The sequence below is a fragment of the Desulfomonile tiedjei DSM 6799 genome (assembly GCF_000266945.1).
In the GTDB taxonomy this organism is placed as follows: Bacteria; Desulfobacterota; Desulfomonilia; order Desulfomonilales; family Desulfomonilaceae; genus Desulfomonile; species Desulfomonile tiedjei.
On the sequence record NC_018025.1, the window covers coordinates 1,038,087 to 1,153,429 of the forward strand.

The following is a 115,343-nucleotide window of genomic DNA, read 5'->3' on the forward strand; positions in this document are numbered from 1 at the left end:
TTTTTTACTCAGCTTGCCTCTTCGAATCAAGGCAGATGCCTTGGTAGCGGAGCATAGAACCGGATTGCCGTGGATAATTGTTGAGGTGAAAACGTTCAATGCAATGCGAGACGATCCCAGGCAAGAATGGCAGGCAGTGAAACATTCCTACCTACAGTTTCTCTCAAAGGACGAGCAATGGTTGCTGCTGTTCTCGCCGAAAGTTTTGGGTTTGGCGTCCAAATCCGAAGAGCATGTCTACGATCTGACTCAGTTGACCGTAGCCCAATCGTCTGAAATCTATTCACTTTTGCGACGACCTTTGAAATCCTCAGACGGGTCGAGTAAGCGACCCTGTGACATCGGCACAGAGGCACCTCTATGAAAGCCGTGTTCTTCATCGACGTTGAAGAATACGCAGCGGCTCTAGCCAAGACAAAGACAGCACAAACCAATGACGAGAAGAAACAGTCTCTCGAGGGTCTTGCGAAACTGCTGTTTGAAGGCATCGCCTTCTTAAGATTTAAGTACTCCAACCTGAGGACAGCAAGCGCTGAAATTGACTTAGTTTTTCGTTATCAGGGTTTCAAAGAAACAACCGTCTTCGACGAATTGGGGAGTTATTTCTTCGTAGAATGCAGAAACTGGAAAGACCCTGTTGGAGCCAAACACGTGCGCGATTTCATTGGAAAGATGCAGAGCTCACGAGTGAAACTGGGTGTCCTGGTGGCTCCGGAGGGGGTTACAGGGGAAAGTGACAGTGCTGACGCTCTCCGAGAGATTCGCAAAGCCTATGACAAATATGGACTGTTCGTCCCTGTGATAGCGGAAGAGCACCTCGAGTTAATTAGGAAAGGCGAGAACTTCTATGAGCTTTTGGAATACGAGATCGAGAGCATAAGGTTCGATTTTGCATATAAGAATTGACCGTCAGATATTACCGTCAGAAATAACAAAAGAATTCCAGCAACATTCACTCGACGGATCAGGACTGTAAGATCGCTTTGTGAGACTGAACCTACTGTAAGTATCTGTTGTTATAGCAGATGACACAATTTTTGACCTTTTGAACACATTGTGCTTTACATGAACGGTAGGGGTCGGCGTCCCTGCCGACCCGAACGGGTTGATCTGTATTTGACAAATGTGCCGGCACGGAGGCACGGCACCCACCAATTGCCGAAAAGTGCTTTCTGCAATTGGACACTGTTTTACACAGGTGTTATAAAAGATCCTGGGAAGGATTCGGGGAAACACTTCTTACAAGAAGGGTTTCCCCGTCTTACCTCTTCAATTGCGTACTAGGCAATCAGATAGATTTTTCCCAGCTTTGACCGAAATCCGCGAGCGGTCTTATGTTATCTATTTCAAAGGTAATAGCAGCGTGGATCATCTTATTCGCCACTTCAGGTCCGACTCTTTCGGCGATTGCTGCTCGCATCTGGTCCAGTTGTTGTCCGGAGGTTGCGCAGTCCTTCATCGTGACGTAAATGCGCACGCCTTTCCATTCCGCGATCGTCTTTCCAGGCTCCATGATGAGAAACACTGCCTTGGGGTTCTCGCGTAAGTTCGCTAGCGTACGATTAGTCCCGGAGCCCATCACAATGGTTTTTTCATCGATCATTCGTGGCGAACCAAAATAAGCGGAATCGACATTCCCTTTGCTGTCCGCTGTACTGAGTGTCGCCATCCTGGGCTGCTTATTGAAGTATTCCATGAGTTCTTTAGACATCCGCTCCTCCGTTGATCCGGTTCTTAGAAGGGGAACCTTGGTAATAAGATGCTCACCATCTCAAAAGAATACTAAAGAGTGAGCCGTTTATATAGTGCGGGCAGAACATGAGGCAGGATTTCCGCCCTGGGCAGAACAATACTCTGGGTCTGGGCACAAATCTGTTTCAGGTAAGAGACTCCCTTTTTGTCGGAAGTAATGATGAATGGATGAATTTTACGAGTCCTCGCCTCTTTGATGGCTTTTCGTGTATCGGCCATCGCATATTCCAGGTTTCCATATTCAATGTCGTAGGGTCGGCCGTCTGTCAAGAGTATCATGAGTTTATTCGTGGCAGCGACATCTTCCAGCACGTACATTCCATGACGAATTATCGTACCGAGGCGTGTCAGCGTGCGGGGTTCCAGATTGCCCATTCTATGGCGTACACTGTCTCCATAAGGCTCACTGAATTTTTTCAAGCACAGCATGTCCACACGGAATCTTCCCTCCGAGCTGAATCCATAGATGGCAAATGGGTCTCCGAGTGAATCAAGGGCTTCGGCCATCAATGTCATGGCTTCTTTCTCGATGTCCAGGAAACGAACTCCGTCCAGTTCCTGCTCGGTGGAAGCGCTCAGATCCACCAGAAAAAGAACCGCGACATCTCTCACCCTTTTGTCACGACGAATGTACACTTTATCCGAAAGAAAAGACCCGGAACGCATCTCGACAATTGCATTGATCAGCGCATCAAGATCCAACTCATCTCCAAAATTCTGCGCCCTGAATTTACGGAACCTTTCCGGCTTCAGTTTGCTGAATTGGCGCCGAATGAGACTGATGATGCCTTTTCTCCGTTCCGTCAAATTCCTCGCAAAAGAATTCGGATCGTCCGAGGGAGTCCACTGACGCACAAGACACCAGTCCAGTTTGTAATCGGAAAGGATCGAATCCCATTCCTTATAGAAGAACGTCTGGACATTTTCCCCGAGATCTTCGGCGTCAGGTGAGTCGAAATCGATGTTATCCAGCATCAGCCCCAATTTAGCCAATAGTGCGTTCGGTTCGCGTTCACCTTGAGCCAGGAGCGAGTCCACCAGTTTCTCGATAAGTTCCGGGGGTAAATCCGAGGACTCAGGAAGACCGTCTTTAATTTTACGAACTGTACTTTCCGTTTCACTTACCAGGTGTGGCAGTAAATCTCCCCACCAGGGTAGGTTACTTGGAAGGACATGTCCCGAATGCGGATAACCTTCCGAGAGTAACGGCCCGGCAATTCGTCGCATATGCCTTGCCATTCCAGGGAAAATTTCGATGAGTTTGCGATCGGCTTCGATATGAATGTCCGCAGGCCAGGCAACCGAGTCTTTGAGGGCCTCGTGCCAGCCCTCTATATTCAGCAGGGTTGCCTGATGAAGCGCCATAAGCTTCATGAGTTCAAAGCTCTGAACCACTTCCGGCAGATAAATCACACGGCCGTCCGTCACTGGGCCGAACGAGAATCCCTTTACCCCAACCAACCCTCTGTTGGATCGTATCTTGACCGGTCGCGCCAGATACGCCTGACATATGAGAGACAACGAACCGATTCTGTCCTTCAGTGTCTCGCCCTGGATAAGAGCGTCCCGCGTGTCCAGGGATTTGAGAGAACGGCCACTGAAGTAACTTCCCAGTTCTGCGGTCGAAGAACAGGTGGTAAGCCCCTCTTGTACCCATTGTGCGGTCTCCTGCTCGGTCAGCAACAGGCAAATCCGTGATCCGGAGCGAATGAACTCTTCTGCTGCACTTGGCGAGCGTTGGGCGATTATGGATGCTTGCTCGAGGTTGAAGACCCATCGCTCCGGTGTCGTGCCACAGCGATCTTCGACTGATTCTTCAAGGTATGCTCTAGCCGCCTTCCACATGAACTGAGGATTCTTCAGAGCGTTTCGAGCCAGTTCTCCCCACCGAAGCACTGCTTCCTTACCGAGAACGGAAAGAGCGCCGGGAGTTTTGTGGAGAAATGTTACGGCAACGTCAATATCTCTGTCGGCCAATCGTTGAGAACACTGCAACCAGGCTTCAAAGAAATCGTCTCCATTGGGAATGTGTTTAGCTGCCACAAAATAGGGCAACACGAGGGCCCAGTTGCGCGATCCCAGAGTCGTAGCTCCATTGAGTACCAGGCGAATGTCGTGCTGGGAACCGATGGATTCAATGGCTCTGAAGGTACTCATAAAAAAATCGACTGCTTTTCGTGACCTCAAATGGGCGACGTACGCACAGAGTTTTATGAAATCATTCTGGCTGGCCCGAGGGAGACTGTTCAACACATGAGGATGCGCCTCGAGAAATTCCCGGAGCGTCTTTAGATGTTCGCGTGAGAAGGTTCTGCAGGAATTGTAATCTTCCATAAAAGCCTCGGTCAGAAAAGCCCGGAAACGATTTCGTCAATTGTCTCCTGCATCTCCGGATCGTCTGTCATTGCCTGTGTCACAGCAGCGGTGCATGCCTGACGTGTGTCATGACCTGCTGAAATAAGCTTGGCTGCATACACCAGGAGCCTGGTAGACACACCTTCCTCCAATCCGTGCTGCCTCAGATTACGAACCATTTCTCCCAGGCGTACCAGGCGGACTGCAGTTTCCCGGTCCACGCCGCCTTCACTCATAAGGATGGCCTGTTCTTTCTCTGCCGGAGGATAGTTGAAGTCAATGGCAACGAACCGCTGACGAGTGGACTGTTTGAGATCTTTCGTCACACTCTGATAGCCCGGATTATATGAAATCACGAGCAGAAAATTCGGATGAGCTTCCAGGACGACCCCTTTCTTCTCCTGGGGCAGCATCCGCCTGTCGTCCGTCAATGGATGTATGACAACAGTAGTGTCTTTTCGCGCTTCCACAACCTCATCCAGATAACAGATGGCTCCGTGTTTTACGGCCAGGCTCAGGGGACCGTCGGACCATGTAGTTTCATGACCTTTAAGGAGAAAGCGTCCTACAAGATCCGAGGCGGTGAGATCCTCATGACATGCTATGGTCACCAGAGGAAGAGATAGTCTCCACGCCATATGCGCAAGAAACCGTGTCTTGCCGCATCCGGTAGGACCCTTGAGCATTATGGGAAGCCTCAAACGGTAAGCGGAATCGAAGAGTTCTATTTCATCGGCTACCGCAACATAAAACGGTTCCTCATTAACGAAGAACTCTTCAATAGCCAATTCTCTGGAATCGATTTCTGAATGCGCTCTCTTTATTGCCACACTTTCCTCCCGGCCGTCACTCCGGACACACATGCCTCGTACAAGGGGCAGCATCGCGCCGCTGCCCCGGGACACACAAGATACGTTTAATTAATCGAATTTTAACGGATACCTACCATACAGTTCGGCTGCCTCGACCATTGCTATAGCGTTCATCAACGATCCATTCGGAGGGAATTCGCACCCGGTCGCGAGAATGAATCCGCCGCCTTGACCCAATTCCTGTATTTCACGTTTGCATTCTTCCTTGACCTGATCGGGAGTGCCGAGAAACATGTACTGAGCTGGACTGATATAACCGCACAGAGTGGTTTTGTCACCCCATTGTCTTTTGGTATCGGCCATATCCGCGCAACCATCCGGCGTATAGGCGTACGAGATTGCAACTGGTTGCATCATTTCCATCTGAGTATCAAAATGCACGCCATTTCCGCAGTTATGCACCATGACCATTGCGCCGCCTTCGCGGATAGCATCGGCCAGTCTTTTGGTAAAAGGAGCTTCTGTCTGCATCCACAATTTCTTACTCATGATCGTGTTGGAGGCAAACAGGGTATCCAAAACAACCGCATGGACTCCGGTCTTGGTCATAGCTTTAATATAATCCACCAAAACGTCGGTGACGATCTCCATGCCTTTGATAACCGCCTCTTTGTGCTTCATACAATCTCTGAAGAGGGTTTCCGCTCCACGCATCATGGAGAGTATTCCCAGCGGACCGTACACAAATCCCATCACCGGAACCGTGGAACCTCGCTCAGTCATCAGGATGTCACAATACTTGAGCATTTCTTTCATTCTGGGTCCCTTGGTGGGATCGATACGCTCGATTTTTTCGTAATCATCCGGCGATTTGATCATGGGGTTGTCATAATTGGGATGCGCGGTATCCTCTACGGGGAAAATCATCTCCTGGCCGAAATCAGCCGCTTCCACAGAGAGATCCACCAAGGTGAGAATTCCGTCGAACCCAATCAGTTCCTGGGCCTGCAGCATGCTTTTTGCCATGATTTCGCCATCCTGAGACCACTCCGCATAGGTCACTCCGTAAACACGGCGTGATGCACCGCACACGAGTGGAGCAACGGGAACTCGATCGGGTTCCTTGTGCTGTAGAGCTGTCGCGACTCTTTCCAATGGTGTCATGCGTGTACCTCTCACTTTCTTTGGTTTAGGCCCGGGATGTCCCGGAAGGTTTGGTTGAATACCGCGGTGAATTCCTTGCAGAACAGAGAACAAATTTCCTAGTAATTCAATGATACATCCTTTTGCGAAAGGGAGAACAACAGAAGAACAGTAAGATACTGGTAGGGAAAAACTACCGGCGCGGCCAGTGTATATCTGTTTGCTCTAAATATTATCAGGCTTCAGGGGGATCGAAACACTGGAAGAAGAGTGCTACTTTAATTCTCGTTATTCGGCGGAAAACAAAGAAAAGTGTGTTCCTGTCGACCAAGATGATATTGTGAAAAGAATAAAACTGCAATGGGGTATCGATGGGAATGAAAAAGAACACTATTGATGTTCTGGTGATCGGAACAGAGCCGCCTTGTCCACGTTGCGACCTGATGAGCTGTCTTGCTGAAGAATTGGCTGGTGAGGCTTCTGTCGAAGTAAATGTCCGTCACTGTGCGTTCGATTCCTCAGAGGCCTTTGCCCTGGGGCAGAAATTCGGTCGAAAGGTCGGGACCGCAAAACATGTTGCCGATGCCGCAGGAATCTCGATGGACTGGAATGCGGTATATGCCTTGATCCAAAGCAAAAGCGATGCAGTAGGTCCCGATCGGCGTCCGGCAGAAACGTGGACCCTGGAACTGGATGAAATGCTCGAGCCATGTCAGTTCGTTGCTGACACGGTGGGATATTTCATGACTCCTGTCCTGGTGGTAAATGGGTCAGTAAAACACCATGGGAGCGTTCCTTCGCGTGAAAAGATCCAGGTACTTATCTTCGGAGAGTAGCAATTTGTTTTAATCCTCTACGGAGTTGCGATGGTTGTTCCACGCATGAAATTGTTGGTACAGACAATTGGGCTCCAGTGAAAGCAGGCGCGTCCTCAAATTAACTTTCTTATTTCTGATACCGAGTTTGCGCCTGATTCCTTTCCTGTGAAATTCAACTGCATTGGCCGAGATACACAATATGTCGGCAATTTCCTTGGTTCCTCTTCCCTCCAGGATCAAATTGGCCACACTGATTTCTCGTGAGGAAAAATTGAACGCTTTTGAGGAAAGATGATGCGCGAATGGAGCAGTCACCCCCTCTATGTTCGCCTGTATTATCGCCAGATACTCTCTTTGAGTGGAATCCAGGTTGGTTTTACGAAGCTTTTCAAGATAGGGATTCACCAGTTCTCTGATATTTGAGAGGACATTATTTTCGAGTTCCTTTTTGTCGTCTTCTCTGCGTTTCAGTATGACGTTGAGGGCAGTATTTACAGTCTCGAGATTCGCTTTTTGCGTGGCAAGTTCTCGCTGGAGATCCGCCAATGCTGCGGAAGCATACATTTCCGCTGTAATATCTTCGTGGCTCAGGACGACTCGCAACGTTCCGAATCCTTCAAGCGGAGCAGCCCGCATTCGGCACCATCGTTCATGGTCGACTTCATGGCATGGATAGTCGATGATGAACTCCTCGGCTTGTCGCTGAAGCACCGATCGTATCCCGTAGGCCGCCTCCTCGGCTTTTTCGGAGGAATACCCTCTCGCAGAATCTGTAACCTCGAAATAATTGATGCCCAATGCCTCCGGGTGTCTTACGTTCTTTCTTTGGCCGAATATTCGCCAGGCTCTATTCGTAATGCAGATTGTTCCCTTGTCATCCAGAATGGCCGAATTTGTGGAGAGACAATCGAGTAAAGTACTCGCAACGTCTCGCAGTACGTTTTCCCGGTCCAATGAATTCCCTGCCGCATCGGAATCACAGACTGATCTCAACATATTCAATGGCCTTTCCCGGTATAATGCGCAAAGTGATGAAAGCGCCGTGTTGCGGGTTTTTGTAAACATGAATTATGACAATTTATTATCGGATATGAGACTCCCTGTTATGTTATTTGAGAGGCCTGCCATTAGGATTTATCGCGTCCATGATGAATTCCGTACCGAGTTCCTGCAGAGTGCTCAACTCTATGATTTTGTCCGAATTCCCTTCTAAGGTCTCTCGGATACGGTCTCGCTGATGTCTCTCCAGCATGTCCGCTCTACTGATAGCGACCAAATCTGCACCGGCAATTTGTGCAAGCAAAAGTTTCTGACGATCTGCCCACGTCGCCTCGAATTCAGGTCCGTCCACGAGAGTAACGAAAGGACCTATATGATAGGAACAATCCCGAAGCCCGGAAGCTGCCGCAGCATTCAACTCCTGAGTGGTCACCATGCTCGAAGGCTCTATAAAGAGAAAATCAGGCTTCGTCTCTCTGCAAAAACTTTTGATAAGGACTGCAAAACTTGCCATCAGGGAACAGCCCAGTCATCCTCCACGCAAAGGTTCTACCCTGATATCGTGCGACCGAACAAAGCCCTCATCATAGCGAGCGATGCCATCTTCATTCACGATGACTCCGCATCGCTTTCCCAGCACGTTAAGCCGTACGATCAGCTCTCGAATCAAGGTTGTCTTTCCGCTGTCGAGCATGCCTGAAACAGCGATCAACTTCACTCGCTACTCCTTTTCTTCTTTACTAGGATTTTCCATCGCGGCCAATTGTTCCTCCAATTGTCGGCGATATTCCTCCTTGGATGCAGTAAAATCGAATTCATCAAAATATGCGTGCTCTTTTTCCTTCGTTACCGAAAGGCCCCGTTCTTCTGCAACCTCGTGAATACCGTCCAGAGTTGCCTGTTTCACTTCGTCTTGATGCATTCCCTGTATAATGCTGTTCACGGCCATATACAGATCGTGAACCGGATGTTCCAAGTGTCCCGTGGAGAATGCTCCATGAGCGATACCGATGGTGTCGGATTTAATGGTGCCTGCATCAGTCCTTACATGCGACTTGATGTGACCGATACAACGAGCCCCTCGGTTTATACACTTTCCAGCTATGTTAAGCATCATGGATTCCGCAATGGACTTCACCAGCGACTCATCCATGAGATCCTGAGCGGAAAGCTTAATTGCAACTCCATAGCCGCTTACACCATGCTCTGTGTAGCATCCTGCTTGCTGTTCTTGAGTTTCCATAGGTTAACCCTTCCATTCCAGGATAATTTGTTTGATTCGTTCCAGTCCCAAACCGGTAAAGGAGGACAATTGCAGGATTTCAGCTTTTTCGTTGAGATTGCAGACCCTGTCTGCTGTTTCGGCAAGCTCTTCTTCGCTTACCGCATCAGCTTTGCTGATTGCAACGACATCAGCGTCTTTCACCTGAGTCGTCACGAGCTGTCCAAGCATGTCCATATCGAGCAGTTCTGCCGGCCGAGTAGCGTCAAAGAGCACAATGGCGGGCCCCAGGGAAATCTTGGCATCTCGACTGCTCATTCTTGCAGCTAACTTTACCTGATGGGGAACAGCAACACCGGTGGGCTCAACCAAGAGGTGGTCGGGTCCGAATTCTTTGTACAGGCTGTAAACCGTCTTTGCGAAAGTCGATGCCACTTCGCAGCAGATACAACCTCCACCGATATCTTTGACCCTCATGCCGCTCTCTTCCATTATTTTTCCGTCAACGGGAATTTCTCCGATTTCGTTCACGACAAGAGCTACCTTTCTGATACCAGCCGCAAGCTCTTTTGAGAGTCTCAACATCAGGGTGGTTTTCCCGCAGCCCAGAAAACCTGCCACTTGCGTTATCTTCATCGTTCCTCCACGAATTCCCAAATTTAGGAGAGGTTTGTGCAGTCTGACATGTTCTTGTCCCCGAAAAGCAGACTAATCGAGAAGAACCATGCTGTACCATGCAGGCAGAAGCGTGCCCTGAGAATCAAATTGCACTTTGAATCCGAGCGGTTCGACGGTTTTTGCTATGTCCACGCCCATACCGTCCATCGCCGGTCTCGCAAGATGCGGAAACCTGCACGGATCGGGGAACGCGCATTCTTCGCAAAGCACACAAAGCACCAGGGCAAAGGCATAAATGGCCCCATGTTCCAGCATCGCCTTCTTCTCGATTGCCAGGGTGATTTCCTGGGAAATTTTCGGATCGGGGCTTTGGATTGCGATCGCTGTTTGATAGCGTTCAAGAGCGTCGCGAAACTGTTCGGGAGTTATTCTAATATTCGGCTGACAGGTCCAGTATTTGCCCCAACGGTTACAGCCAAACCGACATTTTAGAAGTGAACGAGGGTCAAAGACTATGCCGTTGCGCTTCAAGAGTTTGGCATCGGATGCTCCCAGGCGAATAGCCTCGTCAATCAAGCTGTCAAACGCGTGAGTCAAGATTCTCTCCTCTATTCTTGTCGAAGACGTAGTATCACACTGGATTCATCTGTAATGGTAAGTTAGTCATTAAGACTGGATTGAGTCCGCGAGTCAGTGACTGCAACGAATAGTTTCATGATCTTTGATGCATTGGCCAACGCTGAGGATTCTGAAACAATTTACTATAAGGATCGCCGAAACTGAAAACGCCACCGCGTTCTTACGGGAACAGCCTTATTTCATAATCGCAGTTTTTCGCCGATTGAACAAGCTATTCCAAGGATATTTTTCACTGGATACTATAGTTAACAAAATTTCTCAAGATTAAATCATGGCATCAACCAGGTAATTACCTGTAACCAGACCGGGTTCTTTCAGTCTTTTTGAGGGGCTGAATAAGGATTGATTCAGTATTTTCCAGATTTGCGTTATCCTGGAGGTCAACGCGCTTTCGCGATTTCGGAAATAGAAGTAAGGCTAAAAATCGTATCCATTCGGTTACGCGTGGAAGAGCTTTCTACAGCCCCATAGGGGCTGCCCAACAGCCTCTGTCCACGGATTGACGAGACTGTCTCAAAAGTCAAGATTTATCCTGGATCGTGGCACGAAATTCTCATCATGTTCCCGGCCTGACTGTAGGGGCGGGCCTCGTGTCCGTCTAAATAGGGGTAGGCACTAGGCCTACCCCTACGAAGATGGAGAATCGTGGCACGATTTGTTATGCATTCGAGAAGTTTTGAGACAGTCTCTGACACCCGTGGCTATTATTGGGCCGCCCTTCCAGCGCGGAAAATTCCTAGTGCCCGCTCATAACTGAATTGTTGCTAAAAATCTACTCCTCTTGCGGCAGGGTGTCCCGTTTCATAGTGGTGTTTACACTTTCTCATCTCAAGTACCTGATCTGCCAAGGAAATGACGTCCTCATGAGCGTAGCGGCCTGTGATGACCAACTCCACTTCTTCGGGCTTGGACTTTATGAAATCAAGGAGTACTTCCAATTCCAGTAGTTCTTTGTGAACGGCCACATTAGCCTCATCAAGAATGACAAGTCCGTACTCTCCACTCAACATGGCCTCTCGGCAATTGTCCAAGGCAAGCCGTGCTTCGAGTTTCTCCTCAGGTGCAGGTTTACGCTTGAGAATGAATCCTCTCGTGCCGACCGGTTTCAGCGTTAGCCATGATCCCAATGCCTGTACCGCGAAATGCTCGCCGCTGGAATCCGGTCGCTTGATGAACTGGACCATATAGACCTTTTTGTCCACACCTGCAAACTGCAGGGCAATACCCAGAGCTGATGTTGTCTTTCCTTTGCCTTCTCCGGTGAGCACCCGGATTCGGCCCTTCTTGCACATAGAGCATTCTCCTCGAGCTGGATGCGCGCCATTTTGGATTACCATTCGCTTCATGTCAAACGAATCCGATGTGCAACACGATTGTACCGGATATCTTCTTTGCTGTTCTGGAGTCAGCGAGAGCAATCTCGTTAAAACTTGCCACAATCACTCAGGTTTTTGGCAGATTATCGAGAAAGTTCTTGACAACTTTTTTCCAGTCGATCACAAATATATCAACAACCATTTATATGGACAGGCGATCAAGTTTGTCGCACTTTCAAAAAAGCTCCGTTCAAAGCCTATCCACAATGGTGGAAACAGTTTTTCTTACCTGGATGGTAGAATGAAAATCGAGATCGATGACAGGTAAACCTTATAATACCGATTCGCCTTTCTTTTTATAACCAGGAAGGCTAGGGGTATCTTTCGCTCCGGACGACGCAAAGCCGTCTAATCACTCCGCTCAGAACACCCCAGCCTTCGCTATCTTATATGCATAACTGGGAAATGGTATAAGAGTTCACTTTTGTGCGTAATATCACCTTTGTCGGAGGGGTCGTGACATAATGACCGATGCAGCGCACCATGAAGAGGAACTGAACGATTCGCCGGACGCAGTGCTTGTGGAAGTTATCTGCGAGCGTTACCATTGTGTCATGTATGATTATGCTATTACCACTGTGGAGTTCGTGGCAGAAGACTTTGAAAAAGCGGTTCGGGTTAGGCCTGTTGTCAGAAGAGGAAACCGAGAGAATGCCGAGCGTTTTTTCGAGTTATGTAAACGGAACGGACGCCATCTTTCGGTTCCAACGATTCTCATTGATGGAAAAGTGGTCTTTACGGATGTTCCCGGACCGGAAGAATTGCGTAAAGCTATCGAGCAAGCTTTAGACGCGAGAAAATCTGTCGCGGATTTGGGCTGAACCGTTCCGCTTCAATTCCATGAATGTTGGGTTAATGCATTCGTAGGGTAATTTCTAAAAGGTGGTTCCTTATGCCGGTGATCGGACTCATTTGTTGCCAAGTTTTGGAAATGGAATTCGCTCATGTTCTTGCCAACGATCCGGTCGCGGATCCGGTAATAGTCCTGCAGACGGATTTCTCAGACGGCTTTTCCAAAACGTTCGAAGGTTTACGGGGAAAACCTCCCACAGAAATTACGACTTTGGATGATGATCTCCCAGTCTCTGAGTCCATTACAGTACTCGTGAATGTTCTCCAAGTCGGTCTCCATACCGTCATAAAGGATCTCCAGACAGGCATTCTCCAAGCGGCATCGGCTATGGCTCCATACGTCGATCTGTTTTTGCTGGGTTACGGTCTCTGCGGAAACGCTCTGGCCAATCCTATAGAGCTGCTGGCTTCCGTCGACACCCCCGTCATGATCCCCATGGACGAGGATCATGCAGTTGACGACTGTATTGGGCTGCTCATAGGCGGCAGGGAACGTTATTACTCGGAACAATGTAAATGTGCCGGGACAATGTTCATGACTTCAGGGTGGGCGAATCATTGGAAAGACATAATGCTCAAACAGAATCGCGGAAGTTTCGGCTGTGAAATATCCAAGCGTTTGATGGCGAATTACGAACGGGTACTTGTTCTCTCTACCTCTGTCATGTCCAGCGAAGAGATGACTGCACAAGTCACGGAATTTGGCGAACTCTATTCGTTGAGGACCGAGGTGCGCGATGGCACCCTGAAAATCCTGGAACAGACCTGGCAAAACGCAAAAGAGAAAGTGAGCCGGTTTTAGGAATTGCCAAAATCAATGTCCGATTGAGGAAAGGAGTATTGGTGGGCGTCGGCCTCCGTGCCGGCACATTTTCAATATGATCGATGAAATCGATAGAATGGACCGGCAGGGAGAAACTGTCTCAAGAATCGAAATCTGCTCCAGATCGTGCCACGAAGTTCTCATGATCTTCTCTGCCTGACTGTAGGGGCGGGCCTAGTGGGTGCCCGGTAGTGACCGGCCTCCGTGCCGGTCATTGCGAGAGGGTAGGTACCAGGCCTACCCCTACAAAGACGGTGAATCGTGGCACGATTTGTTCTTCATTCGAGAATTTTGAGACAGTCTCGGGACGCTGGGACGCCGGTCTCCACTAATATCTTGGACTGGAGCATGGGATAAACGTCAGAATTCTTGGCAATTTCTCTAGCATAAACGCAAATTTACTTACGTTCGCCGAATTCATAGTCATGCGTCCGTAATGATGTTCCCGACGAGGTTATCGACGATCACCGGACTGGCGAAGTATTGGACAGTCGGTTCTGCGCTGTACTTCTCTGCTATAAGGTTCCTCCAGGCATCAGTGTAGAGTTTTTCAGCATCTTCATGAGATCTCCACAAGTAAACGCCACCAGCCACTTCTCCGTTTTCCGAAAGAAGGTAATATTTGCGAATGAGCCCGTCGATATCTCGATATCTTGGCGCTGTGCTCAAGAAGATTTCTTTCGCTTTTTCCACGGTGATCGGTTGGGGAAGTTTAAACTGAACCAGTGCTGTAATCATGGCTTGTTCCTCACTCGTACCATTGCTAACTGCACTGACCTGGCTCCGCAGGTCAGTGGCACCCTTGTATCGGGGCTCAATGTCAATCTTGGGTGCCACGGACCTGCCCTGCAGGTCCGTGTTATCTACTGCCTAATGAGAACTATCTTGGCTGCAAGTCCGTGTCAATCGGTGTTTTGTGCTTAGGTTCATTTAATAATTGTAGGCTCATCCAAGGAAAGTTTTTTCTCAAAGTCATTCCAGAAATGCTCCTCGGATTTCCTCCAGTCCGACCCGAATTTTTCGCTGAATATCACTCCAATGTGGTCCAACGCTTTCTTCCAGGTGGACTGATAGCTCAGTTTTAGCACATCTTCCAAAAAAGGAACCAAAGAACGAAGGAAATCTTTTGGAAGATAAGCTTTTGCGCCTAATTCAATGGATTTTTTCAGCGCCTCAGGATTCACGGCATGGGCCGTCAACATAACTGCCGGTAATCCTTCCAAGGTAGCGATCTGCAACAGGTCGAATCCCCTGACTCCCATGATGTCCAGGATTACCAAATCATAGGAGTAGGAAACCAGAAGTTGCCGTGCCTTTTCAAATGTAGTGGCAGTGTGCAGCGTTACTTCAGGATAATCGGAAAATAACTCCTGGATGATTTCCAGCACATCCGGTTCGTCGTCAACCGCGAGTATCAGCTTGTCTTTCCATATTTCAGGACGGGCCATTTGCATTCCTCTCTTTGGAAATCACGTGACATTGATGCAGCGAAACAGTCACAGATAGAGTCTTGTCAGCCCTTGTGGCAAGAGTTCAGCCTCCTCAAGGTTATCCCTTCTTGTCTTTTTCCATCTTTCGGCGCTCCTCGTCTCTGATTTCTCTGCGCAAGAGTTTACCGACTTTCGATTTGGGCAGCATGTCCCGGAATTCGATATAGGACGGCACCTTGTACGAGGCAAGTCGTTCCGAGCAAAACTTGATGAGCTCGGCTGCTCCCACACCTTTTGCATCGGTCTTCAACACCACGATTGCCTTTATGCGTTCGCCGACCTTTCGATCCGGAACTCCAACGACACAAGCGCCTATGACCACCGGATGATCCTGTAAGACGGCCTCAACTTCTGATGCGGATACTCTGTACCCTTTGTGCTTCAATATGTCTGCAGAACGCTCCACATAAAAGATCTGCCCGTCTTCCGAAAATTTTACGTAGTCGCCGGTGCGATAGTAGATTTCCCCGTTGATATTCACAAAAGAGGCCGCGGTCTCTGCCGGTTTGTTCAAATATTCTTTCATCGCATGATCCGATGTGACCACCAATTCGCCTATCTCACCAGCGGGCAGAGGTTCCAGAGTCGCAGAATCGATCACCTTTGTGCGTCGGGACGGAAGTGGCAATCCGATAGACATGGGATCGGGTTCTCCCAGATCGGGTCGAGAGTACGTCACATGCCCTGCTTCTGTTGACCCGTACACCTGATAAATCGGAACGTGAACCCGTTCTTTCCAGCGGCTGAGCACCTCGCGAGGCAAGACATCTCCACCGCAATAGCAGTAGCGAAGCGAACTTATGTCATACTGTTCCTGACGATCGTTCTCGAGTATCATCCGATAGAGTGCTGGCACTCCAAGCATCCAGCGCACACGATATCGCTGTATTGCGTCCAGAATTGCGTCAACCTGGGGAACCGGCATGAGCACGGTTGTGTTTCCGCGATTCAATCCCAGAGCCATCATCAAACCCAAAGCCATGATGTGGAAAAGCGGGTTGATGGCGATATAAACGTCTTTACCTTCCAACAAGTGATTTGCAAAAACCTCGTCCGTAATATCATTCACGTACGACGTGTGGCCCCAGTGGTTGCCCGGAACCCCCTTGGGAAACCCTGTAGTTCCTCCCGTGTAGAGGATGTATGACAAGTCTGCGACGGGGTCCAATTCCACGCTTGGCGGTGAAGGTTCACTCTTCAGGAGTGTCTTGAAATCGATCGTCTCGGGCCCGCCTTTCACGGTACCGTGGGGCGCCTTGTCAAATAGTGCAGCGACTAATCTCTTGACCGGAGAGACGAGATCCAAGAGATTCGTCACGATTATTCGCTTAAGACCCGATTCCGCGAATATTTCTTTCACATAGCCGTAATTGGTATCGTGGCAGATGATTGTTTCTGCACCTGAGTCTTTCACCATATATTCAATTTCGTGAGATGTATAAATTGGCGAGACCATGACAATGACTGCTCCGATTCTCTGGGCAGCCAGAAACGCGATGACAAATTGTATTGAATTGGAGAGGTAGACGAGCACGCGATCGCCTTTTTTCACTCCCAATCCTGCCAAACCGGTAGCAAAGCGATCTATTTTATCCTTCAGATCCCGATAGGAAAACTTATTGCCCAGGAAAACAATGGCGGTATTATCGGGAAATTTGGCGCAAGCCTGCTCGAAACGAGTAAACGTGTATTCCGGTTGCACAGAAGTTCCTCCTATCATGTCCCGAAATATGCTGCCTTAACGTCGGGGTTGTCCATCAATTCCGATTTGGTGCCTTCAACGACTGCTGCGCCGTTTTCCAGGATATAGCCGTAATCGATGATAGGCATAATCGGTCTCGCGTACTGCTCGGAGACAATGATACTGGTTCCCCTCTGGTCGCGAATATTTTTGATCGATTTGGCAAGGAGATATTGGATTGCCGGACTCAGTCCAAGCAGCGGTTCATCGAGCAGCAACAATCGCGGTTGCGCCATAAGTGACCTGCCAATAGCGAGCATCTGTTGTTCGCCGCCGCTGAGAAATCCGCCGAGTCGATTAGTGAGTCGTTTTAGTGCGGGAAAAATCTCCATCACGTAGTCAAGCGTATCCTTGGCCTGCTGGGCTGTTGCCAGATATCCGCCAATGCGAAGATTCTCCAGTACAGTGCTTTCGGGGAAAATCCGGCGCCGCTCCGGACAGAGTATGATGCCCGCTTTAGCTCTGTTTGCCGGCTTTTCCCACATAACGTCTTTTCCCTCGAAGAGAATTTTCCCTCGAATCGTGATCCGCTCGCCACCGGCCATTTCTTCTTTTTTCCGGATGTCGAGAACGATTCCCGAGAGGCAATACATCAGCGTCGATTTGCCTGCACTGTTTGCTCCGAATACGCCGATAATTTTGTTTCGGTCGCAATTCAGACTGACATTGTTCAGTGCCAGCATGTTTTCGTAGAAAACCATGAGCCCGGTGGCCTCAAACATACTCGTATACCTCCTCGGACCCGAAATAGGCTTCTTTGACTTCGCTTTGCTCCATGACTTCCTCGGCGGACCCTTCTGCGATCTTACAGCCGAAATTCAAGACCATGACGCGATTGGCAAGTCGGAAGAGCTCCCGAAGCCTGTGCTCCACCATGAGGAGAGTCATACCTTCCATCTGTAGCTTTTCGATCAAGGGAACCATACTGGCCATTTCGCTCATGCTCAGACCGGAAAATACTTCGTCGCAGATGATAAGGTCCGGTCGGAGCGCCAGGCAGCGAGCCAATTCCAACCGTTTGAGATAGCCGGTCGGCAATGAGGACGCTACTTTGTACGGCACGTATGAATCCCGTTCAAAGCCGATCTCTTCCAGGATGTCTACGGCAACCGTGTCTCTACTTCCCATTTTTCCACCTCCTCTCCATCCTCCCGTGCGCCGGGCTCGCGGAGAAAAGAGGGGCACAATGAGATTTTTGAAAGCAGGAAGCGTGTAGTATGGTCGCATCACCTGGAAAGTCCGGGTCAGTCCCAGGTCTGCGATCTTATGAGGTTCAAGATTTGTGATATCTTGACCCTTGAAGGTCACTTTCCCGGTATCTGACTTGATAAATCCGGTGAGTGCATTGACAAAAGTAGTCTTACCCGAGCCATTAGGGCCGATGATTCCTATAATTTCGCCTGGAAAGACTTCCAGGCTTACTTGAGACAAGGCAAGGATACCCCCGAACCTTTTGCTGAGATTTTCAGCTTTCAGCATAGGTTCTCGCGTATCTTGCGCTCTGCCGGCAGACATATCCGATCTCCGTTTCTTTGGGTTTAGATCTCCACCCATCGCTCGAATTGCTCGTATTTTCTGGTGGCATAATTCATGATGCCTTCACTCTTGAACACGATGAAAAGCGTTAGAATGATCGCATATACTGCGATCCGCAGGGTTCCGAAATCACGCAACAGCTCGGAAATCGGCACGAGAATCATGCTGCCGATTACAGGACCGATCAACGTTCCTCCTCCACCTACAACCGTCGCGGCAATGGGAATGATGGAGAAATCCAGTGCGAACTGGGAGAGACCGGCCCACATGTAGATATGCACCAGGCAGGCACCACCCAAACATCCCATACTGGAGGCAATGAACACTCCAAGGGCCTTATATCTGGTGATATCGATGCCTGAAGCCTTTACTGCCTGATCGTTATCCTTTACTCCGCGAAATACCAGACCCACATCCTCGTCGATCATCCTGCGCATTGCGAAGACAAACACAAGAACGCTCACGATCAAGACATATTGCTCAACCCACCCGCTGGGCAACGGATCCACTCCGAAGATTCCATCCGTTCCACCAAAAATATCAAATGCTTCGATCATCCTTGCGGCCAGAAGTGGATACATGAGACTGACTATTGCAAAATAAACCCCTCGAAGGGGAAGGCAAGGCAGGAACAAAATCGTGCAGACCGCGGCGCCGGCAACTGTACTGATGGGAATAGTGAATAGAGGGGAAAGTCCCAGGTGTGTATTGCAAAGGGCAGCGATGTACGCACCGACGCCCACATAGAAGCCTCCACCCAAAGAGACCAGCCCAACGTAATTAGCCAGAAAATCGAAACTGATCGCGAGCAGTGCATATATGCAGATGATTGATATGACACGCTGCCAGTAGGGCAGGTAATAGAAAGCCAGGGGCAAAAGGAGAAGTCCTACTATGAACACCAGCCGCGGCATGATGAGGTAGCTCATCTCTCGCCATGATGAAATTGCGTATACACCGTCGGACCGAACCTTGATTCCCCGGTCTATTCTCTCTCTTCTCCGGGCTTCGACAGACATGCTCAGACCCTTTCTTCCAGTTCCTTCTGCCAGCCGAACAAACCGCTCGGCCGCCAAATGAGAGTAATAATAATGGCAAGCAACGCTACGACAACTTGGAAGTGCGTGCCAAGATAAGACACAGTAAGGATTTGAGCGAATCCAATCAGAAAGGATGCCAGAATAGCGCCGGTCCAGCTCCCCAATCCGCCCACAATGCACACGGCCACGGCCATAATAAGGACATGATAACCTGCTTCCACGACTATGTTGCCCAATGGAAGCAGTACGAGGGCAGCGACTCCGGCCAGCATGGAACCTAATGCCATGGCTACGATTGCCATGCGGTCCGAGTCGATCCCCAGGGTCAAAGCAGCTCTTTCGTCCTGAGCCATTCCCTTCAACGCAAGGCCGATTTTCGTGCCGTTAACAAAGAGCCACAGCGCTGCAACCAGTATGATGCCTGCTCCAACCACGAGAAGTCGATGGAAGTCGACGGAAATCCCGAATAGTTCAGTGCTTCCCTGGATAAAAGGCGGCAGCACGAATGTGCCTCCTTTAAGTCCACCCCAACGCAAGCCCTCCAGAATTGCCAGCCCGATGGCATAGGAAGCAATTATCTCCGAAATAGGCATTCCCCGGACACGCACAAGAATAAAATAGTACATTGCCGCACCGATTCCGGCACAGGCACAGAGCGAAAAGAGTATGGCAAGAGGATAGTTCAAACCGAGTCGGTTCATAAGTAACCAGGTTATGTACCCGGTCAATACGTACAATGCCCCGTGGGCAAAATTCGGCAGACGACTCACTCCATACACGAGAGTGAATCCCAGAGCCATAAGAGTCAAAGAAACGCTGTTGATAATCCCATAGATTATAATGTCCATCTGCATGCCTCAGTTAAAGTGCCTCATTCGGGCCCTTGTCGGCGTTATGGTGTTTGCCAAAAGTTTTGTCCGATTCAAATCCCCCGGCCCCCCTTTACGAAAGGGGGGTAAGAGACAACATCTTAATTCCCCTCTTTATTATGAGGGGATAAGGGGCATAGACGCTAACTTTGCGTAGTTTTGGCCGTTTGTTCCGGAGGAACATCTGACAATAGGCCGGCGATTCATCGCCGGTAAAGGAAAAACCTAATGATTTTCGAGTCTCGGAGGGACGACTGATACTCAAATTCCCGGCAATGAATTACCGGGCTATTTTCTTTGGTCCCTGCGGGACACAGAATTACCGCAAAGTTAGCGCCTATGGGGGTAAGGGGATCTTCCGACCTTCTCCTTTCCCTGATGAGTTCCCCTGCGGGATGGTGAAGAGTCGTGAAGGAACGCAGACGTCTTATTGACACCTCTTTGCCCCTTCACGGCCTTACGAAGGAGTGGTAAGGAATATCGGTTATCAGGATCTTATTTTCGTCTGCAACCGAGCATCCGAAGTTACAGACAAGTGGCTGCAAAAAACCTATTTCTTCTCCATCCACGGCGGAAGAAGAATTTTGCCGGTTGCGATGGATTCGGGAAATACCACAACCCTTTTCTTGTCCTGCCACTGAAAAATAGTCCCGACAGCTCCCTCTTTCGGATTGGTGCTGGGAATCACTTGATTGCTCTTGGGATCGAACCGAATTCTTCCGTAAACGCCCTCGAGGTCTGTTGCTTTGAGAGCATCCGTAACTTTATCCGGATCCAGGGTTCCAGCTCGTTCAATGGCATCTTTCAGAGTATAAACGGCCATATAGCTGGAAGAAGTTCCATAGCCTTCAGGCTCAAGACCATATTTGGCTTTGTAGGCGTTCACGAATTTCATCGTCCAGGGAGTCGCTTCACAGGGAGTATTTCCGGCATTCACGACATTGGCCAAGCAGTATTCGCCTTTGCCGTCGGTTGCATCCCAGAAGCCGGGTTGTTCCGCAGCGGCAATAATGGTCCCGAAAGGCAGGGCGGGAACTTTCATGTCATGCCATTGCTTCAGCAGAATGGACGATTCAGGCATATCCATCCAAATGAGAATAACCTGAGCGTTTTGTTTCTTGGCTTCCAATAATCCCATGGAGAAATCGCCACTTCCAGTGGGGAATACGAGAGGTTCACCTAAGACCGTCCATCCCTTTCCGGTCATGATTTTGGCGAGCAATCCACCGCCGGCGCGAGCATGGGCCACGTCCTGCACCATGATCAGCAGCCTGTTCAGGCCGAAATCTTTTCCGATCTTCTCCAGGCAGGGGACCACTTCGCCGGTTACCATCCACTTCGCCTCTCCTGAGATACGGAAACAATACTTGAACTTATCAGGATTGCTGGCGACCATTTCATGATACTTGGGGGTGAGCGCACCTGTAGTCAGGATGGAAATTTTCTTATGTTTGCTCAAGAGCGGTATCGCTGCCAGTGCAGCTTCGGACCGTACAGGTCCGCCTATAAGAAAATCTGCCTTTTTTTCAAGAATGAGCTTTTCAACGGCGAGCAGAGCTTCGCTCACGGGCACACCGGGTTCCAAGTCGCGAGTATCGATAACATCGACCTGAAACGGACGTTTCTCCTGGCCGACTTTCACTCCGCCGGCTGCATTTATCTCATCGACAGCCAGTTTTATGCCTCTCTCAGCATCCCATCCGTACAGAAAAGCGGTGGACAGCGGAGCCCCTATTATGATTGGCTTTTCGGCCAGTGCAGGGGACCACAGAGAAATGACTGTCACCAAAAGCGACACCAAGCCCAGTAGCACTCGCGCCTTACGATGCATGTCTTACTCCTTTTTCGAGGAATTCGTACCCGAACTGTTACTGTGTTGAAAGGCTCAAGAAAAATGGTTCAGAATCTTCGACCGGACGCGAGCGTATATGGCCCGCTATATATTTATGAGCAGCCAGCCCGATCGGGCCGGGCAGTCAGAACGATGTGTTTATTATCAGGATTGAATTTACGACATGGTAACAAGGCTGTGAAATCGTCCGAAATGTCCATGCCACGTTTGTACAACGCCCACATTAACAAAGACTTCAATGGATTCCAGGAATCCGGCACTGCGCCGAATTGCGGCCGACACGCGATTTCCATTGGTTACTTCCGAACTGGACGAAAGAGAAGCAAGTCTCATGCCACTCCCGAAGGTTGTGCCGTATTGGCAGATCTTGCCTCACTCTTGAATTTCGGGTCTCATAGGAAAAGACTACCACGTTGAGAGAGATTGTAAATTTCTTTTGCAGTAAGTGGCAAGATATTTTCCAGTGTGGAAAGAAAATTGCCAAAGTCAGGAGCCTGTGTGGTATTCACTGAGCCGTTTCCGCAAGGTAGGTCTGGAAATCCCCAATACCTTGGCTGTGGTTGAAATATTTCCACCACATCTGGAAAGCGCCATGAGAATGTACTCTTTTTCCACTTCTTCCAGAGTCTTCAATTCGGCTGTATCAGGCAATTCCGTGGACGATCCCGCAAGAGCTGCTTCAACCGCGTCTGCCATGAGAACCGTTCCCCTGGATTCCAGCACTGCCTTCATGAGAACATTCTTGAGTTCTCTCACATTTCCCGGCCATGAGTGGGCCTTGAGAACGGCCATGGCCTGTTTTTCGACTTTGGCCACTTTTGTGCTCAAATCCTGATTGATTTTCACCAGAAAGAAACGCACCAGTTCCGATAAATCGCTGATCCTCTCACGCAGCGGCGGTACATGGATGGTGATCACCTTTAACCTGAAAAACAGATCTTGACGGAAGAGACCCTCTTTTACCAGATCTTTCAAATTCCTATTCGTTGCGGCAATGATACGTGCCTGACACTGCCGGGGCTGATTTCCGCCCACTCTGGTGAAATCTCCGTACTCCAAAAAGCGCAGAAGCTTTGCCTGTGAGGCAAGGGGTAGTTCTCCGACCTCATCGAAGAAAAGTGTGCCTGAGCCTGCAAGTTCTATTCTTCCCTTCTTCGATTCCGCGGCTCCTGTGAATGCTCCTTTTTTGTAACCGAACAGTTCGGATTCAAATAGGGTCTCCACAAGAGTTGTACAATCGATAGTGATAAACGGCTCGTTTTTCCACAGCGAGGACCCGTGTACGACTCGTGCCAGTAATTCTTTTCCTGTGCCTGTTTCTCCCTCGATGAGGACAGTCGCCCTGTTGCCGGACAGGAGTCCGATGGATTTGAAAATGGAACGCATGGCTTTGGTATCGCCGACAATGCGATTCCGTAAGATCTGTTCCGCAGTGTCATTCAGAATATGGGGCGAAGCAAGAGAAGCCTTGGAAATATGAAGACTTTTAGTTATGGAACGATCCAACTCACGAACGCTCAGAGGTTTCCGTATGTAATCGTAAGCTCCATACCGCATGGCCTCTATAGAGCTTTCCATGTCGTGATAGGCGGTTATCATTATTACTTTTGCATCCGGACGGGTCTCCACGATGCGTCGCAATATGTCGAGACCGCACACATCCGGTAGTCGAATGTCCAGAATGACGACTTGCGGATTGTAATCGAGACAGAGCTTGAACCCATCATTGCCTGTTTCTGCAGTCTGGACCGCCAAACCCTTGTCCTGCAGGTACATTTCCAATGATTCCCGAATAGAGGCGTCATCGTCTATGACAAGCACCCTGTTCATGTTCTCCATGGTAACCTCATGACAAAAGTCGCTCCCGATCCTTTGCAGGTTCGCACCTGGACACTGCCGAGATGTGCTTCAACTATCCGTTTTACGTTGCTCAGTCCCAAACCGCTCCCCTGAGCTTTGGTCGTGAAGAACGGATCGAACAGGCGTGAAACGCTTGCCGGGTCAATGCCCGGGCCACTGTCCCTGACTCCCACTTCCAGATATTCATCTTGAGCCTTTTTTGCGAACACAAATATCCGATGACCCTCGTCCGTAACTTCAATTGCATTAAGTATCAGATTTAGCAAGGCTTGCTGGAGTTTTTTTGCATCCAATTTGCAGGTCTGAAGATTCGCAGAATACCGCTGAACAATTTTCAAATGTTTCTCAGCAGTTTTGGGCTCCACCAGGTCTATACAACTCTGCACGACGTCTCTGATATCTGCGGAACTCAATTCTATGCTAACCGGACGGGAGAGATCCAGCAATTGCCGGAGAATGTTTTCCAGTCTTGACACCTCTTTCACCGTAATATCGAGACGGCGTCGATCGAAGCCATCCAGGTGCAGAGTATCGCTCAAGATCTGCAGGTTCATGTTTATAGAAGAGAGCGGATTTCTGATCTCATGAGAAAGAGATGCCGTCAGTTGTCCGACATAAGCCAGACGTTCGTTTTCACGCACCTTCCGCTCCATCGCCACTCGTTCGCTGATATCCCTGCAAACCCCGATGGTTACGAGACCTTGACCGAGATCGACCGTTTTCGCTTTTATCTCCGTAGCTCCGTTTTCCGGATCGCAGCCCAGACGAATGTACTCAACTGTATGAGACGGTGGTTCCCCTACAGAGGTGCCCATCTGTGCGGCACGGAACTGTTCATGCCATTCCGGAGCGACGAATCGTAAAAAAGGTTGTCCCATCGCGTGCTCGGGAGTCGTGCCGTGCATGCGGCAAAATGCCTGGTTGGCAAATTCTATGCGACCGTTCTGGATGACGAAATATCCGTCATGAATCTCTTCCACCAGAGTCTTGTATCTTCGCTCGCTTTCGGCAAGTTCCGTCGTGCGGATGCTGATTTCTTTCTCAAGGTCCTCTGCATGCTCTCTGATGGATCGTTCGTGCATGTGCTGGAAGTGATCGGAAAAACTATGGATAGTATAAGAAAGACAAGCGTTTATGGGCTCAACAGATTGCGCTAACAGTTTCAGGCGCCGTTGGGCCAGAAGCCTCCTTGTCACAATACTTCTAAACAGTTCAAACGCTTTTTGGACATCCGATAAAGGAAAACCGGCAGCTAAACGTTTTTCGGTTATGTAATCTATGAAAAGCTCGATGCGAGTCAGCCGATTGTGGGAAAGGAATTCCAGATCCGCGAGAAAGGCTTCAGTAACCGTCCCGACCAACTCTTCCCGCGGCCGTCTGCTGTACGATGGAGACAACTTGTGCAGTATATCTACCCATTCCTGGACAATGGAATCGGCGTGTGTCCTGAGCCATCGAAGCAGAGGGTCCGGGGCCACGAGAGAAGATCCGGCAGGCGGTTTGCCTTCTTCTCCGTTTTCTGTGCTGACGCCGAATATGATGGAGGAATCAGGCTTCACGGTTTTTACCCATGGAATTCGAACACTATTATAGACGAAATTGCAGATACTTCAAATCCGAATGCGGAGATTTGAACATAGCTAAATTAGAGAGAGTAAGAAGTTTACCGTTCAGTCATGCGGGGTAGAGAAAATCCTTTCCTGTGGTGGTGGTTCCTCTGGCTTTCTCAATCCCCGCTAATTCTAGAGTAATTGCAAAAATTAATGTCCGATTGAGGATAAGAGTATTGGTGGGTGCCGGCCTCCGTGCCGGCACATCTTCAATATAATAAATGATATCAATAGAATGGACTGGCAGGGACGCCGACCCCCACTGATATTTTGAATTAGAGCATGAGATAACCGTCAGAATTTTTGGCAATCAGTCTATAGGCATTAGAATGAGGTCACGATTATCAAGTTCACCGTCCGATTCGCTTTTCTTTTCATAATCTGGGGGCTGGGGTATCTTCTTCATATACTTGCAGGATCTTCATAGCCACTTCATCCCAACGATAACGCGAAGCCCTTGCGAGACCTTTTTCAAGGAGACTGCATCTCAGCGAGGAGTCGGTGGCAATGTCCTTCATTGCCCGGGCAATGTCCTCCAGGCGAGTTGGATCGACAATGATTGCTGCGTCTCCAGCTACTTCGCCCAGTGCTCCTCTCGCGGAAGTAATCACTGGGGTGCCACAGGCCATTGCCTCTACCACAGGAAGACCGAACCCTTCGTAAAGAGAAGGGAAAACCAGGCCCATAGAGTGCTGCATCAACGACACCATCTCCGCATCCGAAACGTTTCCCAGGTATTCTACTCTATGCTGCAGATGTGTACTTTTAATGGCATCTATGATGGTGCCAGTGAAGGAACTCTCCCTTCCGATTATAATTAAGTTTATATCCTTTAGATCGTTATGAATATTGTCAAAAGCTTGAATAACGGTTGAAGTGTTCTTATAGGGCCTCCCATTGCTAATATGGAGGAAGAATGCCGTCTCTTCAAGGCCGAATTTATCGAGACATTTTCTGTCCCTTGAATCGTCCGGGGGCATAAATTTCGGATCGATGCCCGCGCCGACCAGACGAACTTTTTTTGCCATTGTGGGCCATGTCTGCTTGATCGCATGCTCGACCGCCTGGGACACCACAAGAATTCTGGAAGTCCGTCGGACACAAATTGGCACCAAAACCCTGTGGTATAGCCATCCCAGGACCAAGCCCACAGGGCGCCCGGCAGATTGGAGTGTCGGATTTTGCATCCACATGGTGTCGTGTATGGTAAGCATACTCCGTGTTTTCATGAAAATCGGCTGGAATGTGAAGAGGCTGTGGTATACATCGGCATTCATGCTATCTACTTTACGGCCTAACACGATACAAGTTTCCGGTCGCACATGACGAAATGGAATTTCGTGCAGGTCCGCGGATGGTGGTAACATCAGCCTTGTGTCTTCATGCAAATCTCGATTTATCAGCAACGAAAAATGGTGATCCCCTCCAAGGCGTACAAGTTCCCTGATAGTGTTGAGGCTGGTTCGCCCTATCCCGTCCAGTTCGTTCAGTATGCCTCTGGCATCAAGTACGATGTGCATACCTGTTTATAAGCCCTTCTGATATGTCGTCATCATTTTCAGCACGATCTCAATGTGCGTTCATAAATACTTGGCCTCGAATTACTTAGAGAGATTGCCAAAAAACCTGACGTTTATCCCACGCTCCAATACGAGATGTCAGTGGGGACCGGCGTCCCTGCCGGTCCATTCTATTGATATCACCGATCATATTGAAGATGTGCCGGCACGGAGGCCGGCACCCACCAATACTCCTATTCTCAATCGGTCATTCATAGTGGCAATTGCTTGTACGGATTTGTTTTCAGCAATCCAATGTCCTTGAATTCCGACTTACCTTTCATGCTCCACGCCTCAGGTTTTTCCCGAAATGAAAGCTATTGCCTCGGCTGCGGCTTTCTGTCCCGAAACGATTGCCGCAGGTGCCAGATAATAAGAAAAAGTACCGGTCCGGCCTGCGATGGCCAGGTTTTTTATACCCGTACGAAAACGATGCTCGGTTTTGCCGGACTCATAGGGTTGCTCAAGCGCTTTGCCGATCAATCTCGTATTTGAGAGCGTGAAATGCGGATAAGCAAAATCCTTCTTCACCACATCGATTCCGATGATCTCGCGAGACTTCAGAGAAAATACCCGATCGAGAAAATCTCTCGTCAATTTTTCCCAGTATTCGGCAGGCTCTTTTAACTGTGTGTCATCGTCCGCGAGGGTGATCTCCAGACACAGGCCTGTAGCATCTTCAGGAGCATGGTTCGCATGGAAGACTTTCATTTCCGACATGCGGTAAAAAGGAGTGTATTGCTCTGGTATCCATGTCCACTCTGTATTCAACAACTTCGGACGCTGAATTCTCGCAAATACAAAAATGATATTCAGATAACTGACTTTTGCAAGCGACTGTATGCGATTTTCCCCTTTCAACATGCCGGCAAGTTGGTTTAACGGAGCAGTGTTGATTACAAAATCCGGTTGTATTTCCATACCGCCTGCCTGGAGCCGGACGACATGCCCGCGGTCAACCGCCAGAGACTGAACGGCCTGGTTGAAATGAAACCTGACGTTGGGCAATCCGTCCGCGAGCCGATGAGGTATGATTTTCGCACCGATTCTTCCGGAATAACCGGGTGGATCGACGCTTTCCGCTTGCTTTTGTGATTCTCCGATTTGTCCGGTGGTATTCTTCACCCGTTTCCAGGTATGAATAAAGATGCTTTTCAGATGATTGGCGATCGATTCTGCCGTGAGCTTGCCGTGCATTCTGGAAGCCAGATAACGATGGTCCAGCATGTTCAAAGGCGCTTTGCACCACTTTTCAATGAGAGGCTGAAATATTTCGGTGGCGACTTTTTCGCCATAGCATGCTTTCGCGAGATCTTCCAGGTTCGTTGCGCTGAGTCTGTCAGGCTCAAGAGTATTCTTGGCAAGCGCTGCAAACATGTCGATCGCGTAACCTGGTGAAAGCAGGTCATTGGGAAATCTCAGAAATTGATTCCTGACCAGGAAAGATTCTGAAAATGTAGCTGCTTCAAGGTCGCCGGACTTGAAAGGTACCAGATCCGTAATACTTTTGTTAAAGACATGGGGTCCGAAATCGAAAGTAAATCCGTCTATAACCAGAGTGGAACAAAGACCGCCTTGTGAATCATTCTTCTCGAACACATCCACCTGCCATCCGGCTTGGGCGAGAACTCGAGCCGCTGCCAATCCAGCAATTCCCGCTCCGATCACGGCAGCTTTTGTGGAGCTGCCCACAGAGCTGTCTTTTTCCAATCGGTCTGTTGCCGACGCCGTTTGTGATCCGTATTCACGGCTAGAGGAGTCTGGCAGATTGGCAGCAAATGACCCGCCGGTTGCTCCACAAGCCGCGAGTGTTGCCATGATTCTCAAGAAAAACCGTCTATCCATAGAAGACAAGTTCAGTCCTTATCCCGATTATCCAAATACGCGTGCAGTATGGGATATGGCAGGAGGTCGCGTCAAGTGACGAAAACGAACAGCACCAGGTGAATCCTGGTTTCGTGGAAAATGAGACTTCTTCGACTCCAGATATTTCCGTAACTCAAACGCTCAAGCGCTCAATTCAGGACTTCTTAAGTGTTTTGTGTTCCGAACTGCTTCTTGTCGGCACGATATGCCGATGTTTCATCAGGTCGAGTCCGCTTTCTGCAATCCCTTTAAGAGTCCTTGCTTCAACTCTTCGGCTGCTGGGACAGACTGGGCGAAGACCTCCTCGATTTTACCAAAATCGAGCATCCTGACGTTGCGGATGTGCGGCCACACATAAATGTCCGGTTTGAGCCTTTTCAGTTTGTCTGTAAGCATCGTTGTTTGCATGATGTCGAAGGTTCCGAGCACGGATTCCAACGCATTGGGAAATTCGGGTGTGCTTGCAGCTCGGACTCTGCTGACGTTCACTGCAATAATGAAGTCCGCACGGCTCGTAAGCAAATCATAGGGCACCAGGTTGACTACACCACCATCCACCAGAATTCTGCCTTGAGCGGAAACCGGCGGGAAAACTCCAGGGACGGCCATACTTGCCTGTATGGCAGGAAGTAGACTGCCCTGGTCGAACACAATTTCCTCGGCAGACCAGTAATCGGTTGCAACGACGAGCAACGGGATTGCGAGGCCTTCAAAGCTGTCCACCTTGATTTCGCTAATCAGCGAGTTCAGGATTCCTTCGGCATTTATCAGGCCACAACCCGAGAAGTCCGGTTTAAACGCAGAAACCCACTTGAGCAAATCTTCTCTTTTCTCTATGACGTCTCTCCAGGTATCGTTTTTGAGAATGAGACGTCTTTCGATAATTTCTCTAATCTCTCGTGCGGACATACCAGACGCGTACAGAGCACCGACAATCGCACCCATACTTGTGCCCGATATGACGGCAGGGCGAATGTTGAGATCGTCGAGGACTTGAAGCATGAGAATGTGTGCCAGTCCCCTCACTCCGCCACCACCCAAGGCTATGCCCACTCTCATTGTTCATGCCCCTTTTTGCAGAGAATTTGTCGGATAACGAAAACGGTCTCCGTCATCGCGGGAAATCCTTGGTTCAACGATCGATAGCATTCGAACGCGGAAGTGCTACTCGAATTTCACACACCCGGTTGGATTCATCGAATAAAGATAATCTTCTCGGTCCTGCAACGCAAAACCTTTATGCGCGATGAGTCCCCATTGCGATTTAAAACGATTGCCAGAATTTATGTCCAATTGAGGGTAGGGGTATTGGTGGCTGCCGGCCTCCGTGCCGGCAGACATAATTGCTCTGCACATCAAGTCTGCTTCAAGTCTTGTGAACGGATAGGAAGGCGTCGGATGCGTTTCCCTGTTGCCGCAAAAATAGCATTCCCCACTGCAGGGGCAATAGGAGGTACGCCAGGTTCGCCCACACCGGTTGGGGGCTCCTGACTTGATATGAAATAGACCTCCACTCTGGGCATTTCATGCAATTTCAGCAGAGGATAATTGTGAAAATTGGACTGCTCCACTCTCCCATTTTTAAGCGTGATCTCACCATAGAGAGCGGCGGTCAGACCAAAAGCGATTCCCCCCTCCATCTGTGCTTTGACGATATCCGGATTGGTCACCCTTCCGCAGTCAACAGCACAGACAACCCTGTGAACCCGCACTATGCCTTCCGGTGATACGGACACCTCTGCCACCTGCGCGACAAAGCTTTCGAAGGATTTGTGCACAGCTATCCCCATCCCGTGTCCTTCGGGCAATTTGGCTCCCCAATGTGCTTTCTCTGCGGCCAATTCCAAAACAGCCTTATGACGGGGATAATCGTTCAGTAAAGCTCGTCGCAAAATATACGGATCCGTACCGGCCGCGTGTGCCAGCTCATCCATAAAACTCTCCACCACAAAAGCAGTGTGGGAATGTCCTACGGATCGCCACCATTGGACCGGCACGCCAATTCTGGGACTGTGGAGATCTACCAGCACGTTCGGAACGAAGTAGGGCAAGTCCGCAGCCCCTTCGACTGACAATGTGTCCAGTCCGTCCACTATCACGCCTCCTTCGAAAGGAGTTCCAATCGCAATTGACTGGCCCACGATGGTGTGATGCCATGCGACTATATTTCCATTGGCATCGAGCCCTCCGGCGATCCGATCGTACCACATGGGACGGTACCAGCCACCTTTCATATCGTTTTCACGAGTCCAGATTACTTTTACTGGCTTGCCCACCGCTTTTGCCACGTGCACGGCTTCCACGACAAAATCAGAAGCCGGATTGGCACGGCGACCGAAACCGCCGCCTAACAAGGTGGTATGAATCTTCACCTGCTCTGGATCGAGTCCTGCAACACGAGCCGCGGCAATACGGTCCACTGTTTGAAATTGAGTTCCTGTCCAGATATTGCAACCATCGGTTCGCAGATCTACCACACAGTTCAAGGGTTCCATAGGGGCGTGCGCAAGGTACGGGACTTCATATTCCTCTCTGATAACCTTGGCTGCAGTTTTCAAGGCCTGTTCGCTATCTCCCTCTTCCCGTGCTATGAGTCCCGGAGATCTGGCGAGGTCAGCGTATTGCTCTCGAAGGGTCTGCGTAGACAGGTTCGCATCTTCGCCTTCGTCCCAGGTAATTTCGAGTGCATCTGCCGCCACTTTCGCAGGCCAAAAACCTTCAGCCAACACTGCGACTCCGGTCGGAATTTGGACTATTTCCTTGACCCCAGGAATGGACTTGGCCTTATCGGCATTAAAGCGAGCTACTGTTGCTCCAAATACGGGGAATCGAGCTACCACCGCAGTGAGCATGTCCGGCACCGTGACATCGATGCCGAAGATACCTTCACCGTTGGTTTTCTCGGGAGTATCCAATCTGTTTATGGATGTGCCGATAAGCGTGAAATTAGAGAAATCTTTCAACTGGATGTCTTGAGGTGAATCGAGTTCGGCTGCTTTTTCTGCAAGTTGCCCGAACGTCAGCCGCTTCCCGGATGAGTGAACTATTGCTCCTTTTTCTGCGCGGCAGCTCGTCTTGTCTACGCCCCACGACTTCGCAGCAGCAATGAGGAGCATTTCTCGGGCGCTAGCGCCGACTCTGCGTAATCGCTCCCATTCACTTGAGATACTGGTACTGCCGCCGGTTGCCTGAATACCGTATTCCGTGTGGTTGTATACCGGATCGACCGGCGCGGCTACAACTCGTATTTTGGTCCAATCGCATTCGAGTTCCTCTGCAATAAGCATGGGTAATGACGTGTAAACTCCTTGTCCCATCTCCGAATGGTTGACCACGATGGTTACTATTTCGTCGATGCCGATACGAATAAACGGATTTAGTACGAATTCTCCGGTCTGGGTCCCAGTTTTTGTCGAAATATGGCTGCTGCCTTGCGGAGAAACATCCACCATCGCACCTTCACTCACGATTGCTTTATCGACTCCCTCTTGACGGATCAATCGGGCGGCTCCATGAATAGCCACGCGAATTCTCTGATAGGTACCGCACCGGCAAACATTTCCTCTCATTGCTCTGTCAATGTCTGCATCCGAAGGGGTCGGATTTTGGACCAATAGCGCTACGGCACTCATTATCTGTCCGGAATGGCAATACCCGCACTGGGGAACTTCCGCTTCGATCCAGGCCCTTTGTACAGGATGGTTTCCGTCCGACGATATACCTTCTATGGTGGTTATTTTCTTTCCTGCTACGGCTGAAACAGGTGTAGTACAGGATCGTACCGCTTTTCCGTCCACGTGAACCGTGCACGCGCCACATTGGGCTATGCCGCATCCGTATTTGGTTCCTGTCAGGCCGAGATTGTCCCTGATTACCCACAGAAGCGGGGTGTCGGGTTTTACCACAATCGAGTATTCTCTATTATTGACATTGAGCTTTATCTCACTCAAATACGCATCAGCATTCCCCGATGCCATATACTTTCTCCTTTTCTCCCCAGAGAGATATGCTGTACTTCACATAAGCAATTTTCAAATTGTTCACCATTTATCATATGCTTATGTGAATGAACTACTCACCGAACCTAGTTAAACCTGCAACAATCTGAATCAACATTTCCGATTAAGTTCAGTCACAACAGATCGCCGAAAGGTTCCCTGACCGCGAGTTTTTCTGATGAGGCAGATAAAAAAATGGATTATGGGATTATGCTGTTAGCTCAGTTCCGAACTGAAAGCATCGGTTTTATCAACTGTCATTATAAGATCTTAGCATTTCAGGTGCAGTCGATGTAGGGGCAGGTCTCGTGCCTGCCCGTTCTGGTAGCGACCGGCCTCCGTGCTGATTATCAGAGAGATAATTCAAACGGATAATATTGAACGATATTTTTCTTAATGGGGAAGAGCGCGAATAGCTCTTTCCAAGCGCCGATCACTCTGTTTTAATATGTCTTGATCGAGTTTTCCTTCCTTGTCCGCCTGGAGCAAAGTATACATGACGCGATAGTATTGATCCGGATCGTAACTGATCAGAATCAAATCAACGCCTGCATTTAAAGCTTCGATGCTCCCGTTATCCATGCCGATTTTGCTGCGGTACACGGCAAGCATGCTAAAGTTGTCGGTAATAAGAACTCCGTCATGCTTCCAGGTACCACGGATTAGACCTGCAATCACCTTTGGTGACATTGAGACCGGACGTTCTTTGTCTATGGCTGTCAATCTCGCATGACCCAGCATGACAAAGGCCCGGCTCTTTTTCATAAGATGGAGAAACGGCATCCAATCAGTCCTGGTAAGTTCCTCAAGAGAAGTAGTCAAGTCCGCATGATCGAGATGAGTATCTTCATATACTCTGCCCAAACCGGGAAAGTGCTTTAAGGTGGAACGTACACCGTGTTCATCCAGGGCTTCGCAATACCAAGCGGCCACTTGGGCGACAGTGGTAGGGTCATTTGAAATGGCTCGCTGAAAAATGCGTGTGTACTTATCGTCGGGGTTGATAATGTTAAAATTCAAGTCCACCACAGGAGCAAAATTCAAATTCACTCCCACTTCAGCAAGTTCTTGTCCCTGTTGACCGGCATATTGTCGAATATTCCGTTCAAGCAGGGCAACATCGGAAGTTCTCTTCACAATATCCCCAAGGAAAGGCAGGCGGGACAGCGGCGGAGATAATCGTGAAACACTGCCGCCTTCCTGGTCTGTGGCTATCCACAAAGGAGGCTGGAGCTGTTCTTTCCGCTGGTTTTGGAAAGAGCGGATTACGTTTTGTATATCAGCGGGACTCTTTCCGTTGACATTGGTGCTGGTGACGAACACACCGGAAATGGCCTTTAACTTGATAAGGCGCCGGAGTTCTCCGATGTCTCGGTAGCCGACAATGAAATGTCTTCCAAGCTTTTCAAGCGCGGCCGGGTTTGCGTGAAGGACCTGATGGCGAACCCACCTGAAATGACCTTCCAGAGTTATACTGGTAATCAAGACAACGACAGCCACAAGCAATCCGGAGGCACTCAAAACTCTGAGCGCACGATGTTCGGGACGGGAAGATCGCAGCAGCCAAAATTCAATCACGATTACAAGGAGCGGCATAGCCACCAGTCCCATGAACAGCAGATGACGAACAGTCGGCAAAAAGGGGGCTCGCCAGTCCCAGGCCAGTGGGAGCAGGGCGAGTACTATCAAGAGATTCAGAGCAGCTAGAAAGATTTTCATTGTTATTACCAGCGGTTGCCGCAGCAAAGAATAGAAATCCTCAATTTCTCGCGTTTCCTATACTACCAGGAAAATACCTTCAGTGAAGAACTCAATCGACTATACCACGACCGCTTCTTCATGGAATCTGAATACATTCTAACGTGATCCTTACAATCGCACGCTTTCGATAATGCATTCTGCAAATTAAGCATGCTAAATAATTATAGCAGTTGACATAATTTCTGACCTTTTGAACACCGGGTCCTTGATAAGAAACGGTAGGGCACGGCGTCTCTGCCGTGCCGAACTGGTCGATTTTTTTGAAAAATGTGCCGGCACGGAGGCACGGCACCCACCGATTTTCCAGAAGCTCCATCAGACAAAAATTCTGACATTTGCTATTGTACATTCCGACTCAGAATTGTCCCGGGTTGCCCACCATTGGGAGCATGTCTATCGTACGCCTAACTGACAGTTCCGCTGAACTGCACGATTCATTATATCGGATCGGCTATCGCGAATGCCGGAGAAGTCAGGATTGTAGACATTGAACGGAGTCCGATTCGTGCAGCGGCGATCGGTCCACTGCAAAGGAGGATGCTGTGACTCCCCAGCGAATCCGGAGTAATCATATGATTCGATATATCATTGCAACTTATGGAAAATTAACGCAATTCGCGATGTTTTTCCTGGTGCTTCTTTTTATATCGGGATGCAACAAAGCGCAGCAGGTCGCTCAACCGCCTGCGTTGAAGGTAACTGTAGGCAAACCGCTCCAAGTGAACATGATTGAGTGGGATCGGTTCACAGGACGGCTTGATTCTGTCGAAACAGTCGAAGTCAGGGCACGGGTGAGCGGGTACCTGGAATCCGTTCATTTCCGGGAGGGGGCACTGGTCAAGAAAGGAGACCTGCTCTTCGTTATCGATCCTCGACCGTTTGTGGCTGAACTGAACCGTACGGAAGGAGATCGTGCGAGGGCTCAAGCACGATATGAATTGGCGTCGCTCAGACTCAAACGATCCCGAGAACTGCTCGCCACCGCTTCAGTTTCTCAAGATGCATTCGATGAACGTGCGGCAGAGGAAAGACAATCCAAAGCAGAGTTGGCTTCAGCCAAAGCTGCCGAGGAGGCAGCCCGCCTGAATGTGGAATTCACGAAAATAACTGCTCCCATTTCGGGAAGAATCAGTCGGCTCTTTGTCACTGAAGGAAATCTCATTACTGGTGGAACCGGTCAAACCACGCTCCTGACCACAATTGTTTCTCTGGATCCAATTTACTGTTACTTCGATTCGGACGAAAACACATATTTGAAGTATTCGCGGTTGGCTCGGGAGGGAAAGCGCCCCAATGACGGGAATGTAGGAATACCCGTCTACATAGGATTGGCAGATCAGGAAGGCTTTCCGTACAAGGGACATATCGATTTTATCGACAATCGGATGGATCCCAACACGGGAACGATGCGCATAAGAGCTAAACTGCCGAATCCCGATCTTGCTTTGACTCCCGGATTGTTTGCAAGGGTAAGAGTGCCTGGCAGCGAAGTGCTCGAAGCTCTTTTTGTGCCCGAAGAGGCCATTGGAAGCGATCAATCAAGAAAATTCGTGTACGTGGTCGATGAAAAAAACGGTGTCGATCGTCGTTTTGTGCGACTCGGTCCCCGAGAGGAGCAATTTCGCGTGATTCGGGAAGGCCTGACAGCGAACGATCGCGTCATTGTCAGTGGTATCCAACGCATACGCCCGGGTGCCCCGGTAAATCCTGAAGAAGAACAGATCGCAGTCGAGAAGAAAGATTGGATTCCGCAAGAATATATGGCTCTGCTGAAGGGGCAAGACACCAAGCACACTTTCTATCACGGAAATGGATTGGACAAGGTTCGAACCGATTGAGAACAGGAAATGAAACTACCGCACTTCTTCATCGATCGTCCTATATTTGCGACGGTTCTCTCGATCGTAATTGTTCTGCTGGGAATCGTCTCTTATTTCGGATTACCGGTAGCTCAATATCCCGAAGTCGTTCCGCCTACAATTGTTGTACGTGCCAATTACCCGGGCGCCACTCCGAAGACTCTCGCTGACACTGTTGCCACACCACTTGAGCAAGAGATCAACGGCGTTGAAGACATGCTCTACATGGAGTCTCAATCCACTCCTGACGGACAGATGCAACTCACTGTCACCTTCAAGCTGGGAACAGATCTCGACAAGGCGCAAGTTCTCGTGCAAAACCGGGTGGCCATAGCAGAGGCTCGATTACCTGAAGATGTCCGCCGCATCGGGATAACCACTACGAAGAGTTCACCGGATCTCCTGATGGTAGTACATTTCGTTTCGCCCGATGAATCCCTGGATCAGGTCTATATCGGAAACTATGCATATCTTCAGGTCAGAGATGTAATTTCCCGGCTGGAGGGAGTTGGAGATGTACTCCTGTTCGGCGCCCGGGAATATAGTATGCGAATCTGGCTGCTGCCGGACAGGCTTGCGGAACTCAATCTTACGGCAACGGACGTGGTACAGGCAATAAGAGCGCAGAACATTCAAGTGGCAGCCGGTGCACTCGGTCAGCCGCCTCTCGATCCGAACACGGGCTTTCAGGTGGCAATCAATACACAGGGTCGATTGGAACAACCGGAGGAGTTCGCTAAAATCGTGGTGAAATCCGGGGAAGGAGGCCGTCTGGTATTGTTGCAGGATGTGGCACGGGTGGAACTCGGTGCGAGGGATTACGGGGTAAACAGCTACCTCGACAAGCATACTGCTGTTGCAATGCTCGTCTTTCAGCGCCCGGGGTCAAATGCCATTGCGACTGCAGATGGAATTCTGGGCACAATGAAAGAATTGAGTCAGAAATTCCCTCCAGGACTCGAGTATCGAGTAGTATACAATCCTACGGTGTTCGTGGCTCAGTCTATTAAGGCGGTCTATACCACGCTGTTCGAAGCATCTTTCCTCGTCACATTGGTTATCTTCATATTTTTGCAGAGTTGGCGTGCCACTATTATCCCGCTGGTTGCCATTCCCGTATCACTAATCGGTACATTCTTTGTAATGCTGTTACTCGGTTTTTCATTGAATAATCTCTCACTTTTCGGGCTTGTTCTGGCTATCGGGATAGTGGTGGACGATGCTATTGTAGTCGTTGAAAATGTGGAACGAAATATTGAAGAAGGCTTGTCTCCGAAAGAAGCCACGCATAAAGCGATGGATGAAGTCGCATCTGCATTGATTTCCACAGCACTCGTATTAGTGGCCGTATTTGTTCCCACTGCATTTCTCGGCGGAATCAGCGGACAATTTTACCGGCAGTTCGCTTTGACCCTGTCTGTTTCCACGGCTCTCTCCCTTGTGGTGTCGCTTACCCTTAGTCCGGCCATGGCGGCCCTGTTGCTTCGTCCCCAAACGGAAGCGAGGGGAGGATTTCAGCGTTTGTACGAGCGAATCTTCGGGTGGTTCTTTCGGGCCTTTAACTCGGCATTCTGGTTTTCAAGAGATCTCTACGGAAGGGCAATTGCTCGCATAACCCGGTTGGCTGCAATATGTCTGATCGTGTACGGAGGGTTGTTGCTCTTGACATACTGGAGCATCCAGCGTGTGCCCGTAGGATTTATCCCGCAGCAGGATCAGGGTTATCTGATAGTCAGCATTCAACTTCCGGATGGTGCATCACTGAATCGCACAGACGAGGTAGTGCGCAGGGCGGCAAGTTTGGCACAAGAAGTTCCCGGAATTACAGGAATCGTTTCATTCGCCGGCTTTTCCGGAGCAACGCGAACCAACAGCTCCAATGCGGGTGCGATTTTCACACGACTTGACGATCCATTTGTCCGGGCAGAAAAAGGGCTTTCCATGCAGAATATCCTGACCAACCTGAGGCAGAAGCTCTCGAAAATTCGAGAAGCATTCATTGTGGTGATTCCACCGCCACCAGTGCGAGGGATCGGCACAGGAGGCGGGTTCAGAATGCAAGTGCAGGATCGTTTCGGAGTCGGCACAAAAGTCTTGGACACTGCTGTAACAGATATTATTTCTGCCGCAAATCAGCAGCCGGAACTCGTGCAAGTCTTCACTACTTTTCGTCCGGAAGCTCCCCAGCTCTACGTCGACATCGATCGCATCAAAGCACGAATGCTGGACGTTCCACTGGCAAATGTCTTCGATACTCTTCAGGTCTACCTCGGTTCAGTCTATGTGAACGACTTCAATCTCCTGGGGAGAGTTTACCGGGTTACCGCCCAGGCTGACGTAGCATATCGGAGCGATGCGAACGATGTTCTGCAATTAAAGACCCGCAGTGGCAATGGTTCAACCGTCCCTCTGGGCTCCATTGCAGAGATACGCAACGTCACAGGGCCGGACAGAGTGATTCGTTACAACTTATATCCGTCTGCTGATATCAATGGTGACATTCGGCCGGGTTTCAGTTCCGGTCAAGGACTGGACAAAATGGAAAAATTGGCAGGTCAAATTCTGCCTGAAGGACTTGCCATCGAATGGACGGATCTCGCGTTTCAGCAGAAGCTGGCAGGAAATGTAGCGATCTATATCTTCCCCTTATGTGTGCTTTTCGCTTTCCTTACTCTCTCTGCACAATACGAGAGCTGGTCTTTACCATTGGCAGTGATCCTGATTGTTCCGATGTCCGTATTGTGCGCACTCCTGGGGATTGAATTCCGCGGCATGGAGAACAATATTCTGACTCAAATCGGTTTCCTGGTGCTAGTGGCACTGGCCTGTAAAAATGCGATTCTGATCGTGCAATTCGCGAAGATGGCTGAAGACAGGGGCAGCGACCGATTCAAGGCCGTAGTCGAAGCCTGTCGACTGCGGTTGCGACCGATTCTGATGACTGCTTTCGCATTTATCCTGGGTGTCGTTCCGCTCGTAACAGCAGAGGGTCCCGGCTCGGAAATGAGGCAGGTGGTTGGCACAGCGGTCTTCTCCGGAATGTTGGGAGTAACTCTGTTCGGGCTTTTCCTGACGCCCGTGTTTTATGTGGTGCTGCGCAAATTCGCGAAATCAGCAGACAAGTCATCCCGATCTCTATAGAATGAGGGATTTAGAGTGCTTCCGATCTTAACCTGACTGGAAAAATCTATGTATCATATGTTTGAACGCTAGCAATGTGATGATTTTCCAGTTGATGCCGGATTATGTAAGCGGAAACCCCGAATTCTTCAGCTACTTCTTCCGCCTGGTCCCACGTGATTATGGGAATTCTGATTCGAGCTCGTAATGCCGAAGCAGGAGCGAGCAACTCGGCCGCGAATGCTCGATTTCGCTTCTGTTGCTCGGTATTGGCCTCAGTAATCAGCGCTCCACGCTGATTAGATGACGCAAGGTATTCAAAAAGCGCTCTGCAGAGATAAAACATGTGAGCCGTAGTGCGTGCCTCCCTAGTGACGAACACTGGACTCAATTTAGCATTGACACCCATCAATGCGACGAAAGGTGTCTCTCGATCACTAAATTTTGTCATTACCTTTGAAAGGCTCTCTTCAGTTGTTCCAAGGGCATGCGCAATTGTCTTAATCGACTTCAATGGCGCTCCGTTCAATCCCAGGTGGGTGCGCATCCTTTGAGCAAAAGAATAGCCTTGTTCCCAAGGCATTGACCCGGAGAAGTCGATCCACCCTTCTGCGGCGTGACGAAGTTCTCTGAGGGAAGTCAAGTCTTCCTCATTGCTCTGTGCGCGACTGAATGCGTCCCGGATCTCTTCGGCATCCGCGATCAATTCCGTTCTCCGAGCGGCTCGGAAAAATTCGGTCAGCATTTCTTCAGGTAATCGATCCGCGGCTTTTTCTATTTCCTGTTGCTGATTTTCATCCAATGAGTAGGGGTCTAATCCTAGCGAACCGGCACACCTGCAGAATTTCTTCTCCTCGGGATCCGCCGATTGGATGGCCTCCCAGTCCTGTTGCATTAAAGTATCCGTGATTTCATAGTTCTCTAGTCGGCCCACGACTGCGGTAATGAGCGATGAGAACTTCGCTTTCACTAGACTTGTCTTCGTCCAGAACGCACCTCGTCCTTGAAATTCGAGACCGTGAAAAGTCAACAGTTCAGGAGACCAAGAAAGCATGACCATCGAGCCTGCAGGATGAATTCGGAGCGGAGGGAGGGCATAACCTTCACGCGCACTCACTAAAGAGTGACGCGTATCGTAACCGGGGCGATCAGCCAACGGAGGGCCCGGTTCGTTCCAGAGAGGCCACCACTGAGTAACCAGCCATTCTGCCAATGGATACAGTGGCAAATAGACAGCGTCTCTCACGGTTTTCGATCGATCATCGTAGACCCTGGTCACTGGGTAACCGTCCACCACAATTGAAAGCCTCGCCCAGGTGGCCCTCAATTCGGCTCCTTTAGCACCCAGGGGATCTATCCATTCAAAATCAAGCGAGAAATCATCCATAAATCGAATCCAGGCCCTCCGGCCATTCCGTCTTGTTGAGTGGGTATCCTTTGTATTCTCCACTCTCTCTATTCACGAGGCGTGCCTCGTATACGACATCGCCATCCTTGTACCAGACATATCTGGGAAAATCACCTTCGTACATTCCACCAATAGCTCCCCGCAGGATTGCAGTTTGCAGCCACTGAGTAACTCGTTCATGATCTTGTGACAGTTGACGATCACATAAAGAGGCATCTGCCCGCGGCCTCGGCTGCCCGGCGAAAGATGGGGTATCCTTATGTTCGGGGCTACCTATATAACTAACCCGTTCTGCAATGGCAGCTCCATTCACTACTTCTGGCCTTTCAATTTGACGGGGTAGCACGTGTTTTCGCTTCGGCGCTCTCATCACGATACCTCTATACCGGTCGGAAATGTCGCACCATTGAATATGAGCGACCTTCTCTTCCAGAGCCCTTGTTTCGTCTCAGGATAGCAAAATAAGACCTTCTGAGAACCTGTACACATCCATCATAGAACTTAATTCGGGATTCTGGCAAGTTCCAAATGGATCAAGTGGGCGAATCTTTCTTGTCGATTCACTGCTGCCCCTGGTTTCTTTCCCCGCAAATAAACAATACTGATATTTTGAGAAACCAATAAGTGGCTGTAAGGATTTTGTGAGGTCTCTATTCTTTCGAAACGGGACGTTGTGGAATCGACCACTGAGGAATAAAAAGTCACCTGCCCTCTGAACAGCAAAAGTCAGAGCAGTTATTCTTGAATCACGAAATTTCTCCTACTAAATATTTCTTTTACATTGCTCGCCTAATCACGGTACATTTTTCCGAAACGCACCAGGAAGAGAATAAATCCGGCTATCCAGACAAATGCATACAAAGCAGTTTCTAAATCCATTTTTGTGCCTCCTTAAACGTTTTGCACAATCATTCATATTACAAGAATAACCATGGAATGTGAAAAAACCAAGCTTATTTTTCAAAAATAGCGAAGGATACCTCGAGCCTTACAGATTATGAAAAGTAAAGCTAATCAACATTAGGTGGTATTGTCGATCATTTTCTTGTGATTTCGAATCATTCGCAAGAATTGCCAGATGGTTGGAGTGGTATAGGGTCTGCCTCGGTCTTGTATCTTTGCAGCATCCCTCAATTGTAAATAATTTTCACATACATATGCTATAGCATGCGGAACGTGTGACCAGGCAGTCTCCAAGTTTCTCTTTACTGTTTCTCGGAGCGTAGGATGCAATACAATAGGATACTTCTCCTGAAAAAGTATGGGCCCTGTGTCAATATGATCGTCTATTTGATGAATAGTGAAACCGGTTTCCTGCAAGCCTTCATAGATCGGCCATATTATACTGTGAGCTCCCTGGAATCTCGGGAGGATTTCTGTATGCACATTGATCGTGCCGTAAGTTGGCAATGAAAAAATCTTACTTGCAATGTACCCGTTCCCAAGGGAGATGCCTAAATCGGCACGGCATTCCTTCAGCAACTCTGCGGTCCTTGCGGAGTTTGTGTGATCGCTTTCTATTATCTCCACATGATGTTGGCTGCATACTTTCTCGATATCATCGACTTCTTCGTCTTTGTACCAATCACGAATTCTGATGCCATTCAGTGCACCCAACAGGCCTATCCGCATTGTTTTTCGGGTTTTGCGTACAAGCGCTTTGGAGAAATCCGGCGCTGTACTATTGGTGAGAATAAGCCTGACGACATTCAAGCGAGGATTAGCGCATAATACCGGTACAGAGCGAGACGCATATCCTCGCCTGACGGAGGTAAGAATAACCAGTCTCATGTTGCTTGCCTCAATTTAGCACCAAGAAAATATCTGATGTGAGCCGTGGGCCATTGAACTTCGAAATGATGCCTGGGAATTGCGAAAGCATTCGTAGTCCGGGGCACGATTGAGCCTCTGAATGCACCGAAACAGGCTTCGTACCCTACCTTCTCGACCATGGATAAGGAAGTTTCATCGGAATCGGCTTTCTTACCGTAAGGCCAGGATATGTACTTACACTCTATGCCCAGCTTTTCTTCAATCTCCTGTTTCGACCCTGCAATCTCTTCATACATGAAGTCGGGATCTCCCGAGATTGACGAGAATCTCGCATGAGTTTTTGTATGGGATCCTACCTCGAATCCAAGGAGCAGCAATTTCTCGAGATCCTGCCATCTCAACATCTCAATTGTGGTACTGTACTGCGCTATATCGAGACAGTACTTCCTCGTAGTTTCCAGATCGGCTCCTACAAATGAAGTCGGAACGAATACGATAGCTGGAATTCCATATTTTTTGAGTACCGGAATCGCATTGTTTGCAACATTGCGAAAACCATCGTCGAATGAGAGATGGAAATATCTTCCATCAAGTGGTTTTGTACCCTTGAGCATATCAACACACACGTCAGTGTTCACAAATGTTCCTATTTTCATGAGTTCCACAATCAAAGCCTCGAACTCGGGTATTTGATCGTCAAAAACGTAGTGACAATACATAGATGTCAGAAAGGTACTTTGACCGGATGTCTTTAGAGCAGCCAAAGTCGTCAAAATGGTATTGCGCAGAAACCATCTGATCCGGTTTCCAATCCCCAAAGGGGTCACACCTGTTTGTTTCCAGCTCGTGGCATAATCATCGTGTGATTTCACATGGCATCGTTTCTTGGATGCCGTGTTTCCTGGACTTTCGAGGCTTTCACCGATGTACAAATTGGCCCCCTTTCTGCTATTCTCTTGTGCAATTTGCGTCCGTGTAGACTGAAATAGCCATAATTTCGGTAGTTACCATTCGAAGATGATCTTAGCTTTACCCTCCTTCGCAATTACATTGAGGCACCGATTTTTTTGGACTTTTCCGAACTCAGGATAATACTTGGAGCCAGTCAGGACAGCCTGTCCGGCGAGTGCTTTCCACCTGATGAGCTTACTGTTGGGTAAGATGAGTTGACCGTTTTCTCCTTCCGCCAAGCATTTCAGCGAGGGATCGAAATGAAAATGAGCAATTGCGCTGCCATCTGCGGTAATTGTATCGAACACGACTAAACTGTTGGAATCTAAGGTCCAGGTTCTCCGGTGAATCGGCGAACCTCTCAGTCGCCGATACCCGTCATGAGAACATGAGACTTGGAAGGTGTTTCCTGAATTATGCACTTCCAGGTTGAAAGGATAAGCTCTTCTTCCTACCCGGAAGGTGTCCCAAACCTCGGAGGAATCGGCGTTGCGAAAAGACATCGTATTGTGAGCCTGCGTAGAGCGCACATATGACCGAGTCTTTCCTTTGGAATAGCAGAATGTCCCGGTATCCACAAAAACCCGGTGCCCGAATATGGACATTTCAAATGACAGGGTGTCCGCATGTGCATGACCGGGAACATAGTCGGGTCCTATCGGTCCGACGTCGAGTATCAGAACGGTGTTATCGATTTGAAGTCGCATATAACCACTTTCATTAAGATGAACGAATTCACCCTGCGGCGTCAAAGCTTCAAGCCCCAGTTCTCGTGCGTAACCTTCCAATTCTTCCGGAGAAAGTGCGATTCCAAAAGCGGCATCGTTGAATAATGCGAACTTTCGATCCGGATGGAGCATAGCGCTCAACCAGCTTCTCATCCGGTTCGTGGTCGGTATTATTGAGGCATTGACAAAATCAACGATGCTCGGAATCTCGTAAATTCCGGAGACATTGATTATATCCAGCAAATCTTCGAGTATTATGGAGTGATACATCGCGCTACGTTCGAAGTGACCTCCATCAGCCAGGATTTGTTCGGGTAATTCCTGCTTCAAGATGTCAATTCCTCTCGTCAGCCATGCATCAGGTTCGGCTCCTTCGTAGAAAAGCCCTGCAAAAATCAGAGCCTTGGCATTTGCAAGCAGATGATTTCCGAGCAGATGGTATTCGATGTCTGCATTCAAAGCCCTGGTTTGGATGATCAGACTCCGCAGGGCCTCATCAGAGGGGACATTTCCGGCCAGAAACCATTTGATCCAGCTTACGATTCTTCTGGAAAGCGGGTACGGCTCCCACCCGATTCCGGAGCAGGGCGGATTATCACGTATCCAGCGACTTATCAGCCTACAATAGAAATCCGGATCGAGCGTGGCGTCGTCCGAGTTCAAGAAGTCAAAATAATGAAGATTATACAGCCACAGTTTCTCGATCGAGGTATCGTTCCAGATACCCGGGAAATGGAGAGTTCTTCTCCGATTGAGGAACGAGCACTCGTTACTGCTTAGGGGCGATTTGAGAGTGAAAGGGGTTCTCCAAACCTTCTGCTTTTGCCGCAGGGGAGGAGACGGAGCCAGAGAAGGTCTTGGCCGGATAAGAAGCTTTCTGAGACGACTATAATACTGAATCGGCCTCAAGTAGCGCAATGTATGAAAATACAAGAAAACACTCAAAGTGTTCTTCCTCCAGGAGACGGATCAGATTCCTCGGTTTTTGGGTAGAATCTAATAAGCAACAATAATAGGTTGTGATCCAGCTCTAATCCTCTTCAATCAATCTGAATCTCTCAATACATAGCAGATGACATAATTTCTGACCTTTTGAATGCATTGTGCCTCAAATGAACGGTAGGGGTCGGCGTCCCTGCCGGCCCGAACTGGTTGATTTGTATTTGAAAAATGTGCCGGCACGGAGGCACGGCACCTACCAATTGCCGAGAAGAGCTTTTGCAATTGGACACTATTTTATACACTTGCTATGATTCCCTGAATCTTGCGGGAATCTCGAACGGAATTCCTTCGTGTACGCTCCTCACAGCGAGAATGGCTGCGAGAGAAACCGTTTTGAGTTCCTCCCATGATATCGGTGAAGCGGTTCCCTCAGTCAGTGCTTTGGCAAAAGATTCTATCTCCTGTCTATGCCCTTTATCCGTCGAGAAACTGCGTTGTCGTTTGGTCTTACCGTTGGAACAGAAGATAATTTCGCGAAAATCGTCGATGACGGCGATTTGGCCGCCCCCGAAAACTTCAACTCGTTCTTTTGGAAAAGCTTTGTCTCCTCCGGCCAGATAGGCAATGCTGGAAACCGATCCATTTACATGTTTGACAGTGATCAGGCATTGATCTTCAGTTATTCTGGGGGCATTCGTACCTCCGATGGATTCTGCGTAGACTCTGCACGGGGGGCTTTCTGCGAAAAAAGTCGCCAGATCGATTGCATGACACGCTTCCCCCACTATTCGTCCTCCTCCGATGGACTCATGTTGACTCCAATGACTCTCTGGAATCGGCCCGGCATTGAAACGTATGCAGATGGTCTTCGGCTGAGCGATCCTCGAGAAGAATTCCCTGACAGCCAGAGCGGCAGGAGAAAATCTCCTGTTAAAACCCACCATGAGAAGCGGCTTCACTCCCGGACAATTCTCTATGGCATCGTCAATGGCGATAATGTCCTCAATGCTCAGGGCTAAGGGCTTTTCGACAAAGACGTCTTTGCCTGCTTCAATTGCCTTGAGGACCTGCCGAGCATGTCGATCGTGCTGGGTTGCAATGAATACGGCCTGAATTTCTTCATCATGCAAAACAGTGTTCTCGTCAGTGGTGGCATAATCGAAGCCGAGCTTCTTACCGCTGTGAACAGCACTGGTGCCTCCTGCAGAGCATAACGTCTTCGGGTGAAAGTCGCCGATTCGGCATATGCAAGGGAGGAGTACGAGCCGTGCAAAGTTGCCTGCTCCCAAACATCCGATGGGGATCTTCCCCAGCGGTGGACTTTGGGTAGTCAGCGCTTGCGTATGGTTGTTCTGACCGCAACGCGCTGCTTCGGGGTACGTCAAGAGGATTCCAAGCTGACTCTTGCTTTCTGCTCTTATAGAGTTATATGCTTCAAGAGCATTTTCTATGGGAACGCGACGACTTATCAACGGCGAGACATCGAGGCGGCCTGCTGCCATCAAGTCCAGTACTGCCTGGATATTGCGTTGTTCTGTCCATCGGACGTGAGCCGGTGGATAATCCTGACCGTACGTCTCGTAAAAAGGATCGTACCTGCCCGGTCCATACGAACATGAAACCACGAATTCCGCTTCTTTAAAGTAAAAGGGACGCCGATCCAGTTCAAGACCGACAACACCGGTCAGAACAATGCGACCTTTCTGCCGTACGGCTGCTGCTGCCAGGTCAATGGGATCGTTCGACTTGGTTGAAGCGCTTATGATGACTGCATCGACGCCGAAGCCGGAAGTTCTATCGAGGATGTCGTTGGCCTTGAAATCCGGCCGTGCTTCTTCAGCTCCCATTTTGGTCGATGCCAACTCGCACTTTGTTCTATCCAGATCTACCGCGAGCACGCGGGCTCCCGCGGCATTGAGCAGAGCAACGGTAATTTGTCCGATAAGCCCCAATCCAATCACGAGAACAGTCTCACCCAGTTTGATTTCAGAAAGACGAATACTCTGCAATGCAATGGCGCCGAGAACGGCAAAAGCAGCATGGTCCAGAGGCACTTTTTCCGGAACCATGGCACAGAGGTTCTTTGGAACGCACACAACCCCCGCGTGGGGTCCATTGCTTGCGACCCGATCTCCCGGTCTGAAATTTTGAACCCCTGCTCCAACCGCGAGCACGATTCCTGCGGAGGAATAACCCATGTTCATGGGCTCGTCCAATTTTTCCTGCACTTGAGCCAGTGTCTGGAATAATCCCTCATTCCGAATCTTTTCCAATACTCTGCGCACCTGGTCCGGCCTCTGGCGAGCCTTCCCGATTAACGACTTTTGGGACAGTTCCATTAGCGCTTTTTCTGTGCCCGGCGAAATTACCGAAGCGACATTTGCAATCAACAAGTGGCCGGCTTGAACCAGTGGTTGTGGTACAGTATCGACGGAAATGGCGCCGTTACGGATGTTTTGAGTAATTTTATACACCTGTTTGCCTCCGCTAAATCCATGGCGATCACATTCTTAATAAGAATTCTGTTGAAGCACTATTCAAGTAGCCTCACGGGCATCCAGTCGTCCGTGAGGGATTTGAGAAACAACCTGCCGTAATTTTCCGGTCGCAGACCTTTTTAGAAATGAAGTATATTCGATAGATACCTTCGTGTCAGACCCCACCCTTTTGGCCGTCTCGGATAGTAGCATTGCTTCGTCAGTCTCATTGTAGTGAGTGCCTCGCACAACTCTGATAGTGAATGCTCCGGGTTCGGTCTGATATATTTGAGCTTCTCGGATGTTTACCATGTCCTTGAAGATGTGATCTGTTCTGCCCAGTTTTGCCCCATTTGCAAGGATCACATAGTCTTCCAGACGACCGTCGATGTCTTCGACAACGCGACCGGGCCTGTTGCATGCACATTGACGGTCGGAAAGAGACACTACGTCGCCGATATCGTACCTGACCAGGGGAAACGCGGGATTCGTAAAATTGGTTCCCAATACCCTATATCGACAGCCAGACTCCTCGGGAAGGAATTCAACCGCCGAAAAGTCCTCGTCCACGTGCAAGTTTCCCAGTTCACATTCAGAAATATTTGCCACTGCTTCAACAGAACCGTAATGTTGTCTTGCCTTCACTCCAAAGGCTTCAAATATCAATTTCTTTTGGTGTTCCAACAGGTTTTCCGCTCCGATGGTTATCCATCCGGGCTGATACCCTATATCCAATTTCTTGTCGATCATGTGAGATGCGAGCAATGATATAAGAGATGGATACCCGTGAATCCATGGGGGCTGAAATCTCCTGATCGCCTCTATGTAATAATTCAAATTGTTTTCGTTCATGTGATAGCCACTGAACAATATCTGTTTTCCCGGATAATTGTGTCTCCAGAAAGGCGGCCTATCCTGTGAAAGTGGAACAACCGACCGCCCGCCAAAGTACGCACACCACGTACCCGGATAGATGCCGTGCCACAATCGATAGCGGCACCAGACGGCCCATTGTCTCTGAACTGCTTCTCGCGTAGTGGAGAAACGTAGTCCCGCACCGGTAGTTCCGCTCGTGTGTGCGGGAAGTCTGGCTTTTGACGGGATCCGGTTGGAGAGAAATGCAGTGTAGTCTTCCTGTATAATGTGCTTGGTCAAGACGGGCAGACGCCTGAGAGAATCGAGACAAGCGAAATCATCAGGGATTGCGCCGGATTTACGAAGAAGTGCCTGAAAATAAGGAGTTGTCTCATAACAATGTCGCATGAAATCCCTTAACTGTCGATTGCGATAATCCTGGATTTTTTCCAAAGGCCAAAAAGTTCTGTCAATTGCCTCCTTGAGAATGTGGGGAAAATCGCCCCCGAATTGCAGGCGTTTGACTCGCCAGCCTTCGGCTGAGGCCGCCACGTTCTGTAGCTGCCATGGCAATATGGAGTATATCCGCTCAAGATCCATCTTAGCCGGCGCCTCCCAATATGCGGTAACCCTCCCGGGGTTCGAACCAGGTATGGCCCCCATTCAGTTGTTATGATCTACAAAAGAACCTGCGCTCATGCGCGGAGGCTTTGTGTGTTTTTTACTCAAAATTTACCGGATCATGACTAAAAAGACCCGGGTCCCATCAATTGTCTGCCGACAGAATTATTCCCCCGAAAGACTGCATCTGCCGTCGAAAACCCTCTTTCTCAGCGTCATCTTGATATCTAATTCTTCGAGTTTACTATCTGTCGAGTTGAACTTTTGCAAGAAAGATGCCGCTGACCAAATCGTTGCTATGTACGGATGATCTTTGAGAATCGATCTCAAGAGTGCTTTCTCGCGGTGCCTGATTTCACTACCTGTGGTGGCGAATGCGCTCAACCCGCACCGCAAGCACTTGATAAGAGAAAATAATCTTAGTTGATCCCGTTCTTAAGGGCCATCGTGCTTGACACAGCTTGTAACACTGGATAGCATAGTTTTTGCTAGTAATGATTGGGGGAGAATTAATCAACCCCGAACGATGTAAATTTGTACATGCGACGGATCTCAAGGTCAAAGAATAACTGCACTATTGCAGAAGAAACTTGAAGCGAATTGAAGAAAAACTGCGGCTACTAATCGCGAGAACACATAAGATATGAGTTCGCAATCAAAAGAGGAGGCTCTTCATAATCCCAGGGACAGGACAGAACTCCATCCCGACTACGAGTGGGTAACGGACTGATTCCGGGGGGCCAAATTAGATTTGTAAGAGCGAATCCGTGCAAGAAGTTTCGCAGGTTGGTAGCGGATATACAGGAAAGTTGAATTCCTTGTTCTCTAATGGAGATTGAGGGGTAATTTCAATATGTTGGACAGATTCCAGTCATTTTTTGACGTGATATGGGTACCTGCAGGTTCTTACGAGATTCTTTGCAAGAAGGATTCCGGAGATTCCTTCTTGAATCCTAGTCGCTACAAGCCGTATGATCGGTAGGTACAAAATTATGGGTGAGAGGCTGCAGCATTCTCTCAGAGAAAAAGTCTCAAGACTTCTATTCCGAAAATGTGGACTATGAGCGGGCAGGGGAAGGCGCATGCACCTGGCTATTGATGCTCTGGGAACAAAGCGGGGAGGAGCGGCCACCGGGTTTCTCGAGTTTTTGACTGTGGCCGTTGCGGATCCTCGTATAGAGAAGATTACCGTTTTTTCAAGTCCTGCAACCGATAGACTGTTTGCTTTCCCACAATCACGGAAGCTTCGGATTATCGAGAAAACAATGGTAGATCGTAATCCGTTTGCCAGGATCTGGTGGTATGAATACTCTCTTTCCAAGGCGTGTAAAGACATTTCGGCCGATTTATTATTCATCTTTGCCAATTTCGGTCGAGGATGTTCAGAAATTCCCCATGTGACCTATGTTCAGCAGTCTTTGCCTTTCAGCAGAGAAGCAATCCAAACTTTTGATTCTCGGCTAGAACGATTAAGGATCATGACGTATCGCCATCAGATGCGACGTTCCTGCCAAGATGCCGCTCGAGTTATCTGCCAGAGTAGTGTTATGCAAGATTATCTGGTCAGATGCTTTGACATTCATGCATCGAAGATCGAAGTGGTTTATGTCTCACCGAGGAAATTGGACAAAATCCCAGGGGATTACCGCAGACTAGACCCTATGCGGGCTGCTCCGGCGGGGAGTCGTATCCTCTATGTCGGAGATTCTTATCCTTATAAAATGGTCGAAACTGCCACCATGGGAACGCGCCTTTTGCGGCAATACAGGCCCCAGGTTCAACTGTTTCTGACCCTGCCAGAAGACCATCCATTCTCCCATGAGCATGGTGTTACGTGCCTCTCATATCTCGAAGCAGGCGAACTTCGGGAGGCTTTTGAATTGGCTGATTTGCTCGTTTTGCCATCATTGGTTGAAAGTTGCGGATTACCTCCTTTAGAAGCCATGAGTTTGGGTACGCCAGTACTCATTGCGGACCGTCCGTATGCTCGGGACATTTTCGAGGATGCCGCAGTCTTTTTCGATCCGATGGATGCCGAGGATTTAGCGAAGCAGGCTTTGAGGATTCTCGAGGATGAGGCATTACAAGGAATCCTTATACAAAAGGGACTGAATTTGGTGCAAAAAAGAAACGCCGGTAAACCGTATCAGCGTATATTGGATATATGTGTTGAAGAATTTGCTAGAAGCGCTACTAAGGTGAGTTAATTGGGAAAACAATTCATTATTCCATTGGAGTCAGATAGCAGCGGAGCAGAACCGTGTTAGCCCCCCAGTGCATTTCTGGATCGACCGGATTTTCGCAATTGTAAGCCGTGCAGCTATCGGGAGAGGATCATGTGTGGTATTTGCGGATTTTGGGGCCGGGTGCCGTCGCAATCAATCAATCTGATGATGGATGCGATAGCACATAGAGGCCCGGATCAATCTGGAACCTTCTTTGAACCTTCGGAGCACCTCGCGTTAGGACATCAGAGGCTGTCCATTATTGACTTGAGCGATGCAGGCCGTCAGCCGATGTATAACGAAGATGGAAGCGTTGTCATAGTGTACAATGGAGAGACTTACTCGTATGCAGATTTGCAGAATCGTCTTAAAAGCCGTGGCCATCAGTTTCGCAGCACCACTGATACCGAATGCCTGGTTCATTTGTATGAAGAACGCTCAGTAGATTTCTTAAAAGAAATCAATGGCATGTTTGCTCTTGCGATCTGGGATCGACGTAACCGCGAGCTGATATTAGCTCGCGATCGGACTGGCATTAAGCCTCTCTATTACGTACACACCGATACATTTTTCGGTTTTGCTTCAGAAATAAAAGCTCTTCTGGCAGGAGGTCTTGTACGGCCTCAGGTGGATCGCGAAAGCATTGAGGAATATCTGGCTTTCCAATACGTTTCGGCACCTCGGACAATCTTCAAAGATGTGCGGAAATTGCTTCCAGGTCACTTCATAAGAGTACGAAGAGATTCGAGCATAACCATAGAACCGTACTGGAATTACGACTGGTACACCATTGATGAATCTCGCACGGAAGAAGACTGGGCCGTCGAACTGCGTAGTCTGGTTCAACAATCGGTGCGCGATCAAATGGTGGCCGATGTTCCGGTGGGAGCTTTCCTGAGTGGAGGACTCGATTCAGGGATCGTTGTCACAGAAATGGCAAAAATGAGTAAAGGTAAGGTGGAGACGTTCACCGTCAACTATTCCGGAGTGACAGACACGAACGAAGAACAGGGAGCGAGCCTGGTGGCTCGTCATGCTGACGTAAAACACACGATTGTCGGCTGTTCCGACTCCGATCTGACCAGACTACTTCCTTTGCTAATATTCCATGCAGACGAGCCCATAGCTGAACCCCTCATGACACCCTATTTCCTGCTTTCTGCTGCAGCTCGTAAAGACGTCAAAGTTGTTCTCACCGGAGAAGGAGCAGACGAACTTTTTTTCGGATACAGTCGTTACAGACTGGGATCTTACAAGAAGCTGCTGTCCATGCTTCCTGCTCCGGTTTTGGCGAAGGTCTATAGGAGTCTTACCAAGTGGATCGGTCCTCAGCACAGAATTTGTCGTGTCATGAAAACAGCCGTGGAGGACACTGGTGTTTGCGATTGGAGCGCTGTCTTCCTCTCCCGGGAGATCGATGCACTCACACGGTTTCCGCACAACTCTGACAACAATGGTGCTCACTCGTTGAGGTCGCATTCAATAGAAGATATTATAAGCTACTTATTCGATGAGGATTTTCGTCTTCGACTTCCCGATTATATCCTTCTACGCGTCGATAAAATGAGTATGGCTCACTCTCTTGAGATTCGGCCTCCATTTCTGGACAATCGCATCATAGATTTGTCCTTGCGTTTGCCGGCAGATATGAAGGTGAGGGGAGGAATAGGTAAGTACTTGTTACGACGATCATTTCAGAATGATATACCTCATGAAACGGTCAAAGGAAAAAAGAAACCTTTTGCCGCTCCGTACAACCGGATTGTGCGGCAGTTGGCGGAAGAATACCTGATCGACTCGGAGTGTGCAGAAGACGGCATTCTTTCCAGACCCGAACTCAGCAGGCTATTGAGCGGAGATCCGTTCTACCGCGGTCGTTTCAATGAGAAAGTATGGTCTCTCGTCGTTTTGGAAATCTGGTATAGAATTTTTGTACGTCAATCACTGAAGATGGCCAAGAATCATGATCGTGATTTAATCGAAAACTACGGGCAAGTTGCACAACAATGAGAATTTAATGGTATTTCGCGACAAAGAAATCGGGCAGGCATTTCCTGGAGAAAATTTCAAAGACGAGACCTTACAGGATAGGCAAGTATTTTGGTCGGATAACGACTGATTGCGTCACGGACAATCATATACTTGAATCCTCTTACAGAAACACGAGTAGATTTAAGCAGTTTCAATCGAAGAGTGGAAATGAGCCCGGACGTCCATGCCGTACGGGCGAGAGCCACATTAGGTGAGGCGACACTGGACCAGGGTTCGATCCGCTCCAAATTGGAGGCGAGATGATCGGTTCCCTGCCATGCAATCCCGGTCGGTACAGAACCATCCCCGGCATTGATCCGATCTACAAGAATCAGTTGATTGCCTGATCTCTTCAAAAGTAGCAGAGATTCATGGGGAGCAGGTTCACTCTGTCTTTGACCGCGACTCATGAATCCTTCAGGTGTTGCCGATGACTGCTGAAACAGGTGGTCGTGCCGGCCGTACGCGCGCGAATAGGCACGCCAAGCTCCGAGAGATCGATCTGCATAGAGCATCCAGACTAATTCGCGCAATCCATTCTCTTTGCGAAAAACTTCTGCACGTTTATGAGAGCAATTGAGATCGAGAAACACGAAATGGGTGCCGGGCTTCACTGCCGGTACCTGAGTAACGAGGCTCTGTATGAGATCATTACGGATGTCCGCTGCTTCCCTCCAGTCAATGCTTAATCCGGCATGGAAGAGAGCCATGAAACCGATTAAAGCTACGGCTATGGATCTGCCGAAGAATTTGCCGGCTTTTTTCTGCCAAACACTCAGTCCCGCTGCAATCAAAACGGCTACGCCGAAAGAAGCGGAAGAGTAAATCCGGCTTGCCCATGTGAAATTAAACCAAGACAAATCACCATCCGGCAACATTCCCCACTTGGTCCGAAGAGTTTCGGTCAGTTGCGGATGATAGTTTCCGTACCCGGCAAGCTGGTATGGGAGCATGCCAAGAAAAAGTATTCCAGTGCCGAGCAAGATCAAATACCACTGAGATCCGGATTCGAACCATTTTGCTGCGGTTACGGCATAGGACCTCCCCAGATTCGAAAAGAGGAATAGGAAGGCCGCGCCCAAAGAAACCAGAGTACTCACTATGAGCGCCCAACGATCTGCAGAGACAGACATGAACGGTTCAATGAGATACAACCAAAGCAATGCCAAATACGACCAGAGCAGTTCCAGAGGTGGTAGGAGATGACTGTGAGTCACCGCTCCCCCGTTCAAGAATATGAACCTCACGGCTACTGCCATCAGGAAACCGCTCAGAATTGCTCCACAAAGCCTGACAAAGAAGATTCGATCGGATGGTCGATTGACACATCTTTGATGAACAGGCCAAACCAACAATGGTACCGTGAAAATGAGAAAGCTTGTCGACTCATACGTGAGAAACGATATCATATAAATGATTACAGGCAGAATTATGCCGCTCCAGGATGACGACTTCCGCGCCCAGCGTTGGAATGCAAGCACGGACAACCAAAATAGCAGCACACTTAGACGGGAATTATCGGTGAACAATACGTACGTCAAACAGGAAACCGGGGGCAAGAAAAACGCGAACAAAACAGCCATGGACACGAAGATCCGACGACCCGGAAAAGCTCGGTCCAGGGATAATCCCATGGACAACGCAGAACCGGCAAGCAGCAGAAGCGAGCACAAATGGAATGCCATTTTGTTGAAGCCGAATAGCTTAAATAACCCTATCCAGTAAAGCCCTTCCACCGGCCGCAAGAACTTCTGAGCATATAACCTCAAAGCGTCAGTAAAACTGTTCCAATAGGGGTACGCAAGAACCCACCAGTCATCGCCGTCGAATCCGATATCACCGGTCATTGCTGTGATACCAAAGCAATACAGAAAGAGCCCCAGCCCTACAATCCAAAGATATGACTCGGTGATTTCAGATCGTTCCGTTGTCACACGACAGGGCCTCCTCTTCCATAAAGTTTGAGCCAATTGTGCAGATTTCGAACTTCGCCTTCATAATCTTCCATATCCGCTCAACTGGATCTTTTGTCTCACCTGCAAGAAATTCTCAAGATTTAAAGGGTAATGATGATTCGAATCCAGACTTTAAAACCTCGATATGTCAATGTCAATTGGAATAATTACTTTTTTGAAAGTCTTCGCCATCCGGGAAAGGATTAGTATGAATACAATGTCGGAAGCCAACCGATCACATAATTTCCGGACCTTATGCATTCCAAAAATCGTCAGCAGAGTTGACTGAAAATGTTGCTTTGGTAACAACCAAATAACAGTTGACTCAAGTTTGACGTAGCATTAGATTATTCCTCTGTAATAGGGCTACGGCCGCCTCTGATTTTTTCTCATGAGGGGGGCATATGGTTTAGGAGCAGAAGATGTGGTTTTTACCCGGAAGAGATTTCCGGCGTACTATCGTAATTGTGCACGCTTTCTTGATCTTTGGGTTTGTGGATACAGCCCGATCTGACGGGCTCCGAATACGGTTCATCAGTTGTTCGGCAACGCATGGAGAATTGTCTGGTCAGTGCCACAATCGCGACCTTTCACATGCAATAAGATCGTTTCTGCGGCAGACAACAGGGTCTCATTCAGCGTACGCCTCCGGCAGCCTGTTTCAGGATTTTGCACCCTCAATTCCGAACTTCCGGATCGATCGCTTTTATAATCTTCTCAACGAGATCAGAGAGTCGTTTTGCAGCGGACCCTGTACTGCTTCTTCAGTATGGCTGATTGTGTAGCGTGTCGGGAATTTCGCACCACTTTGCTGAGTTCTTCGAAAATCAACACGTTTTAGGTTCATTCATTGCATTCGTTAACGTGAAGACTCACTGCTCCCCGAAAACTGATGAGCTAAGAAAAAATCAGAAGACATTACTATTGTCTGGACCGATTTTTGTCCTGGGGCACTGCCCCTTTTTCTAGCCGGACCATAGTACGAAGAGACGCCGAGGGTGTATCGCTTGTTTACAAATGCTCTGACGAAGGTTCTGATTTCAAAATCTTAATTCTTATTGTGAGATATAGTTGTGAGAGGAGATACTGATGAAACTGAGTGATATAGGTCTGAAGGTGAAGGTAATGGGTGGAGGACTCATCCCTGTCATCCTGGCAGCAATATTGTGCATGGTAGTGCTTTACAGTGTGCATGCGCTTTTACAGAACGTCGAGAGCGTCGATCAAACTCACAGGGCGATTCGCGAAACCGTGGAACTCCAATTCGATACTATGGGAATGCTGGCGTGGCTTCGGGCGTTTCACGCGTACGGGGATGAACGCTTTGTCCCTGAGTACAAGAACAGACTGGAACGTATTGACAAGGAATTTGCGGATTTGAAACGAATCGTCGGAGACGGAGATGAGATCAAGTATCTTATTCAAGCTCAAGAAGTATTGGCAGACGCCCGCAAAAGATTTGAATTGGGAGTCGAGCTGCAACGCGAGATTAACGCAGGCAAGTCTTTGAAGGATGTAGCTGCACTTGTGGCAGCGGACAAGGAACAGTCGTTGAGCCGCTTACGCAATTTGATAAAGGAATTCGTCGAAAAACAGCAGAGTCTGCCAGACAAGTTCCCAGGCGGAGAAACGAGATCCCATGTGGAAGGACAGACTGCCGAAATACCTGCAATGAGTCCGACCTCGACTCGTTTGCAGGCGATGGAAATCTATACTTCCGCTATGGAAATGGAAAACTTGCAGCGTGGGTATCTTCTCGCAGGAACTGACGAATTTCTCAAGTCTTACGAGGATGCTTCCAAACGAATGTTTGCGCTCATTGAGAAACAGAAGCAGAAAATGTCGGGTAATATTACTCAATTGAGACTGCTTGCAGACATCGAGGATACTCTCAGGACATGGGTCAAAGAAATTGCCGACCCGCAAATAGCTCTGCGAAAACAAGTCTTGGCATCGAAAACCGTCGTCGACCTGAATAAACTGGTTGCCGAAAATCGTATCAGCGAGAAGGTACGCAAATATGACGAGCTGCTGGCTACGTTCAAAGAAGCGCAGGAAAAAGCCCTCCAGGAGCGACGGGCAGCATCTGAGAAGTCTACCAACGCAACCGAAAGAGCTCTCGTTCTAGGGCTTATTCTTGTTATTGCCTCCAGCTTGTTTATTTCGTACTTAATTGCCAGGGCTATCGCAAATACCGTAGGTCAGGCGGTAGATCTTGCAGAGGCGATCAGTAAGGGGGATTTGACGAGGAGTCTCCAAAAGAGGGGAGAAGACGAAGTGGGGAGACTCACTCAAGCTCTCAATGACATGGTGGAATTTCTACGCGAGCAGACCCGAAGAACCATAGAAGGGGTAAATGTCCTCGGCTCCTCCGCGGCAGAAATAGCTGCCACCGTTTCTCAGTTGGCAGGGAGCACCGCGCGGACGTCATCCGCAGTGACCGAGACTATTACAACCATTGAAGAAGTGAAGCACGCGGCAAAGATCTCAAACGATACGGCCAAAAAAGTTGCAGAAAGTTCGAAACAAGCTGTGGATATATCCGAAATAGGCAAGAAGGCCACGAGCGATACGGCGCATCGCATGAACCTGATCAAAGAGCAGATCGAATCTATCGGAGAAACGGTGATCCGTTTGAGTGAGCACAGTCAAGCTATAGAAGAGATTATCGGCACAGTGCAAGATCTTGCTGACCAGTCCAATCTCCTGGCGGTGAACGCATCCATCGAAGCAGCGCGGGCTGGCGATCATGGCAAGGGGTTCGCTGTGGTTGCTCTCGAAATAAAGACTTTGGCGGACCAATCCAAAAGTGCAACGGAGCAAGTCAGGAGAATCCTTGAGGAAACCAAGAAATGGGTGAGCGCGGTCGTGATGGCGACCGAGCAAGGGACAAAGGCTGTGGATGCAGGCGTGAATCAGTCGATAATGGCAGGCGAATCGATTGAATCGTTGTTTGGCAGCGTATCCACATCTTCACAGGCGGCCACAGTGATTCATTCTACGACTGAGCAGCAGCTTGCAGGAGTGGACCAAGTATCGACGGCAATGCTCAACATCGAACAGGCCATGCAACAGAATGTCTCCAGTATTTCGCAACTGGATGAGGCTGCTAAAAGGATAGAGGAACTTGGGAGTTCACTGAAAGACCTGGTAGAACGAACCAGAGTAAGGTAGTCGCCAAGAACACTCTGTGCTCCGTCGAATTGACTGTCAGGGAAGTTATATGAGAAACAGAAGTGCGCTTGGATGCTTTTCTTTTGTGAAATATAGTCATTACCCAGATAGATGACCGAGACTCAGTGCAGATGTTAGTCGAAAAATTCCCCCCTTATCTCCCCATTGATAAGGGGGGAATTAAGATGTTCCCCCTTATCCTTTTTCGTAGAGGGGGGCTGGGGGGATTTGAACCGGACACAACTTTTGGCAAACGCCACAAAAGGTTTCTCAAGCTCATTTCTGTCGAGACATGTCACTGAAGGACTTTGCCCCTGAACCAGACATTTGTCCACCCTTAATTGCTCATGGACCGGCCCAAGTATCGATTCCTTTCCCTCCGAATCTAACCGAATAGACAAATCCACTGACTTACAGCGGATTTCTTGCATTTCACGCGCTGTCACAGCATTGGGCAAAAAAGTGGGTTTGAGAGCGGATGAATTCGTTGCGTTTGAAGACGGTTTATGCTTTTATAGTATTGGGGAATCTTGCACCACATTTCCAAGCTTCTGAAAAAACTGACTTAGGGTTCGTCTGGGAACGAGAAAACCGAATGTCTTCGAGGTTGTAGCGATTTTTCGAAGAAACCACTTCAAGAGAGAATCAGACCTAACACACTACAGCTTCTCTCCTTCGTCTCGCTATGTCCTTTTTGACATACCCTTCCTCTTCAAGGCTTAGTGCCGTTCTGAACCCACCTGAATCAGCGAGCTTGGAGATGATCCACTATTCCTTGTATTCGGAGGTAGGGCACTCAGGGGCTGGTGACCTTAAGCCGAGAATTCTCGGGGGGCCGTCCGCTGCACGGGGGGCGATCCACTGTCAAAGCTAAAAAAAACGAATGTCAAGAATCAGATACATTTTAGGATGTACTGCTTATATATGAGACGTTAGCTTACGTCTCGGTTTGAAGACCGTAGTTTCTACGACAAGTGGTTATGAGAGGAGATAAGAAATGAAAATAAGAGACATAGGTCTCAAAGTGAAGATAATGGGTGGAGGTCTTATTCCAATTATCCTGGCAGCAGTGCTATGCATGGTGGTGCTGTTCAGCTTGAATTCGCTTCTGCAAAACGTGGAACGTGTAGACCGAACTCACAGGGCCATACGTGAGACTGTGGAAATTCAATTCAACACTATGGGGATGTTGGCTTGGCTTCGGGGATTCTTTTTGACTGGAGATGAAAGCCTTGTCCCCGAGTACAGAATCAGAGCTGAACGTGCTGATAAGGATTTCGGCGAACTGAAGAGAATCATCGGGGAAGGGGAGGACACGAAAGACCTCGTTCACGCTCAAGAGCTATTGACTGATACGCGGAAAAGGATTGAAGAGGCGATCAATCTGCAACACGAGATCAACAAAGGTAAATCGCTGAACGATTTGGCCGCACTCGTGGCAGCGAACAAGGGACAACAGTTGAGTCGTGTGCGCGGTCTGGTAAAGGAGTTGGTTGAGAAACAGCAGAGATCGGCCGAGAAAGCTGCCGAAGGGCAGGTTGCCGGTACTCTTCCCGGAGGCCTTCTCGCGGCTTATTTGCAAACGACCGAAATTAGTGCCGCAGTACTGGAAATGGAAGACACGCAACGGGGATATCTGTTGGCAGGGACTGATGAATTCCTGAAGGCTTACGAGGAGGCTTCCAAGCGAACGTTTGCACTCATCGAGAAACAAAAGCAGGCACTCGCGGGGAATGCCGCTCAGGTAAAGTTGCTTGGAGATATCGAGGACAATGTCAAGACCTGGATCAAGGAGACTGCCGAGCCGGAAATCGTTTTGAGAAAACAGGTTTCAGCGTCCAAAACAATCGTTGACCTGCGAAAGTTAATAGTCGAGATAGACATGAAAGACCGGATGAATCAGTTCGATGAGATGCTCGCAGCGTTTAAAGGGGGCCAGGAGAAAATCCTGAAAGACCGGCGGACAGCATCGGAAGAATCCACCAATGCAACTGAAAAGATTCTCATCCTCGGGCTCATACTGGTAATAGCCACGAGTTTGTTTATCTCTTACTTGATTGCCAGAGCCATCGCAAATACTGTCGGGAAAGCAGTAGATCTTGCAGAGGCGATCAGCAAGGGCGATTTCACACAGAGTCTCCAAAAAAGGGGAGAAGACGAAGTGGGGAGACTTACTCAAGCGCTTAACATAATGGTGGAATATCTGCGCGAGCAAACTCGGAGAACCGTAGAAGGGATTAACGTCCTCGGCTCATCAGCAGCAGAAATTGCTGCCACGGTATCTCAGTTGGGTGCGAGTACGTCACGAACCTCCTCAGCGGTAACAGAAACCATTACAACTATCGAAGAAGTGAAGCAGGCTGCAAAGATATCGAATGATACGGCAAAAAAGGTTGCAGAAGGTGCCAAACAGGCCGTGGAGATATCGGAAGTAGGCAAAAAAGCCACGGCTGATACGGCCCATCGCATGAATCTCATAAAGGAGCAGATCGAATCTATCGGAGAGACGGTTGTTCGCCTGAGCGAGCACAGTCAAGCCATAGAAGAGATAATTGGCACGGTGCAAGATCTTGCCGACCAATCCAATCTCCTGGCGGTAAACGCGTCAATCGAGGCAGCGCGGGCCGGCGATCACGGCAAGGGGTTCGCTGTAGTTGCTCTTGAAATCAAGACTCTAGCTGACCAATCCAAGAGTGCTACGGAGCAAGTCAGGAGAATCCTCGAAGAAACCAAGAAATGGGTGAGTGCAGTCGTTATGGCGACCGAGCAAGGGACAAAGGCTGTGGAAGCAGGCGTGAATCAATCGCTAATGGCAGGCGAATCGATCGAATCTTTGTTCGGTAGTGTGTCGTCATCATCTCAAGCAGCCACAGTTATTCATACTACAACCGAGCAGCAGCTTGCGGGCGTAGGCCAGGTTTCGATAGCCATGCTCAATATCGACCAGGCTATGCAACAGAATGTTTCAAGTATTGCGCAACTCGATGAAGCTGCAAAACGGATAGAAGAGCTAGGGATTTCTCTGAAAGACCTGGTGGAACGAACCAGAGTGTAGTGGTTGCTGAAGATTACTTCAAAAGTATTGGCAGAGAGGTTTTAGCTGTCAGGGAAATGCGCTTGGAACCGGAAGGCTTTTAAGCGCATTCCCTGAAATACACGGTCATTGCCAAAACAAATGACCGAAACTCAGTGCAGATGTTAGTCGAAAAATCCCCCCTCACCCCCCTTTATAAGGGGGGAATTAAGATGTAGCCTCTTACCCCCCCCCCTCTCTCTCTCTCGTAAAAGGGGGCTGGGGGCGGGCGCTTGGCGCCGAGCCGCAATTTACGCTAAGCCAGGCCCACGAGCGGAAGCAAAATCCACAGCCCGACCCAGATGCCAAGCCCTCCGATTATGTCAAAGAAGACTCCAGCCCTGATCATCTTTATAATTGGTATCATTCCAGAGCCGTAGACTATTGCATTGGGCGGGGTAGAAACTGGTAGCATGAAGCCCCAACTGGCTCCAAGAGTAGCACCGATAGCTGGTGGAATCGGATTCACACCCGCCGCGACTGCCAGGGATATCATCACCGGGACCACCATATTTGCCGAAGCGGTATTTGATGAAGTTTCGCTGACAAGAATGGCGATGAAGATCGCTCCGAAAGTAATACCCCAGAGGGAGGAAGCTCCGCTCAGTGCAAGCAATCCACTCCCCACTGCCTCTGCGAGCTTCGACTCGAACATGAGGTTTCCGAGCGTAATTCCACCACCGAAAAGTAATAGGGTTCCCCAATCGATTTTGGTTGCCTGTCCCCAAGAAATGGTGAATTCCCGATCTTTCCAGCTTACCGGAAGTAGGAACAGCAAAGTGGCGCCGATTAGCGCGGCCACCCCTTCAGGCATGTAACGATTGTACGCTTTGGAGATTGGGTGGTCGGTTCCATAAAGAACTGCCAATATTCCCGGAATTATCCAGAGGACCACCGTGACCAGAAATGCAAGGAGGGCGTTTTTCTGTCCCGTGGTCCAGGCTCCGAGTTCCGCTCTCTCTCTCATCACATATTCGTGGCTTCCTTCGATATGGGTTATCTCGGGCTTGTGAAGATAGTACATGACCACGAAGAGAATGCAGAAAAGGATTACGAGCAGAGGAATTGCAAACAGCATCCACTGGAAAAACGGAATCTTCACACCGACGAATTTCTCGATCATGGCGATTCCGATCAGGTTCGGCGGCGTCCCGACCGGTGTCCCTATTCCTCCTGCGGAAGCAGCATAGGCAGTCATAAGCATCATGCCTGTCCCGAACCGCAACCGTGTTGCATCGACTACTTCGCCAGTCTTTTGTGACATTACATCAGCCATGGCATATATGATTCCCAGGCCGATGGGAAACATCATAGCAGTGGCCGCTGTATTGCTGATCCACATGGACAGCACTCCACAGATAACTCCAAATGCGAACATAATCCTGCCGGTGCTGCTGCCCACCCACTTCAGCGACATGATCCCATACGCGAATCGTTTGTCCAACCCGTGAAGAGCCATTGCCTCAGCGAGCATGAAACTGCCCAGGAACAACTGAATTATAGGATCCGCAAACGGGGCGAAAACCTTCTTGGCGTCCGCAATTCCGAAAAGCACGCACAAGACTGCTCCCAATAAAGCGCTCATGGGAATCGGAATGGGTTCGGTGATCCACCATATGCCGACCCAGGCGATGATCGCCGCCAAAGTGTGCGCCTGGGGCGACAAAGAAGGCATAGGCGCCCAATAAATCCATAACGCTACCAGCGGCCCGAGAAAAAGCCCAATGGTATTACGCCATTTTTCAAAACGCTCCTCCTGTGGAGTCAGCGTCTCTTTTGCTTCGGCAAAACTCTTGTAACTTCTTCGTTCCGTTGCGAACAATTCTTGTAACCTCCAAATGCATGGTCATGGTCGAAACAAGAGGTGTGCAGTTTTCTTCCTCTCAGATCGACCTTCCGTTTTGTCTACTTAATGAGCAACAGTATTTCGTTCTGCTGATGCATATGATGCGGTGAGATTTATCCGACCCAAGAATTCGGCTATTTCAGACCCGACCTTTTGATGTCTCTGGATAGCATACTAAATACATCGCTGAGTCGAAACACCCCGGTAGAAATCTCCCCGGATTGTACAATAAGATTCGGAAAATGGCCCACCACAAGCTTACAAATTCCTTCCTCGATGGAAGCCTCTTCACTGATGTACTCGTCTTGCGAATAGGGGTGCATAACTTCTCTGACTTTGAGAACACGAGCCGTATGAAAAATCTCGGCCAAGGCCTTCCGACAGTCTGGAATCATCTCTCCTATGGACAATTTTCCTTGGCCTGACTTCTCCCGGGAGATCAAACCACTCATGATATCGAATTGACGCAAACTTCCAATGATGTGTAACTCTCGGTCGTAAACCAGAACCACCCTGGGCCGGTAATCCAGTCTGTCAAGTCTCTGTCTCGAAACTTCCAGAATCATGACCGCATCGAAGAGATTTCGATCCGCCGGGATTTTGGCGCAATCCGAAAGAGGGATCATAAGTTCCTTTACTTGCATGCAAGATTCTCCCTTTAATTGGTAAAATACTTCCCAAACGTATATAGATTATGCGGAGAGGGGTGAATTGAAAATATACCGTATTGCGGATGCCTGCGTCAATATTCCTTGAGGGATTCTATAATACCAATGTGCTTTCATAGAGGGAATATTGAGAAGCCTGTCATTTGCCGGGACCGGATTTGCTCCCGCCGGTGGCGGGATTACTTCTTTCAACGCACACTGGTATGATACACAAATTCCCAGCAATGAAGAGGCTGTCTCAAAAATCGAAATCTATCCAAGATCGTGGCACGAAGTTCTCATGGTCCTGCTGGCCTGATTGTAGGGATCAGTATCAAGCCGATTGGAGCAATGCAGCGCTCTGCTTCTTCCTGAAGGCTCTCCTCCTGTCAGCTTCCGCAAGGAACTGTTTCCGGAGGCGAACGTTTATTGGGGTGATTTCCAGGTACTCGTCCTCTCTCATAATCTCCAGCCCGCGTTCAATAGTAATTGCCGAAGCCGGAGTGAGTTGTATGGCCTCGTCTGCCCCGGCTGCACGCATATTGGTCAATTGCTTGCCTTTTACGGGATTCACCGTCATGTCGTCGCCTTTGGAGGAATTCCCGATGATCATTCCTTCGTACACTTCCGTACCCGGACCGATGTACAGAGTTCCCCGTTCTTGAAGGTTGAAAAGGGAAAAACCGGAAGCTTTGCCCGAGACCTTCGAAATCATGGCCCCTTCCCGTCGTTTACGTATTTCGCCGACATGGGGCCTGAAGCCGATCACGCGGGAGTACATAACCCCCTCCCCTCGGGTATCGACGACGAGGTCGGTCCGATAGCCCAAAAGCCCTCTCGTGGGAATCTCGAAAATCATCCTCTTCTGTTTCCCATGACTCTCCATGCTGATCAGGAGACCTTTCCTGATTCCGATTTTGTCAATTACAACTCCGGCGTACTCTTCCGGCACTTGAACAGTTACTTCTTCAAAAGGCTCCACGATACAATCATCGATTTCTTTCACGATTACTTGAGGTTGCGAGACCTGGACCTCATATCCCTCCCTGCGCATATTTTCCAGCAGTATAGCAATGTGCAGTTCGCCTCTTCCGTACACGGTATATGCATCAGGCATGAAGTCGATTCGCAAACCGACGTTGACTTCCAATTCTTTCTCAAGTCGTTCACGAAGTTGCTTGTTCGTGACATACTTTCCGTCACTGCCCGCAAAGGGGGAACTGTTGACCAGGAACATCACGCTTATGGTAGGCTCGTCCACGGTAATGGCGGGTAATGCCTCCTGATCGGCACTGTCACACAACGTTTCTCCGATATCGATATTTGAGAAGCCGGAAACCATGACGATATCACCGGCATAGGCCTCGTCAACTACCTGCCTTTCCAGTCCTCTGAAGGTAAAAAGTTTCGTGACCCTCCCAGTTACCACTTCTCCATTAAGTTTCTTGAGACAAAGCGAGCTTCCCGATTTCAGAGTGCCTTCATAGATCCTTCCGACAGCCAGACGGCCGACGAAATTATCGTATCCCAGGTTAAAAACCTGCAGACGCAGCGGAACGTCTTTGTCTGCCGGAGCAGGCTGAACGTCTGAAATTATAGCATCCAGGAGAGGAGTCAGGTCGCTGGAATCGTCACTGAGGTTCGCTTTTGCTATCCCATCTCTTCCTATTGCGTATATGGTTGTGAAATCAAGCTGCTCGTCATTTGCTCCCAGATCGTAGAAAAGCTCGAACACTTTTTCCTCGGCCAGATCGGGATCCGCTGCCATTTTGTCAATTTTATTAATGATGACTAGAGGCTTCAGTCCAAGCTCCAAAGACTTGCTCAGGACAAATCTGGTCTGTGGCATGGGACCTTCTTGTGCATCAACCACCAGGAGCACACTGTCAATAGATCGCAGGACTCGCTCAACTTCAGAGCCGAAGTCCGCATGGCCGGGGGTATCGACAATATTAATCTTTGTGTCTTTATAGAATACAGAAGCGTTCTTGGAATAGATGGTTATTCCTCGCTCCTGCTCAAGGGTATTCGAATCCATGGTGATGTTTTCATCATCGACCATACCGGTTTGTTTCATGATCGCGTCAGTCAGGGTTGTTTTTCCATGATCGACGTGGGCAATAATAGCTATATTCCTAATTTCCATCGGTAAAGTCCGTCCGTCTCCCGTGCTGTCATTCAGTCAGGCCGCTGGCAACAACCGGGCCCCAGTCACCGTAATCGGTAGCATGTCAGTTCGGTTCACTCATTGTTCCTTTGATTTGTGGACAGAAGGCAGGAGCCACCACGTCAAGAGGAGCCGATGAACGCCAGCCCCCAAATATAACCTCAATTCGGAGTTTTGTAAATGGTATCCGACCTGTTATCACAAAAGAATGTCACGTACAATTACTTATTATTACTACTGCTTTGTTCTCGAGAAAAAATTACATATTCCATACTCACCAGATCGGCGAAACGCGAGTTACAAGAAGTCCCTCCCCAAATTCTTCTCCGCATTACCTACCTTCCTACCGTGCGGCCCAGGTCTGCATTTATGCCGAGCGACCATCCGGTGAACAGCAGAATTCTCCGGATATTCTGATCGACCCAAACGTCGGCTCGAGCGATTGTGCTCATGGGCACGTACAGCAGATCGTTCTGTCTCAGGACATAATCCGATGAAGAGGTGACAGCCGTAAGATCTGTGGTTCGGGCGAGGAATTTACCATCAGGACCTTTCGATACGACCAGCACGGTTCTCGGTTCAGCCGTTTCCTTTGTCCCACCGGCCAGAGCGAGTGCGTGTTGTACGGTGGTAGGGCCTTTTACGTTAAAGACACCAGGTCTGTTCACTTCACCGTCAACAAAAATGAGGTTGCCGGTCACTTCCTTCAAAATAACCGAGACCTTCACATCCGGGAGAATTTTGGCGTAGCGCTGATTCACTGCCTGAGTCAGCTCCGGAACAGTAGTTCCTTCAGCTCGAATGTCCGATATCAAAGGCAGGGCGAGATGACCGTCGGGTGCAATCGCCACTACTCGTGCCTGACCGTTGGGAGCAGTTGCAATCGCTTTTTGAATCTCATCGAGCTTTGCGTTGAATTCTCGGACGGTAACCGTTATTTCCGGGTCTCTGAGAAGGTCGGAGTATATTTGTTTGAGCTTCGTGCTCACTTCATCGGAAGTCATCCCTGCTACCGAAATATCCGGTTTTCTTGGTATGCTGATTCTTCCATCGGGTCTCACTCGTACAGTTCGGTTCAATTCGGGGTGATACGTAAATTCGACATCAATTGCATCCCGTACTGAGAGTTTGTACGGCGTTGGTGTAACTCCGGGAATAGTCAAATACAGGAACTCCAGGACGTCACCTGCGGCAAGCCTGTAAAGAGCTGACGGAAAGTGGGGTGAAATTTTGCAGGCCAACGCGGGCGGCGTTTCATTGACCACTCCACGTTGTCGCGGGATAACGCACCCGCTCATCAATATGAGAATCAGGAAGGCCACAATTGCGCGTTCAAAACGAGCTCTATGGAATAATGAATCACTACGGTGTTTCATACGATCGTCCTATATACAGTCCACGGTCTCAACTCGCGTTTTTGTTCATCAAGAAATCGCTTTCCCAGGTGAACGGATCTCCAGAGAAACGGTTCTCAAAATAATCCTTCCACGGAAATGATGATTCCATCCCTCTTGAGTTCGAAAGATCTGCCTACAGACAGTTCCTGGTTATGAAAGTAACTTTCATAGTGGTATCCAGCCTTCGCTTCGAGAGTTCCGAGACCGCCTATTCTCACGCCCAGCGCTGCACCTGCAGAAAAATCTACATAGCTCAAGAAATTGGGGGTCATGCCCCATGTCATGCGTCCGAATCCACCGAGATTCAGGCTGTAGCCGGCCGGGCCGAACGCGAAAGAGTTTCTCGTTTGAAAGTGCGCTCCCAAACAGGGGACCAGCTCATTGATGGCAAGGGTATCTTCATAGGCCGACGAAGCGTTTCCCATTCTTACTCTCAGTTCCAAATACTTGAGATCGCCGTGTAATCCTCCGAATAACCGGGGACCGATCAGAAAATCCAGATCGTAACCTGCACCAAATGAAGCTGTTCTGAACTCAGAGAAGATGGATGAGCCTGCCGGGTACGTCACAGTGCGAGTCTGCAATGTTCTCGTGAGCAACTGGCCGCCCTTGTATACTTCGGGAAAATTTCCGTACGCCCGTACCAGGTGATGCTCCAGAGGTCGCATGGACAGGAGAATACCGAATGTGGTGTTATTCACGGGCAACCCCAAATCGTATCTGAGATCGTTGAGAGTTCCGATTCCCGTTGTCTCCTGATCGAATCCTATTCTGCCGTCCAAGCGGGTGAAAATAGCCTGAAAGCCTATGGTGCTGAATGGATTGTACTCCAGTGGATCTGCTTGAGCAGAACTGCCCGGCGTCAGGATCGACAGCAACAGAGAGAATCCGAACACCCCGAAAAGAGTTTTCACGCCGGTAAAGAGGTTGCGGAGGCTGGGGATTGCACGTATCCGGTTGATCGCGCTCATATTACTCTGCTCCCGGGGTAGCCGGACCGGCACCCGACCCGGTGACAAGCGCCACATTCTTGATGCAACGCCCGTTTTGGGGTGCAGGATCACGTTTTCCGTAGAGTAAATCCAATAATGTATCGACTGTCGCATTCAATGCTCGAATCAAACCCCTCCCATCGGGATTTTGCTTGGGCGGCACGGATGTTTGCCGGACGTTTTCGGCGAAGTCTTCTTTCGACATGGCAGTTGGAGAGGAGTTACAGTATTGGGACAGATCAGGCATGCACTTCGGAGTGCGCTCGAACAGATTGCCGAGTGAGAATCCCGAGACTTCAGAGCAAACACGATTCACCCGAGTGGAAAGGATCATTCTTACATCATGCCACTCGGGCAGGATTGCTTTTTTGACTTTTGTAGGTCCTTCCCTGAAAACCTGGGTACCATCCTGCATGGCAAAGAGAAAGCGCGGGTCTCGGTTTACCCGAGAATGTCGCTTCTGTGTCGAATCTTCTTCTCTGCTTCTAACCGGTTCACCTTTCTGCTCCAAGTCGTGTCTTTGGGCTATGAGTTCCAGCCGACCGCGTTTAAGGAAATGTAAATGAGCTTCAATGTATTCGCGCATGGCCGATTTGATGCCCTTGATCTCCTGATCTACGGCCATGACTTCACGACTTTTCGGAGTGAACCGCACCAGCAGAGATTTCTTGCTGATTTCCAGTTCAACGATCTTCTCCTGAAACTTCGCGAGAGCAGGAATGCCTGTTAGATCGTTACCGGAAACAAAGCCGCTGAATACTCCTCGGCCGGAATCGATGAGCGTCAATGCAAGGGCGCAATTCCGTTCCTGACGTTCCAGCGCTTCCAGTCGCTCCATAAGCATCTGAATTTCTTTGTTCGGAACTGCGACGCTTTCTTCCGAGCTTCTTGGTTCGGCCAATTCTTTTGACTCGGCCTCGATCTCTCGCCTATAGTCCGCGTATTGGGTCACGTATGTGTCAAGCAACTGCTTTACGGCTTCAGGGTCTTTTCCCTTCAGCGTCAATTTTACCGATGCTCGCGGGCCGAAAGTCTCCTGTGTGATGGAAAGATTCTTGTTGAACCAGGATGCGTACGATCCATCCTCTTTCACAGGAAAAGTGGCCGGAATATTCCAGACCTGGGGTTTTGGGACGGGGGCGGCGGAATTGTCCTGAACAGCCGCATGCTCTCTTTCTGCGCCCGATCCGTCTTGACGAGTATCATTTGCGGAAAACCCGAGGATTTCCGGAGAATGGAGCACAAATAACTCTTTTGTGACCTGCGCCTCCAGATTGTCCTTGGTCTGAGAGGATACATAAGTGAGCCTCGTCTCGGCATAATAGACCTCAGGAACTTCCCTCCATACGAGCAAAGCTCCTACAGCAAATCCGACGATCAATACCAAAGTCGCCGATAATGCGAATATTTTCCTTTTGTGTCGAGACTTGGTGTGGTTACTTGATATAGATTCTCCAAAATCTTCAGGTTGAATTGTCATATCCCTATGTCGCAATAATTCAGGACCTACAGGGCCGGACAGCAAGTTTTCGGAATTTCCTGAGGGACTGGTGCCGACGTGCGGGTCGTCCTGAGGCTCGATCAATCCGGCTCGGATGCTGTCTTTTATGCGAAGGTCGCCATTGACACCTTGATTGGCGTGACCGGCTCCTTCGATAGTGCGCTTAACGGTCACCGAACACCTCTTTGAATCGAAATCCGGAAATGGTAGCTCTGAAACTCATTCTATCAAATTTAGGTTGTGATTGTCAATTATTAGGATAAATATTTAAACTAAAATATAGCTTTTGGTTGAATTCACGCAGATTGGAACCGCGAAGCAACAAATCTGCATATTCCCTACGGTCTTCCTTGACTTTCCGGGGATATCGATTTAAGAGTGATATTGCTTCATAATTACTGAGGAAACTCATGCGCATGATTGAACAGATTGCGGCATCGTTTACCGAAGAACTCTATCGCCTGGAAAGTTCTCTGTTCCGGAAAGATTCCGAGCAGAGTACTGCAGTGCAGTTCACTTCTTCTCATTTTGGGGAAGGGGTCACGAGCATGACTCTTGGGCTCGCGATCTCTATGAGTTCTCTTCACAGCCCCCAAAGCATAGTGGCGGTCGAGGCAAACATGCGGAAGCCGTCATTTCAGGAATATCTCGAAATCGTTCCTCCGCATTCCATATTTGAGGTCTTCGAAGAAAATCTGCCTCTGGATCAGGCGCTTTACGAAGTGCCGAAGTTTGGATTTCGAGTGCTCACTGCCGGTCAAGTCCGTGAGGGTGACAAGAAGATCGACTATGGTCTCAGTTTGCAGCACTTCAGAGATGTCCTGCGGAAACTCCGGCAGGAATATCGTTACATCCTTCTTGACACTCCTCCTGCAGTGCCTTTCATGGATGCAAGTATCATCTGTAAAGAGGTAGATGGTGTGGTTGTTGTCGTTGAAGCGGACCTCACACGATATGAAGTGGTGAGCCACACACTCGAAAAGCTGCGCACGAGTAATAGAGAGGCTTTGACGGGGACAATTCTGAATAAGAGGGAGCTTCGCATTCCCAAGCTTCTCTATCGTTTTCTCTAGAAACTTGGTTCCGTAGATTTCCTCCGAGAAGAGGAATCGTCGTTTTGTCGATAGCAATGTTCGTGGAGGTGTGCTGGAAGAGGCTTTATACTAATTTGCATTCAAAATCCCCCCATTCCTCTCTTTAATAAAGGGGGGTAGAGGAGATTTTCGTTTAACTTTGAACGCAAACTGGTATTAACTGTGGAGTGTCTCTCCACGGATTTCCAGAAGATTCCAATCAGGTCAAAAACAAATTTTTCTGATCGCTCCTGCTCGGTTGTACGACAACTGCCGGAGTCTCTATGAGAACAAGAAAGGTTGGGGTGTGTCCTCTCGGTCGTATTTGCGTATATGCATGGTCACTCATAGTGTCTATTTACGGGACAGCCGCATTCGCCGCTACTCTGATTATCTCGCGGAAGAAGGGCATCACGTTGACGTCATCTGCTTGGCCTCAGAAGACGGTGCCTGTCAATCGTCATCTGAACGGATAACCGTTTATCCGCTACCCGTGACCCGTATGCGTCGAGAACGTTTAGGACTTATTGCTGATTGGTTTTTTGTAGCGGTTTCCATGTTTTTCAAGCTTTCCTTCCTGGATCTCAGAAAACGGTACGATCTTGTTCACATTCACAATATGCCCGATTTTCTTGTATTCTGCGGCCTCATTCCTCGTCTGCGCGGCTGCCCGGTCATACTGAACGTGCACGATCCGGTCCCTGAACTTGCCCGCTCCAAACTGGGGTTATCCGAATACCACCCTATTATACGAAGTCTGTTATTCCTGGAACGAATATCCATTGCGTTCTCGTCGCATGTTATAACTGCCACACCCGAGTTTCGGAATATTCTCATCCATCGAGGCGTCCATCCTGAAAAAATAACGGTGATCTCCAATGCAGCGAATCCTCTTTTCTTTCAAGCATTGGATAAATCGAAGAAGCTTCCGACGAACAACGGGAGATTTGTTCTTCTCTATGTCGGTACCGTAGCAGCTCGGTACGGCCTGGATGTCTGCATAAGGGCTCTCCCTTATTTGAAGGAGCACATACCGCAAATTCTGCTGAGAATTGTACCTAAGATAAGAAAAGAGGGTCAAGCTCTGGAGGATTGCCTGAATCTGGCAGCAAAACTGGGTGTCCGTGACCTTGTGGAAACAACAGATCCGATACCCCTGGAAGAGATGCCGCGCATCATGAACGAGGCTGATATCGGAATGTATCCGGCGTACTCCGATTGCCACATGGACATAGCTCTGTCTTTAAAAATTCCTGAAATGGCCGCAATCGGACTCCCTATTGTTGCCACTCGATTGCCGGTTCTGGTTGAGCTTTTCGGAGATGATGCGATTGCGTTCATTCCACCAGATGACCCCCAGGCACTGGCTCGGAAGGTTCTCGATCTTTATCGTGATCCGGAATACGCCGAACAATTGGCGGAACACGCTGCAAAGAAATCGGCAGCCCTGTCGTGGACGGAGCAGCGAATTGTATATCGGAGCGTCCTGGAGTCATTGCTCGGGTATTCCATTACATCAGGAAGCATTTCAGCGGCGCTACCGGACGTTTCCGACTAGACTGGTTCCCCATTTGTCTTATACGGACTTGCAGTCAAGGTAGTTCTCTTTGAGGCGATATCACGGACCTCCAGGGAGGTCCGTGGCACCCAAAATTAACATCGGGCCCCAATACAGGGGTGCCACTGACCTGCGGAGCCAGGTCAGTGCAGTTAGCATCTTGAATGCAGAAAGGCATTTATTGTCGAAAGCTGACATTTATGCGAGTACTTCATATTCTGCACAGATCTGTTCCCGGCACTCACGGCTACGCAATACGAAGCCTGGAGATCGTGCGTAACCAATTGGCGAAAGGCATTGAACCTCTTGTGGTGACTTCACCTTCACAAGCACCTTCAGGATCGTTGGATGCCGAACAGAGCGAGATGATTGAAGGCGTTCGATACTTCCGTACATGCGGAACGTTGTTAAAGCCTTCCATGGAAGTAGAAGACAAAAACCCGCTGAGATCGATGTTGCGAATTGTCCAAAACGCTGCCTTGTTGACACGCACGTGGTACCTCGCTCGCCATTATCGACCCCAGATTATTCATGCCCATTCTCCTTTCACGTGCGGGCTCGCTGGAAATACTGTCGGAAAACTGCTTGGAATCCGAACCGTGTACGAAATGCGAGGCATATGGGAAGACTCTCATGTGGGGCGTTACAACTGGAATGAAGAGTCCATTCGGTACCGGGGCGTACGAATGCTGGAAAATATCGCGCTCCGAACTGCAGACTGCTGCTGTGTGATTTGCGATGCCCTCGCCGAAGAAGTCGCCTCTCGAGGTGTTGCACCTGACAAAATCAATGTGGTGCCGAATGGAGTCGATCTCACAAAGTTCACGCCGGGGCCTCCCGATGAAATGCTTAAGAAAAAATGGGGATTAGCGGGAAAAATCATCATGGGGTATATCGGGTCATTCTTCAGGTACGAAGGCCTGGATGTGCTCATGAAGGCAACGATCCTGCTGGCTGATGGATATCCCAACCTGAGACTACTCCTTGTGGGTGACGGAGAAGAAACGAGTCTGCTCAAAGAAATGGCTGCGAATGCAGGTATCTCAGACCGGGTCGTCTTTACGGGTCGAGTAAAACATAACGAGGTCTCGAGATTTTATAAGCTCTTCGATTTCCTGGTATTGCCTCGGAAAGAAACACGAGAGACCCGGCTTGTGACCCCTCTTAAACCCATGGAAATCATGGCCATGGAAAAACCCCTGATCGCAAGTAATATCGGTGGGCACAGGGAAATCGTTTCAGAGGGAATCAATGGAATCCTGTTCGCACCCGAAGACCCCTCTGACTTGGCCGCCAAATGCCGCCAACTTATCGACGATGAACAGTTCAGATACGAACTGGGCCGCAAAGGACAAGTATGGGTAGAAAAAAATCGGAACTGGAACACACTTATCGAACGCTACTCGACCCTGTACGAAAACTTATGCCACTGTGCATTTAAGGAAGAAAGATCTGGGAAACACTTCTTACAATTGTGAAGAAGGTTCCCGGATATTACTGCCTTGAAGCTAACCAGTATAAGAGTCCATCGTGAGAGGTTATTTAAAAAGTCTCTTCAGAAACGCTCCGGCTCCGGTGGTGGAATGGGCGCAAATTGCATACCATTTCTTACCGGCACGCTGGCGGTACGGACGTTCATTCACAAATGCCGTGAGACTGCTTTCCGAAAGCGAACATTGGGCAGAGCGGGATTTCATTGCATACCAGGAACGCCTCCTGGAACCGCTGTTGAAGCATTGTTATGAAAATGTTCCTTATTACCGATCAGTCTTTCAAGAGCGAGGAATCAGCCCTCGTGACATTCAGGGTATTAGCGATCTGGACAAGCTCCCTTACTTGACTAAGGAGACCGTACGCAAAAAGCAAAAGGGACTGCTGGCCGAAAATATATCTTTCCTCGACATGGAAGAGGCACACACGAGCGGCTCCAGCGGAACTCCCCTCACCTTTTACATGGATAGAAATACCAGGCCGGTGGATCGAGCGCTGGCACTGCGCAAACTTTTGTGGCTCGGGTACAAACCCGGAGACCGAATAGCCTTTTTCAAAGGAATGCCATTGGCAAATCCCGCCAAATTCATTCGGTATTTCCCCGGAGCTCGCGAGCTGCGTATTTCTTTCCACAATTCGGACGATAAGCGGCTCAACGATATGCTTGATGCCATGCAGTATTACCGACCTGATTTCATAGATGCCTGGCCCTCGTGCCTGTACATTCTGGCTCAATGGATCGCCAAAACGGGACGCTCGATCGCCCCTCCACGGTATATTCTCACTGCCTCTGAAAATTTGTACCCGCATATACGGGAAAAGATCGAGAAGACCTTTCATGCTCCGGTAATAGATTGGTACGGTCAGGAGGAATCGGTGGCAATTGCCATGCAATGTTCGCAGGCCAAGGGTTATCACATCCAACCTGAAATGGGTGTTTTTGAACTGATTCCGACGGATAAGCCGGGCTTGAGCGAAATCGTTGGGACCTGTCTTCACAACATCGCCATGCCGTTTCTGAGATATCGAACCGGCGACCTGGCAGTCAAAGGCGATGTTCAGAGCTGCCCGTGCGGAAGGAAACATCCTCTCCTGGAAAAAGTTATGGGCAGAGAAGCCGATTTCGTACTCACACCGGAACGCAACCTCGTATCGCCTCTCATCCTGGACTTTGCCTTTATTCAGCTTGATGAAATTAGAGAAGCGCAAATTATCCAAGAGGATATAAAGACGCTGAGAGTTCGCGTTGTTCCCTGGGAAACGCTGTCTGAATCGACTCGAGCGACACTCCTGAGAGAAATCAGAGAAAGACTGGAATCCCCGACTATGAATATAATCCTGGACGAAACTGATGACATACCCAGGACTGAGGGAGGCAAAAGACCTTTTATCATATCCAAATTGCGGACGGAAGATTACCTTTGAGCAATGATAACCGCACACGAATCTTGATGGTGGGACCGGTACCGCCGCCCACCGGAGGAATAGCCTCCCTTATGGAGGACATTATTCATTCCGACCTTTCCAAAGATTATCAATTCGAGGTATTCGAGCGCTCTGCAGGTTTTCCTCCTGGTTGCGAAGGATTCTGGAAAAGAAACGTATTTCGGTTCAGACGCTTTCTGGATTTTTACAGGAAAGTCTCTCGCGGCCGATACGCACTTATCCACATACATTCAGCAGACCCGGCCTTTCTCGGCACTGCGATCATGATGCTTCTGGCACGGGCGGCTGGAGCAAAAATTCTGCTGCACATGCAGGGGACGGACTGGGATTGGTTTTATCCGGATGCCCCTCTTTTTCGGAAATTGTACACCCGTCTGGGGCTTTTTTTGCCTCATACGATTCTTGTGCTGTATCGATTGTGGCTCGATAACTTAAAAGCGCTTGGTACTCATGCTGACGTGTTGATTCTGAGAAATTTGATTCACAAAGCAGACAGTCCCCACCGTGAGCGTGTCGAACAGACCCGTGACAAGCTGAATCTCTCACCGGACGATTTTGTAGTCGTGACGGTTGGTACGGTCGGGTGGAGGAAGGGGACCTTCGACATTCTCAAAGCTGTTCCACTGGTTACATCTGCGGAGCCTTCCACAAAATTTATCTTTGTGGGCGGAGAAGAAAAATCGGGAGAATGGAACCAGCTCATGGAGATTGTCAACCGTGAAAAACTGGGACCGTGGGTTCGATTCCTCGGAGAAGTAGACAGAGAGCAAGTGCCGGTTTTTCTTGCTTTAGGCAATGCCTTTTTGTTACCTTCGTACCACGAGGGTATGCCCGTGGCGATACTCGAGGCCATGCGATCGGGGCTTGCAGTCATATCTACACGGGTAAATGCAATCCCGGACGTTATAGAAACGGACGTTTCGGGAATTCTGATTAACCCGGGAGCACCGCAGGAAATAGCCGATGCAATCGTTCGGCTAAAGCGAAATCCGGATCTTTGTTTGAGACTTGCCGAAACCGCAAAGCACTCCTTTCACGAAAGGTTTGAATTTTCGCAAGGAATAGACGCCCTCCGTTCAATTTATTCGAGCATTATTTTATCGGCGGACCGTTAACCGAAACGGGGGGTTCGGCCAATGTTTTCACGTGTAATGGAATTCATTAGAGAGACTGTGTGCGATAACAGGCATGTATAAGCAGTATCAGAAGTACAGACTCCTGCTCATGCTTTTGGACGTCATTTTTACCGTGCTGGTTCTGGAGGCGACCGAGACACTCAGACCGTTTCTGCCGGGCCGTTTTATTGCGGTTGGTGAAGGTCTGCCTCATTCCATTGTGTACGTCATGGTGGCTGTTCTATGGCACGGGGTGTTCGCTGTAACCGGAGTGTACGAACTGAGAATCATACCGAATCCGATGCTCCAACTCCAGCGGATGACTTTTTCCTATGTGCTGGCAGTGCTTCTCTTTACCGGGGTCCTCTTTTTTACGTTCAGAGAGATGTCCCGATTCTTGGTTATTTATTTTGCCATAGCCAACTATTTTGCCCTTGTGCTGGTTCGTCTTTTGATCACGGACTACGCGCGGAAATACTGCAATGGTGCCAGGGCGGGGAGAACACTCGTTGTGGGGGCATCAGAAAACGGAATCTCGTTTGCCAACACTCTCATGGAAGATACTGCCCCTGGAAGAATTCTGGGCTTTGTCGATGACGAGCCTCCTACAGTGCAGCCCTTGCCTGCACCGTTTCTCGGGGGAACTGAACTTCTGACTTCCCTGATCAAAGAACAGGAAATCGATATTGTAGTAATCGCTCTTCCCGAGGACCGATTTGGGGAGGTGGAATCGATAATCCATCAGGTGGAAAGCTTGCCTGTTCGTGTTTACGTGGTTCCTGACACCACTCGTCTGACTCTCGTTTCGTCCGAAGTGGAACTGTTGGGAAATCTCCTGCTGATAGGTATCAGGGAACCGGTTATAAAAGGCCATAGACGTTTCGCCAAAAGAGTGCTGGACCTCACCGTGAGTGTGGTAGTCTTGATTGTCGCATGGCCGCTTTTGTTCCTGATTGGCGTGGGGATCAGAATCGATTCTCCGGGACCCATAGTGTACCGGGCCAGGAGAGTCGGAGAAAACGGGCGATTATTTGATATGTATAAATTCAGGACCATGATAGTGGGAGCCGACAAGCTCCAGGACCAGGTCACGCAAATTGATGATCAGGGCAGGACCATATTCAAGATTAAAGGCGATCCTCGTGTGACCCGTCTGGGGAAGTGGTTGCGCCGCACTTCTCTTGACGAGTTGCCGCAGGTATTCAATGTGCTCAAAGGCGAGATGTCTCTTGTGGGCCCCAGACCGGAGCAGCCAAATATCACCCAAACCTACGATCACTGGCAATGGCAGAGGCTTTCCGTTCCGCCCGGTATAACCGGATTCTGGCAAGTTTCGGGCCGGAGCGATTTACCTATGCATCTCAACACACAGTACGATTTGTATTATGTGAGAAATTATTCCACTATCCTGGATCTCAAGATCCTTTTGAAGACAGTAGGAGTAGTTCTGAAGGGAAAAGGCGCTTACTGAGACAGTTTCGTCGTGAAACTTTTATGTCAAAATTCATGAATATACATGAAATCGTGCCACGATTAAATATCTTTGTAGGGGCGGGCCTTGTGCCTGCCCTGACTTTGGGCGGACACTAGGCCCGCCCCTACAATCAGGCCGGTAGGACCATGAGAAATTCGTGCCACCATCAAGGATCAATTTTGGCTTTTAAAACAGCCTCGGGACGTCGGTCCTCACTAATATCTTGTATTCGAGCATGGGATAAACGTCAGAATTTTCGGCAATCGCTCTAATCCTCGCCGTATGCGACTTGGAGACAGAAAAAACATGGAACCGAAAACTAAATCTCTCAATCATTGTTCGGTTCAAATCGCCCTTTCTCTCGTGCTGCTAGCGGTAGGTTTTTTCTATGTCACTGCTCTTTCAATGAGCAACAAGTTGCTAATAGTTCTCCACGGCGCCAGCATTCTTCTTCTGGGACTGGCAATCTTCATCAGACAGCTCAGGTCATTTTTGATAGCAGTTCTGATATTGTGCATTCCGCTGCAATTGGACGTACATCTTATCTACGACCCCTTGAAAGACATCGAGAGCACGCCGTTTATGGCGGGCATTACCGTGGATATTACCGATCTGGTCTTGCTCTTTCTCTATGCCCACTGGTTCGCTGTAGTTTCTTTCAGGAAGCGTTCCGCTGGGATCGGTCTGGGCAGACCTTTCGGAACTCTTCTCCTGCTCTGGATAGCTTACTTGTTCGCAGCGAGCATTCTTACCGCGACACACTTTCGATACAGCGTATATGAAGTCGTCGCGCTACTAAAAGGATTCATGATCTTTCTGTACCTGGTAAACAATACCGGCGAGGAAGCCGATCTCAAGCTCATCGTCTATGCCCTGTTCGGAGCGACGGTTCTCCATGCTTTCTATGTAATTGGCCAATTCATCACCGGTTGGAACTATACGCTTGACGGTACCTTTCAACAGTACGTGGGTCCCGAGGGTTTTCGTTCCATCGGCTTCTTCGGAAGTCCGGACGCCACTGCCACCATGATGTCTTTTGTCTTGCCGATCGTCATTGCATACTTTGCCGTGTTGGCCGGTAAACGTGGGCGTCTGCTCGCGCTCTCGGGCATTCTCGTCATCCTGATGGCAATTGCATGCACAAAGGTCAGAGCGGCCGGATTCGCCGTGCTGGTATCATCACTGATTGTACTGCTCTTGAGCTATGCGAAAGGCCGAATCTCTTCGACATTATTCCTGAAGGTTGTTGTTGCCGGTCTGGTGGCGCTCATCTTCACAGGTCCCCTTGTAGTGAAAAGATTCGAGGCCGGCACATGGGGAGAGGATCGCGCCCCTCTCATGATGACTGCGGTAGATATGGCGAAAGACCATTGGCTGTTTGGAGTCGGAGCGAACAATTATCCTTTGCGCATCTCTGAATATGTCCCACCGAAACTGAGGAGCGCATGGGCTTACACTGTGCATAACGAGTACCTTCTGCGCCTTGCAGAGAATGGCCTGGTGGGATTTCTCATGTATTACCTGCTTAATTTCGTGTTGCTGTTAAAGCTCTGGCGACTGACGTCATCGAGAGATCCTTTAATCTTTGTGGTATCGGTCGGATTATTCGCCGCGATGTTGGGCTCCATACCTCACCGCCTGGTATCCTACTTTTATTACCTGAACTTCTATCTTCAGTACTGCGTTATCCTAGCCGTTACCGTTCTGATGGAAAAGCTCCAGCGGCAACGACAAAGCAAAACCCTTGGAAACGAAAGCAGCGGACGGGTAGCGCTGAATTGAGGAGAGTGTTGGAAGCATGCAAAGCGGGAATAAAAGCTCCCTTAAAGCGTGGAATTCAGCGGTGCAGCTTTGGTTTCCGATTTCTTCGTCCCGAAGGGACGGAAGAAAATAGCCCGGCGATTCATCGCCGGGAAAACCGATTTAACAGATCTCATCGTCCCGGAGGGACCATTGATATGGCCAAGCTCCCTTATCGTCAATCAGCCGTCCCTGCAGGACTCAGGAATTCTTGTGATTTCCAGTCAACCGGCGAAGAATCGCCGGCCTATTATCAGCTGTTTCTCTGGAACAAATGTCAAAACGAAACTAAGTTGACGCATGTAGGGATAAGCCAAGTAGCGGCCCTCTTTTTTGTGCTTTGTGTCCAGCATATCGTTTTATCAGGATTCCTGTATGCGGCCGTGTATCATGTGGACGCAATGAAAGGCAGTCCGCAAGGTTCCGGAACGGAAGCGGATCCTTTTCTCACGATTCAACAGGCGTCCCTGGTTCTTCAGCCGGGAGACACGGCACTGATTCGCGAAGGCATCTATCACGAGCAGATCATGGGGGGTAATTCGGGTACACCGGATGCTCCCGTGATTTATGAAGGTGTGGATCGCGACAAGGTGATTCTCCAGGGGAGTGTACGAGTCAAGGACTGGGTCCGTCAAGGCGATGTATGGATGAAGAATGGCCTGCATCCCGTCACTCACCAGAATGCTTTCGTTATGGTGGATGAAAAACGCATGCTCAGGAAAGTGGATGCTCCCGAGCAAATAACTACCGGCACCTTTTATCTTCTGGAAAACGGAACCTACATTATCAAGCTGTGGGACGATGCAGACCCGAACAGGGATCACAACGTCGAAGTGTACGAATACGATTTAGCCTTTAATTCCGGAGATCGATGGAACGGCACAGCGAAAAAATGGATTGTCGTCCGCAACATGACTCTGGAAAAATACGGAGTAAATGCTATATCTACCGACACTGACCATCCGGCGGACAATGCTCACTGGGAACTCGATCGGCTGACCGTTCGATACAACCGGGCAGAAGGGGTCTTTCATTGTTTGGACGACTGGTACATTCATGATTGTGAATTTGTCAGAAACGGTGTACACGGATGCCAGATAAACGGTGCCCGGGTGAAATTCATCAATAACTATTGTGCAGAAAACGAGTGGTTCGGAGTTTCCGGTGACGGCGGCTGTGGAGTCCTTATAGGACCGGACGCATCTGCCTATTCCTGCGAAATCCGAGACAACGTCTTCAAAGCGAACGGCGATCCGCGCGGGTATGGATGTGGAATCTATCTGGAGGGCCGATCCCGGAACAATCTTGTGGAAAACAACCTGATTTCGGGAGGAACAGTTGCGGGAATAAGCTTCTTCGGATCGTCATGGAATACTGTAATCAACAACGTGCTTGTGGATATTGCTCCAGACAACGATTGGGATATGGCGGCTGCTTTCGTACTGCATCACAGCTTGGAAGGAGCGCCGACAGAACCGATTGGAAATCTGATTGCCCATAACACGGTGTGGGGATGTCCCGGACCTCTTTTCGCGGAGAAGTCCGAAGGATCGGCTTCTTCGAGAGATCGAAATCGCTTTGTCAACAATGTAGTCGTGAGGTGCAGATTCTTGACTCCGCTTCCGAAATCCGCGCAAGTTGTTCTCGAACACAACGGCTGGTATTCATGCCCGTCAACCGATACAAGCGACTTGAGAGCTCTCAAACATTTGATCAAGAGTTATCTTGCCAGTCTCCGACAGAACTCGGATCGAGCTTACACGGCTCACGGGTTGGTAGGAATAGATCCCGGACTCGAGAACCCTGCGGCCGGTAATTTCGGTCTCAGGGAAGACTCTCCGATTGTCGATGCGGGAATCGCACTGGAAATCGTGACAAAGGATAAGAACGGCACTGAACGACCGCAGGGCAAAGCTCCCGATCTCGGAGCTTATGAGTATTACCCACGGAATAAGCAAGCCCGATAACCCAAGTAGTAACCGATGAGGCCACCGGCACAGGGAAAAGCGGTGAACTCCCTCAGAAATCCTACATAAGAGAGGGCAGAATGAAACAAGATGCGACGTTCTCATTGAGGGACACATTAAACGTTTTTTATCGAAAGATTATATGGCTAAAGCTAACCGTTCTGATCCTGCCTCTTGGGGTTTTGCTCGCATGCCTTTTTATATCGCCGGTGTACGAATCGACAGCGAAAATTCTGGTGACTGCCAAGAAAGAAAGCTCATCCTTGCTTCAGCTTCCCAAGGATGCAGCTTCTTCCACGGTGCTCAATCTGAATGTGGATGAAACCGATTTGAACAGTGAAATGGAATTACTCCAAAGTATCGATCTGTGGGTACGGACCGTCAAGAAATTGGGAATGCCTGCACTCAAGAAACAGGAGAACGGCTTTATTTCCTCAGTGGTTTTCAGAGTCGAAGATTCACTGGGTGCCCTTGTCGGTGACAGCCAAGATAAGAAAGCGCAGAGTAAGAAAGAATCCGCGGAAATTCATGAAGAAGCCAGGAAACTGGCCAAAAAATTGAAAGTAGTACCTGCTCCCAAATCACGCGTGATCGATCTTTCTTTCAAGTACTCGAATCCTGAGATGGCTTACTCGATTCTATCTGCCCTGTTGGAAGAATACGTACCCTATCACCTGGAAGTCTATGCAGTTCCCGGTGCGGAAGGGTTTTTCTCGGGCCAGGGAGAGTTGTTTAAAGAAAAGTTGGATACTGCCGAAAACCAACTGACTCAGTTCAAGAGAAAATGGGGAATCTCTTCTATAGATAAACAGAAGACCGAACTGATTACACTTCTCAAACAAATGGCCGATTCGTTTGTCGAGCTCGACGCAAATCTCAGCCAATATGAAAATATGCTATCTGCGTTGAAGCAGGACAGGATGCCGACCGGTCAGCTAACCCCCACCATGCAGCGCGGGAACGAAAACACCGTCCTTAGCGTGATCGCGACTCAACTACTCAGAGCAAAACAAAAACAACTAATTGCTACCCAACACTTTTCGCCCGAGAGCAGGGACTATCGGGACGCGGAAGCCACAGTGAAGGAGATTACCGAAAAATTTCGAGAAGCGCTCCAGACGGAAATTGCGCTTCTCAAAGCAAAACGTGCAAGCCTTGAAGAAAGCCGTAAGGAGAAAGAGCTGCAACTCCAGCAATTGGATGAAAAAGGAGAGGAACTCAGGCGACTTCAGCTCGCTGCGGCAATCGCCAAAGAACGATATGTGCAATATTTGACCAAGGAAGAAGAAGCTCGAGTTGAGAATCTTAAGGGAGGCAAGAAACTCGTGAACGTGAGTGTAGTGGAAACTCCCTTTGTCCCGAAAGATCCCGTTTTTCCTAAAACCCTGCTCATGGTCGTCGGGTCCTTCTTTCTGGCTATTCCACTGGGAATCGGGTTTGTCCTGCTTGCCAACTTCTTCGACCATACGTTCGATACACCGACTGACGTGGAAAACCAGACCGGTTTGCCCGTGCTTGCATCCATTCGTCGGTTGCAGCTTCCCGATGAACCGAAGGTAAGTCAGTAAAACGATGTTCAGCTTCGTCACATCGAAAAGAAATGGGTCCTCCCGGGCCTTACGAACAGTCGGCACCAAGTCGCTCATATCTGTTGCGCTCCTCATCCTTCTGTGCGTCGCTCTGGCTTCTTACGGAACTGAATTCGATAGCGGGCCTATTGAATCGGTCTCAAACAATGTTGTCCTGGTAAGAGGAAACAAGGGGATCTACGAACTGGAGCTCATCGGACCCTGCCTGTGGTGCGAAGAAGGTCTCGAAGTGCTCATCACATTCTCCGGGATTCTCCGAGCTACACTCACGCCACACGTGAAGTCCCCGGATTCGTTCAGCCCAAGACCCGTTCATGTCCTCATTACCCGCGACGCCCGCTATGAAGAGTGATGTCAGAGTGCTTTAAAGGCAGTAAGATCCGGGAACCTCTTTGTAATTGTAAGAAAGGTTCCCGAACTCTCTTTGAATGCACATTGGTATTACTCTGCTTTTCCGGCAGAAAACACGCTGGTGATTGACTTCAGATCTTCCACTGCAATTGCCCTGAGAAGAATCGCCGCAGCGGCGTACACTATCGCAGAGACGCCTACATTAAGAAAGACGTTGAAGTCCTTCAATGCGTAGGTCACACAGCCCATAATTCCGGCGGCAATCAAAGGCCGCATGTAAACGTCTCCGAACGGAATATGAAACAACCGCTTCCTGATGTAAAGGTTTTGGAGCGAGTTAAAAACGATTATCGTTAACAGAGTGGCCAGAACCGCCCCAATCTCAGCCAGGTACGGTATGAGGATCAGATTCAAGACAAAATTCATCACAGCAGCGACTATGTTTATTGTCAAATCCACAGCCTGATTGTCTGTGGCAATGAGCACCTGTGCAAGGACAAACACCATACTGAACGGAATCAGAGAAAGAATGTGCACTTGCAGAACCGGTCCGGCTCGAACGAATTTTTCACCGAATATGATGTGGATAAAATTGCCGGACAGGATAAATGTCCCCACTGTCAAGGGCAAAACAAGCACCAGGATATATCCCAGGGATCTGGTAATCAGCCGGAGCAGTTCATCGGAGCCGTGGGCAAAAGATCTCGTGAAGAACGGAAGGAGAGCGGAGGCGAACGACACAGGCAAAGTCTTGCAGATACTCAGGAGCCGATCGGCCGCGCTGTAAATACCCACGGATTCTATGCTTTGCAGTTTTGAAAGAAGAATCTGATCGATGCTGAGATGAATAGTGGAAAAAATTGCAATGCTGGCGAAAGTTGCCGACTGTCGATAAAGCAGCCGCCATGTGTCACGATTGAAGTGCCAGATCGGTTTTCCGAATAGTTTCAAATAGAAAGAGAACAGTGCGAAGAACCCGAGCACCCGACTCGCGAGCACTGCGACAAAGAGCATGGTTATCCCGTAACCTGCGATGAGGAGCAACACAGATACGGCAACTCGTATCGCATTTTCAAACAAGAAGCAGAACGCGACGTATTCCGATTTTTCTTCTGACCTGAATATGGCCTCGAGATAGCTGACTGCCGTGGAAACGATCAGTGCCAACGAGCATACGAAAGAAGCGATGACAAGATCTCTTTCATAGCCCATGAGCATCACGAGAACATTCATGCCGAAGAGCGATATGGCTGATGAGATAGACCCGAATGCCAGCGCATTGGCAAACAATGAATGGGTTTCGTGAGGTTTTCTCGCAGCCTCTCTCACCACCAGGTCCGCGAGGCCCAATGACGCGAGTGTGGCGAAAAGTCCGAAATAGGAGAGAACCAGCGAATATGCGCCGAGTCCTTCAACCCCCATATACCGCGAGATTACGAGAATCAGAGCGAACGAAACGATCGGATTAAGCACATTGGGCACAGCCAATGCCAATGTGTTCTTCAGTATGCTGAATCCGGATGACATACGGTCGCGCGGCTGACCCCTCTCGATTAAATGTCGAAACAGTTCATCTGGAGTATCTTACATGAAGGCTCGATGCGTTTGGGAGATTTTTTCATAGGGCAAGGGAACGGTTCATTCGGCCGATTCCGCAAGGTGGTCGGACGGTCTCGCAGGAAGCCTACAAGTGTAACGATTCTCGGATATTATTTAATCGGGTCAGTTGATCGGCCTGCCCGACGGTGGTTGGATAGGACCGACATCTACACCTTCGGGAAACTTTCGCAAGGGGTCGACCTCGGGCTCGAAATCAGGCAGACGAACAGGAATATTCCCTATCTCGTACAGATCGAGCGTTCCCCCCAGCTCGCCGTTGGGTAGTTCCGGTGTGACGGGTCTTCCTCCAAGGGCAGCAATGAAAACACCTTTATAGCGATTGTCACGATCATAGTACAGGTACTGTGTGAAATGGGGAGGCCTGGTATCGCCCACCGTAGCCTGCAGAAATCCCTGATATTCGGAGTTTAACGAAAAGAGAGTCCACCGTCTCTTAAGTGGGTCCCACGGAGCGTATCCGATAATCTTATTGTTACTCTGATCGACGACCCAGAAAGAACCGGCGTAATTGGCTCTCGGGATGACGTAGAAATCCGCTCCTGCAAACACTTCTTCAGGTGTGGAATCTACCAGTGGATCGGCGAAACATTGACTCGAAACAAACAACAACATCACAAACAATAACAACGTCTTGAATTGCAAGGTCCCCATAGAACACCTTCCCTCTTGTATCGAGCTTAACAATACGTTGTAAATTGTCAATCGACTTTTGCTGCTTCAAAAGAAGAAAAGGTGTATTCTTTAGTGAGGGGGTACGGCATTGGCATCATTTTGCATTCAGAAGAGCAATATTGGAGCATTCGCGCTAACTTAGAGTGTCTTTGGTTGGTTGTTCCGGAGGAATCCCGCGAAACGCGGGAAAAACAGGCCGACGATTCATCGTCGGTTAAGGAAAAAACCAATGATTTTCGAGTTCCGGAGGGACGGCTGATACAAAATTCCCGGCAATGAAGAAACTGTCGCGGAATTCAAAAAATCGGAAAAATCGTGCTACTATGGCACGGTTTCGCGCCATCTGAATTCCCAGCTCACGTAGGATGTGATGAGCGAAGCGAATCGCATCGGTCGCGAAAGACCTCGACTGATGCGGTTCCCGCTGGTCACCGCATCCTACGCTGGCTGTAGGGGCGGACCAGAGCGTCCGCCCCAATAAGGGCAGACACATTGGTCTGCCCCTACCCGGATGGAGAATCGTGGCACGATTTCGTTGCTCCATACAGTTTTGCGACAGGCTCTGAATTACCGGGCTATTTTCTTTAGTCGCTGCGCGACAAAGAATGACAACAAAGTTAGCGCATATGGGGGTTCGCTGAATCCCGCTAAAGCAGGATTACAAGAAGTTCCTCCCCGATTCTTTTTTCTCGGTTGAAATTGCATCGAAATCAGCTTTGAGGGTATTTCAGCGCATGATCAAAGTTCTCCTGGCGTTCGGCACGCGACCTGAGGCGATCAAACTCGCTCCCTTGTACAAGGAACTGAGAAATCGAACGAACAACATACAACTTGTCTGTTGTATTACCGGGCAGCACCGGGAGCTTCTCCTTCCATTCCTTGATTTCTTCGGGATACAGGCGGATTACGACTTAAATATCTTGAAAGAAAACCAAGGGCTCGTCCACATTACTTCCGCTGTTCTCGGCGGTATGGAAAAGATCCTGTCCAAAGAAAAACCTGATATGGTAATCGTCCAGGGCGACACTTCTTCCGCGTTCGCTGCGTCTCTCGCAGCGTTTTATGCAAAGATTCCCGTCGGCCACGTCGAAGCGGGTCTCAGATCGTACGACCGTTTTCAGCCGTTTCCCGAGGAAGTCAACCGCGTCTTTATCTCTCACATGGCGGATCTGAATTTTTGCCCCACCCAAAGAGCCGCGGATAACCTCATCAAGGAGCAGGTTTCGCTCTCCAGCATCTTTATAACAGGAAACACGGTTATCGATGCATTGTATTTCACGTTGAAGCGACTTCACGACAGGGGAGAAGACAAACCGGATCTGGAGAATCTTTCTTCCGGTCGCGTCATTCTCGTGACAGCTCACAGAAGAGAGAGCTTCGGGGAGGGGCTAAGAAACCTGTCCCTTGCATTGCGGGACTTGGCCGATACCTACGATGATGTGGTAGTTGTCTATTCGGTCCACCCTAATCCGAATGTTCGTCAGGCGGTGGAAAGTATTCTCAAAGGTCACGATCGTATCAGGGTTATCCCTCCTCCGGGATACTTGAGTTTCGTGAAGCTCATGAAAGCGTCTTACCTGATTATTACGGATTCGGGCGGCATTCAGGAAGAAGCCCCATCATTGAACAAACCGGTCCTGATTGCTCGGAACGTCACCGAAAGGCCCGAAGCGGTCGAATGCGGAGCTGCACGCGTTGTGGGCACAGACAGAACCCAAATGGTACAGGAGGCGTCAAAATTGCTCAACGATCCGGCACATTACCGATTCATGACGACCGTTTCAAATCCCTTCGGAGACGGCCACGCATCGGAGAGAATTGCGGACGCTATAGAGGCATTTTTTGGGGTACATTTGAAGGACAAATGACCTTTTCCGCGAAAAGGCTTTCCTGAATCTTATTGTTGTGAAAGCGCATTTCATGGATCCCAGAATACTCGTGATTTCCGCTGCTGATAAAAACGATCGTTCGGCGTACACCCATCGCATACTCAAATTGGCAGAATGCCTCGAAGAACGATCCGTCCGATGCGATTTCTTTTTCATGCCAAATAATCCCCCTTTGGACACGGAAACCACTGCATCGCTCTTCATGCCTTTTTGGCTCCGCAAGCTCAACCAATACGATCTGATCTACTGCGGAGCACAAGAAGCAGGGCAGACATTATTCTTCTGCGGACATTTCGTGAGGCCCCCGAAACTCCTGGATATTCACGGGGACGTAATTGCGCAATCCGCCCTGGCAAATGAGCTTGAGACAGGTGGAAAGAAGCGCACTGCTTCACTCCGGGTAGAAATGATAGATCGCTTGGCCATGGCCTGCGCAGATCACTTTTTGACCGTGTCCACATTTCAGACCGAAGTGTTTCTCAAACGTGGTATTCCTCCCGAACGTATCAGCCTGATCCGCAACGGTGTGGATTTGGATCTGTTCCAGCCTCTGCCTCAGCCGAAGGAACCTCTCTATACGTTCGCGTACATTGGCGAGTTTCAATCGTGGCAAGGCATAGACAATCTCATCAAATCTTTCCAGCTTGTGCAGACCCCCTCAATCAAAATGCTAGTTGTGGGATTCAGAGAATGTGATAGACCCATCAAAGAAGTGTTCCGCGAGAAATTCGGTTCCAGAGTGGAACTTGTGGACAGGACGGATCGCAACACGCTTGTCGATCTTGTACGATCGGTTTCCATTCTCATGATTCCACGCGTAGAGCACAATGCTATCAAACATGCTTTTCCCACGAAATTCGCGGAATACGCGGCAATGGGGAGGCCTGTGCTGGTCAATGACGTGGACGAGACCGCGAGATTCGTGCAGAAATACGCCTGCGGATTCGTCTCCAAGCCTACTCCGGAAGGGATGGCGGCGGTCATGCATCGTGCATCGGAAGTTCCCTATGAGAAACTTGCAGAAATGGGACAACGCAGCCGAAAAATGGCTGAAGAGAATTTCTCCTGGCCGAAAATCGGCGATGAATATTTCCGAGTGGTCATGAAACTCATATCCGCATTTCGTAAAGGGCAACGCTTATGAGCGTCGATTGGGATCGCGTGCTTGTCCTCATGGATCCCGCGGATGAGGAGCAATTCGGATTCACCTCCAAGGACTTTGAATCAGCAGGTTTGCACGTTCTCGTGGCTTCGTACGATCGGATCGGAAGAGATGAATCTCTTGTGCAAGAGATTGCAGCGACCGGATGCGAAGCAATCATCTTTACGAGAAACGACGACATGCATGGCCATCCGCGGATTGCCGATCTCCTGCGGGCATCCCGCAAAGGATACACCGCAGTTTCTGCCATCGACAGACAACACTGGCACGAGCAGACACGGGAATGCATAAAGGATTTGTTGAACCGTCACGGAGAAGTCGCTGTCCCGACGTGCTCCGAAAAGATTGCCCGGTCCGAAGGCAAAACGGACGGCACATTCAGTCTTGTCTTCGATTTCGAACAACTGGGCGGTGCTCGCTTTGGAATACCGAGACTTGTGCCCATGCTGGAATCCCTCGGAATACATGCTACGTTCTTTATAACGGGATTCATTGCTGAGATTTATCCGCCGCTCGTGCAGTTGCTCGTTGATTTAGGTCACGAAATAGCGGTCCACGGAGCCATGCATGAGTTTCTTCAGGGCAGGACTATAAGCGATCAGACTGCTCGCATCAGTCGCCACAAAGAGTCTCTGGTCTCCTTTGGCGATGTGCGTGGCGCCAATTTCATATTCCGCATGGATGCTCATTCTCCTCAGGCAATCTGCGAGGCAGGCCTGCGCTACTTCGTGCTTTTCAGGAAACATTTGTTTTACCGGACAAGATTTATAGAATCCTCGGGTCGGGTCCGCTCCTTTCGTACTCCGGAAGGAGATTTGGTCCTTATTCCTGTCGGCGTTGAAACGTACGGCATGCCTCTCCATGAAGTGAAAGCAATGATAAGGAGTTCTCTTCGCACAGCACGGAAAGAAGGGCACAATCATGTCAGTGTGTTGATGCATCCGTTCAAGGACGGTGCTCTGGAGAGAATTCAAAACACTCGCAGTCTCATGGAGTATCTTTTACACGATCTGAATCTTCGTCCCGTAACCTTGAGAGAGTTGCCTGCTCCGGAACCTGCGCGGTCTACGGCTGCCGAGATCCTGTACAGATGGGACGAGAATGAAGCACAGGTGTCCAAAGAATCGTCTGCATTGGATTACGGGGTGTCATGGTGGAAGCCCCCGCTTTATCATAGTCGAAGGGTTGAAGATCTGGCTGATGCTTTGGAAAACGGAGGAACTCCGGTTGTGCTCACATCAGATGTGCGAGACGGGAAAAAGAAAATAGCGGTGTATCCGGATGGTTGGCAATGTGGATCCGAAAATGTGAGGTTGGACCCTATCGTCAGCCCCGATGCGACAGCAGAAAAAGTCTCCCGACTATTGCATGAGAAGGGAGGTATCAGTATTTCGCCACCAGCGAAATACATGGATACGATTCATCGCATCATGTTCCATGTTCCGAGGACCTTGGATGATTTCAATATGTTGATCCGACGACTGTTAAAACGAGCTTTCAAGCAGTAAACACTGGGGAAATCCTTCTTGTGACCCCGCGTAGCGTTTGGTTTAAGTCATGGTTTTTTCCATCGAAAAAACCATGACTTAAACCAGCGTCAAAAGTTTTTTGGAGCAGTATGAGGAACCTTTTTCCAAAAAAGGTTCCTCAAATATTACTTCTTTGAAGCGCTCAAACCGGTTCACCGGCCAATTTGGATTAGTTGATTAGTAAGGAGGAAATTAAGTATGCAGAAAAAGATCGTCAGCGTCGTAGGGGCACGCCCCAATTTCATGAAAATTGCGCCGCTGGAGAGAGAATTTAAAAAATATCCTGATATTCGTCACATGGTCGTTCATACAGGCCAACATTACGACCGGGAGATGAGCGGAGTATTCTTCGAACAATTGGGGCTTTCCCATCCCGAAAGAGATCTTGGCGTCGGTTCGGGCGGGCACGGAGAGATGACCGGGAAGATCATGATCGAGTTCGAAAAGGCGTGCCTTGAGTTACAGCCCGACATGGTGGTTGTGGTGGGAGACGTGAATTCGACGATTGCAGCTTCATTGGTAGCCAGAAAGCTCTCCATTCCCGTTGCGCACGTGGAATCAGGCCTGAGATCGTTTGATGAAACCATGCCCGAAGAACTCAATCGACGCCTGACGGACTGTCTCTCCAATCTTTTATTCGTCTCGGAACCGGCAGGGATGCAAAACCTGGAGAGAGAAGGCATCGACATGATCAGGGCTCATCTCGTCGGTGACATCATGTTAGAAACGATTCAAATGTTTTTCCCGGCTATTTCCAACAGGAAACGATGGGAAGATTTCAACCTGCAGCCGGGTAAGTACGCATTGATCACGCTGCACAGGCCTTCCAATGTCGATTCTGAACAAGCGCTGAGGGAAGTGGTTGACATCCTCAGTGTCATTGATATGCCCATCCTGTTTCCAATCCACCCTCGCACGCTGAAGCGATTGCGTGAGGCTGGATTGGAAAGCACACTCACTTCCAAAGCCGGGCTTATCATAACTGAACCCCAGCCTTACATAGAATTTCTGTCTCTTTTGCAAGGAGCAACTCTGGCGCTTTCAGATTCGGGCTCGGTTCAGTCCGAAGCTGCATTCTTCGACGTGCCGTGTCTTGTGGCCAGAGAGAATACGGAACGCCCCATCTACTTGGAACAGGGCACAACAACTCTCGTGGGGAGAAATAAAGAACGCATCGGAGAACTCGTGACTGACGTTCTGGAGAAACATTATCCTCACGCAACGGAGATCGTAAAAGAATTAAGTACAGACGTGGGAGCCAAGACGGTGAAAATTATCGCTGAGAATCTCATCTAATGTCGATTACATTTCTTTTCAGAATCTGGGAGGCTGGAGGTATCCTTCGCTCCGGACGACGCAAGGCCGTCTTATCACTCCGCTCAGGACACATTCCAGCCTTTGTTGTCTTATAGCTGTTATCGAAAGTCTTGACGGAATCCAATGCCTGCAATGGGAAGAATCAGTAGCGCCGGCGTCCCTGCCGGCGATAACTTATTGCTTTGTTTGGTGAATTGTTCGCCGGCACGGAGGCCGGCGCTACCAATTGCTGGGAACTGCTCTTCACAATCCGTGATTACTTTCGAGAATCGGTATATGCGAATGACTGAGAAATAGTATTGGAGAAAAGCTCCCCTGATTTTAAGGATTCCTACTTCGTCTCTGTATCTGGGGTATAAGGCGGCTTCATGGTGAGTCCAAGAAGCTTGGCCATCTTCTTCGCGATATCGGTATTGTCATAAGCCCCTTGAAATTCTTTCTCTCCGGGACCTGATGCAAAGGTAATTACCGGTTGTGCAGTGTGTACGTATGACGTCCATCCAATTTTGGCACGGTTGCTTTCCAAGTTGCCAAGGGCAACGACGATCCAGGCGGGAATGTACGTGTCAATTTTGGGACAATGGGAAAATTCCGGTATTTGACTGGGTTTCATGTCCGGCGGATACTTTGAGAGCAAGGCATGCTCTTTTTCCGTGTATTCATATCCTGCTGCTTTGAGAAGCTCGTTTGCATTGGCCGGATCTTTGCTCATTTTTTTTGTGAGAAATTCCAGACTGTTTCTGATAGGTTCAAGTGCTTTAAAATCGACGGCATAAATCGATCCTGTCCCAAGTCCCAATCCACCGGTTTCATGATCTGCCGTAACTATCACCAACACATCCGGGTGAGTCTTCTGGAAATCGAGCGCAACCTTTACGGCGTCATCAAAGGCAAGTGTCTCATAGATAGACCCTTTGATATCATGTAAGTGACATGCATGGTCGATTCGTCCGCCTTCCACCATGAGAAAGAATCCTCTAGGATTCTTGGCCAATATCGCCAGCGCGGTTCGCGTCATGTCCGAGAGTGTGGGCTCGGATTTCAATTCCTCGACGTTTTGGCGGTCCAAATCGTAACTCAGGTGCGACCCGGCGAACAGACCAAGGAGCTTCCTGGTGGCATCAGGATCGACAGCCTGCAGCTCGCTATTGTTGGCAACGTACGTATATCCGTCTTTCTTCATCATCTCGATGAGGTTCTTGTCATCTTTTCTTTTGCTGCTCTTTTCACTCTGAGGCAAGAAATTGCCCCGGCCACCTGCCATTGCCACTTCAGGAGCAAATGTGAGGAGCTGCTCGGCAATAAAGTTTTCATCATTACGTTTGAGAGAGTGACTGTATACCCCTGCAGGGGTAGCATGAGTCAAGCGGGTGGTGCTCACAACGCCCACGGACAACTGAGCATCCTTGGCGGCTTGCGCAACGTTGGACACGTATTTTCCGTCGGGCAAGATATTGAGCACGCCATTATCGGTTTTGTAACCGGAATAGATGGCTGTTGCAGCAGCCGCAGAATCGGTTACTTCTGCATTGGCGGAATAGGTCGTAGTCGTGCCTCGTGTAACCATTGAATTTATGGCCAGGGGCCTATTGAGGACTTCCTTTGCATAAATCTCGGCGGATCTAATTTGGTTCAGTCCCATCCCATCGCCGATCAGGAGTATGATACCTTTCACATCTTCCGCATAAGCACTGACATTCAAGGTCAAGACAATAATGACAGCAAGTACGCTGACGAATCTCCGGATACTATTCGTTTCTTTCACGATCCTTCTCCTGTTGTTGCAGTCGTTCACAAAACACTTATAGAATTGGCACGTTCGGTTGACGAAAAACTCGGTTCTCCACGGCGAATATCCTTGTGTGACCTCATTCGAGCCAATTATCAAGCCACGAAACAAAAAACTATCCCAAGACCCACGGAAAAAAGCGCGGAATGTGAGGTTGATGCAGTGACAACTTTAGAAATGGAGTCAAACAAATCCTTCTTAGACTCTATTGATGCGAGTGTCACAATGCCATCTTTAAATAAGACGGCAAGAATAAGGATGATCCCTCACATCACCGCGACATTAGCGCGAACACACCCCAGCCTAGGTATTCACGGGTGTACGTGGCGTAGCGTTCAGGTGCCGAGGTCAGTTCGGCTCGAACATCTTTCGCGAAGTCATCGTCGGGATTCGTTTCGAGCCATCGGCGCATCGTGAGCCACTTGGCTGCCTCGTACCTGTCCCAACTGTCATGGTCTGCCAGAACCATTTCCACGACGTCGTAGTCGAGGTTGCCGAAAGACGCGAGAAGTTCTGGAAGCAAGAGAAAGTCTGAGATGGAACCGGCGCGGCATCCCTTGGCGACCTCTTCTGTCGGCGGCAATTGCAGCCAGTATGGCTCGCCGATGAGGATGATCCCTCCCGTGCGGAGACTCTTAGCCAGAAGCTCGATGGCGCCGACGACTCCCCCACCGATCCAAGTGGCGCCGATACAGGCTGCCACACCGACCTTTTCGTCGGCGACGTAGCCGGCAGCGTCTCCGTGGATGAACTCGACCCGATCGGCGACGCCTAGTTCGTCAGCGCGGAGTTTCGCTTGTTCGGTGAACAACTGGCTCATGTCGATACCAGCGCCGCTGATTCCGTAATCGCGTGCCCAGGTACACAGCATCTCGCCCGAACCGCTGCCGAGGTCGAGCACACGGGTCCCCGGTTCTAAACGCAACGCCGCGCCGAGAGTGGCGAGCTTTTCTGGTGTGAATGGATTATGGATGCGATGAGCACTTTCGGTAATGTTGAATATCCGTGGAATGTCCACTGCAGAAACTCCTTTGTATGCATGGCATTGCGCATTGCGCCTCGGTTCCGCTGGAATGGGGCGCGGTGCGAAAGGCTTCGGTGACGAGTTTGCCGATTGCCGGGATGTCGCCAGGGTTTTCATCGCGTATCAGCATGTCAAGCTACCTTGGTCCACTTCTATTTCTTTCTCAATTTTACTGCAGTCCCATACGCGAGAATTTCTGCAGCAGTCTGACCTGCTGTGGAAGTGACCATACGCATTGCCACTATACCGTCGGCCCCCAGCTTTCTTGCCTCTGCAATCATTCTGTCGAGCGATTGTTCGCGGGCTTCAGCAAGCATTTTTGTGTATTCAACGATTTCGCCGCCGACTATATTTCTGAGACCTGCCATAATGTCTTTACCGATGTGGCGGGCGCGTACCGTGTTCCCCTTGACGATCCCAAGTGTCTGCACAATCTCGTGATCTGCAAAATTGTCCTGTGTTGTGATGAACATCCGGCTTACCTTTACTTGTCTATGTTCTTGGAATAATACCGATCTTCTTTACTGGTCAGGTGTTCCCGAAAAACCTTTATGAGGAGGAGACCGATTCCCACAAGTGCGACCAGCCCGAGCAATCCGAATGGAAATGCCGCAACCATCCCCACAATCATGGCAATCAACCAGGCTCCTGCCACAATGATAAGAAGCGCATAACCCGCTTTTTCCATGTTGGTCTCCAAGGAAGCCGACCTGCCCGGCTCTGTTCGACAAGCGTCGGCAGAAACGATCGACAGACAAAACGATTTAGTTTTCATCCTGCTATTTCTGGCGGTTGCAACCGCATAGCGAACAATGCTCGGGCATTCTATTCCAATCAGCCTAAAGGGACAACATTTAGAACGTGTTTTGATTTCGTACAGGAAAAGTCAGAAAACTCAGTGTCAGAGCGTTATCGAAAAATGTAAGCTGGTGCAGGCGAAAGTTGAAGACCGAAAAGCCCTTCGTTCAAGCTTCATTGGGCTTGTACCAATGCGCCATCAAAGAAGTGGCAATGCTGAAGCCGGTTCCGGTGGGTCTCCGAAGCGAAGTCAGGCTGCGCCGTCAGTAGCGGAGGAGATCCGCCAGAGCCGGCAACAGATCGGCTTCTCGATATTACTCGTATGAAAGCGCATTGGCATTAATGGTTCCGAAAGATCGCGCTGAATCTCGTATTGACAGCTTTTGACGCACAGGCTTACTCTATTATCTAACCTACACTGTAAACAGGAGGACAAGAAAACAATGGCGACAAATCCCGATTTTCTTTCTCCGTGCGGTCTTTATTGCGGTGTCTGCGCAATTTACATCGCTTACCGCGACAATAATATCAAACTGAAAGAGCGGCTGGTAAATCTCTACAGGGGAGGAACTCCCGGGAAAGGAACACTGCCGAATAGCGAAGGCCTGTCCGTAGAAGATATTCGGTGCAATGGCTGTTTGTCGGACGACCGTTTTATGCACTGTCGTCAGTGTGACATCAGGAACTGCACGGAAGAGAAGGGATACTCCGGTTGTCACGAATGCAGTGAGTTCCCCTGTCGCCATATCGACGATTTCTCCATGACGGTGGGAAAGAAAGTCATTCTCAGGGCCGTACCTTACCGGCGGCAATATGGTACCGAAAAATGGGTCCGAGATGAAGAGGCGCGCTATATATGTCCTGAATGTGACAATAAAGTTTTTCGCGGTGCAATGAAATGTAATCAATGCAAAGTTGAATTGGATTTAGATTGATCAGTGTTGCATTTGAATCTCGGCCTCTATGGCGGTTATCGAAAGTCTTGACGGGATCCAATGCCTGCAATGGGAAGAATCAGTAGCGCCGGCGTCTCTGCCGGCGAGAACTTATTGATTTGTTTGGTGAATTGTTCACCGGCACGGAGGCCGGTGCAATGCTGTTGAATTAAGGAAAGGGTTCTTGATTTTTCACGTTTAACCTCCGAGAATTCAGAAGGAATTGTGTTGACATGCGGGTAGTTACGCGCGATAAATTCTTTCAAAACAAGCTGCTGAAAGGATTTTATTATGGCACGCATTATGCTTTGAAGAACCATGCCAACTTAGCGCGTACGCTGAAAAATTTCTTCACATTATTCCCGGACAAATCGACCCTTCCAAGAAACGCTCGCCTCAGGACTTTACTCGAAACAGAAAACTCGCCTTTGGAAAGCTTATCACCTTCATCTTGTCCATTGCCGCCAGTGGAAAGGGTAAAGGAGTGGACATGAAATCCGGTGAATTCTTTCGACATGCCAGAATTCTTGGCCTTTGGCCTGACGCCGAGGCGATCCATCGAAGCGCGCTCACCAAGGCGCGCAAAAAGGTGGATTGGAGGATCTTTCGGCAAATACTCGATGATGCGGTTGGTCTGGCTTATGAGTGTTGGCCTAAGAGCCCGAAGGACGAGTGGCATGGTATGTCCACTCATGCGATAGATGGCTCCGACTATACGCTTCCAGCCGCCGATGAGCTCAGGGCCGAGTTTGATCCTGAGAGCGGACTTGGGCAAGCGGGCAAAGGACATTATCCTCAGTGTCTTGTATGCACGCTCTATGACGTCTTCAGACGTCTGCCCATCGCAAGAACTGTGGTCCCGGTGAATTCTTCGGAGCGGGACCAAGCCAAACATCTCCTGCCCCTCGTGCCTGAGGGAAGTGTCTTGCTCCTGGATCGAGGTTACCCAGGATATGAATTTCTCAGCTACCTTTTGGACAAGTTCAAAGGCTATTTCGTGATACGTTGCCCCGCAACGTCCACCTTCGCCACAGTAAAGGAATTCATTCGGAGCGGGAAGAGCGAAGCCGAAATCGTGATTCCTCCGACATCGAACTATCTCAGCCAGGTGACGGCTGAACAACGAAAGGCCGCCAAGCCCATCAGAGTGAGAGTCATCAGACTGTCCAATCCTGACGGAACCCTCTCGGTTCTCCTGACGAATCTTTACGACAAGGTGGAGTTTCCGAGACAGGAGATCACTGACCTCTATTTCAGGCGATGGGAAATCGAGAGCTATTTCCGGGATGAAAAGATTGGGCTCGAAATCGAAAAATTTCATGGCAAAACCTGCAACAGCGTCCTGCAAGAACTCTTTGCAGCTGCGATCATGGCTGTGATCTCAAGAACTCTCATGGCCATTTCCACCCAGTTACTCGGTGGAGAGCTCGGAGAACCTCAGTTCAAGAATGCGGTCATGACGCTCGCGTCTGAAGCCGCCGTGCTCGCCGCAGACGATCCTGAAAGAGCCATCGAAATCTTTCAGGATATTCTCAAAGAAATCTATCGTGTCAAATACTATCGACCAAACAGTCAGCGACCACCCCAACCAAGGGTGAACAAGCAAAGCAAAAACAAATGGCTTTACCGCAGGTACAAAAATGTCCCCGCAGCTTAAGTCAACAGCATTGGGAGGCCGGTGCTACCAATTGCTGGGAACTGCTCTTCACAATCCATGATTACTTTCGAGAATCGGTATAATACCTTTTCGCAGTTATTCACATGAGACAGCGACGGCTGGAGTGTGTCCTGAGCGGAGTGATTAGACGGCTTTGCGTCGTCCGGAGCGAAGGATACACTACAGCCTCCCAGATTATGAAAAGAAAAGCACATCGGTATAATTTTGCAAAAAAAAGCGGGGAAGAACTCCAAGAAGTTCTCCCCGGATTTCACCAGTTGGTAGAGGAATTGCGCAAATAGAAGAATGACATACGGAATGGCCCGGCGTTCGGACCACTCCCTGTTGATTTCGTCAAAAATTACAGACGCCTACTTTCTTCGTCAAAACTGGCTTCCTTGTGCTCCAACCAGCCGGGTTCCCGATAATGACCATAGAACTTCTGTTCGTAATCCATACCGGGCAGATTGTCTTGATCGTATTCGGGAGAGTTCTTGATTTGCTCGCGGGTCAATTGTACGAAGACTCTCTTGTCATCCCATCCGATTTCATCGATCCAGTCCGGCGACACGAGCACTTTTTTGCCGGGCCACCAATTTCTGGTGTCGATCACGATGAATGCCACAGTCCACTTTTCATCGTCTATCACAAAGTCTTCGACATGACCGATATCGCCGTCATCTGCTTCTATATAAAAACCCATTACTTCCTGGGTCCCTCGTAACTCAAGATCTTCATCAGCAAATTCGGATTCTTCTCCGAATTCAGTTACTCCCTCATATAGGGACGCTTCAGTCAGCCCCATATCGGAATAGCCTGCTGCTTTTTCTCCAAATCCGCTCTCAGGTCTAAGCCCTTCCTTTCTGCCTCCGCGCCAACCGTAATAAGCATTGAGATCGTCCATAGTAGCTGATAGTGGCGCATCCTCCTCAATTGCCGGGCTGTTTTGAATCTGATCCTGCGTGAGATTCACTGACAGAAACTTGTTATCGACATCGATCTTCTGAATTTCCACCGGGGAAATCAGAACTTTTCTGCCAGGCAACCATTTGCTCGTATCTACGAGAAGATAGTGTATTTCCCAGGTGTCACTATCAAAGTAGAATCCTCTCACTTTTCCGATGTGTCCATCCGTAGCAACAATTTCATAATCCTGTAACTTATCTACACTGTGGAGCATTGCTGATTCTCCTTTATGGCCGCATCAATTCGAACCTATATGCAGAATTAAGTCATTCTCTCCGGTACAGTCAATCGACCGTCACAGCGTTAGAAAAGTCAATCCTACATACCAATTGACACGTGGACAACATGGCGGCGGCCATCATTGGCATTGAGCTGTCTTGACTTAAAACCGAAATTGTCCAATCATGAATGTAGATGATCTGCCTGGTAAGGGATGAGACAGTCGGAGGAAAAGGAAGAATTCGGCGAGACAATTGTGTGTTGGGAAGTCAATAATTAAGTGAATGAAAGGCATGTTCTTTATGCCCAATTTATGAAAATATCATTTGAGTTTCAACACTTGGACACATTTTTAGGGGAGTTAGATGTCCGGAAGTAATCTTCTGTCACGATTGAGATGGCTCCGAACTAGAAGCAGCAATACCGCGTGCAAAGAAGAGCAGATCGCTGAAAATTGGGCTGAAATAAGATGCGGTCAGCGGGAATGGGAAGACTTTTATCGGAGAAGATGGCAATTCGATAAGAAAGTCCGATCCACTCATGGGGTCAATTGTACAGGATCTTGTTCCTGGGATGTTTTCGTCAAAGACGGCATCATAGTGTGGGAGGTTCAAAACGTAGATTACCCCGGGTGTGGGCCTGATTCTCCCGATCACGAACCTCGCGGGTGTCCTCGAGGAGCAACTTATTCCTGGTACACCTACAGCCCGGTCAGAGTCAAATACCCGTACATTCGATCCAACCTTCTGGAAATGTGGAGAGAAGCACTAAAGAATTCCGGCGATCCTGTGGCGGCATGGCAGAGCATTGTCGAGGATCCACTAAAAAGACAAGCATACCAGAAGGCGAGAGGCAAAGGAGGATTCGTAAGAGTCGCCAGAGATGAGGCAATAACACTCATATCTGCTTCTCTTATCCATACCATCAAAAAGTACGGCCCAGATCGAATCTTCGGCTTTAGCCCCATACCAGCCATGTCTATGGTGGCCCATGCATCTGGAGCCAGATTTATGGGTTTGCTAGGTGGCGCGATGGTGAGTTTTTACGATTGGTATTGTGATTTGCCGCCATCTTCGCCCCAGATGTGGGGCGAGCAAACAGATGTTCCTGAAAGTGCCGACTGGTATGAATCCACTTACATTATTGTTTGGGGGACCAATATACCCATGACGCGAACGCCTGACGCTCATTTCTTTGTGGAAGCCAGGTACAGGGGCGCAAAGGTCGTGGGCATTGCTCCTGATTATTCAGAATACATAAAATTCTCCGACATGTGGTTGCCCGCTAGAGCAGGCACAGATTCTGCGTTGGCGATGGCAATGACGTTTGTTGTGCTCAAAGAGTTTTATATCGATCGACAATCCGAATATTTTACTTCATATGCAAAACAATATACCGATCTTCCTTTTGCGGTCACGCTTAAGCGGCACGGGGATCATTATGTCTCCGACAGGTTTATGCGAGCTTCGGATCTCTCTCTCGACGTAAATAACGCTGATTGGAAAATTGTCTACTTTGACGAAAACAGTAATAGTTTTGTGGTTCCCAACGGCAGCATAGGTTTTCGATGGAATGAACAAGGCTCCTGGAATTTGAACCCGATTGACTCTATAACGGGCGCCAAAGTCAATCCAGTATTGAGCTTTGCCGAAATAGGCGATGAATGGGCAACCGTGGCATTTCCTTTTTTCGAACTAGAGAGTTCAAGGGTAAAGTTCGGCACTGTTCCTGTCAAGCGCATTACAGTGAAGGATGAAGAAATACTGGTGACTACTGTCTTTGATCTTATGATAGCCAATATTGGTATCGATCGCGGCAAAGGAGGAGACGTATCCAAAACGTACGACGATCCTAACCCTTGTACGCCCGCCTGGCAAGAGACAATAACCGGAGTAGCTCGAGAGGACGCTATCCGAGTAGCCCGGGAGTTTGCGGAAAATGCTGAAAAAACCAGGGGCAAGTCTATGATCATCATGGGAGCGGGCACTAATCACTGGTTCCATTGTGATATGAACTACAGGGCAATGCTTAATCTTACAAGGCTTTGCGGGTGTGAGGGAGTTAACGGGGGAGGATGGGCTCATTATGTTGGGCAGGAGAAGGTTCGACCTTTAGCCGGCTGGTCAACTCTGGCATTTGCCTTGGACTGGAGACGACCGCCGCGTTGGCAAAATGGAACGTCGTTTTTCTATTTTGCTTCCGGACAATGGCGATATGACACTTTGGACGCGCGGAAAATAGCTTCTCCGCTTGCTCCGGAAGACCTTCCTTCCCATCCGGCCGATTATAATGTGATAGCAGCCAGACTTGGATGGCTGCCTGCTTACCCGCAATTTAATGTAAATTCTCTCAGTTTGTGCTCGGAAGCTGAAGATAAAGGTGCAAAATCGAATGAAGAGATTGTCCAATCGGTTGTAGACAAGCTCAAGAGTGGAGAGATAGAGTTCGCAATACAGGATCCGGATAGACCTGAAAACTTTCCCCGTAATCTCTTCTTATGGCGATCGAACTTGCTGGGATCGAGCGGAAAAGGACATGAGTATTTTCTTAAACATCTGTTGGGGACTCACAACGCTGTTCTTGGTCCTGAAAGTCCCCTTCGGCCAAGGGAAGCCGAATGGAGAGAACCTGCGCCTGAGGGAAAGCTCGATCTATTGGTAACACTGGATTTTCGTATGTCCACGAGCGCTTTGTACTCAGACGTGGTGCTTCCCGCGTCAAGCTGGTATGAAATCCATGATCTCAGTACAACAGACATGCATCCGTTCATTCATCCATTTAATCCAGCTATAGAATCACCGTGGGAAGCAAAGAGCGATTGGTTTCATTTCTGTGCGATAGCGGAAAAATTTTCGGAATTGGCAGCCGTTCACCTCGGCTCAAGAAAAGACTTGGTGGCCACACCGCTCTTTCATGATTCACCAGGGGAAATCGCACAGCCGGAAGTAAGAGACTGGCTGAAAGGGGAAGTCGAACCTATTCCGGGTAAGACTATGCCCAATTTGGCTGTGGTTGTGCGTGACTACCCCAATTTGCATAAAATGATGACTTCAGTGGGCCCTCTGGTGGAAGAGGAAACGATCGGTGCAAAGGGAGTCCTCTGGAAGGCCAAAGAAGAGTACGCCGAGTTAAAAAGAAGGCTTGGAACTGTCAAAAGGCCTGGGATAAGCTTTGGCAGACCTCAATTGTCCACAAATCTGGAAGTAGCTGAAGCCATTCTAACTCTTGCGCCTGAGACCAATGGAGATGTGGCGGTTAAATCATGGTCGGGAGTTGAAGAATTAACAGGATTGAGTCTGAAGCACATGAGCTCCAGTAGGCAGGGCGAGAAACTGACTTTTCACGATATAACCAAGCAGCCAAGGAAGATAATCACTTCTCCCACTTGGAGCGGTATCGAATCTATGGAGCGTCCGTATTCCTCCTTTGTAATAAATAAAGAGCAACGAATTCCTTTCCGAACTCTGACCGGAAGAGCTCATTTCTACTTGGATCACAAATGGATGTTGATGTTTGGCGATTCGTTGCCAATCTTTCGACCTCCTTTAAATATGGAAGCTATGGGGTCCACTAAGGTAGAGAAGGGGAAAGGCAAAACAATTGTGCTGAATTATCTTACCCCCCATTCGAAATGGTCAATTCATACTACTTACGCCGAAACCCTCATTATGATGACTCTTTTCCGAGGAGGTCTTCACGTCTGGATAAATAATGAAGACGCAGATTCCATTGATATTAGAGACAACGACTGGATCGAAGCTTTTAATATTAACGGGGTGGTGACTGCCAGAGCTGTGGTGAGTCACAGGATCCCCAGAGGAAAGGCATTTATGTATCATGCTCAGGAGAGACTCATCACGCCGGTTTCCAACATTTCCAATTTGCGCGGGGGCACACACAATAGTGTCACTAGAGTGCTGGTTAAGCCGACGATGATGATCGGTGGATACGGTCAGCTAAGCTATGGTTTCAATTACTATGGTCCTACAGGTTCCCAACGTGATGAAGTAATCATTGTGCGAAAAGCCGGAGAGGTGAATTGGCATGAAGATTAAAGCTCAAATGGCCATGATTATGAATCTGGATAAATGCATTGGCTGCCACACGTGCAGTATTCCATGCAAAAACGTCTGGACCAACCGCATTGGAGCTGAATACATTTGGTATAATAATGTCGAAACCAAACCGGGGATAGGATACCCGAAAATATGGGAAAATCAGAATATATACAACGGTGGCTGGGAAGTGGCAAATGGATCGCTTCAACTGAAAGCTGGCGGTAAGATCTCGAAATTTGTCAAAATATTTCATAACCCGGACCTTCCCAAGATTGACGATTACTACGAACCGTGGACCTATGATTATGCAAAGTTGATTTCTCGAGCGCCGGGAAAGCATCAACCCACAGCCAGACCCAAGTCTCTTATAACCGGAGAGAATATTGAAATAAAGTGGGGACCGAGTTGGGAGGATGATCTGGCCGGTGCAAGCACCACAGCGGTTGACGATGTGAACTTCAAAGACTTGCAGGATTCACTGTATTTAAATTTTCAGAATGTGTTTATGTTCTATCTTCCCAGAATTTGTGAACACTGCCTGAATCCCGCGTGTGTGGCTTCGTGTCCTTCGGGAGCGCTGTACAAAAGAGATGAAGATGGGATTGTGCTTGTGGATCAAGAGCGATGTCGCGGATGGCGCTATTGCGTTTCAGGATGCCCCTATAAGAAGGTGTATTTCAACTGGAAAGCCGGCAGATCCGAGAAGTGTATTCTTTGCTATCCCAGAATGGAAGCCGGAATGCCGACACTTTGCGCTGAATCGTGCGTCGGACGTATAAGATATATTGGTGCCGTTCTGTATGATGCGGATCGAATCAAAGATGTGGCCGGCATTGCAGACGATCGGAAGGTCTATTCGGCCCATCTCAATATCTTGTTAAACCCTGACGATCCGGAAATCATCTCTCATGCAATTGAACAAGGAATCCCCGAGACATTTATTCATGCAGCCCAGCGATCCCCAATCTACAAATTGGCGGTTGAATGGAAATTGGCGTTTCCACCTCATCCGGAATTCCGAACTCTGCCCATGGTGTGGTACATCCCACCTTTAAGCCCTGTGGCGAACAGTTTGGAATACGAAGATGAAACAGGTGACGTATTGGACAATATGCGAATACCTGTAAAATATTTAGCGAATTTGCTTACAGCGGGAGACGAGCCGCCGATCCGATCTGCTCTCAGGCGGATGATTGCCTTGCGGATCTATATGCGATCGTTGCGGGTCGACGGATCGCCGAATCTGGAAGTACTTGAGGCCGTTGGGATGAACGAGATCATGGCTCGGGAAATGCACGAGTTGTTTGCCATAGCCAAATATCGTAACCGCTATGTGATTCCTACCGTGAGACGCGAAACGGCCGGCAATCTCTATTCGGTACAGGGAAACACCGGTTTTCCATTGCCGGACAAAGAAGAATAGGCACTACTGAAATGAATGCAAAAGCCATTCGTTTATCCGATGTGAAGAGGCAGCCTTACTATGCGCGAAATAATTGAAAAGTCAGAAAATAACCGGATGGTGTTCAGATTGTTTGCCACACTGTTGGCCTATCCGGATGAAGAATTCGTCAGTTCAGTGCATGAACTGCGGGAAGCAGCAGAATCAGTCTGTAAGAATGGGGTCTTCAGCGCATGCAAAGAATTTTTGACCCAACTGGAACATCGTCCGCTGATTTCTCTTCAAGCAGAGTACACTGAATTATTCGATCTCTATCCTTCGACTTGTCTCAATTTGACATTCCATGATTGTGGCGAAGGCAAAGATCGGGGGAGTGCATTAGTACGGTTGAATTCGCTTTTCAAACAAGAAGGTTATGAGCTATCCAATAGCGAGCTGCCCGATTTTCTCCCTGTTATCTTGGAATTTCTTTCTATAGGAGGTCCGGAAAGCTGCTCCCTGATTTGCAAACAATATAGGCATCATATTTGCCAACTTGCACGGCGTGTAATCGAGAAATCCGATCTGTACAAGAATTTATTTGAAGCTATTCTAATGCTGTTTCAGGAAGACAGACCCCTAGGAGAATAGGAATGGATACTAAGCTGCTGAATACATTAGCCTTCCTTGTGTTTCCCTATTTGGCGTTGACAATCTTTTTCGTGGGACATCCATATCGATATTTTACAGATCAATATAGATGGAATTCAAAATCAAGCGAGTTATTAGAAAAAGAAAACATGAAATATGGGATTATATTCTTCCACTGGGGAATCATTTTTACTCTGCTTGGCCATTTGTCCGGCTTGATGACTCCGCAATGGTTTCTCGATCGGATAGGGATTTCTGCCCATGCTCATGATATTATCGCACTATATACCGGGATGCTTTTTGGTGCAGCAACAGTAATAGGACTTCTCCTTTTGTTGTGGCGCAGACTGAGTTATCCCAGATTACGAGCGACATCTTCAGCAAACGATGTATTTGTCTTGATTCTTTTGCTTATAGTCGCTGGACTCGGAACATATCTGCCCTTTTTTGAACGTTATGATGTCCTTTATACGATTGCGCCGTGGATTCGGAGTATTGTTACATTCACTCCGAATCCAGATCTCATGCTCCAAGTTCCTTGGCCATATAAGATCCATATTCTTGCTGCATTGGGTTTGCTGGGGTATTCCCCCTTTACTCGTTTGGTGCACATTTGGAGTGTTCCGTTCACCTATTTTCTGCGACCGTATATTTCATATCGTCGCAGAGTTACTCGGATAGCATAATACCGGCTAAGATATGAATTCAGTTAAGAATAGACTGGAAAATATGATTCGTGATCTCTCACCGGCTTATTTTGCCATGGTTATGGCGACAGGGATAATTTCAATAGCATTGGAGCTCAGAGGATTCAGGCAAATTGCTTTTTATTTGTTTTTTCTAAATAATCTACTCTACGTCATCTTGTGGTTGCTTACGATTATCCGCTTCATATTATTTCCTGAAAATGTTGTTGCGGATTTAGCCAACTTCACCAAAGGTGCAGGTTTTTTAACGGTAGTGGCAGGAACATGTATTCTGGGAAGCCAATTTGTGATCTTCTCAACCGCTTATTGGATAGCAATATTTCTCCTCATAGTTGGATTTAGCATTTGGTTCGTCCTGATGTATTCCATGCTTACCACGTTCATAATTAGCGAAAACAAGCCGGTGATTCAAGATGGAATTTCCGGAACGTGGTTACTGTTTATCGTCAGCACACAATCAGTATCGATACTGGTGGCCAGACTCGTTCCACAGTTTAGTTCCTATGTCGAGATTCTGTTATTGTTTGCAGTCTGCATGTTTTTCTTGGGATCGTTTTTGTACATTTTGATAATAACATTGATTTTATACAGGCTGCTATTCTTTTCAGTGACTCCCCAACAGCTCAATCCGCCATACTGGATAAATATGGGAGCCATAGCAATTACAACATTGGCCGGCACAATACTAATTCCATATGCATCTCAGACGAGATTCCTTGAGCCTTTAGCATCTTTCATTACTGGAATTACTGTCTTATTTTGGGCAACCGCAACCTGGTGGATACCGCTACTTATGGTGTTAACAGTGTGGCGACATGTGATTGGGCATGTAAAATTGTCCTATAATCCGGAATACTGGAGTTTAGTATTTCCGTTAGGAATGTATACCACGTGTACAGTTCACCTCGGACAGGTATTAGACCTTAGAATATTAACTGAAATTGCCGGTTACTTCAGTTACATAGCTTTCTTGGCATGGTTGACTACTTTCGCGGGGATTCTCAATTCGTCAATTCAGTTTGTTTTTGAAACGAAATCGCCTCTCAAATAGTTCACTGCCGCCACAGGCGAAACAATTAGTCATATGGTCAGATCGTCTTCAGCACTCTTCTCGTTGTCTCCATAAAGGCTGCCAGTGTCGGTGAGAGCCATCTGCCCTTATTCCAGACCATGAGCACTGCAACATCAAGCGAACCCTCTTCCCAGTTCAGCGGGACTAACGTCCTCTCTGCGATTTCGTCAGCAATTGCCATTTCCGGCAGCACTGTTACTCCCATGCCTTCGATCACGCAGCGCTTGAGGGTCTCCACACTGTGAAAAATGGGCGTGCTTCCCGGCACCACACGCTGTTCTTGCATTATCGCCTCAAATTGTCGCCTGTAGCTGCAATCGACTGTGGATAACAGCACCGTCTCCCCTTGCAGATCACGTGTTCGGACGAGCTTCTTCTTGGCAAGGCGATGAGTTGGTGATGCCACGAGCAGTATTGGCTCAAATCCAAGAGTCTCCGCTTCCACATCGGCTGAATAGGTGAATTCAGTGAGCAGAAACGCCAGATCGATTCCTCCTTTTTGCAAGTCCTTTACGACACTCTCGTGGGCACAAGAAGTCAGATGTAGCCTGACTGTGGGAAATCGTTCGTGGAACTCTTTGAGAACAGGCGTCAGCCTGTACGCGCCCAGAGATTGCGGAATCCTGATCACAAGCGATCCCCTCGGCTCCTTTTCGCCGCCGATTTCCGCGCGGGTTTCATCGGCCAGATCGATTATTTTCTCTGCGTACTGGATCAGGTGTTCCCCTGCCTCTGTGAGCAGAATATACCTTCCCATCCTGTCAAAGAGTTGCACACCAAGCTCGTCTTCAAGTGCCTGGACTTGGGCTGATATGCTGGATTGAGCGTAATTGAGGCGTTCAGCGGCCTTGTTGAAGCTCAGCAGTCCGGCAACTGTGAGAAAGGTCCGAAGGTGGCGAATCTCCATAAGTGCCTCCACTGATCGCAAGATCCGATCCGTGCCATCGAAACAAATCGTTTGAATCGATAATTAAAGAGCAATAATCTGCTTACCAGATAGATCTGAAATGTCAAGATAAGTGAGGAAACAAAATGGATAATGCAGCACGGACCGTGGATCTTTTCTTGAACGGAAGGATATGCTCTCAGGCCGTCCTCACCGTGTTCGGCGAACCATACGGATTGGACTCGGAGTTGGCCCAAAAGCTGGGACGACCGCTGGGAGGCGGCATGGGTAGGCTCGGTCGGACCTGTGGTGCGGTTACCGCGGCCATCCTGATTCTTGGTCTGGCGAAGGACCATGCGGACAAAAACGAGGCAAAACGTATCGCATTCGCTTCTGTTCAAGAGTTCGTTCGACGCTTTGAAGCGCTTCACGGGACAGTCGAATGCAAGAATCTACTCGGCGCGGACGTGAGCACTAAGGAAGGATTGAAGCAGATCCAGGAAGAGAAGCTGTTCGCCACGGTGTGTCCGAATTTCGTGGGAGATGCGGCAAATATACTCGATGAACTGCTGGCGATCTAACCCATTGCGAAAGGGTTCGGCACATAAAGTGCCTTTTCCTTGCGAAATCGCTTCTTTTCCTTTCTTGGAGAGAGAGCAGCACATGTGCACTGACTTTGATTTAGTTCTGCTCGTCGTAAGTGCATCGGGGGATTCAAAATCCCCCTTTTATAAAGGGAGATTAGGGTGTATTTTCAATAGCTTAGCCCCAACTCCCGCTTAGCCCCCTTTACGAAAGAGGGGAAAACCCAAATATGTTGCCGCCTGCGCGGCTGGAGAATTTGGCTCGACCCTCTATGCCATTAGTTCTGATTTCGCCATCCACTAGATCCCGTGGATGACCGTTGCAGGAGACCGGAATGTCTGTTTCCCTGCAGGCCGGTCATGTTGAGATTGCGTTCAATCTCTGTTTGTGGTAGAGTAAAAATTATTGTGCTGCTTTTTAATGGCTGATTTCGGTCGGCCCCAACGAAAGGAGCATTATGACGGAAGAACGAATAACGAGTAGAGTTTCGAAGTAGACTTTTTTTAACACTAGCCAGCCTGAAGCGGAACCGAAGGAATCGGTTCCGCTCTTCATTTTCGAACCCTGCTATAGGACTAACCCGTAATCTTCGCCTGAGGCTGTAACACCAGCCCTGATTGCTCTCTTGAACGGTTAGTCCACCAGATGAGCGCAACAGCCACGCACACAATGGCTATGGATGTGAATCCAAGCACCACAAATACGGCTTCGTTCCCCCAGTTTGCATTAATCCAGCCAGCGATCTTGACTCCAATAGAACCGACGCCGAAGGCCAGGATGAATTTCAAACCATACGCCGAATGCCTGAATTTTGAAGGGGTAAAGCGTGCGACCAGCGTGTTCTCCAGAGGCTGCATTCCCAGGAGGCAGAAGAAGTATAAGGATGAGGATGCAACCAGGCCGAAATTTGTTGTAAATGCCATGAGAAATGCCGCAGGAATGCACGTTGCATGAAAGACAAGGTAAGCATATCTCGTCTCGTACCGTGCTCCGGCAATTCCACCGCAATACTGACCTACCGCGCCGATAGTATAAACCAGGGCAGTTACCAGACTGGCCAAAAGATTCGGTGAAATATTTCCGCTCTGAGCACCGGGAAGCATATCCAGCAGTCCTTTAGCCTTTAGCTCAAGATACGCGTTCAAAATGACGGTCGAACCGCTGTACGCCAAGCCGGCAAGTAACATTCCGACGAGGAGAATGACAAATCCACCGATCATGCCATTCGAACCTGATTGCTTAACCGGTTCTCGGCTTACGCCCTCGGGAACCGTCAAGGACAACATCAGTGCTGCTCCCGCAAAATTTACCACGGCAACTGCCAAATACCCCGCCGTGGGACCCCAAAGCCAATTGAGAATCCCTGTGAGCAGAGGTCCCATGACTTGTCCGACACCGCCGGCCACCGCGTTCTGTCCCATTCCGCGGCTGATATTGCTCACTCCCTTTGATATCAATCCCATGCCTATGGGATGATAAATCCCGGAGAACAATCCCAGACTTGCAAGGGAAATGCTCAATAAAAACGGTGAGGTCATGGAAGCTGCGACTGCAATGCCGCTCAATCCGGATCCCACAAATAAAAGCATCATGAGCTTGCGGCCACCCAGACGATCGCCGAGCAATCCCCAGGGCAGAGCGCTTAGCCCGAAAAAGAGATAATGCAAAAACGATAATTCCACTACCTGAGCCATGGAGAGGCCCAATCGATCTGCAAGAGGCAGCACGAGAGCGGGAAAAACCATCATATTGTAATGAATAGCGAAGTGTCCTGCATTGGTGACGGCAAGTATCTTGCCCTCTGACGGATTCATTCTATAATCTCCAAATGTTGTGTATTCTCTTATTGATAATCCCTACATACGACAACCGGTTGGACTTGGATGGCGGGATTTCCAATCCGGCATTCTTAATTTATACAATCAATTATATTGGTTTAACAATAGAATGGTTCAGTGCGGCAGAATGTTTATAGAATATGATGGAATCAGGCATGTTCTCAGAGGATTGTTGAAAAAAAGCGTGAGAGGAACCTATTCCGGGTAGGAATCCTCCCACATAACTGGATGGAACTGGAAACTAATACCGATTCGCTTTTTTTCATAATCTGGGTGGCTGAAGTATCCTTCGCTTCGGACGATGCAAAGCCGTCTGATCACTCCACTCAGGACACCCCAGCCTTCGCGATCTTATGTGCACAACTGCGAAATGGTATGAGATACTCTTTGTTATTTGGTAATTCCGGCTTTCTTCATATCTTCTGCAGCCAATGTGCCGGAAACAGGATAGAAGCCGTCTTTAATAACTATCTGCTGGCCTTCTTTTGAGAAAATATACTTGATGAATTCTGCCATGAGGGGGTTCAAAGGTTCTTGTGGTTTGTGGTTGAAGTAGATGAACAGGAACCGCGCGAGCGGATAATCACCCGAATAAGCATTGTCGGCAGTGGCCTCGTAACATTTTTGTTCTTTTATAGCCAAAGGCACGGCTTTTACGTCGGCAGTCTTGTATCCGATACCGGAATAGCCGATAGCATACTTATCGGTAGCTATGGCCTGAACCACTGCAGATGAACCGGGCTGTTCTTTCACGGTATCTTTGTAATCGCCGTGAAACAGTGCAACATCCTTAAAGAAACCATATGTTCCGGAGGCAGAGTTACGGCCATACAGAGAAATCGGCTTGTCAGCCCATTCACCTGTGAGCCCCAAATCTCCCCAGGTCTTAATTTCTTTCTCGAGGCCGCCTTTGCGAGTTTTGGAGAAAATCGCATCAAGCTGTTTCAGAGTAAGACATTTGATGGGATTATCTTTGTTTACGAATACTGCCAGAGAGTCCACCCCAACTCTGATCAGAGATGGTTTGTAACCGAATTTCTTCTCAAAATCGTCAATTTCCTTTGACTTCATCGCTCTGGACATGGGGCCGAACTGAGCTGTTCCCTCGATAAGAGCGGGAGGTGCCGTGGATGAACCTTTGCCTTCAACAGAAATCTTGACAGACGGGTACTTGGCTCTAAAACCTTCGGACCATAGTGCCATAAGATTGTTCAGAGTGTCTGAACCGACAGATTTGAGATTCCCAGAGATTCCACTGACCGTCTGATATGCCTGCAGTTTAGGATCAAGATCTACTGCAAGAGCAGTCCCGGCCAGAACAAGCACTGCAATACAAGCCAAAAAATAAGATTTTCTCAAAGCCTTGCCTCCTCGTATGAGATGATTAGCACTCAACAAAGTGCTCTTAACGTGTTAGGAATCTGTGAGCATTGGAATAGAAAATAGTGAGATGTGTGGCGTCTTGTCATTAAAACATGTTTCTAATAGTACTTCTCATGTATGCCGCTGGACGAATGCGAGAATCTCTGCTATCGAACTCGAGAATTGTTGCATGCCTCTAAGTCAAAATGCGCTAATATTTTGTAATGTTCAGATCGGATGTAGGGTTTTTCCTTCAGTTTGATCTGATTTGCGCAATTCTCTATCAGGAGTAGCAGAAATATGTGTAAATGACTGGTCTTCTCGGTATAAATCGAATTTCGTATTCACTTCTTACAAGAAGGGCTTCCCAGATGTTCGCTCTTTGAATGCGAATGCGTATTATTGTATTATGCAGAGCGACATCATTTTTCTCCTTTACAACCGATTGTCTATTTCCAGGACGGTTTCAATGATTATCTTTTATGCAAGCGTTTCGTTTGAGTATCACCCTTTAGGTGAGCCGTCGTGACCTGAATGGTCCCAGATAAAAGGCAAGGGAAAAAAAAGCGCAACATAGCAGAAAGATTGAAGAGGAAATGCAGATGACACATGAAGGAACAGCGGCTGTGTTGAGCCTGATTATTCCGGGAATCGGTCAAATTTATAATGGAGATTATCTACGGGGCATCTTCTGGTTAATTATTACGCCCGGTTTCTGGATAGGTACGGGCGGAATTTTGGGATGGATATGCCATCTCATTGCATCATATACAGCTTACAATAGAGCAAGAAGATACGTTACCGGTTTGATTGTCCGTTAGTCTCGACTTAGTCCGCCGGGGTGGCTCGTGCACTTCGGCGTCACTGCACATTTGTTCTCTGCGATTTGCTGAGGCTGTTTCCTTGTAATTGTGGAGTTACGGGGTGGAAAAAATCTTCTTCCGCAATTGTGGTGTCTGTGACATGCTGGATCATTCCAACCCTGATTTACAATATCCAAAGATTTCATATATCGGAGAATGTTATGGACGAAAAAATCGGGTCAAATTCTTCTGACAAATTAGCGTGCCGCCCCCCCGCCATTCGGGAGGACGATCGCATATTCCTCGCGTGGCAGCGGAGTCACATGGCGAATGAAAGAACGTTTCTTGCGTGGTCCAGGACAAGTGTTTCGCTCTTAGCTTTCGGGTTCGTAATCGAACGTCTCGATCTGTTTCTCAAATATCAGATCCTTTTGGCAGGTGGACACCCACATGTTCCACAATCCCACGAAGTCATGTTCTTAAGTCTTGTTTCGTTCGGTCTTGCTGGGGTGCTGACTTTTATTTCCGGCCTACGATTCCTTCGTGTGAGAAGACATATCAATATGGGTGAGCCGGAGTACTCCGTAGCACCGGATATACTTGTAGTACTCTCTGTGATCGTAATCATAATCATCGCTATTGTTCTCTCAGTCCAGCGGTTAGCTCATGTAGTGTAGAAGCTAATACACGTATTCTTAACTTGACTTTTCTTTATAAATTCGATACCGTGGCGGAAATCTTGCATTCAGGAGAAAGCAGTTATGTCAAGGTCAGTGGGATTAGTGGTGGTTTTGGTTTTGAGTTCCATCCTGTTCGTGTTTGGCCAGGTTTTGGCCGGAACTCCATTCAACGACAAACAAAAAATAGGTCCGACTGAAGGGCTGGCAAAAGCTTTCAAAGCTGCCGACCAGTTGGCGGCATTGGAAAAAGGGTCAAGCAAACATACTGGAATAACTTCGTCAAAGAAAAGCAAATCAGCATCGAAATATTCCGGAAAGAAGAGTGCAACCAAAAAGTCTGCATTCTCCAAAGTAAAGAATTCTAAAAAGCACTCTTTCATCAAGAACAAGTACAGCAAGAAACCGGCTACGTCCAAGAAACGTTCTCACAAACACGATCGTAAGATCAAAACTGCAAAACGGTTTTCATAATTGCCTCAAGGGAATCTCCTGCTGAGCACCGCTGCAGTTGCACCGGACAACACCGAGATTCTGGGAATTGTCCAGGGTATTTGCGTTTTGAGTCGATCCATAGTCAGCGATATGGGGGCTGCTTTTCGGAATACCACCGGAGGAGAACTCAAAACATACACGGCCCTGCTGGACCAGGCGCTGAATGCAGCACGCGAACGGCTTCAGAAGAATGCCGCGGATATGGGAGCTGACGGAGTCTTCGGTATCAATCTCGCCTGCTCGAATGTAGCTACAGGAACCGCGGAAGTTGTGCTCATAGGTACCGCATTCAAGTTCATTTCCCAAATATAGCCTTATGGACGGGGAAATTCGGCATTTCCCTGTCCTTTCACATTAAAAGGGGGAAGGGCCTTTTGCATGAAGGGATCAACTTTCGATTGCCTGCACTGTGACATGGGGCCTATTATGTAAGAGAATTAACTTGACGTTATTCGTCTGAATTCCTTATTGTTAATCATTCTACCAAATAATGGAGTCAAGCTATTGCGACGGCTGCTGTATTCCGTTCTGCTGATCCTGATCGCTGCTTCTTTCGTTCACGCTTCTGACGCGTGTCCTCCCGGAGGCTGCGGGAGTGGCACGAACACTTCACAAGAATCCCAGTCCTATGGCCCGGTTATTCCGGCTGTGAAATCTTCGGTGTTCCGTGTCTGCTTCAGAGGCGTAGGAAAATCCTCTTGTAAGATCTGCCAACTCAAGGCTGCGAGCAATGTTCCAGAGGCAAATTGTTACGATTTTCCGTCGTCTCCGGAAGCACTTCGATTTTGGGATGCCAACTGCTGCGAATAGAATCGTCGCATTTCAAAAAAATGAATGTCCCATTCGTTTTCCGCTGGTCAGCTTACTGATCGGATATAATACGATATTGCCAAAATATGAAAAAGCCGAGTACCCTCGGAGTTAAGAACGACGAGTACCTCGTGAGACATGCGGGCAACCCTCGTGCCGTGTAGTTTCATAGCGTATAGTTAGTGCCAAAAATTTGGTCGTTTATCCCGCGTGTGGAATTACAGGATATTGGTAGGGACCGGCG

88 protein-coding genes (1 of these 88 only partly in view) are annotated in these 115,343 nt (G+C 48.9%); 38 read left to right on the plus strand and 50 right to left on the minus strand.

The window, feature by feature from the left end; translation table 11 throughout:
- A protein-coding gene (locus tag DESTI_RS04420) for a hypothetical protein (protein ID WP_014808762.1) crosses the window boundary here: on the plus strand, positions 1-364 show its 3' portion. The gene continues 137 nt to the left of window position 1, outside the view; only the last 364 of its 501 coding nucleotides appear in the window; its start codon lies off the left edge, out of view; it ends in the stop codon at positions 362-364.
- The gene (locus tag DESTI_RS04425; protein WP_014808763.1) at positions 361-906 is read left to right on the plus strand and encodes a restriction endonuclease; all 546 of its coding nucleotides are present in this window, start codon (positions 361-363) and stop codon (positions 904-906) included. Before DESTI_RS04420 ends, DESTI_RS04425 begins: the two co-directional genes overlap by 4 nt.
- 382 nt (positions 907-1,288) lie before the next feature.
- Here DESTI_RS04425 and DESTI_RS04430 read toward each other — a convergent pair whose 3' ends face one another.
- The 4 genes from DESTI_RS04430 to DESTI_RS04445 form a co-directional block, all read right to left on the minus strand.
- Positions 1,289-1,711: a pyridoxamine 5'-phosphate oxidase family protein gene (locus tag DESTI_RS04430; protein ID WP_014808764.1), complete on the minus strand. Its 423-nt coding sequence runs from the start codon at positions 1,709-1,711 to the stop codon at positions 1,289-1,291.
- A 71-nt stretch (positions 1,712-1,782) separates the two neighbouring features.
- A complete protein-coding gene (locus DESTI_RS04435; RefSeq protein WP_014808765.1) occupies positions 1,783-4,086 on the minus strand; it encodes a nitric oxide reductase activation protein NorD in 2,304 nt (767 codons plus the stop codon).
- Positions 4,087-4,097: 11 nt separating this feature from the next.
- Positions 4,098-4,937: a CbbQ/NirQ/NorQ/GpvN family protein gene (locus tag DESTI_RS04440; RefSeq protein ID WP_014808766.1), complete on the minus strand. Its 840-nt coding sequence runs from the start codon at positions 4,935-4,937 to the stop codon at positions 4,098-4,100.
- A 90-nt stretch (positions 4,938-5,027) separates the two neighbouring features.
- Complete coding sequence (locus tag DESTI_RS04445; RefSeq protein ID WP_014808767.1) at positions 5,028-6,083, minus strand: uroporphyrinogen decarboxylase family protein; 1,056 nt, start codon at positions 6,081-6,083, stop codon at positions 5,028-5,030.
- A gap of 356 nt (positions 6,084-6,439) precedes the next feature.
- On the opposite strand from DESTI_RS04445, the gene DESTI_RS04450 reads away from it, so the two are divergent.
- Positions 6,440-6,898, plus strand: a complete 459-nt coding sequence (locus DESTI_RS04450; RefSeq protein ID WP_157212094.1) for a hypothetical protein — start codon at positions 6,440-6,442, stop codon at positions 6,896-6,898.
- 9 nt (positions 6,899-6,907) lie between these two features.
- Here DESTI_RS04450 and DESTI_RS04455 read toward each other — a convergent pair whose 3' ends face one another.
- The 6 genes from DESTI_RS04455 to DESTI_RS04485 form a co-directional block, all read right to left on the minus strand.
- Positions 6,908-7,876: a helix-turn-helix transcriptional regulator gene (locus tag DESTI_RS04455; RefSeq protein WP_014808769.1), complete on the minus strand. Its 969-nt coding sequence runs from the start codon at positions 7,874-7,876 to the stop codon at positions 6,908-6,910.
- A gap of 112 nt (positions 7,877-7,988) precedes the next feature.
- A complete protein-coding gene (locus tag DESTI_RS04460) occupies positions 7,989-8,597 on the minus strand; it encodes a CobW-related selenoprotein (protein WP_272913394.1) in 609 nt (202 codons plus the stop codon).
- Between the two features lie 3 nt (positions 8,598-8,600).
- On the minus strand, positions 8,601-9,122 hold the full coding sequence (locus tag DESTI_RS04470; protein ID WP_041285958.1) for a hypothetical protein: 522 nt from the start codon (positions 9,120-9,122) through the stop codon (positions 8,601-8,603).
- A gap of 3 nt (positions 9,123-9,125) precedes the next feature.
- Positions 9,126-9,737 (minus strand): CobW family GTP-binding protein, encoded by a 612-nt coding sequence (locus tag DESTI_RS04475; protein WP_041285959.1) that lies wholly within the window; start codon positions 9,735-9,737, stop codon positions 9,126-9,128.
- A 72-nt stretch (positions 9,738-9,809) separates the two neighbouring features.
- The gene (locus DESTI_RS28430) at positions 9,810-10,316 is read right to left on the minus strand and encodes a DUF2284 domain-containing protein (RefSeq protein ID WP_014808770.1); all 507 of its coding nucleotides are present in this window, start codon (positions 10,314-10,316) and stop codon (positions 9,810-9,812) included.
- Between the two features lie 806 nt (positions 10,317-11,122).
- On the minus strand, positions 11,123-11,650 hold the full coding sequence (locus DESTI_RS04485; RefSeq protein WP_014808771.1) for a cob(I)yrinic acid a,c-diamide adenosyltransferase: 528 nt from the start codon (positions 11,648-11,650) through the stop codon (positions 11,123-11,125).
- A gap of 548 nt (positions 11,651-12,198) precedes the next feature.
- Between DESTI_RS04485 and DESTI_RS04495 the strand changes: the two genes are divergently transcribed.
- The gene (locus tag DESTI_RS04495) at positions 12,199-12,555 is read left to right on the plus strand and encodes a thioredoxin domain-containing protein (protein ID WP_014808772.1); all 357 of its coding nucleotides are present in this window, start codon (positions 12,199-12,201) and stop codon (positions 12,553-12,555) included.
- Between the two features lie 71 nt (positions 12,556-12,626).
- On the plus strand, positions 12,627-13,388 hold the full coding sequence (locus tag DESTI_RS04500) for a DUF1638 domain-containing protein (RefSeq protein WP_014808773.1): 762 nt from the start codon (positions 12,627-12,629) through the stop codon (positions 13,386-13,388).
- 444 nt (positions 13,389-13,832) lie between these two features.
- Here DESTI_RS04500 and DESTI_RS04505 read toward each other — a convergent pair whose 3' ends face one another.
- The 13 genes from DESTI_RS04505 to DESTI_RS04560 all read right to left on the minus strand — a co-directional run bounded on the left by DESTI_RS04505 (position 13,833) and on the right by DESTI_RS04560 (position 28,676).
- Entirely contained in the window at positions 13,833-14,147 is a 315-nt protein-coding gene (locus DESTI_RS04505; protein ID WP_014808774.1) for a YdhR family protein, read from the minus strand.
- Between the two features lie 188 nt (positions 14,148-14,335).
- Complete coding sequence (locus tag DESTI_RS04510) at positions 14,336-14,857, minus strand: response regulator (protein ID WP_014808775.1); 522 nt, start codon at positions 14,855-14,857, stop codon at positions 14,336-14,338.
- Positions 14,858-14,957: 100 nt separating this feature from the next.
- A complete protein-coding gene (locus DESTI_RS04515; protein WP_014808776.1) occupies positions 14,958-16,601 on the minus strand; it encodes a class I adenylate-forming enzyme family protein in 1,644 nt (547 codons plus the stop codon).
- Between the two features lie 14 nt (positions 16,602-16,615).
- Positions 16,616-17,362: an ABC transporter ATP-binding protein gene (locus tag DESTI_RS04520; protein WP_014808777.1), complete on the minus strand. Its 747-nt coding sequence runs from the start codon at positions 17,360-17,362 to the stop codon at positions 16,616-16,618.
- A complete protein-coding gene (locus DESTI_RS04525; protein ID WP_014808778.1) occupies positions 17,355-18,155 on the minus strand; it encodes an ABC transporter ATP-binding protein in 801 nt (266 codons plus the stop codon). Before DESTI_RS04525 ends, DESTI_RS04520 begins: the two co-directional genes overlap by 8 nt.
- A 23-nt stretch (positions 18,156-18,178) precedes the next feature.
- On the minus strand, positions 18,179-19,195 hold the full coding sequence (locus DESTI_RS04530; RefSeq protein ID WP_014808779.1) for a branched-chain amino acid ABC transporter permease: 1,017 nt from the start codon (positions 19,193-19,195) through the stop codon (positions 18,179-18,181).
- 2 nt (positions 19,196-19,197) lie between these two features.
- Positions 19,198-20,064: a branched-chain amino acid ABC transporter permease gene (locus DESTI_RS04535; RefSeq protein WP_014808780.1), complete on the minus strand. Its 867-nt coding sequence runs from the start codon at positions 20,062-20,064 to the stop codon at positions 19,198-19,200.
- A gap of 571 nt (positions 20,065-20,635) precedes the next feature.
- Positions 20,636-21,916, minus strand: coding sequence for an ABC transporter substrate-binding protein (locus DESTI_RS04540; RefSeq protein WP_014808781.1), 1,281 nt, complete (start codon positions 21,914-21,916; stop codon positions 20,636-20,638).
- Between the two features lie 177 nt (positions 21,917-22,093).
- Positions 22,094-22,270 carry a hypothetical protein gene (locus DESTI_RS30595; RefSeq protein ID WP_014808782.1) on the minus strand — a complete coding sequence of 59 codons (177 nt, stop codon included), beginning with the start codon at positions 22,268-22,270 and terminating at the stop codon, positions 22,094-22,096.
- Between the two features lie 153 nt (positions 22,271-22,423).
- Positions 22,424-23,776 (minus strand): sigma-54-dependent transcriptional regulator, encoded by a 1,353-nt coding sequence (locus tag DESTI_RS04545; RefSeq protein WP_014808783.1) that lies wholly within the window; start codon positions 23,774-23,776, stop codon positions 22,424-22,426.
- A complete protein-coding gene (locus DESTI_RS04550) occupies positions 23,764-25,356 on the minus strand; it encodes an ATP-binding protein (protein WP_014808784.1) in 1,593 nt (530 codons plus the stop codon). Before DESTI_RS04550 ends, DESTI_RS04545 begins: the two co-directional genes overlap by 13 nt.
- Before the next feature lie 425 nt (positions 25,357-25,781).
- Positions 25,782-26,927, minus strand: a complete 1,146-nt coding sequence (locus DESTI_RS28435) for a glycosyltransferase family 4 protein (RefSeq protein ID WP_014808785.1) — start codon at positions 26,925-26,927, stop codon at positions 25,782-25,784.
- Positions 26,928-27,260: 333 nt separating this feature from the next.
- Positions 27,261-28,676 (minus strand): protoporphyrinogen/coproporphyrinogen oxidase, encoded by a 1,416-nt coding sequence (locus DESTI_RS04560; protein WP_157212095.1) that lies wholly within the window; start codon positions 28,674-28,676, stop codon positions 27,261-27,263.
- Between the two features lie 58 nt (positions 28,677-28,734).
- Between DESTI_RS04560 and DESTI_RS30600 the strand changes: the two genes are divergently transcribed.
- The gene (locus tag DESTI_RS30600; RefSeq protein ID WP_157212096.1) at positions 28,735-28,890 is read left to right on the plus strand and encodes a hypothetical protein; all 156 of its coding nucleotides are present in this window, start codon (positions 28,735-28,737) and stop codon (positions 28,888-28,890) included.
- 161 nt (positions 28,891-29,051) lie between these two features.
- Here the strand turns inward: DESTI_RS30600 and DESTI_RS04565 are convergent, their stop codons facing one another.
- The 3 genes from DESTI_RS04565 to DESTI_RS04580 form a co-directional block, all read right to left on the minus strand.
- Positions 29,052-29,891, minus strand: a complete 840-nt coding sequence (locus tag DESTI_RS04565) for a patatin-like phospholipase family protein (protein WP_014808787.1) — start codon at positions 29,889-29,891, stop codon at positions 29,052-29,054.
- A 296-nt stretch (positions 29,892-30,187) separates the two neighbouring features.
- A complete protein-coding gene (locus tag DESTI_RS04575; protein ID WP_014808789.1) occupies positions 30,188-32,809 on the minus strand; it encodes a molybdopterin-dependent oxidoreductase in 2,622 nt (873 codons plus the stop codon).
- A 414-nt stretch (positions 32,810-33,223) separates the two neighbouring features.
- Entirely contained in the window at positions 33,224-34,549 is a 1,326-nt protein-coding gene (locus tag DESTI_RS04580; protein ID WP_041286773.1) for a glycoside hydrolase family 3 N-terminal domain-containing protein, read from the minus strand.
- Positions 34,550-35,163: 614 nt separating this feature from the next.
- Between DESTI_RS04580 and DESTI_RS04590 the strand changes: the two genes are divergently transcribed.
- Positions 35,164-36,429, plus strand: coding sequence for an efflux RND transporter periplasmic adaptor subunit (locus tag DESTI_RS04590; RefSeq protein WP_014808791.1), 1,266 nt, complete (start codon positions 35,164-35,166; stop codon positions 36,427-36,429).
- A 9-nt stretch (positions 36,430-36,438) separates the two neighbouring features.
- Complete coding sequence (locus tag DESTI_RS04595; protein WP_014808792.1) at positions 36,439-39,591, plus strand: efflux RND transporter permease subunit; 3,153 nt, start codon at positions 36,439-36,441, stop codon at positions 39,589-39,591.
- Between the two features lie 46 nt (positions 39,592-39,637).
- On the opposite strand, the gene DESTI_RS04600 is transcribed toward DESTI_RS04595, so the two are convergent.
- From DESTI_RS04600 to DESTI_RS04635, 7 genes are all read right to left on the minus strand, one after another.
- Entirely contained in the window at positions 39,638-40,957 is a 1,320-nt protein-coding gene (locus DESTI_RS04600; protein ID WP_014808793.1) for a M78 family metallopeptidase domain-containing protein, read from the minus strand.
- Positions 40,950-41,102, minus strand: coding sequence for a hypothetical protein (locus DESTI_RS30605; protein WP_157212097.1), 153 nt, complete (start codon positions 41,100-41,102; stop codon positions 40,950-40,952). Before DESTI_RS30605 ends, DESTI_RS04600 begins: the two co-directional genes overlap by 8 nt.
- 896 nt (positions 41,103-41,998) lie before the next feature.
- Positions 41,999-42,769 (minus strand): formyltransferase family protein, encoded by a 771-nt coding sequence (locus tag DESTI_RS04615; protein ID WP_014808796.1) that lies wholly within the window; start codon positions 42,767-42,769, stop codon positions 41,999-42,001.
- Positions 42,766-43,683: a polysaccharide deacetylase family protein gene (locus DESTI_RS04620; protein WP_014808797.1), complete on the minus strand. Its 918-nt coding sequence runs from the start codon at positions 43,681-43,683 to the stop codon at positions 42,766-42,768. The genes DESTI_RS04615 and DESTI_RS04620 overlap by 4 nt, the downstream gene beginning before the upstream one ends.
- Positions 43,684-43,755: 72 nt before the next feature.
- Positions 43,756-45,375 carry a heparinase II/III family protein gene (locus DESTI_RS04625; protein WP_014808798.1) on the minus strand — a complete coding sequence of 540 codons (1,620 nt, stop codon included), beginning with the start codon at positions 45,373-45,375 and terminating at the stop codon, positions 43,756-43,758.
- Positions 45,376-45,677: 302 nt separating this feature from the next.
- Complete coding sequence (locus DESTI_RS04630) at positions 45,678-47,846, minus strand: bi-domain-containing oxidoreductase (RefSeq protein ID WP_014808799.1); 2,169 nt, start codon at positions 47,844-47,846, stop codon at positions 45,678-45,680.
- Positions 47,847-47,909: 63 nt separating this feature from the next.
- A complete protein-coding gene (locus DESTI_RS04635) occupies positions 47,910-49,304 on the minus strand; it encodes a phenylacetate--CoA ligase family protein (protein ID WP_014808800.1) in 1,395 nt (464 codons plus the stop codon).
- A gap of 1,103 nt (positions 49,305-50,407) precedes the next feature.
- On the opposite strand from DESTI_RS04635, the gene DESTI_RS04640 reads away from it, so the two are divergent.
- Positions 50,408-51,532, plus strand: coding sequence for a glycosyltransferase (locus DESTI_RS04640; protein WP_014808801.1), 1,125 nt, complete (start codon positions 50,408-50,410; stop codon positions 51,530-51,532).
- A gap of 129 nt (positions 51,533-51,661) precedes the next feature.
- Positions 51,662-53,560: an asparagine synthase (glutamine-hydrolyzing) gene (gene asnB, locus DESTI_RS04645; RefSeq protein ID WP_014808802.1), complete on the plus strand. Its 1,899-nt coding sequence runs from the start codon at positions 51,662-51,664 to the stop codon at positions 53,558-53,560.
- A gap of 56 nt (positions 53,561-53,616) precedes the next feature.
- Here the strand turns inward: asnB and DESTI_RS04650 are convergent, their stop codons facing one another.
- Positions 53,617-55,515 (minus strand): hypothetical protein, encoded by a 1,899-nt coding sequence (locus DESTI_RS04650; protein WP_014808803.1) that lies wholly within the window; start codon positions 55,513-55,515, stop codon positions 53,617-53,619.
- Between the two features lie 1,110 nt (positions 55,516-56,625).
- Here DESTI_RS04650 and DESTI_RS28440 point away from each other — a divergent pair.
- On the plus strand, positions 56,626-58,710 hold the full coding sequence (locus DESTI_RS28440; RefSeq protein ID WP_014808805.1) for a methyl-accepting chemotaxis protein: 2,085 nt from the start codon (positions 56,626-56,628) through the stop codon (positions 58,708-58,710).
- A 997-nt stretch (positions 58,711-59,707) separates the two neighbouring features.
- Positions 59,708-61,765, plus strand: coding sequence for a methyl-accepting chemotaxis protein (locus tag DESTI_RS28445; protein ID WP_014808806.1), 2,058 nt, complete (start codon positions 59,708-59,710; stop codon positions 61,763-61,765).
- 274 nt (positions 61,766-62,039) lie between these two features.
- Here the strand turns inward: DESTI_RS28445 and DESTI_RS04670 are convergent, their stop codons facing one another.
- The 6 genes from DESTI_RS04670 to DESTI_RS04695 form a co-directional block, all read right to left on the minus strand.
- Positions 62,040-63,605 (minus strand): SLC13 family permease, encoded by a 1,566-nt coding sequence (locus DESTI_RS04670; protein ID WP_014808807.1) that lies wholly within the window; start codon positions 63,603-63,605, stop codon positions 62,040-62,042.
- Positions 63,606-63,763: 158 nt separating this feature from the next.
- On the minus strand, positions 63,764-64,273 hold the full coding sequence (locus tag DESTI_RS04675; protein ID WP_014808808.1) for a hypothetical protein: 510 nt from the start codon (positions 64,271-64,273) through the stop codon (positions 63,764-63,766).
- A gap of 337 nt (positions 64,274-64,610) precedes the next feature.
- Positions 64,611-66,422, minus strand: a complete 1,812-nt coding sequence (gene typA / locus DESTI_RS04680; protein WP_014808809.1) for a translational GTPase TypA — start codon at positions 66,420-66,422, stop codon at positions 64,611-64,613.
- 356 nt (positions 66,423-66,778) lie between these two features.
- Positions 66,779-67,819 (minus strand): polysaccharide biosynthesis/export family protein, encoded by a 1,041-nt coding sequence (locus DESTI_RS04685; protein ID WP_014808811.1) that lies wholly within the window; start codon positions 67,817-67,819, stop codon positions 66,779-66,781.
- Positions 67,820-67,914: 95 nt separating this feature from the next.
- The gene (locus DESTI_RS04690) at positions 67,915-68,811 is read right to left on the minus strand and encodes a hypothetical protein (protein ID WP_014808812.1); all 897 of its coding nucleotides are present in this window, start codon (positions 68,809-68,811) and stop codon (positions 67,915-67,917) included.
- 1 nt (position 68,812) lies between these two features.
- Entirely contained in the window at positions 68,813-70,507 is a 1,695-nt protein-coding gene (locus tag DESTI_RS04695) for a GumC domain-containing protein (RefSeq protein ID WP_014808813.1), read from the minus strand.
- Positions 70,508-70,749: 242 nt separating this feature from the next.
- Between DESTI_RS04695 and DESTI_RS04700 the strand changes: the two genes are divergently transcribed.
- From DESTI_RS04700 to DESTI_RS04745, 10 genes are all read left to right on the plus strand, one after another.
- Positions 70,750-71,406, plus strand: a complete 657-nt coding sequence (locus tag DESTI_RS04700; RefSeq protein WP_041285965.1) for a P-loop NTPase family protein — start codon at positions 70,750-70,752, stop codon at positions 71,404-71,406.
- A 337-nt stretch (positions 71,407-71,743) separates the two neighbouring features.
- A complete protein-coding gene (locus DESTI_RS04705) occupies positions 71,744-72,964 on the plus strand; it encodes a glycosyltransferase family 4 protein (RefSeq protein WP_014808815.1) in 1,221 nt (406 codons plus the stop codon).
- A gap of 200 nt (positions 72,965-73,164) precedes the next feature.
- Positions 73,165-74,442, plus strand: coding sequence for a glycosyltransferase (locus DESTI_RS04710; protein ID WP_014808816.1), 1,278 nt, complete (start codon positions 73,165-73,167; stop codon positions 74,440-74,442).
- 52 nt (positions 74,443-74,494) lie between these two features.
- Complete coding sequence (locus DESTI_RS04715) at positions 74,495-75,880, plus strand: phenylacetate--CoA ligase family protein (protein WP_014808817.1); 1,386 nt, start codon at positions 74,495-74,497, stop codon at positions 75,878-75,880.
- Positions 75,877-77,016 (plus strand): glycosyltransferase family 4 protein, encoded by a 1,140-nt coding sequence (locus DESTI_RS04720; RefSeq protein ID WP_014808818.1) that lies wholly within the window; start codon positions 75,877-75,879, stop codon positions 77,014-77,016. Before DESTI_RS04715 ends, DESTI_RS04720 begins: the two co-directional genes overlap by 4 nt.
- A gap of 73 nt (positions 77,017-77,089) precedes the next feature.
- Entirely contained in the window at positions 77,090-78,487 is a 1,398-nt protein-coding gene (locus tag DESTI_RS28450; protein WP_014808819.1) for a sugar transferase, read from the plus strand.
- Positions 78,488-78,796: 309 nt separating this feature from the next.
- The gene (locus tag DESTI_RS04730; protein ID WP_014808820.1) at positions 78,797-80,272 is read left to right on the plus strand and encodes an O-antigen ligase family protein; all 1,476 of its coding nucleotides are present in this window, start codon (positions 78,797-78,799) and stop codon (positions 80,270-80,272) included.
- A 176-nt stretch (positions 80,273-80,448) separates the two neighbouring features.
- Entirely contained in the window at positions 80,449-82,257 is a 1,809-nt protein-coding gene (locus DESTI_RS04735) for a right-handed parallel beta-helix repeat-containing protein (protein WP_014808821.1), read from the plus strand.
- A gap of 80 nt (positions 82,258-82,337) precedes the next feature.
- Positions 82,338-83,825: a GumC family protein gene (locus tag DESTI_RS04740; RefSeq protein ID WP_014808822.1), complete on the plus strand. Its 1,488-nt coding sequence runs from the start codon at positions 82,338-82,340 to the stop codon at positions 83,823-83,825.
- A 4-nt stretch (positions 83,826-83,829) separates the two neighbouring features.
- Entirely contained in the window at positions 83,830-84,198 is a 369-nt protein-coding gene (locus DESTI_RS04745) for a hypothetical protein (RefSeq protein WP_014808823.1), read from the plus strand.
- Positions 84,199-84,287: 89 nt separating this feature from the next.
- On the opposite strand, the gene DESTI_RS04750 is transcribed toward DESTI_RS04745, so the two are convergent.
- Positions 84,288-85,724 (minus strand): flippase, encoded by a 1,437-nt coding sequence (locus DESTI_RS04750; protein ID WP_014808824.1) that lies wholly within the window; start codon positions 85,722-85,724, stop codon positions 84,288-84,290.
- A gap of 195 nt (positions 85,725-85,919) precedes the next feature.
- Entirely contained in the window at positions 85,920-86,468 is a 549-nt protein-coding gene (locus DESTI_RS04755; RefSeq protein WP_014808825.1) for a hypothetical protein, read from the minus strand.
- A 755-nt stretch (positions 86,469-87,223) separates the two neighbouring features.
- On the opposite strand from DESTI_RS04755, the gene wecB (DESTI_RS04760) reads away from it, so the two are divergent.
- The 4 genes from wecB (DESTI_RS04760) to wecB (DESTI_RS04775) all read left to right on the plus strand — a co-directional run bounded on the left by wecB (DESTI_RS04760) (position 87,224) and on the right by wecB (DESTI_RS04775) (position 92,365).
- Entirely contained in the window at positions 87,224-88,357 is a 1,134-nt protein-coding gene (gene wecB / locus DESTI_RS04760; protein ID WP_014808827.1) for a non-hydrolyzing UDP-N-acetylglucosamine 2-epimerase, read from the plus strand.
- 52 nt (positions 88,358-88,409) lie between these two features.
- On the plus strand, positions 88,410-89,522 hold the full coding sequence (locus tag DESTI_RS04765; protein WP_014808828.1) for a glycosyltransferase: 1,113 nt from the start codon (positions 88,410-88,412) through the stop codon (positions 89,520-89,522).
- Positions 89,519-91,048: a polysaccharide deacetylase family protein gene (locus DESTI_RS04770; RefSeq protein WP_014808829.1), complete on the plus strand. Its 1,530-nt coding sequence runs from the start codon at positions 89,519-89,521 to the stop codon at positions 91,046-91,048. Before DESTI_RS04765 ends, DESTI_RS04770 begins: the two co-directional genes overlap by 4 nt.
- A gap of 219 nt (positions 91,049-91,267) precedes the next feature.
- The gene (gene wecB / locus DESTI_RS04775; RefSeq protein WP_014808830.1) at positions 91,268-92,365 is read left to right on the plus strand and encodes a non-hydrolyzing UDP-N-acetylglucosamine 2-epimerase; all 1,098 of its coding nucleotides are present in this window, start codon (positions 91,268-91,270) and stop codon (positions 92,363-92,365) included.
- A 352-nt stretch (positions 92,366-92,717) separates the two neighbouring features.
- On the opposite strand, the gene DESTI_RS04780 is transcribed toward wecB (DESTI_RS04775), so the two are convergent.
- The 4 genes from DESTI_RS04780 to DESTI_RS04795 all read right to left on the minus strand — a co-directional run bounded on the left by DESTI_RS04780 (position 92,718) and on the right by DESTI_RS04795 (position 95,887).
- Positions 92,718-94,151 (minus strand): alkaline phosphatase, encoded by a 1,434-nt coding sequence (locus DESTI_RS04780; protein WP_014808831.1) that lies wholly within the window; start codon positions 94,149-94,151, stop codon positions 92,718-92,720.
- Positions 94,152-94,446: 295 nt separating this feature from the next.
- The gene (locus tag DESTI_RS04785; RefSeq protein ID WP_014808832.1) at positions 94,447-95,193 is read right to left on the minus strand and encodes an SAM-dependent methyltransferase; all 747 of its coding nucleotides are present in this window, start codon (positions 95,191-95,193) and stop codon (positions 94,447-94,449) included.
- A 158-nt stretch (positions 95,194-95,351) separates the two neighbouring features.
- Entirely contained in the window at positions 95,352-95,672 is a 321-nt protein-coding gene (locus DESTI_RS04790) for a YbjQ family protein (protein WP_014808833.1), read from the minus strand.
- 11 nt (positions 95,673-95,683) lie between these two features.
- Entirely contained in the window at positions 95,684-95,887 is a 204-nt protein-coding gene (locus DESTI_RS04795) for a hypothetical protein (RefSeq protein WP_014808834.1), read from the minus strand.
- Between the two features lie 553 nt (positions 95,888-96,440).
- Between DESTI_RS04795 and DESTI_RS04800 the strand changes: the two genes are divergently transcribed.
- Both DESTI_RS04800 and DESTI_RS04815 read left to right on the plus strand, forming a co-directional pair.
- Entirely contained in the window at positions 96,441-96,932 is a 492-nt protein-coding gene (locus DESTI_RS04800) for a DUF3795 domain-containing protein (protein WP_014808835.1), read from the plus strand.
- A 439-nt stretch (positions 96,933-97,371) separates the two neighbouring features.
- Positions 97,372-98,589, plus strand: coding sequence for an IS4 family transposase (locus tag DESTI_RS04815; protein WP_237671475.1), 1,218 nt, complete (start codon positions 97,372-97,374; stop codon positions 98,587-98,589).
- A 361-nt stretch (positions 98,590-98,950) separates the two neighbouring features.
- Here the strand turns inward: DESTI_RS04815 and DESTI_RS04820 are convergent, their stop codons facing one another.
- Complete coding sequence (locus tag DESTI_RS04820; RefSeq protein WP_014808836.1) at positions 98,951-99,769, minus strand: PRC-barrel domain-containing protein; 819 nt, start codon at positions 99,767-99,769, stop codon at positions 98,951-98,953.
- A gap of 370 nt (positions 99,770-100,139) precedes the next feature.
- Between DESTI_RS04820 and DESTI_RS04825 the strand changes: the two genes are divergently transcribed.
- The 5 genes from DESTI_RS04825 to DESTI_RS04845 are packed head-to-tail and all read left to right on the plus strand — an operon-like array spanning position 100,140 to position 107,622.
- Entirely contained in the window at positions 100,140-103,829 is a 3,690-nt protein-coding gene (locus DESTI_RS04825) for a nitrate reductase subunit alpha (protein ID WP_014808837.1), read from the plus strand.
- Positions 103,819-105,255: a nitrate reductase subunit beta gene (gene narH / locus DESTI_RS04830; RefSeq protein ID WP_014808838.1), complete on the plus strand. Its 1,437-nt coding sequence runs from the start codon at positions 103,819-103,821 to the stop codon at positions 105,253-105,255. The genes DESTI_RS04825 and narH overlap by 11 nt, the downstream gene beginning before the upstream one ends.
- A gap of 60 nt (positions 105,256-105,315) precedes the next feature.
- On the plus strand, positions 105,316-105,864 hold the full coding sequence (narJ, locus tag DESTI_RS04835) for a nitrate reductase molybdenum cofactor assembly chaperone (RefSeq protein WP_014808839.1): 549 nt from the start codon (positions 105,316-105,318) through the stop codon (positions 105,862-105,864).
- Positions 105,865-105,866: 2 nt separating this feature from the next.
- Entirely contained in the window at positions 105,867-106,550 is a 684-nt protein-coding gene (gene narI / locus DESTI_RS04840) for a respiratory nitrate reductase subunit gamma (RefSeq protein ID WP_014808840.1), read from the plus strand.
- Between the two features lie 43 nt (positions 106,551-106,593).
- Positions 106,594-107,622 carry a tellurite resistance/C4-dicarboxylate transporter family protein gene (locus DESTI_RS04845; RefSeq protein WP_169316371.1) on the plus strand — a complete coding sequence of 343 codons (1,029 nt, stop codon included), beginning with the start codon at positions 106,594-106,596 and terminating at the stop codon, positions 107,620-107,622.
- 37 nt (positions 107,623-107,659) lie between these two features.
- On the opposite strand, the gene DESTI_RS04850 is transcribed toward DESTI_RS04845, so the two are convergent.
- Positions 107,660-108,550, minus strand: a complete 891-nt coding sequence (locus tag DESTI_RS04850) for a LysR family transcriptional regulator (RefSeq protein WP_014808842.1) — start codon at positions 108,548-108,550, stop codon at positions 107,660-107,662.
- A gap of 125 nt (positions 108,551-108,675) precedes the next feature.
- Between DESTI_RS04850 and DESTI_RS04855 the strand changes: the two genes are divergently transcribed.
- Positions 108,676-109,110, plus strand: a complete 435-nt coding sequence (locus DESTI_RS04855) for a C-GCAxxG-C-C family protein (protein ID WP_014808843.1) — start codon at positions 108,676-108,678, stop codon at positions 109,108-109,110.
- Between the two features lie 579 nt (positions 109,111-109,689).
- Here DESTI_RS04855 and DESTI_RS04860 read toward each other — a convergent pair.
- Together DESTI_RS04860 and DESTI_RS04865 are read right to left on the minus strand one after the other, a co-directional pair.
- Entirely contained in the window at positions 109,690-110,928 is a 1,239-nt protein-coding gene (locus DESTI_RS04860) for an MFS transporter (RefSeq protein WP_014808845.1), read from the minus strand.
- 414 nt (positions 110,929-111,342) lie between these two features.
- On the minus strand, positions 111,343-112,311 hold the full coding sequence (locus tag DESTI_RS04865; RefSeq protein ID WP_014808846.1) for a PstS family phosphate ABC transporter substrate-binding protein: 969 nt from the start codon (positions 112,309-112,311) through the stop codon (positions 111,343-111,345).
- 605 nt (positions 112,312-112,916) lie between these two features.
- Here DESTI_RS04865 and DESTI_RS04870 point away from each other — a divergent pair.
- From DESTI_RS04870 to DESTI_RS04885, 4 genes are all read left to right on the plus strand, one after another.
- Positions 112,917-113,135, plus strand: coding sequence for a DUF5683 domain-containing protein (locus DESTI_RS04870; protein WP_014808847.1), 219 nt, complete (start codon positions 112,917-112,919; stop codon positions 113,133-113,135).
- A gap of 203 nt (positions 113,136-113,338) precedes the next feature.
- Positions 113,339-113,794 carry a YidH family protein gene (locus DESTI_RS04875; RefSeq protein WP_014808848.1) on the plus strand — a complete coding sequence of 152 codons (456 nt, stop codon included), beginning with the start codon at positions 113,339-113,341 and terminating at the stop codon, positions 113,792-113,794.
- Between the two features lie 84 nt (positions 113,795-113,878).
- Positions 113,879-114,268, plus strand: a complete 390-nt coding sequence (locus tag DESTI_RS04880) for a hypothetical protein (RefSeq protein WP_014808849.1) — start codon at positions 113,879-113,881, stop codon at positions 114,266-114,268.
- Positions 114,269-114,601 (plus strand): YbjQ family protein, encoded by a 333-nt coding sequence (locus tag DESTI_RS04885; protein ID WP_014808850.1) that lies wholly within the window; start codon positions 114,269-114,271, stop codon positions 114,599-114,601.
- Positions 114,602-115,343: the final 742 nt, after the last annotated feature.

What these genes read in the sequence shown, in the direction of transcription:
- DESTI_RS04425 (WP_014808763.1), top strand. Translation starts at nt 361, where the DNA reads ATGAAAGCCGTGTTCTTCATCGACGTTGAAGAATACGCAGCGGCTCTA.
- DESTI_RS04430 (WP_014808764.1), bottom strand. Translation starts at nt 1,711, where the DNA reads ATGTCTAAAGAACTCATGGAATACTTCAATAAGCAGCCCAGGATGGCG.
- DESTI_RS04435 (WP_014808765.1), bottom strand. Translation starts at nt 4,086, where the DNA reads ATGGAAGATTACAATTCCTGCAGAACCTTCTCACGCGAACATCTAAAG.
- DESTI_RS04445 (WP_014808767.1), bottom strand. Translation starts at nt 6,083, where the DNA reads ATGACACCATTGGAAAGAGTCGCGACAGCTCTACAGCACAAGGAACCC.
- DESTI_RS04450 (WP_157212094.1), top strand. Translation starts at nt 6,440, where the DNA reads ATGAAAAAGAACACTATTGATGTTCTGGTGATCGGAACAGAGCCGCCT.
- DESTI_RS04455 (WP_014808769.1), bottom strand. Translation starts at nt 7,876, where the DNA reads ATGTTGAGATCAGTCTGTGATTCCGATGCGGCAGGGAATTCATTGGAC.
- DESTI_RS04470 (WP_041285958.1), bottom strand. Translation starts at nt 9,122, where the DNA reads ATGGAAACTCAAGAACAGCAAGCAGGATGCTACACAGAGCATGGTGTA.
- DESTI_RS04475 (WP_041285959.1), bottom strand. Translation starts at nt 9,737, where the DNA reads ATGAAGATAACGCAAGTGGCAGGTTTTCTGGGCTGCGGGAAAACCACC.
- DESTI_RS04485 (WP_014808771.1), bottom strand. Translation starts at nt 11,650, where the DNA reads ATGTGCAAGAAGGGCCGAATCCGGGTGCTCACCGGAGAAGGCAAAGGA.
- DESTI_RS04495 (WP_014808772.1), top strand. Translation starts at nt 12,199, where the DNA reads ATGACCGATGCAGCGCACCATGAAGAGGAACTGAACGATTCGCCGGAC.
- DESTI_RS04500 (WP_014808773.1), top strand. Translation starts at nt 12,627, where the DNA reads ATGCCGGTGATCGGACTCATTTGTTGCCAAGTTTTGGAAATGGAATTC.
- DESTI_RS04505 (WP_014808774.1), bottom strand. Translation starts at nt 14,147, where the DNA reads ATGATTACAGCACTGGTTCAGTTTAAACTTCCCCAACCGATCACCGTG.
- DESTI_RS04510 (WP_014808775.1), bottom strand. Translation starts at nt 14,857, where the DNA reads ATGGCCCGTCCTGAAATATGGAAAGACAAGCTGATACTCGCGGTTGAC.
- DESTI_RS04520 (WP_014808777.1), bottom strand. Translation starts at nt 17,362, where the DNA reads ATGTTTGAGGCCACCGGGCTCATGGTTTTCTACGAAAACATGCTGGCA.
- DESTI_RS04525 (WP_014808778.1), bottom strand. Translation starts at nt 18,155, where the DNA reads ATGTCTGCCGGCAGAGCGCAAGATACGCGAGAACCTATGCTGAAAGCT.
- DESTI_RS04530 (WP_014808779.1), bottom strand. Translation starts at nt 19,195, where the DNA reads ATGTCTGTCGAAGCCCGGAGAAGAGAGAGAATAGACCGGGGAATCAAG.
- DESTI_RS04535 (WP_014808780.1), bottom strand. Translation starts at nt 20,064, where the DNA reads ATGGACATTATAATCTATGGGATTATCAACAGCGTTTCTTTGACTCTT.
- DESTI_RS04540 (WP_014808781.1), bottom strand. Translation starts at nt 21,916, where the DNA reads ATGCATCGTAAGGCGCGAGTGCTACTGGGCTTGGTGTCGCTTTTGGTG.
- DESTI_RS30595 (WP_014808782.1), bottom strand. Translation starts at nt 22,270, where the DNA reads ATGAGACTTGCTTCTCTTTCGTCCAGTTCGGAAGTAACCAATGGAAAT.
- DESTI_RS04545 (WP_014808783.1), bottom strand. Translation starts at nt 23,776, where the DNA reads ATGGAGAACATGAACAGGGTGCTTGTCATAGACGATGACGCCTCTATT.
- DESTI_RS28435 (WP_014808785.1), bottom strand. Translation starts at nt 26,927, where the DNA reads ATGCACATCGTACTTGATGCCAGAGGCATACTGAACGAACTGGACGGG.
- DESTI_RS04565 (WP_014808787.1), bottom strand. Translation starts at nt 29,891, where the DNA reads ATGAGAGTGGGCATAGCCTTGGGTGGTGGCGGAGTGAGGGGACTGGCA.
- DESTI_RS04575 (WP_014808789.1), bottom strand. Translation starts at nt 32,809, where the DNA reads ATGGCATCGGGGAATGCTGATGCGTATTTGAGTGAGATAAAGCTCAAT.
- DESTI_RS04580 (WP_041286773.1), bottom strand. Translation starts at nt 34,549, where the DNA reads ATGAAAATCTTTCTAGCTGCTCTGAATCTCTTGATAGTACTCGCCCTG.
- DESTI_RS04590 (WP_014808791.1), top strand. Translation starts at nt 35,164, where the DNA reads ATGATTCGATATATCATTGCAACTTATGGAAAATTAACGCAATTCGCG.
- DESTI_RS04595 (WP_014808792.1), top strand. Translation starts at nt 36,439, where the DNA reads ATGAAACTACCGCACTTCTTCATCGATCGTCCTATATTTGCGACGGTT.
- DESTI_RS04600 (WP_014808793.1), bottom strand. Translation starts at nt 40,957, where the DNA reads ATGGATGATTTCTCGCTTGATTTTGAATGGATAGATCCCCTGGGTGCT.
- DESTI_RS30605 (WP_157212097.1), bottom strand. Translation starts at nt 41,102, where the DNA reads ATGTACGAAGGTGATTTTCCCAGATATGTCTGGTACAAGGATGGCGAT.
- DESTI_RS04615 (WP_014808796.1), bottom strand. Translation starts at nt 42,769, where the DNA reads ATGAGACTGGTTATTCTTACCTCCGTCAGGCGAGGATATGCGTCTCGC.
- DESTI_RS04635 (WP_014808800.1), bottom strand. Translation starts at nt 49,304, where the DNA reads ATGGATCTTGAGCGGATATACTCCATATTGCCATGGCAGCTACAGAAC.
- DESTI_RS04640 (WP_014808801.1), top strand. Translation starts at nt 50,408, where the DNA reads ATGCACCTGGCTATTGATGCTCTGGGAACAAAGCGGGGAGGAGCGGCC.
- asnB (WP_014808802.1), top strand. Translation starts at nt 51,662, where the DNA reads ATGTGTGGTATTTGCGGATTTTGGGGCCGGGTGCCGTCGCAATCAATC.
- DESTI_RS28440 (WP_014808805.1), top strand. Translation starts at nt 56,626, where the DNA reads ATGAAACTGAGTGATATAGGTCTGAAGGTGAAGGTAATGGGTGGAGGA.
- DESTI_RS28445 (WP_014808806.1), top strand. Translation starts at nt 59,708, where the DNA reads ATGAAAATAAGAGACATAGGTCTCAAAGTGAAGATAATGGGTGGAGGT.
- DESTI_RS04675 (WP_014808808.1), bottom strand. Translation starts at nt 64,273, where the DNA reads ATGCAAGTAAAGGAACTTATGATCCCTCTTTCGGATTGCGCCAAAATC.
- typA (WP_014808809.1), bottom strand. Translation starts at nt 66,422, where the DNA reads ATGGAAATTAGGAATATAGCTATTATTGCCCACGTCGATCATGGAAAA.
- DESTI_RS04685 (WP_014808811.1), bottom strand. Translation starts at nt 67,819, where the DNA reads ATGAAACACCGTAGTGATTCATTATTCCATAGAGCTCGTTTTGAACGC.
- DESTI_RS04690 (WP_014808812.1), bottom strand. Translation starts at nt 68,811, where the DNA reads ATGAGCGCGATCAACCGGATACGTGCAATCCCCAGCCTCCGCAACCTC.
- DESTI_RS04700 (WP_041285965.1), top strand. Translation starts at nt 70,750, where the DNA reads ATGATTGAACAGATTGCGGCATCGTTTACCGAAGAACTCTATCGCCTG.
- DESTI_RS04705 (WP_014808815.1), top strand. Translation starts at nt 71,744, where the DNA reads ATGGTCACTCATAGTGTCTATTTACGGGACAGCCGCATTCGCCGCTAC.
- DESTI_RS04710 (WP_014808816.1), top strand. Translation starts at nt 73,165, where the DNA reads ATGCGAGTACTTCATATTCTGCACAGATCTGTTCCCGGCACTCACGGC.
- DESTI_RS28450 (WP_014808819.1), top strand. Translation starts at nt 77,090, where the DNA reads ATGTATAAGCAGTATCAGAAGTACAGACTCCTGCTCATGCTTTTGGAC.
- DESTI_RS04730 (WP_014808820.1), top strand. Translation starts at nt 78,797, where the DNA reads ATGGAACCGAAAACTAAATCTCTCAATCATTGTTCGGTTCAAATCGCC.
- DESTI_RS04735 (WP_014808821.1), top strand. Translation starts at nt 80,449, where the DNA reads ATGGCCAAGCTCCCTTATCGTCAATCAGCCGTCCCTGCAGGACTCAGG.
- DESTI_RS04740 (WP_014808822.1), top strand. Translation starts at nt 82,338, where the DNA reads ATGAAACAAGATGCGACGTTCTCATTGAGGGACACATTAAACGTTTTT.
- DESTI_RS04745 (WP_014808823.1), top strand. Translation starts at nt 83,830, where the DNA reads ATGTTCAGCTTCGTCACATCGAAAAGAAATGGGTCCTCCCGGGCCTTA.
- DESTI_RS04750 (WP_014808824.1), bottom strand. Translation starts at nt 85,724, where the DNA reads ATGTCATCCGGATTCAGCATACTGAAGAACACATTGGCATTGGCTGTG.
- DESTI_RS04755 (WP_014808825.1), bottom strand. Translation starts at nt 86,468, where the DNA reads ATGGGGACCTTGCAATTCAAGACGTTGTTATTGTTTGTGATGTTGTTG.
- wecB (WP_014808827.1), top strand. Translation starts at nt 87,224, where the DNA reads ATGATCAAAGTTCTCCTGGCGTTCGGCACGCGACCTGAGGCGATCAAA.
- DESTI_RS04765 (WP_014808828.1), top strand. Translation starts at nt 88,410, where the DNA reads ATGGATCCCAGAATACTCGTGATTTCCGCTGCTGATAAAAACGATCGT.
- DESTI_RS04770 (WP_014808829.1), top strand. Translation starts at nt 89,519, where the DNA reads ATGAGCGTCGATTGGGATCGCGTGCTTGTCCTCATGGATCCCGCGGAT.
- wecB (WP_014808830.1), top strand. Translation starts at nt 91,268, where the DNA reads ATGCAGAAAAAGATCGTCAGCGTCGTAGGGGCACGCCCCAATTTCATG.
- DESTI_RS04790 (WP_014808833.1), bottom strand. Translation starts at nt 95,672, where the DNA reads ATGTTCATCACAACACAGGACAATTTTGCAGATCACGAGATTGTGCAG.
- DESTI_RS04795 (WP_014808834.1), bottom strand. Translation starts at nt 95,887, where the DNA reads ATGGAAAAAGCGGGTTATGCGCTTCTTATCATTGTGGCAGGAGCCTGG.
- DESTI_RS04800 (WP_014808835.1), top strand. Translation starts at nt 96,441, where the DNA reads ATGGCGACAAATCCCGATTTTCTTTCTCCGTGCGGTCTTTATTGCGGT.
- DESTI_RS04820 (WP_014808836.1), bottom strand. Translation starts at nt 99,769, where the DNA reads ATGCTCCACAGTGTAGATAAGTTACAGGATTATGAAATTGTTGCTACG.
- DESTI_RS04825 (WP_014808837.1), top strand. Translation starts at nt 100,140, where the DNA reads ATGTCCGGAAGTAATCTTCTGTCACGATTGAGATGGCTCCGAACTAGA.
- narH (WP_014808838.1), top strand. Translation starts at nt 103,819, where the DNA reads ATGAAGATTAAAGCTCAAATGGCCATGATTATGAATCTGGATAAATGC.
- narJ (WP_014808839.1), top strand. Translation starts at nt 105,316, where the DNA reads ATGCGCGAAATAATTGAAAAGTCAGAAAATAACCGGATGGTGTTCAGA.
- narI (WP_014808840.1), top strand. Translation starts at nt 105,867, where the DNA reads ATGGATACTAAGCTGCTGAATACATTAGCCTTCCTTGTGTTTCCCTAT.
- DESTI_RS04845 (WP_169316371.1), top strand. Translation starts at nt 106,594, where the DNA reads ATGATTCGTGATCTCTCACCGGCTTATTTTGCCATGGTTATGGCGACA.
- DESTI_RS04850 (WP_014808842.1), bottom strand. Translation starts at nt 108,550, where the DNA reads ATGGAGATTCGCCACCTTCGGACCTTTCTCACAGTTGCCGGACTGCTG.
- DESTI_RS04855 (WP_014808843.1), top strand. Translation starts at nt 108,676, where the DNA reads ATGGATAATGCAGCACGGACCGTGGATCTTTTCTTGAACGGAAGGATA.
- DESTI_RS04860 (WP_014808845.1), bottom strand. Translation starts at nt 110,928, where the DNA reads ATGAATCCGTCAGAGGGCAAGATACTTGCCGTCACCAATGCAGGACAC.
- DESTI_RS04870 (WP_014808847.1), top strand. Translation starts at nt 112,917, where the DNA reads ATGACACATGAAGGAACAGCGGCTGTGTTGAGCCTGATTATTCCGGGA.
- DESTI_RS04875 (WP_014808848.1), top strand. Translation starts at nt 113,339, where the DNA reads ATGGACGAAAAAATCGGGTCAAATTCTTCTGACAAATTAGCGTGCCGC.
- DESTI_RS04880 (WP_014808849.1), top strand. Translation starts at nt 113,879, where the DNA reads ATGTCAAGGTCAGTGGGATTAGTGGTGGTTTTGGTTTTGAGTTCCATC.